Origin of the sequence: Microbacterium oxydans, assembly GCF_900095745.1 — a bacterium.
Classification (GTDB): domain Bacteria; phylum Actinomycetota; class Actinomycetes; order Actinomycetales; family Microbacteriaceae; genus Microbacterium; species Microbacterium oxydans_B.
Genome location: NZ_FMIR01000019.1, coordinates 55,897 through 167,163, shown reverse-complemented (window position 1 = coordinate 167,163; position 111,267 = coordinate 55,897). Strand labels below are relative to the sequence as shown.

Below are 111,267 nucleotides of genomic sequence, written 5' to 3'. Positions count from 1 at the left end.
GTCGAGGGCGAGTCCGATCAGGAAGATCGCGATGAGAGCCGCGATGAACCCGCCGGCGTTCGTGACCCCTGTCGCCGTGCTCAGCCGGTGACTCGGATTGTGGGTGCGGGCGTGATCGAAAGCGATCATCGATGCGGGGCCGCCCGTCGCGAGTGCGACCGCGAGAACGTAGAGCATCCAGATGGGTGCGGTGTCAGGCAGCGCGATGACGGTGATCCAGGCGGCCATCTGCACGCCGACGGCGGGGAGGACGAGCGCGAGCGAGCGGTGGTTGGGCAACCGCCGGGAGAGGTCACCGATGATAGGCCCGAGAAGCATGCCAGAAATGACATATACCGAAATGATCCCCGCAGCATGTGCGGCATCGAGGCCTTCGGCAGCGGTGAGGAACGGCATTCCCCACAGCAGGACGAACGCGGTGCCCGCGAACGGCGTCGTGAAATGAGACCAGAAGGCGAGGCGCGTGCCCGGATGAGCCCAGGCCGCGCGGATGCCGACGCCCGTGTCGATCGCAGAAGTGACGACCCGGACAACGCCGGTGTCAGTGTTCACGGTGACATCGGCGCCGCGCTCGGCCGGGTGGTTGCGGATGACGAGCGCCACCAAGATGGTGAACAGCACTCCGAGCCCGGCGATGCTGCCGAAGGTGATGCTCCACGTCGTCGCATGCAGCAGTGCGGCGAGCGGGACCAGGGCGATCAGTTGGCCGGTCTGCCCGATGATCCCGGTGAACTGAACCATGATCGGACCCCGCTGCGCAGGGAACCAGGTCGCGACGAGTCGCAGCACCGCAGGGAAGATGGCTGCGTCGCCCGCACCGAGCAGAACCCGCGCGAAGATCGCGATGCCGATGCTGGGGGAGAGGGCCATGGTGAGCTGCCCCGCGGCCATGAGCAGCATGCCGATCGTCATGATCGGGCGAGAACCGAAGCGGTCGAGAAGGACACCGATCGGAATCTGCATCCCTCCGTAGACCGCGAGTTGCACGACAGCGAATAGGGCGAGTGTCGACGCATCCGCATCGAACCGGTCAGCCGCCTCCACTCCGACAGCACCGAGGGAGGTGCGGTTCGTGATGGACAGCACATAGGCCGCGACACCGACGGACCAGATGATCCATGCACGAAATCCTGGTGTGGACACGGGGGAGTGGGGGACCTGCGGCACGTACCAACGCTACCCCTGCGACAGCGACGCCCCGCTCGCAGCCGATGTCCGAGGTGCCGACTAGCGTGACGCCATGACCAGTTCCCCTCTGCACCACTCCCTCGACTACGTCGAACTCGTCGTCACCGATCTCGAAGCGTCGAAGCGATTCTTCGCCGAGGCGTTCGGTTGGAGCTTCAACGACTACGGACCGGGTTACGCGGGCATCGTGTCGCCGCGAGGTGACGGCAGCGAGGTCGGTGGACTCCTGCTCGCCGACGAGCCGCGTCCTGTCGGAGGCCCACTGGTACTGATCTACTCGGACGACCTCGACGCCACGATGAGCGGCATCGTCACCGCGGGCGGCACGATTCTGCAAGACCCGTACGCGTTCCCTGGCGGACGACGCCTGCACTTCTCCGACCCCACCGGCAACGAGCTCGGAGTCTGGTCCGCGCAATAGTTCGCGCGTGGCTGCACGCACGTCGTGATCGTCACGCCCCCTTCGTGATGTCCGGAGGAGGGCTCCGCCGTCGTGCCTCATTCCGACCTGACATAATGTGCATTATCGGCTAATTGTCACTCGGTCGGTACGCGAGGAAAATCGACCACCGATGGCGCGCTCAGCGCGCACACGCTCAACCATCCCACACCCGGATATCGGGGCTCGTGGCTCGCGCGTCTCGTCGGCCCACAGGCAGAGCCGGGCATCAACGTCGGCTTGTCGACTTCTCGGCTTCTTGTCGCAGCATCGCCACCATTCATCCGGATCTCGGACCTCGATCCACCCGCGCCCGCGCTCCACAGCGCAACGCCTGGTGCCCGCTGAGCACGCCCTCGTGCAAAGCATGAATGTCGTCATGTGTAAGATGTTACGCGATACAGTGCTGAGTACTGCAACAAACCAGACGATCCCCTCGAGCGAAGGACACCGATGAACTCTCGAACGGCAAGCGTGACAAGAGGACACCGCATCGCTCGCAGGCTCGCCCTGGGTCTGGTGACGATCCTCGTGGCCAGCACGCCGGCGCTCTTCGCCACCGCTACCGCGACTGCGGCGCCAGTGACGGCGATCACCGGCGTCCAGATCGTGAACGCGCCACCACTCGTGACGGATACGCCGTACACGGTGGAATCGACCTGGGCGGTGGACGACACCGCGATGGCGGGCGACACCTTCACTCTCGAGTTTCCCGATTCGATGTCCGGATATGCGGCGTCCTTCGCGCTGCGGGACGACGACGGAGCTGAGGTCGGAAGCTGCATCGTCTCGTCCGCGTCCTTCCTCTGCACATTCGGCGATTACGTCGAGACCCACGCGAACGTGAGCGGTTCGCTGCACTTCCAGGCACGTTTCACATCGGTCGTCGATGAGGAGGCGGTCGTCTTCACCGCCGGCGACGGCATGACGTTCGACATGTCCACTCCCGGCGGCGTGGGCGACAACACTGCCGGTCTCCCCCAGAGTCCGGAGAAATGGGGCTCCGTCAACTTCGACGGAGAGTCCATGACGTGGGCTCTGAACATCCCGGCCGAGTTCCTGGCGTCGGACGACGGACAACCTGTGACGATCGTCGATGAGTACGACGAGGAGCTCACGTTCGATCCGGCGGCGACCTCCGCGCGCTGGACTCTCGACTCGGACTGGGGGGACGACGTCTGGCATCCCGTTTCAAACGGCACAGGCTCGGGGACCTACTCCATCGCCGCGGATGCGGCCTCACACACCTTCGCGGTGACCTTCAACGAGCCGGTGACCAACGCTGATCGCGTCTACCAGTTCATCACCGTGATGAACTTTCCTTCCGGCGTCCACGATGGCGAGACTTTCGGCAACACCATGACGGTCGCCGGTCGTACCGTCACCGCAAGCCCCGTCACGTACGTCGCGTCCGGAGGCGACGGGGACGGCGACGGCCTCGGTGGATTTGATGTGACCAAGACCGTGACCGGGAACGGCGCGAATGCGGTCGATGGGGCTCAGTACACGATCGATTACTCGTTCATCGCCGCCGGAGCCGCGACGACCGGTGAGTTCGGGCTCACGGATGGCGCGACCGATGGGCTCGTCGACCTGCCCGTGGGCACTATCGTCACCCTCTCTCACGCCGGATGATCGAGGCACGCCGAATCTCCCGGCAGGACAGGACGGCTCACTCGCCGTCACCGGTGCTGATGCCACTCCCCTGGTTCTGATCGGCGTCGGCACACTGCTGACGGGTGCCCTTCTCCTGATCGCGCGCAGGGTTCGTCGTAGAGGATGACAGACCGGGCCGGTGCGAGGATGGGAAGCATGAAGCCCGCCCTCAGCATCAACGGTTTGGCCAATGCACGCGATCTCGGCGGGCTCGAGCGTGCCGACGGAACAGCCACGCCCCCTGGCGTCTTCATTCGTGCCGAACGTCTCGACGAGGTCGACGCGTCCGGGTGGGAGGCTCTCCTCGCCTACGGCGTGCGAACCGTCATCGATCTCCGTCGCCCTGATGAGACCAGCGGCCAGGTGCCCTCTCGCCTCGCTCAGGTTCGCGTCGACCTCGACGGCGACGACATCGGCTTCTGGAGCACCTATCAAGCGGACGGGCGGTGGGGAACGCCGCTCTACTACCTGGCTCATCTGCAAGAGCTACCTCACCGACTCGCTGAGGTGCTCACCGCAATGGCGTCGGCCGACGACGGAGGGATCCTCTTCCACTGCTCGGCCGGGTGGGACAGAACAGGGCTCGTCGCCGCGGTGCTCCTCCGTACGCTCGATGTCACCAGTGATGCCGCCGTGAGCGACTACATGGCTTCCTTCGCGAACGCCGAACGGATGACAATCCTGCATGAACGGTCATTCGAGGTCGAGGAAAGACACCAGATACTCGGCCGTTTCGGACACACACCCGATTCGGCGTTCCGCGACATGTACGAGAACCTTCGCATCGACGACTGGTTCGCGGAAGCCAGCCTCGATCGTGAGACGCGGACCGCGATCGAGACCTGGCGGGGCGCGGTTCCGCGAACCTGACCGCCCTGAGCGTTGATCGGCTCAGGCGCCGACGTACTCCGCGAGGTGCTCCCCCGTCACGGTCGACTTCTGGGATACCAGATCGTTCGGCGTTCCCTCGAAGACGACCCGTCCACCGTCGTGGCCGGCGCCAGGGCCGATGTCGATGATCCAATCGGCATGCGCCATGACCGCCTGGTGGTGCTCGATCACGATGACGGTCTTCCCCGAGTCGACGAGTCGATCCAGTAGTCCGAGGATCTTGTCGACATCCGCGAGGTGCAGGCCGGTCGTCGGCTCGTCGAGCACGTAGACGTCGCCCTTCTCCCCCATCTGGATCGCGAGCTTGATCCGCTGGCGTTCACCGCCCGACAGCGTGGACAGCGGCTGTCCGAGCGACAGGTAGCCGAGCCCCACGTCTTCCATACGGCCGAGGATCGCGGTGGCTGCGGGGAGCTTGGCCTCCCCCTCCCCGAAGAAGACGCGTGCCTCAGCGACCGGCAGGTCGAGAACCTCGGTGATGTCCTTTCCGGCGAGCTTGTACTCCAACACGCCCGCCTGGAAGCGCTTGCCGCCGCAGTCCTCGCACGGGGTCTCGATCGTGTCCATGAATCCGAGCTCGGTGATGATGACACCCGCGCCCTTGCACGAGGGGCAGGCTCCCTCGGAGTTGGCACTGAACAGGGCGGGCTTCACACCGTTGGCCTTCGCGAACGCCTTTCTGATCGGCTCGAGCAGCCCCGTGTAGGTCGCCGGGTTGCTCCGCCGGGAGCCCTTGATCGCGGCCTGATCGATCGCCACGACGCCGTCGCGCTTCGATACCGCGCCGTGGATGAGCGAACTCTTTCCCGACCCGGCGACACCGGTCACGACCGTGAGGACACCGGTGGGGATGTCGACGTCGACGTTCTGTAGATTGTTCGCCGTGGCGCCGCGCACCTCGATCGCCCCCGAGGCCGACCGCACAGCATCCTTCAGCTGCGCCCGGTCATCGAGGTGGTCTCCCGTCTTGGTGCCGCTCGCCTTCAATCCCTCGACCGTGCCTTCGAAGCAGATCTCTCCACCGGCACTTCCCGCGCCCGGACCCAGATCGACGACATGATCACCGATCACGATGGTCTCCGGCTTGTGCTCGACCACCAGGACGGTGTTGCCCTTGTCGCGCAGCTGGAGCAGCAGTCCGTTCATGCGCTGGATGTCGTGCGGGTGCAGGCCGATGGTCGGCTCGTCGAACACATAGGTGATGTCGGTCAAGGAAGAGCCGAGGTGGCGCAGCATCTTGATCCGCTGCGCCTCTCCCCCGGACAGCGTGCCCGACGGCCGTTCCAGACTGAGATACCCCAGGCCGAGCGTCACGAACGCGTCCAGATTCGCACTGAGCGCCTGAAGCAGCGGCCCCGCCCCCGGAAGGTCGAGTCCCCGGACCCAGGCCGCCAGATCCGTGACCTGCATCCGGCAGGCATCGGCGATGCTGATGCCCTCGATCTTCGAGGAACGCGCGCCCTCCGTCAGCCGCGTTCCGTCGCACTCGGGGCACACCGCGAAGGTCGCTACGCGCTCGACGAAGGCGCGGATATGCGGCTGCAACGCATCGAGGTCCTTCGAGAGCATCGCCTTCGTGATCTTCGGGATCAGACCCTCGTAGGTCATGTTGATGCCCGAGATCTTCACCTTCGTGACTTCGCCGTAGAGGAAGAGATGACGCTGCTTCTCGGTGAACTGCGCGATCGGTTTGTCTGCCGGATAGAACCCCGACTGGGAGAAGCCCTTCACCATCCAGCCGTCAGCGGTGTATCCCGGCACCATGATCGCGCCCTCGTCGAGCGACTTCGACTCATCGACGATCTGCGCCAGGTCGAGGTCGGACACCGCTCCCCTGCCCTCGCACCGCGGGCACATGCCCCCGAGGTAGATCGCATCCTTCACGATCTTCTTCTCTCCGCCGGGCCCGGTCATCACCCCACTGGCCTTCTGGGTCGGGATGTTGAAGGAGAAGGCCGTCGGCCCACCGATGTACGGCTGGCCGAGCTTGCTGAACAGGATGCGGAGCATCGCGTTCGCATCTGTGACGGTGCCGACGGTCGACCGCGGGTTGGCGCCGAGTCGCTCCTGGTCGACGATGATCGCCGTGGTCAGCCCCTCGAGGATGTCGACGTCCGGGCGGGGTACCGACGGCATGAACCCCTGCACGAACGCGCTGTAGGTCTCATCGATCATGCGCCGGGACTCCGCGGCGATGGTGTCGAAGACGAGCGAGCTCTTCCCCGACCCTGACACTCCGGTGAAGACCGTCAGCCGTCGCTTCGGGATGTCGACACTCACGTCCTTCAGATTGTTCTCGCGCGCGCCCTGCACGCGGATCAGGTCATGGGTGTCCGCGGGGTGCTGGTCGTCGGTCATCTGCGTCCTTCGTGAATCGGTGAGTGTTCAGGCGGCCTGATTGATACGCAGCAGGTTGCCCGCGGGGTCGCGGAACGCGCAGTCCCGCACGCCGTACGGCTGATCCATCGGCTCCTGCACGACGTCGGCGCCGCTGTCGACGAGGCGGGCGAACAGGTCGTCGACGTCATCGCTCGCGAGGGTCAGTGCCGCGTAGCTGCCCTTGGCGATGAGTTCGAGTATCGTCTGGCGCTCTGTTTCCGTGATTCCCGGGTCGGTTGCCGGCGGATGCAGCACGATCGAGGTCTCCGGCTGTCCCTCGGGACCGACTGTGAGCCAGCGGAGACCGTCGTAGCCGACGTCGTTGCGCACCTCGAACCCGAGGGCGTCCCGGTAGAAGGCCAGGGCGGCCTCGGCGTCGGTGTGGGGAAGGAAGGCGTAGTGGATGCTGATCTTCATGGTCTTCACGTTAGGTGCGTGTCGGTACGCGGTGCTTCTTGATTCCTGATCGGTCTGGTGACCTGCTTCGCCTGGAACGAGGGAATTCCCTCGACGTTCGCGGCGCGTTCACGGTACACGCTGGGTGGGACACCCACCAGCTCCGAGAATCGCGTGCTGAAGGTTCCGAGCGACGAGCACCCCACCTCGAAGCACACCTCCGTCACCGTGAGGTCTCCGCGTCGCAGCAGTGCCATCGCGCGTTCGATCCGGCGCGTCATCAGGTAGGAGTAGGGCGACTCGCCGTATGCCTCCCGGAAGCACCGACTGAGATGACCCGCCGACATGTGCACGCCCCGCGCGAGCGCCTCCACATCGAGGGGTTTCGCGTACTCCCGGTCGATCCGATCTCTGACCTTGCGCATCACGATGAGCTCGCGCACACGCGTGTCATCCGGGCCGGTCACCCGTCGATCCTGTCATGACGCTCAGAGTCCCGCGATGACTTCGAGCAACACGGCTGGCGGAGGATCCCCCACGTCCGCCTGCGAGAGCGCTACCCTGAGGGGGCATCCTCACAGGAACTTCTCAGAAAGGGGTCCCCACCATGTCTGAACCACTCACCCAGGCGAAGTCACTGTTCAAGTCGATCCGTGTCTCGCTGGCCGTAGCGGGCGTGCTCGCTCTCATCGCCGGAATCGTCCTCCTGGTCTGGCCGGTGAAGTCCGCTGTCATCGTGACGGCGATCTTCGCGTCCTACCTGGTGATCGCTGGTCTGGTCTACATCGGCCTCGGAATCTTCTCGGGCGCGAAGGGCGGATGGGCCCGCGTGGGACACATCGTCCTCGGCCTGCTCTACGTCATCGCCGGCGTCATCGCGTTCTTCAACCTGAGCGCCGCTGCGGCCACCCTGGCCTTCGTCGTGGTGATCTTCATCGGTGTCAGCTGGATCGTCGACGGCGTCGTCGCCCTGACGCTCCTCGGCAGCGACGGCTCGCGGGTATGGACCGTCCTGTACGCCATCCTCAGCATCATCGCCGGAATCATCGTGCTGTTCTCGCCGCTGATCGCCGGATTCGCCTTCTGGCTGCTGCTCGGCATCTCGCTGATCGTGCTCGGAATCATCCAGATCGTGCGTGCCATCACGCTCGGCAAGGATGAGAAGGAGTACGTCGCCGCCGTCCAGGGAGAGCCCGTCAGCTGACGTCTCCCCCATCGCCGAATCGGCCCCGTCCTGCGTCAGCAGAGCGGGGCCGATTCTCGTCTGCAGCTACTCGGCGACGAACGCGCTCACGTCACCGACGAGCCGAGTGTTGTCGGCGGGCACCGGGTCCACCGCGGCCTTGGCGACCTCGGCCGCGAACTCGGAGACGTTGTAGAGCTTGCCGGCCGATTCACGGCGCTCGGCGATCGCGCCCGGGTTCGCCCGCTCCAGCAACGTGGCGGTGATCGTGCCCTCGATCATGTCACCGGAGACGACGGTGAAGCCGACCCCGTTCGCGGCGAGGGCGGGGATGAGTTCGCGGAGCGTATCTTCGCCCGCTCGCTTCGACAGTGCGACCGGCTCGTACTCCGGCATGGTCGGCGTCGTCCGGATGAAGTGCGCCTGGTGGCTGGTGACGAACACGACGCGCGCCCCGTCGCCGAGAAGAGGGGTCGCCGCGTTCAGGACGTTGAGCTGCGCGTCCCGATTGAGGGTGAGCGCGTAATCCTCGGCCATCCCGGACTCCATGCCGCCGGATGCGTTGAGGACGAGGACGTCGAGGCGTCCGTACTCCGCGCGGATCGCGTCGAACATCTCGGCCACGGATGCGGGATCGGTGAGGTCGGCCCCCACCACGAGCGCCCGACGACCGAGCTCGCGCAGCTGGGCGGCGAGCTTCTCGGCCCGCGGCGCCTTGTTGCGGAAGTTGATGACGACATCGGCGCCGGCCTCGGCGAGGTAGCGGACGGTGTCTGCGCCGATCCCGCGTGATGAGCCGGTGACGAGCGCCACCTTGCCGTCGAGGGAACCTGCGGGAAGAACGTCGGTCACGGTGACTCCTCATGATGCGCGAAAAGGCCGTGATCGCACGGCCCACTCACACTATCAAGGGAGCGCTGTGGCGCCCGGATCGGCGGCCGCCCGCGTGATACGTTGACCACAAAGGAGGCCGCATGGACAACTTCACGACATTCGTCACGTTCATCGACCAATGGGCTTGGATCGGCTGGCTGGTCCTGATCGCCGTGTTCCTCGTCATCGAGATGCTCTCGTTGGACTTCACGTTCCTCATGCTCAGCTTCGGCAGTGTCGTCGGACTGGTGACCGACCTGCTCGGAGTCCCGGTCTGGGTGCAGGTGATCATCGCGGCCGCGGCGGCGGCGATGTTCATCCTCTTCCTCCGGCCTCCGTTGCTCAAGCGCCTGCGGCGCGGCGAAGACCCGACCAAGTCCAATGTGGATGCGCTCGTCGATCTGCGCGGAATCGCACTGGTCGAGATCACGCAGATCTCCGGCCAGGCGAAGCTCGCCAACGGCGACACCTGGACCGCGCGCACCGCCACCTCGGTCGCCATCCCCCCGGGAGCCCCGGTCGCCGTAAGCGCGATCAACGGCGCAACCGCCATCGTCCGACCCGTCAACGACTAGGAGAACCCGTGGACGACGCATCGTTCATTCCCGCAGCGATCGGCTGGATCCTCGCCATCGCCGTGATCATCTTCGTGGTGGTCACCGTCGCGCGTGCCATCCGGATCATCCCGCAGGCGACCGCCGGCGTCGTCGAGCGCCTCGGCCGCTATCACAAGACCCTCACCCCCGGACTCAACATCCTCGTCCCCTTCATCGACCGTCTCCGGCCGCTGATCGACATGCGTGAGCAGGTCGTCTCGTTCCCGCCGCAGCCGGTGATCACCGAGGACAACCTGGTCGTCTCGATCGACACGGTCGTGTACTTCCAGGTGACGGATGCCCGGGCGGCGACGTATGAGATCGCCAACTACCTCGGTGCGGTCGAGCAGCTCACCACGACGACGCTGCGAAACGTCGTCGGTGGTCTCAACCTCGAGGAAGCCCTCACCAGCCGTGACAACATCAACGGTCAGCTCCGGGTGGTGCTCGATGACGCGACCGGCAAGTGGGGCATCCGCGTGGGCCGAGTCGAGCTCAAGGCGATCGATCCTCCCATCTCCATCCAGGACTCCATGGAGAAGCAGATGCGCGCCGAGCGTGACCGTCGCGCGGCGATCCTGACGGCGGAGGGCACCAAGCAGTCGGCGATCCTCGAGGCGGAAGGTGCTCGCCAGGCCGAGATCCTCCGAGCCGAGGGAGACAAGCAGGCCGCTGTCCTCCGTGCGCAGGGTGAGGCCGAGGCGATCCACAACGTCTTCACCGCCATCCACCAGGGTGCGCCCGACGACAAGCTCCTGGCCTACCAGTACCTCCAGATGCTGCCGAAGATCAGTGAGGGACAGTCCAACAAGCTGTGGATCATCCCGAGTGAACTCACCGAGGCTCTCAAGGGCATCGGCAGCGCGTTCACGCCGAAGCCGGGTCAGGGCCCGACGAACACGCTTCCCGGCGCGTGACACACCCGTACTTCACGAAGGCGCGGCATCCTCGAGTCCTCGCTCACCGCGGTCTGGTCACTACGGAGGGCGAGGATTCGGGCGTCTGGGAGAACTCTGCTGCAGCCTTCGCCGCCGCACACGCGGCAGGCGCCGAGTATGTCGAGACCGACTGCCAGGTCTCAGCGGATGGCGATGTGGTGCTGTTCCATGACTCGACGCTCGAACGACTCGTCGGCGATACGCGAGCAGTGCGCGACGTGCGCACGCGGGAACTGCGCGAGATCTTCTCCGACCACGGCGGGCTGTTCACGGTTGCGGAAGCACTTGATTCTTTTCCCGACGTGCGCTTCAACATCGATGTGAAGACACCGGCGGCCGTCGACCCGCTCGGCCCGATTCTGGTCGAACACACCCACCGCGTGCTGGTCACGAGTTTCTCAGACGCGAACCGCCGCGCAGCCGTCTCCTCCGTCCTACGGGCCGGCGCCTCGCTTCGGCCTGCGACATCGGGCGGAAGCCGCACGATCGCGGCGCTGCGCGCGCTGTCCGCGCTCCGGCTCTCCCCCGCACGTGTCCTCCAAGGAATCGACGCGCTCCAGATCCCCGAGCGACACGGAGTGCTCACCGTGCTCACCCCTGCCCTCGTCCGTGCCGCCCACCGACGCAGTGTGGAGATACATGTGTGGACGGTCAACGATTCCGCCGACATGCGTCGTCTCGTTGCCGCAGGAGTCGACGGGATCGTCTCGGATCGCGCTGACGTCGCCCTCCGGACCCTCTCCGAACACTAGGACCCGACGCGCCCCATAACCTCCGCCGCTGAGATTCAGCTGTGAATCGCGCCGAGAAGCCGCCCGCGTGGATGAAGCGCACAGGCTGGAGCGTTATACCTGACAGCGACGAGAGGACCACAAAATGGCAGATCGCAGCCTGCGCGGCATCCGACTCGGCGCCCAGAGCCTACAGAGCGAAGAGGGCGTCGTTTTCATGGAGCGCCGTGAGACCACCTATACCTGTGACACCTGCGGCCACGTCACGAACCTGATGTTCGCGGCCGACGCCGAACCGCCCCAGACCTGGGAGTGCCGCGCCTGCGGTGCCGAAGCCCGCCTGAACGTCGACGGCCAGGCCGTCACACTCGAAGTGACCGACGAGAAGGCCGCTCGCACCCACTGGGACATGCTGTTGGAGCGCCGTACCCGTGCGGAGCTCGAAGAGTTGCTGGAAGAGCGACTCGCCTTCATCCGCGCACGTCGCGGCGCCGGAGAAGACCCGACCCGCGAGAAGATCGGGGCTTAACGCCCCCGGGCGCGCCACCACCCGAGGAGCAGCGCGCCGAGACCGCCCCACAGCAGGAATTGCTGGATCCAGGGGCCCAGGACAACCCCCGCCGTGAGGCCGGAACGCAGCTCGACATCTTCGAGCAGCGCTCCGGCCTCTCCTGCGTCCAGACTGGCCACGGTCGACCCGTCGGCCCTGATGACCTGGCTGGTGCCGACGGTCGACACGTTCACGACGCTGCGCCCCGTCTCGATGGCACGCATCCTGGCGAAGGACAGCTGCTGCAGATTCTCGTCGGTACCGCGGAAGTCGGCGTTGTTGGTCTGGAAGACCAGCACCTCGGCGCCGTCGTTCAGCCCTTCCCGGATCACATCGTCGTAGATGACGTCGAAGCAGATGGCGAGCCCGATCGGGACGCCATCGACCTCGACGATCGGCGGGTTCGACCCCGGCGTGTACTCCCGCTGGATCAGGCCGATCAGATCGGGAGCCAGCGCGTTGTAGAACGCGCGATCAGGCACGTACTCGCCGAAGGGAACGGGGTGCCGCTTGTCGTGCGTCTGCGTGGCTGTGCCGTCAGCGGTCCACAGCATCGAGGTGTTGAAGTAGAGGTCGTCCCTCGCCGTCGGCGCATTCGCCAGCAGCGGCGCATCGATACGGTTCGACACCAGAGTCATCCTCCGGGCGATCGCCGCATTCTCGAACGGATCTGCGTCGAGAGAACCCTCCGGCCACACCACGAGATCGACGTCCTCTCCGTAGAGGGGCACTGTCGCGTCGGTCTGCGCCTGGATCACGGAGAACGGTTCGCGTTCGTCGAAATACCCGGTCGGTCCGTTGCCCTGCACCGCCGCGATCCTCATCGACCCCGAAGTGGTGGTCGGGAACAGCGGAGTGAAGAGCATAACGACCACCAGCGCTGCCGGCACCAGCAGTGCCAGAGGACGACGCCATCCGCGCAGGCGGACGATCTCGATCAGCACCGCGACGAGCAGCACTATCACGAAGCTGAGTCCACTCACGCCGAGCCACGACGAGATCGGTGCGAGGGGGCTCTCGGCCTGGCTCATCCCGATCCGCGCCCACGGAAAGCCTCCGTACGGCCAGGAGCCGACGAAGAGCTCACGCCCGACCCACAGGGCCGCGACGGCCGTGGGAAGCCCCAGAATGCGCCCTGCAGCGCCGGGGAAGGCGCGAGGAAGCCATCTGTAGGCGAGTGCGATGGGCACGAGCGCGATGGCGGTGAGGCCACCTTCGACGACGCTGAGCGCGGCCCACGGAATCGGCCCGAGGTAGCGGGACGTCCAGGAGACCAGAAGAGCGAAGAACAGGATGCCGTAGACCAGACCGACCAGAAGTGCTCCGCCGAAGCGCCGGCCGATCAGGGACACGAGCACGAGAGCTGTGGCGGGGAATGCGAGCGCCCATACCGCGGCGCCCGGATAGGCGAGGTTCATCAGCAGAGCCCCGAGCGCGGCGGTGGGCACCGCTGCCCACAGGGGCAGCAGCGCCCGCTCGGGCACAGCGGTATTCGCGGACGTCGTCGCCATCATCACATCGACGAATAGGCGACGATGCCGCGACGCACACCGTCGAGGGCGCTGCGTGCGGTGCGCGCGACAGCGGCATCCTCGGCCACGATCGACAACTGATCGAGGAGGTCGATCGTCTGCTTCGCCCAGCGCACGAAGTCTCCCGCGGCCATGTCGGCGTCGATCAGCACCCGATCGAGCATTCCCCCGCGAGCCCAGGCGTGCATCGCACCGGCGAGCCCGGCGGCGAGCGGTTCACTGCCCGGCAGACGATGATCCTGTTCGAGGTCGTCGAGCTCGGCCCAGAGGGTCGTCGTCTTCTCCCACGCCGTGCGGAATGCGCCACGTGGGAGGCCCCGCTCCCCCGAGTTCGCCTCGTCACGGCGCGGTTCGTACACGAGGCAGCATGCCATCGCCGCGAGCGAGGGGGCATCGAGGCCCGCCCAGAGTCCCTGGCGCAACGACTCGGCGACGAGGAGATCGCGCTCTCCGTATATGCGACGCATCGTGCGCCCGGCCTCCGTCAACGTGGTCTCGCCGTCGACCTCCGTGAGGTAGTCCAGAGTCTCGAGTACCTCGACCACCCGATCGAACACGCGCGCCACCGTCCCGGTGCGGGTCTCGATCTGACGCCGGATGCGGTCGGTCTGGCGCTTGAGCTTCCAGTAACGTTCCGCCCAGCGCGCGTGGGCTTCCCGATCCGGGCAGCGATGGCAGGGGTGGCGCTGCATCTGCGTGCGCAGCGTCTGGATGCGCTTCATCCGCTTGTCGCGCGATGCCCGCGGCGCTTGGGAATCCTGCCGGTTCTTCTTCTCGAGATCGCTGAGCTCTCGACGGATGGCGGCATACTCGGGAAAGTCCCCGTGCTCGCACGCCATCGAACTCTCGTAACCCGCCAGCGACGCTTCGGCTTCTCGCACCTGGCGCGCCAGTCCGACGACAGCGCGATCCGCCTGGAATTGAGCGAACGAAGACTCGAGGATCTCGCGGGCCCTGGCCTTGCCGAACATGTCGATCAGGTTCACGGCCATGTTGTACGTGGGGCGGAAACTCGAATTCAGCGGATACGTGCGGCGCGATGCCAGCGCGGCGACGGCCTGCGGATCCATGCCCTCGGTCCACTGCACGACCGCATGGCCCTCGACGTCGATCCCGCGCCTTCCAGCTCGACCGGTGAGCTGGGTGTACTCCCCCGAGGTGATCGCGACCCTGGCCTCGCCGTTGAACTTCTCCATCTTCTCGAGAACGACCGTACGGGCGGGCATGTTGATGCCGAGCGCCAGGGTCTCCGTCGCGAAGACGACTTTCACGAGTTTGCGTCGGTACAGCTCCTCGACGACTTCCTTGAAGGCCGGCAGCAGACCCGCGTGGTGCGAGGCGACGCCGCGCTCGAGGTTGTCGAGCCACTCCCAGTAGCCGAGCACGCCGAGGTCTTCGTCCTGGAGAGTACGGGTCCGGTCCTCCACGAGGGCCCGGATCTCCGTTCGTTCCTCGGCGGATGTCAGCCGAAGACCGGAGCGCCGCACCTGCTGGACCGCGGCGTCGCACCCCACTCGACTGAAGATGAAGAAGATCGCCGGGAGCAGGTTCGCGCGCTCCAAGAGGTGCACGACATCCGGACGATCCATCCGCTCGATCCGGCGGACGTTGGAGGCGCGCACCGGCCGTCGCCCGCCGCGCGGTGGACGCTTTGCCTGTCGTCCAGCATGACGGTCGCTGCGATACGACTGCGCCTGCGGGTTGTTGTCGTAGTTCGACCCGGTCGACGAGCGGATGCGCATCAACTCCTGGTTCACCTGCGCGGTCGCGAGACCCGCACGATCGTCGAACAGCGGAAGCAGGTCATCGCGGACGAGAACGTGCTGCTCCAGCGGGACGGGCCTGATCTCGGAGACGATGACGTCGGTGTCGCCACGGACCGTGTCGAGCCAGTCGCCGAACTCCTCGGCATTGGAGACCGTGGCGCTCAGCGAGACCAGTCGCACCCGCTGAGGCAGGTGGATGATGACCTCTTCCCACACCGCTCCGCGGAAACGATCGGCGAGGTAGTGGACTTCGTCCATGATCACGTAGCGCAGGTCGCGGAGCGCGGCGGAGTCGGCGTAGATCATGTTGCGCAGGACCTCGGTGGTCATCACCACGATGCGCGCGTTGCCGTTGATGTTGGTGTCACCGGTGAGCAGACCGACCTGATCCGCCCCATAAACCTCGACCAGCTCACGGAACTTCTGGTTCGAGAGGGCCTTCATCGGCGTGGTGTAGAACGCCTTGTCGCTCGCGGTCCGCATCGCGAGGTGGATCGCGAACTCCCCGACGATCGTCTTCCCTGCCCCCGTCGGTGCGGCCACCAGCACACTGCGGCCATTCTCCAGAGCATGGCATCCCGCGACCTGGAACGGATCGAGCTCGAACTTCTGCAGTGCTGCGAAAGCCGAGGACTCCGGGTGCTCCGCTGCCTGCTGCGCCTGCGCGTACCGCTCGGAGGGCGAGCTCATACCGCGTCCGGCAACAGCCCGGTCGCCTCGTTGCGCTTGCGCTTGCGCCGGTCGAACAGGAGAGAGAGCCCCGCTGCGGCGAAGAAGAGGACGATCAGGATCCCGGCGAGCATCAGCATGCTGACCACATCGGCGGCCGGCGTCGCGAGCGCGGCGAACACCGTCGCGATGATGATGGCGATGCGCCAGCCCTTGAGGATCGCCCTGCCCGACATGACACCGGCCAGGTTCAGCGCGACGAGGAAGACCGGCAGCACGAACGAGACCCCGATGACGATCATCAGCTTGAAGACGAAGTCGTAATACTCCTGCGCGTAGTAGAAGTTCGTCGCGCCGTCGGGCGTGAAGCTCCACATGAGCTCGATCACATGCGGCATGATCATCACGCCCAGGTAGCACCCGGCGAAGAAAAGCGGGACGGCAGCGACGACGAAGCCGACTGTGTACTTGATCTCCTTACGGGTCAGGCCGGGCATGATGAAAGCCCACACCTGCCACAGCCAGACCGGCGCCGAGATGAAGAGGCCGATCGAGAAGGCGATCCGCATGCGCATGTCGAACGCGGCCGTCACCGTGCCGAAGTTGAGCGCGCTGAAATCATCACCGCGCTTCTCGGTGATGATGCGGATGGGCTCTGTGATGAAGTGGATGACCGGGTCGGCGACGATGAACGCCACGACCATGCCCACGACCAGAGCGAGCGCCGCGTACATCAGACGCTTGCGCAGTTCGACGAGATGCGCGCCGAGCGACATCCGCCGATCCCGATCCGCCTTCGGCATCACGGTCGGTTCGATGGCTGCCACGGCCGGTCAGGCGCGAGGCGGAATCTCAGGGTCTGCGCCCGAGTCCTTGACCGACGTGGGGTCCGCGACGGTCGAGTCGGCGCGAGGTCCGTCCTCTTCCTTCATCGCCTTCATCTCACCCTTGAAGACGCGGGCGGACTGGCCCATGCTCTTCGCCAGAGCCGGCAGCTTGGCGGCACCGAACAGAAGGAGGATCACGGCGAGCACGATCAGAAGGTGCCAGCCTTGCATTCCAGCGAACATGTAAGGATTCCCGTCGTCGATGAGCGTTCGGTTCAGTCTACAGATCAATGCTCGGCATCGGGGCGGCGATAAAGCGCGAGTCCCGATGCGGCCCAGTCCCTCGTCGCGGATCGGGCGATGGCCGGCTCCCGAACCTCCATCGCACCGCCGAACCTCCCGGCCAGCCGCTTGACCCCACGGGGATCGGCGAGGTGCAATGTGGTGGTCACCGCGCCGTCGACCACATCGGGCTGCCCGGTGGGAACGAAGCCGCTCAACAGGGGCGCGAGGCGCTCCGGCACCCGCACGGTGACCTCGCGTTCGTCGTCGAGACCGGCGAAGGCCTCGGGGACGTGTTCACCGCCGTGGGTGATCGGGATGTCGGTGAGGGTCGGTGCGCTGACACGGTCGAGATGGAACGTCCGCATCGCCTGCCTCATGTGGCACCATCCCTGCAGGTACCACTGGCCGTTCGTGATGAGGATCTGCATCGGATCGACGGTTCTGGTCGTCGGTGCGGCATCCGGAGCCTGGTAGGTGAAAGCGATCGCGACGCCCTCATGCAGACCTCGCGCGACAGCTTCGCGGACCTCGTCGACGGCGCTCGGGGCGACGACGACCTCGGCGGGAGCATCGGCTGCTCCGCGGGACAACTTCGAGATGAGGCCGGCGACGAGACCCGAGTCCGAGACAGCCGGCACCGCCGCGACCATCTGCAGTCCGGCGAGCAGCGCTGCCGCCTCCCGCGCAGTGAAGCGCGGGACCCGACGCAGGGCCACATCGTTGGTGATTTCGATGACATCCTCGAGGTCGAGCAGGTCCCAGTTGATGTCGAACATCTCCTGCGGCTGCTGCCAGTAACCGGACTCACCGGGGAGCCCGATCACCGTCAGCTTCTCGACCATGCCGCGCATCTCCTGCGGCGTCACGCCGAACTCCTCGGCCGCCTCGGCGAGGGACACCTGGCCGTGCTCGAGCAGGTACGGCACGAGAGTGAGGTAGAGGCGGACGCGGTCGGCCGCAAGCAGCGGCTTGGATTTCGCGCTCATCAGGCCTTCCCCTGATCTGTGTGCGCCTCGACGACCGCCCGCAGCCGGTCGATGACCGCGTCACGCAAAGCGACAGGTTCGACCACCCGCACCTCGGGCCCGTAGGAGGCGAGCTCATCGGCGAAGATGTGCAGGTCGACGAACGGGACGCGGATCCCCTGCGGCGCTGAAGAGGCACGTCGGCCCAGGCGAAGAGCGGCTTCGGTGCCAGGCGTGACCTCCAGCAGAGCGGAGTTCGCAGCAGCGACGCGTTCGAGCCCGGAGAGCGCCCGCTCCCCCGCCCCGTTTCGGAGTGCGGAGTCGAAGGTCGTCGTGCTCACCTTGACGTCGCCGACGATACGACTGAGCAGGAACATCCTGTCCTCCTCGACGTCCACGTCGATGCCGAACACGTGCCACCGGGCCTCATAGTCGACCAGTGCCAACGGACGGATCCGCCGCCGCCGAGGCGCATCCTCCCCCGGTTTCAAGTAGTCGAAGGTCACCACACGGCACCTCTCGATCGCATCCTGGAGCGGGGCGAATGCGGCGTCGCGCGCGGTGATGCGCGGGGCGAAGCCGATGATCGGCTCGTCACCGTCGATGCCCAACGCGCGGATCTTGCGCACGCCCGACTGCGCATCGCCCGAGACGGACTCCGCACTCCAGACGCTGCCGGCCAGCTGCAGCACGGCCATTTCGGCGGCGGAGAACTCGATGTCACTGGGCAGGTCGTATTCCGCTTGTGGAATACGGTATCTCGCTTCACGGAGGTCGTTCGGATCGGCGGCGTCCCCGATCGTCTCGATCGGCACGCCGAGGGTGCGCAGCTCGTCCTTGTCCCGCTCGAACATCTTCTCCAGCGCGTCGGAGCGTGTACCCGCATCCGCCCGCTGCCGATATCCGGACACGTTGTCGAGGATCTGCTGCTTGGTCAGCCCGATCTCCGTGGCCATCAGCGCCACGACGAGATTCGTGAGGCGTTCCTCCGCGGGGATCCGGCTGGCCATCACTGCGTCGGCGCCGTGACTGCGCCCAGGATGTCGACGACGTAGGCGACCGCAGGACCGGCGTCACCTGCCGGGGTCACGACGAGGATCTGCGAGCCCACGGTCTTGCCGACGATGGCCTCTGCGACGCTGGGAGCCGAGGTCGAGAGGTCACCTGTCGGTCCCTGGCCCCACGTGCTGTTGATGACCTTCTTGTCATCCCAGCCCACGGCCATCACGTTCAGAAGCGGGATCTGGCCCGCTTCGACCTCTTCCCCGTCTCCCTTGATGAGAGTCTGCACGACCTGCTCCGTCGGCGCTGCGCTGTCGGGAATGATGACGCCGGGTGTGCCATCGGGGGCTCGCACCACCGTCGGCATGCCCTTCGCATCGTTGAACTGGAGGGAACCCTCGGCCCGGGAGAGGAACACATCGACCACGTCGATGACGAACACCGCGTTGTCGTCGGCCGCGAGACCGAACCCCTCCAGGTTGTTGGCGCCGAAATCTTCCGGCGTGAGGGCCGCGACGATCCGGGATCCCGCCGTCGCGCACTCGAACACCGACTCGAGTCCGGGCGACTGCGTCGCCCAGTAGTCGGCCGTGGAGACCTGTCCCTTGGCCTCGTCGTACGACGTCGCGTAGACCTGCTTGCCGGTCTCACCGCTGAAGATCGAGAGCTCCACCACGAGGGCCTGCGTGTTGTCGAGGATCTGCCGGCCGTCGCCCACTGTCGTGTCGGCGAAGGCGGTCTCCTTGAGGTGCAGCGGGCTGAACACGCTGACGTCCGGAGCCGATCCGACGTCGCCTTCCACGGTGACGGCGTCACGGATCTCGTTCGACCCGGCCCCGCGGTCGCAGGCGTCGCCGCCGTCGGGTCCCGCTGCTGTGCACCCGGTCAGGGCGAGGACGGCGAGGCTGAGTGTGGCCAGAACGGCGGACGTTTTACGCACGCGCTCCAGTCTATTCCGTCGCGTGCCCGGAATCGCGCGACGCCGCAGCAAGGCGTGCCCCTTCGGCAGCCTTCTCGGCTTCCCGCGCCCGCTTGCGCAGGTTCTTGTCACTGATCTCGCGGTCGCCGACGGCGCCGGGCGTCCACGCCTCGACATCCTCGTCGCCGTAGCTGCTCTTGGAAGCGCGTCGCTTGACCGATGGCGCGATCGCGCCCGGCGCGAGCCGTCGAGCGGTGAGAAGGAACCCCGTGTGTGCGACCATCCGGTGATCGGGGCGCACCGCGAGGCCTTCGACATGCCACCCGCGGACCATGGTCTCGGAGGCATCGGGATCGGTGAAGAGTCCCGTGCCACGGATGTACTCCGCGACGCGCGAGAGCTGCGTCGCCGTGGCCACGTAGCAGAGGACCACGCCGCCGGGAGTGAGCGCATCGGCCACGGCGTCCATGCATTCCCAGGGAGCGAGCATGTCCAGTACCACCCGGTCGACGGTGCCGGCCGGCACCTCATTCGGGAGCGACTCGACGAGGTCGCCCACGACGACGCGCCAGGTGTCAGGGTGTTCGCCGAAGAACGTCTCCACGTTGCCGCGGGCGACGTCGGCGAAGTCCTCGCGGCGTTCGAACGAGATCAGGTTTCCTACCGGCCCGACGGCCCGAAGGAGGGAGAGGGAGAGCGCCCCGGATCCGACCCCGGCCTCGACGACCGTCGCGCCCGGGAAGATGTCGGCCTGCATCACGATCTGCGCCGCATCCTTCGGGTACACGATCGCCGCGCCCCGCGGCATCGACATCGCGAAGTCTTTCAGCAACGGACGGAGCGCCAGATAGTCGTGTCCGGAGCTGTTGGCCACGACCGAGCCGTCGGGAAGGCCGATCAGGTCGCGATGGCGCAGCACGCCCTGGTGCGTGTGCAGCTCCCCGTCCTTGCGGAGCGTCACCGTGTGCAGGCGACCCTTCGGGCCGGTCAGCTGCACTCGGTCGCCCGGTCGGAACGGACCACTAGGCCTCGGTACGCGGCTTTCGGTCATCAGGAAGCTCCTGTCGCGACGTTGATGCTGTCGAAGAGATCGTTGAGATCGCCGGCGCTCCTGCCGGCGAGTGTCGGCCACAGCTGGTGCGCGCCGAGATGGTCGAGCGGGACGATATGTGGCACCGCGAGCGTCAGCGCACCCGAGGCGAGTCCGGCGCGGACGCCGGTCGGAGAGTCCTCGATGACGATCACGTCGGTGATGTCGACGTCGAGGAGTGCCGCTGCCTGCAGGTAGGGCTCGGGGTGCGGCTTGGGGTTGTCCACATCGTCCCCGGCCACGACAAGGTCGAACGCCTCGAAATCGATCAGATCGACCACGCTCAGTGCCATCCTCCGCAGCGACATCGTCACGAGACCCGTCGGAATTCCCGCGCTCCGCAGGTCGCGGAGCAGTTCGCGAGCACCCGGGCGGAAAGGTACGCCGCTGGTGCGGAGCGAGTCCTGCACGGCGTCTGTCAGATGATCGACGATCGCCTGGGCCTCCATCGCGACGCCGGCCCGCTGCAGGATCACCGCGCTGTCGAGCAGACCGCTTCCGACGAGCTGCAGCGCATCCTCGTGGCTCCAGGACCCGCCAAAGGATTCGACCAGTGCCGTCTCGGCCGCCATCCAATACGGTTCGGTGTCGACGAGCGTTCCATCCATGTCCCACAGGACCGCGCTGGGCTTTCTACTCACTGAACCCATGCTAGCCGGGGTACCGCCCGCATCCCGCCGTCGCGGACTAGCCTGGAAGGATCTCGTCCACGATCTCGAAGGGAGCCCTCGATGGATGTTCTCGGTCAGCGCATCGTCATCGCGGCCTTCGACGGCTGGAACGATGCCGGTGAAGCGGCGAGCGGCGCCATCGAAGCGCTGCGCGCGTCGTCGGACTACGATCTCGTGCACTCCGTCGATCCCGAACTGTACTTCGACTACCAGTACACACGACCGTCGAGTCGGATGGACGGTGAGGGCCGGCGCCAGCTGACGTGGCCGGAAGCAGGCCTCTGGCGTCCGCGCGATCCCGGTCCCGGACCCGAGTTCTGGCTCCTGACCGGCGCGGAGCCGGCCCGCACCTGGCAGTCGTTCGCCTCGGAGTTCATCGATGTGGCTCTGCGCGACGACATCACCGGACTCGTCACCCTCGGCGCGATGCTCTCGGACGTCCCGCACACGCGGCCGATCTCCATCTTCGCGTCCAGCCAGAACGAGCAGGTCCGCGAAGCGCACGATCTGGAGCGTTCGCTCTACGAGGGGCCGGTCGGCATCCTCTCCGTCATCGAGCACTTCGCAGAGAACGCGGGGATCCCCACAGCCAGCCTGTGGGCCAGCGTGCCGCACTACGTCGCGTCTGCGACGCCTTCGCCCAAGGTGACTCTCGCCCTGCTCGACCGGCTCGAGGAGCTGACCGGCGCCGACGTGGATCGGCAGACGCTGCGGACCGAGGCCGCGGCCTGGGAGGCCTCGATCGATGCGGCCGCGTCGGAGGACGAAGACATGGCCGAGTACATCCGTCAGCTCGAGCGCACGCGTGACACGTGGGACTCCCCCGAGGCGTCCGGCGATGCGATCGCGCAGGCGTTCGAGCGGTATCTCCGCCGTCGCGACGACGGTCCAGGAGACCGCAAGCGCTGAGGCCGGATCAGGCTGCGATCGCCCCGGTGCCGAGCAGGACCAGGAGGACCGAGCCGAGCAGGATCCGGTAGATCACGAACGGCAGGAAGCTGCGCTTCGAGATCCAGTTCATGAAGAACGCGATGACGCCGAGTGCGACCACGAAAGCGATACCCGTCGCCGCGAGCGTGTCGCCGAACGAGAAGAACGACGGCTCGTCCCAACTCTTGAACACCTGGTAGAAGCCACTGCCGAACACTGCCGGGATCGCGAGCAGGAAGGCGTAGCGGGCGGCAGCGGCGCGCTCGTAACCGAGGAAGAGACCCATCGTGATGGTGCCGCCCGAGCGGGAGACGCCCGGGATCAGCGCCAGCGCCTGCGCGAAGCCGAAGGCGATGCCGTGGGGGTACGTGAGGTCGTTCAGCTTCCGGCGCTTCGCCCCGACGTGGTCGGCGATGCCGAGCAGGATGCCGAAGACGATGAGCATGATCGCGACGATCCACATCGAGCGGAGCACGGTCTCGATCTGATCCTGGAAGAGCAGGCCGAGCACCACGATCGGGATGCTGCCGATGATGATCATCCAGCCCATCCGCGCGTCGGGATCGTTGCGCGGAGCTTTGCCGACGAGGGAGCGGAACCACTGGCCGATGATCCGCACGATGTCGCGCCAGAAGAACACGACGACCGCGGCCTCGGTGCCGATCTGCGTGATCGCGGTGAAGGCCGCACCCGGATCCTCACCCGAAGGGAGGAACGTGCCGAGAATGCGCAGGTGGGCGCTGGAGGAGATCGGGAGGAACTCGGTGAGTCCCTGGACGATGCCCAGGATCAGTGCTTCGAACAAGTGCATGGAGAGGCTTTCGTTGTGGTGACGGCACGGAGCGGGCGGCGCTCAGTACGTGCGCAGCAGATCGGCCAGCACCCGCTGGCCGAAGACAAGCGATTCTACGGGTACTCGCTCATCGACTCCGTGGAACATGCCTGTGAAGTCCAAGTCAGCGGGGAGCTTCAACGGCGCGAAGCCGTACCCGGTGATGCCCAGGTAGGCCAGCGCCTTGTTGTCGGTGCCGGCGCCCAGGAGGTAGGGGATCACCGGCACGCCGGGGTCATGCCGGCCGATGCTGGCCACCATCGCCTCGACGAGCTCGCCCTCGAACGGTGTCTCCATGCCGATGTCACGGACGACCGTCTGAATCTCGATGTCGTCACCGACGATCTGCTGCAACTCGGCGAGCACATCGTCTTCGGTCCCGGGGATAACGCGGACATCGATGAGTGCCTCGGCACGCTCCGGAATGACGTTGTGCTTGTATCCGGCGGTCAGAGCCGTGGGATTCGTGGTGGTTCGGAACGATGACCTCAGGAACGCCTCCGCGGGGCCAGCGGCAGCGGCGAGGGCATCGGGGTCGTCGGCGCTGCGCCCGCTCAATGCGCTGAGTCCCTCCAGCAATGCCGTGGTCGTCGGCGTCAGACGGATCGGCCAGCGCGTGCGCCCGATCGCCGCGACGGCCTCCGCGAGCTTCGTCACGGCATTGTCATCGTGCAGGCGGCTGCCGTGGCCCGCGCGCCCCTTCGCCACCAGACGGATCCAGATCAGCGCCTTCTCGCCGACTTGCAACAGGTACGCACGTCGGTCATCGACAGTGATCGAGTAACCCCCGACCTCGCTGATCGCGGCCGTCGCCCCCTCGAACCACTCCGGGCGGTTCTGGACGACGAGAGCCGAACCTTCGACGCCCCCGTTCTCCTCATCGGCGAAGAACGCCAGGATGAGGTCGCGCTCCGGCTGCTCCCCCGCCCGCAGGATCTCGGCGACGGAGGTGAGGATCATCGCGTTCATGTTCTTCATGTCCACGGCGCCGCGTCCCCACAGCATGCCGTCCTGGACGAGGCCGGCGAACGGATCGACGCTCCAGTCGTCGGCCATCGCGGGCACGACGTCGAGATGACCGTGAACGACGAGTGCGGGTTTGCTTCGATCGCGGCCGGGGACACGAGCCATCACGTTCGTCCGGCGGGCGATCGGCTCGTAGTACTCGACATCGAGCCCGAGTTCCTCGAGGTAGGCGCCCACGTACTCCGCGGCCTCGCGCTCGCCCTTCGCATTCCCTCCGCCGAAGTTGGATGTGTCGAAGCGGATGAGGTCGCTGGCGATGCGCACGACCTCGGGAAGAGAGGGATCGGTCATGTGCTCCAGGCTATCGAAACCGCGTGCCACGCCCGGGCGTACCGCTCGGTTCGAGAGGCCGCGGGGAACGTGGTAATGTCATTCTTCGGTCGGCAACGATCATCCAAAACCTGCGCGGGTGGCGGAATGGTAGACGCGCTACGTTGAGGTCGTAGTGCCCGTAAGGGCGTGGGGGTTCAAGTCCCCCTCCGCGCACAGGAAGAAGAAGGCCCCGGATCCCCTGGATCCGGGGCCTTCTTCGTTGTCCGCAGGCGACGCGAGGCAACGCACGAGTGACCTCATCCGAGGGGGATGATCTCCTCCCCCTGCACGCGAACGGCTCTGGATAGCCTGATCCGCATGACAGCCCTCGATGCCGATCGTTCGACGATCACCCAGGCCTACCTTTACGGTTTCCCGCTCGTGTTCAACCTCGATCAGGTCACGCGCTACACGACCACCGGGGTCGGCGCCAACCCCGCCGCCCGGTTCAACACCTTCAGCCACGCTCGGACGCTCGCAGGGCCGGCAGACACGTTCGTCACGATCAACAACGACACGCTGTATTCGATGGCGCAGGTCGACCTCAGTGTCGGCCCGGTCGAGCTGCAGGTCCCTGACACTGCTGGCCGCTATTACGTCCTCCAGTTCGTCGACGCATGGACGAACAACTTCGCCTACGTCGGACATCGCGCGACCGGAACGGGCGCGGGGAGGTTCCTCCTCGTCCCGCCGTCTTGGACCGGCGACGCCGGAGATACGGTCGTGATCCGATTCCCGACGACGATCGCCTCGATAGTCGGACGCTGGGCAGTGAGCGGTGATCACGAGCTCCCCGAAGTACACGCACTCCAGGACGCCACGACGCTGACGCCGCGAGATCCTGATGCCGTTCCTGCAGGCCTCGCCGTCCCGGATCCCGACGTGCCGGGGAGCGCGCTCTTCCTCGAGAAGCTCCGCGTCTGGTCGCAGCAGTTCCCACCCGCACAGCGTGATCGTCCGTTGCAGGACTCGCTCGCCTCGACGGGGATCGCCGTGCGGGGCGCATCACCCTATGCGTCGATGCCGCTCTCCGACGCCGCGCGCCTGGTCGGCGACATGGATGCCGCCAAGGAGACCCTCCATACGATCCTGACGCACGGCTCCAGCCCGGAAGAGAACGGGTGGAAGCTCACCTTCCACGCCTTCGACTACAACCTCGACTACTTCGAGGTCGGTGCCCTGGATGACGACCGCTTCAAGATGACCGACCCCGAACTGCGAATCGCCGAACGCGCAGCTGCCGCACTCGGCGGCCTATGGGGCAACCACCCCTACGAAGCGGCGTACATCATGACGTACGTCGACGACCGCGGAGAACAGCTCACCGGTGCCCGGACATACACGCTGCGTCTGGACCCCGAGCCGCCCGTGTCCGCCTTCTGGTCGTTGACGATGTACTCCGTTCCGGAGTTCTACCTGGTGGAGAATCCCATCGCGCGGTACTCCATCGGCGACAGGACCCCGGGCCTGGTCCGCGATGCGGAAGGCGCTCTCACCATCACGATCAGCCATGAACGACCCGAAGATGCGACGGCGGCGGCCAACTGGCTTCCCGCACCGGCCGGAGACTTCCGGCCGGTGATGCGGATGTACGAACCCGACCCTGCCGTTCTCGACCGCCGATACACGGTCCCCGCGATCAATCGGGTGGTGGGGTGAGTCCGCGCACGCCGATCAGGCTGTGCCGACACCGAACACGAGGCCGAGCACGTACGTGATGGCGGCGGCGCCGAAGCCGATTGCGAGCTGACGGAGGGCGCGGCGCAGGGGCGGGCCGCCCGAGAGCACGCCCACCATCGCGCCCGTGCTCAGCAGCGCGATGCCGACCAGAATCAAGGCGACGATGATCGCCGTCGTGCCCTGGAGGCCGAAGATCCAGGGCAGGACCGGAATGATCGCTCCGGAGGCGAACAGCAGGAAGCTCGAGATCGCCGCCGTCCAGTCGCTCCCGACGATCTCGTGATCGTCTCCGGACTGGATGTTCACCGGACCCGTTGCCGCGCGGCTGACCCCCGCCTGCGCAGCCGAGACGATCCGTCGCGCGCGCGACAGCGACTCCTCCTGGTCCATGCCGCGCGCCCGATACACGAGCGCGAGTTCGTTCTCGTCGATGTCGAGATCGCCGGCAGCGGCATGGGCGTCCTCATTCGCCTCGGTCGCCGCGAGCAACTCGCGCTGCGAACGCACCGACACGAACTCCCCCGCACCCATCGACAGCGCGCCCGCCAGCAGTCCTGCGATGCCGCTGAAGAGGACGAAGCCCGAACTGACCCCGGTCGCACCGATGCCGAGCACCAGCGCGAGGTTGCTCACGAGGCCGTCGTTGGCACCGAACACGGCAGCGCGGAACGATCCGGACAGGCGCCTGCGTCCCCGCGCAGCGAGTCCGCGGACGACCTCGTAGTGCACCTTCTCGTCCGCGCGCATCGCGGGAGTCGCATACTGCTCGGAGTCGTAGGGCGAACGAGCCTCGGCACTCTGAGCGAGCGCGAGCACGAAGATCGACCCGAAGCGGCCCGCCATCCAGCCGAGCAACCGCGACCGGACGCCGGCACGCGGCAGCCGTGCGGGCTCTGCCCCGAGAAGGTCGAGCCAATGCTGCTCATGGCGGCGTTCGGCGTCTGCGAGCCTCAGGAGGATCTCACGTTCCTCCCCCGAGCGGCGCGCCGCGAGTCTCTGGTACACGGCGCCTTCGGCGCGCTCCTCGACCAGGTAGCGCGCCCAGCGCCGGCGATCGGCGGGGGTCGGGTCGGCGGCAGCGGGGGCTGTCATGGATCCTCCAGATGTGACGGTGCCCGGTGCGCGGGCAACCGTTCAACGCTAGCCGTGGAGTCTCGACGACACCCCGCTCAGACGCGGATTGACAGCATTTCGGGGATCCGAAGCAGCGCTCCGGAGCGGAGCCGTCGAGGTCGGATCAGGAGCGCACGCGCTTGCGCAGGACTTCGATGCGCGACTGCAGCTGCGTCACGGTCGCCTGCGCCACTGCCGGTCCTCCGCAGATGCGCCGGAGCTCGGCATGCACCGCGCCGTGCGGCTCACCCCTCTGCCGGGCGTAGAGGCCCACCAGACTGTTCAAGAGCTGCCGCTGCTCCTTGAGCGTGCGATGGAGGGGCGGAGGAAGCGTCGTCGTCTCGGTCGGACCGGCAGAGGCCTCGCGCACCTCTCGCAGCCGCGACTGTCGGGTCTGGCGCTGCATGAGCAGCTCGTGCACGTGCTCGGGCTCGAGGAGGCCGGGGAAACCGATGAACTCCTCCTCCTCGGGGGTGCCGGGCTCGGCCAGCTGTCCGAACTCCTGGCCTTCGAAGACGACGCGGTCGAAGTGCGCGACCGAGGAGAGCGCCTGGTAGCTGAACTCCTGCGTCAGGGCATCCGAGGTCTCCTCTTCGCGGTTGGCACTCTCGAGCAGGGAATCGTCGAGTCCGTCTTCTTCCTTCGACTGCCGGTCGAGCGCATGGTCGCGCTGCTTGTCCATCTCGTTCGCCAGGCCCATGAGCACGGGCACCTGCGGCAGGAACACGCTGGCGGCCTCGCCACGACGACGGGCCCGCACGAATCGGCCGATCGCCTGGGCGAAGAAGAGTGGAGTGGAGGACGACGTGGCATACACGCCGACGGCGAGACGCGGCACGTCGACACCCTCTGACACCATGCGGACCGCGACCATCCAGCGGGAGTCGTTCGCGCTGAACTTCTCGATCCGCTCGGAAGCGGTCGCGTCATCGGAGAGCACGATCGTCGGCTGCTGCCCGGTGATGCTGTGCAGGATCTTGGCGTACGCCCGTGCCACGGTCTGATCGGTGGCGAGCACGAGGCCACCCGCATCCGGCACATGGTGGCGGATCTCGGTGAGGCGGCGATCTGCGGCCGACAGCACGGCCGGCATCCACTCGCCTTCGGGATCGAGCGCCGTGCGCCAGGCCTGGGACGTCACATCCTTCGTGTTGTCCTGCCCGAGGTGCGTCTCGAGTTCGTCGCCGGTGGTGGTGCGCCAGCGCATCTTGCCCGCGTACATGTGGAAGAGCACGGGACGCACGACCCCGTCGGCCAGGGCTCGACCGTAGCCGTAGTTGTAGTCGGTGCGCGAGACGCGAGCCCCGGATTCGTCGGGGTGGTACTCCACGAACGGGATCGGCGCCGTATCGCTGCGGAACGGCGTTCCCGACAGCAGCAGGCGCCGCTTCGCGGGGCCGTAGGCGTCGCGGATGGCGTCACCCCAGCTCAGGGCATCTCCCCCATGGTGGACCTCGTCGAGCACCACGAGCGTTTTGGCATCCTCCGTCAGATGCCGATGCACCGACGACTTCGCAGCCACCTGCGCGTAGGTGACGACGGCACCGTGGTAGTGACGTGCGGGCGCCCAGTCGCTGTTGCGGAATCGCGGGTCGAGCCGGATGTGCACGCGCGCCGCGGCATCCGCCCACTGCGTCTTGAGGTGCTCGGTCGGCGCCACCACGATGATGCGGTTGACCTCGCCGATGCGCATGAGTTCGACGGCGAGGGTGAGGGCGAAGGTGGTCTTGCCTGCGCCAGGGGTCGCCGCGACGAGGAAGTCTCGCTGATCGGCTTCGAAGTACTGTTCCAGCGCCTCCTGTTGCCAGGCGCGCAGCTTGCTTGCGGTTCCCCAAGGGGCACGCTGGGGAAAGGACGGAGAGAGCATCGAGTCCACGATAATCGGTGCTGCGGACACTGTCGCACGTGCCGCACTTCTCGCGCGCGCCCCTCCCTCGGGCCGGCGCGTGCGGGTAGGCTCGGTCACTGCGCTGCGGCCACCGCCGCCCGGGCAGACGTTCGCGAAGGAGAGCTGGATGACCGACCAGGATTCGACTCGGACCCCGTACATGCCCAACGAGACCGCTCACCCGTGGCGACGCTTCGTCGCCGTCGGAGACTCGTTCACGGAGGGCATCGGCGACCCGGATCCGGCGCACCCCGGCAGCCACCGCGGCTGGGCCGACCGGGTGGCAGAGGTGCTCGCCGCCCAGGTGGACGACTTCGCCTACGCGAATCTCGCCGTCCGCGGGAAGCTCATCGCGCAGATCGTCGCCGACCAGATCGAACCGGCCGTCGCGCTGCGTCCCGACCTCGTCTCCATCTGCGCCGGGGGAAACGACGTGATCCGCCCGGGCACCGACCCCGACGCCATCGCGAGTCAGCTCGAGGATGCCGTGGCACGCCTCGCGTCCACTGGAGCGGCCGTCCTCCTGTTCACCGGCATCGACACGGGGTTCACTCCGGTGTTCCGTGCCTTCCGCGGAAAGGTCGCCATCTACAACGAGAACGTCCGGACGATCGCGGAGCGTCACGACTGCATCGTCGCGGATCAGTGGGCCCTCAAGGTCGTCCAGGACATGCGGTTCTTCGACGACGATCGGCTGCACTTCAACGCCCTCGGCCACCACGAGGTCGCACGCATGGCGCTCCGTGCGCTGAACGTCCCGAACGATCTCGAGGCCATGCAGCCCGAGCCGTACCCGCTGCGGACGTGGCGCGAGGCGCGATCGGAGGACCTCGGGTGGGCCCGCGAGCACCTGATGCCCTGGGTTCTGCGTCGTCTGCGGCACCAGTCGTCGGGCGACAACCTGGCGGCGAAGCGTCCTGATCCCTCGCCGGTCATCTTCCCGGAGCGCGACTGAAGCTTCTCAGCCCTTCACCGCCCACAGCGCCACGGCTGCTGCGGAGGCGACGTTCAGCGAGTCGACGCCGCCCGACATCGGGATCGTGACGACGGTGTCGGCGCTGTCGATCACCGTGCGGGAGAGACCGTCGCCCTCCGAGCCCATGACGAGGGCGACGCGCTCGGGGCGGTCGGCGACGTAGGCGTCGAGTGTCACCGCATCGCCGCGCAGCGCCAGCGCCGCGATGTCGAAACGCGCGGCATGAAGGTCTGCGACGGCAGCATCCCAATCGGTGATCCGCGTCCACGGGACCTGGAAGACCGTCCCCATGCTCACGCGCACGCTGCGCCGATACAGCGGATCGGCACCACCCGGCGACACCAGAACGGCATCGGCGCCGAGACCGGCCGCCGCACGGAACGCGGCGCCGACGTTCGTGTGATCGCCGATGTTCTCGAGGATCAGGACGACAGAGGCGCCGTCGATCACGTCTCGAACCGTCGGCAGCTCCGGGCGGTGCATCGACGCGATCGTTCCACGGTGTACGGCGAAGCCGGTCACCGATTCCGCCACATCGTCCGGGACGACGTACACGGGCACGTCGAGATCGCCGACGATTCCACGGATGTCCTCCACGCGGCGCTCCTGCACCAGCACAGAGCGCGGCCGATGCCCAGCTGCCACCGCACGGGCGATGACCTTCGTCGACTCCGCGATGTACAGCCCGCCCGCCGGTTCACGGATGGTGCGCAGCGCGGTGTCGGTGAGCCCGCGGTAGTCGTCGAGGCGCGGATCGTCGGCATCGGTCACAGGCACCAGTCGCATGCCTACCACTCTGCCACTGCTCGCACCTCCGCTCCGACGGCTCCCGGGCGCTGCACACGACCTGCGCCACGAGGCCGGTCCCCGCTCCACGCCGTAGACTCGCTCGAGGAGGTCCTGTGAGCGTCTCGAACACCGCCGAGCTGTCGGCCGCCATCTCCCACGCCGCCGAGTTGCTGCGTGGGAGGCGCATCGCCCTCTTGACCGGCGCCGGCATCTCCACCGACTCGGGCATACCCGCGTATCGCGGAGAGGGTGCCAGAACCCGCAGCGACCCGATGACGATCCAGACGTACCTGGGCGACGAGGCAGCGCGACGACGCTACTGGGTCGGCGGCCACCTCGGCTGGCGTGCGTTCGCGCGCGCGGAACCCAACGCAGGACACCTCGCTCTCGCACAGCTCGAGGCCGCGGGGAACGTCTCGGGCGTCATCACCCAGAACGTCGACGGGCTCCATCTGCGCGCCGGGAGCTCGCATGTGATCGAAGTGCACGGCACGATGCGTCGCGTCTTCTGCCTGCAGTGCGGTCAGGTCTTCGACCGCCGCGACATCGCGGTGCAGATCGAGGAGCAGAACCCTTGGATCACCATTCCGGAGAACGTGGCGCTCGGTCCCGACGGCGACGTCCTCCCCGAATCCACCGAGGGTTTCATCGTGCCGGTGTGCACGGTGTGCGGCGGAATGCTGAAACCCGACGTCGTCTTCTTCGGCGAGTACGTCCCGCTGGACCGGTTCCGCGCTGCCGAGTCGCTGCTGCGCTCCAGCTCCGCCCTCATCGTCGCCGGCTCCTCTCTGGTCGTGAACTCGGGCGTGCGGCTGGTCGAGCGCGCCAGACGCCGCAACATCCCTCTGATCATCGTCAACCGCGAGCCGACGCGTGCGGATGCCTGGGCTGATGTCACCATCGCCGCCGGCACCAGCGACGTGCTCCCCGCACTCCAGGAACTGCTCTCGTGACCCACCTCACCCTCATCCGCCATGGCCAGACCGATTGGAACCTCGCTCGACGAATCCAGGGCTCGACCGACATCCCGTTGAACGAGACCGGGCGAGAAGATGCGCGGAGGGCGGCCGAGAACCTCGCCGCCAGCACGCATCACGCGGTCTACACCAGTCCGCTGCTGCGCGCCAAGGAGACGGCCGAGATCATCGCCGACCGGCTCGGGCTCGAGGTCGTCGGCGTGGTCCCCGACATCCGGGAACGCGAGTTCGGCGACGGTGAGGGCCTGCAGGTCGAGGACTACATCTCGACGTACGGCGACTGGCACGCCGAGGTGCCGGGGGCGGAGTCCCTGGAGCAGGTCGGCGAGCGTGCCATCGCTGCGCTCCACGCGATCGCCCGTGAGGCGCGACGTCGCTCGGCCCCGCAGGCGGAATCGGTCCTCGTGGTGGCACACGGCGGCGTGATCCGCGCCGTGATCGATCACGTCTCCGGTGGGACGCTCCCCCGCGACGGCGAGGTCCTGCGCAACGGGTCCGCACACCGCTTCGTCGCGGCGCCCGGCTACCTGCGACTCCTCGAGGAGTCGCAGGTCGTCTGATCAGCTGACGCGGGAGACGACCGATCGCGCGTGCCGGAGCACCGGTTCGTCGATCATGCGCCCCTCGAAGCGGAACACGCCGCGCTCCGTGGCCGCAGCCGCGAGCACCGCCCGCGCCCAGGACACCGCATGGTCGTCCGGCCGATACGCAGCCCTGATCGCCGTCACCTGGTTCGGATGGATGCAGGCCGTGGCTTGGAACCCCGAGGCGGCGGCGTCCATCGCCTCGCGCTGCAGCCCCTCGGCGTCGTCGATGTCGATGTGCACCGCGTCGATGGCCGCTTTGCCGTGCGCGCCGGACTCGAGGAGGACACGAGCACGGGCGTACCGGGCGATATCGCGATAGCCACCCTCCGTATTCCGTGATGAGGTTCCGCCGAGAGAGGCCACGAGATCCTCTGCGCCCCACATCATCGCGGTCACCCGGGGGTGCGCGGCGATCCGGTCGGCCGCATGGATGCCGCGCGCGGTCTCGCACAGCGCGATCAGCGAGTACCGCTGGTCGAACGCATCGAGGCTCTCGGCGCTCTCTGTCTTCGCCACCATCACCGTGTGGAAGTCCGTCGCGGCGAGTGCGTCGAGATCGGCCGTGAACGCTTCGGTGCCTGGCGCGTTCACGCGCACGATGACCCGCGCGGCGTCGATGTCTGCATCGATCACATTTCGGCGCGCCACGGCCTTCCCCTCGGGGAGGACGGCATCTTCGAGGTCGAGGATGATCGCGTCCGCCCGGTCCAGCGCCTTGCGGAAGCGCTCCGGTCGATCCGCGGGGCAGAACAGAAGGGCCGGCCCGAGAGCGAAAGTCACTTGTCGAGTCCTTCCGAGAGGCAGTGGACGAGGACGGACCGCACCGCGGTCGCCACGACCGTGTCGTCCTGATTGCGTCCGGTGTGCGCGATCTTCACGATGCCCTGGCCCGGACGTGAGGACGACAGCCGCTTGTCGACGATGACGCTCTCGGTATAAAGGGTGTCGCCGGCGAACAGCGGGTGCGGGAAGACGATGTCGCCGAACCCGAGCTGTGCGACCAGTGTGCCCTGCGTCAGCTGCGCGACAGAGGCGCCGACCATCGTCGACAGCGTCCACATCGAATTCATCAGCCGCGCACGGAACGGGTCCTGCGCATCGGCGAACGCGGCGTCGAGGTGCAGCGCCTGCGTGTTCATGGTGAGCGTCGTGAACAGCACGTTGTCGGCCTCGGTCGCCGTGCGGCCTGGGCGGTGCAGGTAACGGGCATCGACCATGAACTCCTCGTAATACAGACCCCTCTGGAGGATGTCGTGCGTGGTCACTTCGACTCCGTTCGTCGCTCGGTACGGCGCATGGGGCCACGCTACCCGGCGAGTCCGAGTCCGCGCGCGATGACCAGCAGCTGGACCTCGGTGGTGCCCTCGCCGATCTCGAGGATCTTCGAGTCGCGGTAGTGGCGAGCGACCGGGAATTCGTTCATGAAGCCGTTGCCCCCGAAGATCTGGGTGGCGTCTCTGGCGTTGTCCATCGCTGCCTCCCCGCCCACCAGCTTGGCGATCGCTGCAGCCTCCGCGAACGGCTTCCCCGCATCCCGCAGCCGCGCCGCGTGATGCCAGGCGAGCCGTGCGGTGTGAACACGCGCCCGCATGCGGGCCAGGGTGAACTGCGCATTCTGGCGTGTGCTCAGCGCCGCCCCGAAGATCGTCCGGCTCTTTGCATACTCGACGGCGGCCTCCAGACAGCCCTCGGCCGCTCCGGTCGAGAGCGCGGCGATCGCGATGCGGCCTTCGTCGAGGATGCTGAGGAAGCTCCGGAAGCCGCTCCCCCGCTCCCCCAACAGGTTCGCGGCAGGAACCCTCGCCCCCTCGAACGTCAGGGGGTGGGTGTCGGAGGCGTTCCAACCGACCTTGTCGTAGGGGGCCTCGACCGTGAAACCGGGTGTGCCGTTCGGGACGATGATCGTGGAGATCTCCTTGCGCCCGTTCTCGTTCCCGGTCACGGCGGTCACCGTGACGAAGCGGGTGATCGGGGTGCCCGAGTTGGTGATGAACTGCTTGGAGCCGTCGATGACCCACTCGTCGCCCTCGAGGCGTGCGGTGGTCCTGGTCGCGCCGGCGTCACTGCCGGCTTCCGGTTCGGTGAGGCCGAAGCCTGCCAGCGCCCGCCCCGCGAGCAGATCGGGAAGGAACTCCTGCCGCTGCTCTTCGGTACCGAAGCGGTAGATCGGCATGGCACCGAGGCTCACCCCGGCTTCGAGTGTGATCGCGATCGACTGGTCCACCCGCCCCAGGGCCTCGATCGCGATGCCGAGCGCCATGTAGTCACCGCCCTGACCGCCGTACTCCTCGGGGAACGGCAGACCGAACAGGCCGAGATCGCCCATCTGCGAGACGACGTCCATCGACAGTGTGTGCGTGCGGTCGGCCTCATACGACTGCGGCGCGACCACCGTGTCCGCGAACTCCCGCACCATCGCGGCGAGCTCGCGCTCCTCCTCGGACAGGTCTTCCATGTTCAACTCTCCTCCGTCGTCACGCGGGCGACCGGTTGGTCACGCCGCACCTGATCGCCCACCGCGACCAGCAGGTGCACCACGCCATCGCGGGGTGCCAGCACCTGGTGCTCCATCTTCATCGCCTCGATCGCGACGAGTGGGTCGCCGGCCGAGACCGCATCCCCGTTCGCAACCAGCACGGCAACGACGCTGCCCGGCATGGGCGCTCGCCCCTCAGGCTCGGTCCTCGCCGATCCTGCTTCGCGCTGAGCGAGACGATGAAGCGTCCTGTGCCGCCTGTCGAGCGGGCGCAGACGCACCGTGCGGCCTCTCTCCGACACCCAGACCGCGCCATCGGCGTCCATCTCGGCATGCACCACCCCGTGCGGGGCGGGCCCTTCCCCGGCGCCGAGTTCAACCTCTTCGTCGTCATCCGTGAGGGCCACGAACGTCGCCTCCGGTACGGCCGCGGCACCCAGCCTCCAGCCTGGACGCTCCCGCCACAGCGCGGTGGTCCGCAGCGGTTCCCCTGCTCCGGTGGCCGACACCTTCCTCGCCGCAGCCAACTGGGCGCGCGACGGGCGTTCCGCTTTCCAGGGCAGCAGCGTCTCGATGAGTCCGGTGTCGAGGTCACCCGCGACCACTCTCTCGTGTCGGCACAGGGTCCGCAGGAAGGCGATGTTCGTGTCGACGCCCAAGACCACCATGCGTGCGAGTGCCTCATCGAGGCGCGCGAGGGCGGCTTCACGATCATCGGCGAACGAGACGACCTTCGCGATCATCGGGTCGTAGAAACCGGTGACCTCGATCCCCGTCTCGATCGCCGAGTCCACGCGCACTCCGGGCGGCGGGTCGAACAGGAGGACCGTACCCGTGGAGGGCAGAAAGCCGCGCTCGGGTGACTCAGCGTACACGCGCGCTTCGACCGCATGGCCGCGCAACCGCGGCGTGACGTCCAGCGGAAGCCCGTCGGCCACTCGCAGTTGGAGCGAGACGAGATCCAGCCCGGTGACCTCCTCGGTGACGGGATGCTCCACCTGGAGTCGCGTGTTCATCTCGATGAAGAAGACCTCGTCCGGCGCGTCGGCATCGATGAGGAACTCGACCGTGCCGGCGCCGACGTACTCGACGCTCTCCGCTGCCAGAACGGCCGCCTCGAGCAGCCGCTCCCTCGTGTGCGCGGGAATGCCCGCCGACGGCGCCTCCTCGATGACCTTCTGATGGCGACGCTGCAGCGTGCACTCGCGCTCGCCGAGGGCGATGACCGTGCCGTGGGCATCGCCGAAGACCTGCACCTCGATGTGCCGTGGTCGACGGATCAGACGCTCGAGGATGAGCGAGTCATCTCCGAAAGCCGCAGACGCCACCCGACGAGCCGAGGCGAGCGCTCCGCGCAGCCCCGCGGGATCGGTCACGACCTCCATGCCCTTTCCCCCACCGCCCGCGCTGGGCTTGACGAGCAACGGGTAGCCGACGTTCTCCGCCTCCTCGGCGATCTCGTGGTCGGACAGGCCTTTGGCGTCGAAGCCCGGGACCACCGGAACTCCGTGGCGTAGCACATGCTCGCGGGCGCGGGCCTTGTCTCCCATGATCTGCAGAGCATCGACGGAGGGGCCGATGAAGACGATGCCGCTCTCGGCGCAGGCCTCGGCGAGGCCGACGCTCTCGGAGAGGAACCCGTAGCCGGGATGGATCGCCTGTGCACCGGTGCTGCGGGCGGCGGCGATCACCGCATCGATGTCGAGGTAGGACTCGACGGCGGGAGCAGGACCGATCCGTACGGCCAGATCCGCTTCGCGGACGTGAGGTGCCGACGCATCCGCGTCGCTGTACACGGCGACGCTGCGGATCCCGAGGGTGCGGAGAGTGCGGATGACTCGACGGGCGATCTCGCCACGATTGGCGACGAGGACGGTGTGGAAGGAAACGGTCGGTGATGACATGGCACTCACATCCGGAAGACGCCGAAGCGCGGTTCGGGCAGCGGGCTGCGGGCGACGACGTCGAGCGCGAGCCCGAGCAGGTCGCGGGTCTGCGCGGGATCGACGATGCCGTCGTCCCACAGCCGTGCCGTGGCGTAATAGGGCTCGCCCTGGCGCTCGTACTGCTCGCGGATGGGTGCTTCGAACTCGCCACGCTCCTCGGTGCTCCACGACTCGCCACGCGCGGACAACTGGTCTTCCTTGACCGTGGCGAGGACGGATGCCGCCTGTGTTCCGCCCATCACGGAGATGCGGCTCGCCGGCCAGGTCCAGAGGAATCGCGGCGAGTACGCCCGTCCGCACATCGAGTAGTTGCCGGCGCCGAACGAGCCCCCGATGATGACGGTGAGTTTCGGCACCCTCGTGCTCGCCACGGCCGTGACCATCTTCGCGCCGTCCTTGGCGATTCCACCCGCCTCGGCATCGGAGCCCACCATGAACCCCGTGATGTTCTGCAGGAACAACAGGGGGATCCCGCGCTGATCGCACAGTTCGATGAAGTGCGCTCCCTTGAGTGCGGATTCGCTGAACAGCACGCCATTGTTCGCGACGATGCCCACGGGGTGCCCGTGGAGTCGGGCGAATCCCGTGACCAGCGTGGTGCCGTACTCAGGCTTGAACTCGAGGAACGTGTCACCGTCGATGAGGCGCGAGATGACCTCGTGCACGTCGTACGCGGCGTTCACGTCGACGGGAACGGCGTCGTACAGACTCGACAGCTCGGATGGCTGGCGGCTGCTCAGAACCTCCCATGCGGGTGCCGCAGGAGCGGGAAGAGTGGCGACGATGTCGCGCAGGATCTCGAGCGCGTGCTCGTCGTCTTCCGCAAGATGGTCAACGACACCGCTCCGGCGTGCGTGCAGCTCTCCCCCGCCCAGTTCTTCGGCGGTCACGACCTCGCCGATCGCTGCTTTCACCAGCGGCGGCCCGCCGAGGAAGATCGTTCCCTGACCGCGCACGATGACCGTCTCGTCGCTCATCGCGGGCACGTACGCGCCGCCGGCGGTGCAGGATCCGAGTACCGCCGCCAGCTGAGGAATCCCCTCGGCCGACATCCGCGCCTGATTGAAGAAGATCCGCCCGAAATGCTCGCGATCGGGGAACACCTCATCCTGCTTCGGGAGGAATGCGCCTCCCGAATCGACCAGGTACAGACACGGCAGCTTGTTCTCGAGAGCGATCTCCTGTGCGCGCAGGTGCTTCTTGACCGTGAGCGGGAAGTATGTGCCGCCCTTGACCGTCGCGTCATTGCAGATCACCATGACGTGGCGGCCGTGCACGAGGCCGATACCGGCGATGACTCCGGCACCGGGAGCCTCGCCTCCGTACAGGCCGTCGGCTGCGAGCGGGGCGACCTCGAGAAACGGGCTGCCCTCGTCGAGAACCCGCGCGACCCGATCTCGCGGCAACAGCTTGCCCCGAGACACATGGCGTTCACGGGATGCGGCCGGTCCCCCGCGGGCGGCGACCGTGAGGCGCTCCCGCAGCTCCTGCGCCAGGGACTCCTGCGTTGCGGGCATCGTGATGTCCTCCTCGACTCACGTCCGCGCGGGCGACGCCCTGGCGCGGTGCATGCATATTCGGTTAGTGTGCACTAACCCGTTGATTCAGGTTAGCGAGGATTAACTGAGATGACAAGCCCGGTCACCGCCCGAGACCGCGCCAAGGCCGAACGGTCCGATGCGATCCTGCAGGCCGCCGCGCGGCTCTTCGCCGCGCGCGGATACAGCGGCGTGAGCCTCGAAGACATCGGCGCCGCCGTGGGCGTGTCCGGCCCGGCGGTCTACCGGCACTTCGCCGGTAAACAGGCATTGCTGGGCGCGGTGCTCGTCAAGGTGAGCGCGGACTTGATGAACGGCGGGCGGCGGGTGGTGGAGAGCACGCCGACCCCCGATGAGCGGATGCGCGAGCTGATCGCGTTCCATGTCGATTTCGCGCTCGGGAATGCCGAGGTCATCCAGGTGCAGGACCGCGACGTCGCCTATCTGTCCGAAGCGGATCGAGCCGCCGTCCGCCGTCTGCAGCGTGCCTACATCGAGCTCTGGATGGATGCCCTCGCCCCCCTGCAGCCCGCGGGCGACAGCGGAGCGGATCAGGAAGAGCTGCGCCTTCGCGTCCAAGCCTGCTTCGGCCTCATCAACTCCACGCCGCACAGCACGCGGGCGGCCGCACGGCGGCATTCCGCCACCGCGACCGTGCTGGTCGCGATGGCGGACGCCGCGCTTCGCGCGACTACCTGAGCAGCATCGCCCGACCCGGTTCCTCAAGGAGGTCCGCGACGTCCTTGAGGAATCGCGCGCCTTCCGCGCCGTCGACGAGCCGGTGGTCGAACGAGAGGCTGAGCGTCATCATCTGACGGAGGGTGATCTCTCCTCGGAACTCCCAGGGCTGACGACGCACCGCGCCGACCGCGAGGATCCCGGACTGTCCGGGTGGAAGGATGGGCGTGCCGGCATCGACACCGAACACCCCGATGTTCGAGATCGAGAAGGTGCCTCCGGCGAGTTCCGCCGGAGAGGTCTTCCCCGAACGTGCGACCTCGGCGAGCGTCCGCACGGCATCAGCCAGTTCGATCAGTGTCAGCAGCTCCGCATCGCGGATCATCGGGACGATGAGCCCACGATCCGTCGCGGCCGCGATCCCCAGGTCGACATAGTGGTGCTGGACGATCTCACCGGCGGCCTCGTCCCAACGGGAGTTGAGCCCCGGGGTGCGCCCCAGAGCGAGACACACAGCCTTCGCCACGACCGCCAGCGGTCCGATCCGATGCGCGTCGAGGGAGCGGTCCGCACGGAGTCCGGCCAGCAGATCCATGGTCGCCGTCACGTCCACCGTGTGGAAGACGGTCACATGAGGAGCCGTGAAAGCACTCTGCACCATGGCCGCAGCCGTGTGCTTGCGGACCCCGCGAATCGGTATGCGGGTCTCGCGCGCTCCATCTGCGGGAACCGCCGGGGTGAACGACGGCGCCGGGGCGGCGTGCACGTCGCCCGAGGCGGGGCCGCGGACTCCGACCCGCTCGGCGTAGGCATCGACGTCGGTGCGTGTGATCAGCCGATCTCCGACCTCTGCGGCCACGAGGACCAGGTCGATGCCGAGACGCTTCGCGTGCGCGCGGACCGGCGGCGTCGAGCGCGGTCGCTCCACCACGGAGTCGACCGCGGCGGACGGTGTGGCGTCGTGCGGCGCGGCTTCGAGCACGGAGGTGTCAACCACCGCTGGTGCTGCCCCGGTGCGGCGTGCGCGACGGGCAGGTCGTCCGGTGGAGGTGGGGGCGGCCCCGTATCCGACGAGGTTCGGCTGCGTCTTCTCCGTCGATTCCGGCACCGGCGCGGGAGCGGTCTCCTCGTCACCGACGACCTCGAAGTCGATCAGCGCGGCCCCCACGGCGACGGTCTCGCCGGCTTCGGCGTGCAGGGTCGCCACCGTGCCTTCGTACGGCGACGGCAACTCGACCACGGCCTTGGCGGTCTCCACTTCGGCCAGCGTCTGGTTGAGGGCGACCGGGTCACCCGGGGCGACCAACCACTGCACGACCTCGGCCTCGGCCAGCCCCTCTCCGAGGTCCGGAAGACGGAACTCCGCGATCATGCCTCTGCTCCCGTCAGGCTGTTCGGCCGATCGAGGACTCTGTCGACCGCATCCAGGAGTCGGTCGAGGTCCGGAAGGTGATACTTCTCGAGCTTCGCCGGCGGGTAGGGCACATCGTGGCCGGTGACCCGTAGCGGTGCGGACTCGAGATACTCGAAGCAGCGTTCCGTGATGCTCGCGATCACTTCGGCCGCGACACCGGCCTCGCGGGACGCTTCATGAGCGACGACGACCCGTCCGGTCTTCCGCACCGACGCGGCGACCGAGTCGTAGTCGACGGGTGAGAGGGATCGCAGATCGATGATCTCCAGCGATATCCCCTCGTCCTCCGCGGCCTCCGCGGCCTGCAGCGCGGTGGAGACCATCGCACCGTAGGTGATCAGAGTCGCATCCGTCCCGGTGCGCACGACGCGTGCCAGTCCCATCGGCGGTGCGTCTGCGAGAGGAGCCTCGAGATCGACGTCTCCCTTGTGGTGGTATAGCCGCTTCGGCTCGAAGAAGACCACGGGATCATCGGATGCGATCGCCTGGCGCAGGCTCCGGTACGCGTCTTCCGGGTTCGACACCGCGATCACCCGTATGCCCGCGGTATGCACGAAGTACGCCTCCGGAGACTCGGAGTGATGCTCGGCTGCGCCGATTCCTCCCGCCCAGGGGATTCGAATCGTGATCGGCATCTTCACACGCCCCTGCGTGCGATAGTGCAGCTTGGCCACCTGGGCGACGATCTGGTCGAAGGCGGGGTAGACGAAACCGTCGAACTGGATCTCGACGACCGGACGATACCCGCGGAAGGCGAGGCCCACGGCCGTGCCGACGATGCCGGACTCGGCGAGCGGCGTGTCGATCACTCTGGCTGCTCCGAACTCGTCGAGAAGCCCGTCCGTGATGCGGAATACACCGCCGAGCTTGCCGATGTCCTCGCCCAGGAGCACGACCTTGTCATCGTCGCGCATCGCCTGCCGCAGGCCGGCACCGAGCGCCTTTCCGAGGGTGAGCTCCGTCATGTTCACGCCTCGCTCTCGAAGGAAGCCAGGTACGCGGCATACTCGCTGCGCTGACGCTCGAGGCCGGTGTGGGGCTCGGCGTAGACGCCGTCGAAGACGGCGAGCGGCGGACGCGTGACCATTCCGAGGCATGCTGCCCGCATCTCCTTGGCGACGACGTCGGCAGCGGCCTGAGTTTCGGCCTCATGCTCGTCTGTGAGCTCGCCGCCGGCCCGGAGGTGCGCCTCGAGCCGCGCGATCGGATCGCGTCGTCGCCAGGACTCGAGCTCCTCCGCGTCGCGATAGCGCGTCGGATCGTCGGCCGTGGTGTGCGGCCCCATGCGATAGGTCACGGCTTCGATGTACGCCGGGCCCTTTCCTGAGCGCGCATGCTGCAACGCCCAGCGCATGGCGGCCATGCACGCGAGCACGTCGTTGCCATCGACCCGGAGACTCGGAATCCCAAATCCCGGAGCGCGCCCCGCGATCGGGTACTGCGACTGCACGGCGACCGGCTCGGAGATCGCCCAATGGTTGTTCTGGCACACGAAGACCACCGGCGCCTGGTACGACGCCGCGAAGATCATCGCCTCGTTGACGTCGCCCTGGCTCGTCGCTCCGTCGCCGAAGTACGTCACCGCCACCTCGTCGGCACCGTCGCGTTGGATGCCCAGGGCGTAGCCCACCGCGTGCAGGGTCTGTGCGCCGATGATGATCTGCAGAGGCGCGACCCCCAGAGCTGCGGGGTCGTACGCGGCGCCCTCTTCTCCACGCCACATGCGCACATAGTCACCCGGTTGGGCGCCACGGGCGTAGATGACTCCGGTCTCCCGGTAGCTGGGGAACACGTAGTCCTCAGGGGCGAGTGCCCGGGCGGTTCCGATCTGCGTCGCCTCTTGTCCCTGACACGGAGCCCAGAGACCCAGCTGGCCCTGCCGCTGAAGCGCGACGCCCTCGGCGTCGATGCGACGGAGGATGACCATGTCCCTCAGCAGGGATCGCAGCTGCGCAGCATCGACGTCGGCGACGAACGGATCCAGCCGAGGGTTCGAGACCCGGTGACCGTCCGGGTCCAGGATGCGCTCTGAGAGCTCGAGATCCTGGGCGGTGTCTGCGATGGGGGTGATCTGCGGTGACATCGTCGTCCTCCTCGTCGGCGGCCCTCGTGAGGCTCCGCACGCTGATGCCGGCGTCATCACCGACATGCTCTGAGAGTACGTCTGCTGAACACCTCGCTCAAGCATTCTCGCGACGCTTGAGCATGTTGCTCAATTTGATGGGAACTGCGACTGCTAGGGTTTGGCACTATGCCAGGACTGGACCGCATCGATCTCGAGCTTCTCGCTGCCCTCGCCGACGATCCGAGGATCACCATCGTCGCGCTGGCGGAGAATCTCGGGCTCTCCCGCAACACGATCCAGGCGCGGATGGCGCGCCTCGAGCAGAGCGGGATCTTCCTCTCCTACGAGCGGTCCTTCTCTCCGGACGTGCTGGGCTTCCCCCTGCAGGCGTTCGTGAGCATCGGCGTCCGGCAGACCGAACTGCCCCGCATCATCAATGAACTCGCGCGGATCCCCGAAGTCGTGCAGGCGCACGGTCTGAGCGGCTCGATCGACCTGCTCGCCCGGGTCGCGTGCCGAGACGCTCGACATCTCTTCGACACCGACGCCCGCATCCTCTCGATCGAAGGCGTCGAGCGCACGGAGACTTCACTCGCGATGGGCGAGGTCATCCCGTTCCGGGTCGCCGGTCTTATCGGCCTCGCCCGACGGGAATCCTGAGGAACCGACGAACGGCTCCCGCCGCCTCGGCCGGCGTCTCGTAGTGGATGAGGTGCCCCACGTCGGCGATCTCCACGAGTGTCGCGTCGGGGATCAGGGCCGCCAGCTTCCGTTCTGCCTCGATCGGAGTGATGTCGTCACGCTCTGCCGCGACGAGCAGGGTCGGAACATCGATCTCGCGAGCGAATTCGCGGACGTCGTGCGAGACACTCGCGACGAAGGCGTCTCGGAGCACATCCCGGTCCGAGAACCGAGAGAAGTATGTGTCGTGCTGGTCGTGGATGAAACGACGGAGCGCGGGATCCCTGGTCTTTGCCATCGTGACGCTCATCACGCGGACGATGATGCGGTTGCGCAGCAGCGCCGTGCCGAGTCTCTCCGGAAGGCGGGCGCCGAGAGCGTAGTAGAAGACGGCCAAGCGGGTCATGAGGCCCTTCGGCCCTTCCAGCGCCGGCGCCCCGATCGGGTTCAGCAGGATCAGGCGCGGAGTCCGCAGCCCTCGGGAGACTGCCGCTGCGGTCACGATCGATCCGAAGGAGTGGCCCAGGATAACGGCGCCGGGAGCGACTGCCGCTGCGAAGTCGGCGAGCCAGCCGGCGTACTCGTCGAGGTCGTGCCTGCGCCCGGGCAGGGGCGCCGACTCGCCGAACCCGGGAAGATCAGGCGCAACCACACGCACCTCGGGGAGGTACGCCAGCACAGGTTCGAGCCCGTGATGATCACCCCGGAAACCGTGCACCGCGATTACCGTCGTCTCCGCGTTCTCCGGCCCGTAGACCCAGTACGCCGTTGTCGCTCCACGCACCTCGACCTCGTGGCGCTGCACGGGGAGTCGACGAAGGCGGTCCGCATAGGGGGAAGGCACGGTCATGCTCCGAGTCTACGAGTCGCCGTGCGCCTTCTCCTGGATGTCTGCGGCCGCGCATAGCGTGAAGGCATGCCATCCGGTCCCCCGCTTCCTGCGTGGCTCACCCGTGTCGGAGTGTTCGATCTGGAGACGACCGGCGTCGATGTCGAGTCGGATCGCGTGGTCACCGCGTACGTCGGCGTCCTCGATGCCGCAGGTCGCCAGATCGCGGCCCGCACTTGGCTCGCCGATCCAGGAGTCCCGATTCCGGAGGGTGCGACTGCGGTGCACGGCATCACCACGGAACACGCTCGGGCGGAGGGACGGCCGTCGCCCGAAGTCGTCACAGAGGTCACCGCGGCCCTGCGGTCGCTGCTGGAGCAGAACGTGCCGGTGGTCGCCTACAACGCCGCATACGACTTCTCGCTGCTCGCGCACGAGGCCGCCCGGCATGGAATCGTCCCTCTGACCGACCCCTCCCCCGTCATCGATCCTCTCGTGATCGACAAGGCATACGACCGATACCGCCGTGGGCGACGCACACTCGAAGTGGTCGCAGCCCATTACGCGGTCGTGCTCGAAGGTGCGCATGAGGCATCTGCGGATGCGATCGCCGCCGGTCGCGTGGCGCAAGCCCTCGCTCGTCGCTTCGCCCTCCCCGCCACCTCGGCAGAGCTGCACACGAGTCAGATCGGGTGGGCACGTTCGCAGGCGGCCAGCCTCACGGAGTACTTCGTGAGCATCGGCCGACTCGATCCGGAGGAGTCGATCGACGGCAGCTGGCCCGTGCGATCGACGCGAACCGCCGCGGAGTGAGAGAGCCGAACCCCGCCCGAGCGTAGATGCGCTGTAGTCGACACACTGAGCTACGCTCCAGAGAGGCGCCGTCGAGTGGGATCGCGGCGCGAGGAACAAGGAGCACCCATGCAGTTCACGTCCACCGACATCGAGCAGGTCGAGTCCACGTGGCAGCAGTTCGTTCCCTCTGCAGCACTTCAGGATGCCGACCCTCGGCGATTCCGATTCGACTGGCGGTCCGAAGAGCTCCGCAGCGTCACGCTCGTGAACTACCGGCTCGCGGCGCAAGTGCATTCGACGGCGGAACCACTCGACCAGATCCTGGTGTGCCGTGTCGACGCCCCGGATGCTCGCGTCTGGTCCGCGCGCAACAGCTTGGTTTCGGCAGCGCCGTGGATCACCGATGGCACCCGAGTGGAGGCGAAGTGGGACCGGTCGGCCGACGTGCGTGCTCTCGTCTTCGATCGACCCGTAGCCGAAGAGCGGGCACGACGGTTGACCGGCGATGACACTCTGACGCTGCGCACGACGGGACTCGCGCCGCATTCAGCCGTCGACGCGCGGCGCTGGGAGTCGATGTTCGCGTACGTCGACCAGGCACTCGCCCTCTCGGGCTCCGATCGGCTGATCGCCGCCGAACTCGAACGCCATGCGCTGATGATGACCCTCTCCGCCTTCCCCACGACCTTCACCGAAGCCCTGCGCCGCCCCGCCCAGCGGGCCGGGGCTCCGATCGCCGTCCGCAGGGCCCTTGCCTATATCGACGAGAACGCACACCTGCCCATCACGGTCGACGATGTCGCAGCCGCCGCCTACATCTCCACGAGAGGGCTCCAGTACGCGTTCCGGCGAGCCCTCGACATCACTCCCGCGCAAGCTCTCCGCCGGGCGCGACTCGAGGGGGCACGCAGAGATCTGCAGAGCGGCGACGGGCGCTCGGTGGGCGAAGTCGCGCGCCGCTGGGGCTTCAACCACTCGTCACGCTTCGCCACGGCGTACCAGCAGGCCTTCGGCACACCGCCGTCACTGCTCTCGGTATGACACCGGGCGAAGAGTCTGTTCGCATTCCGCGGCGATTCGCGACCCCGGTCCAGTGCGTACAGACGTCCTTGGCTAGAGTTCGATTACCCGGAGCCTCTCGGTCCGTGGCCACGCTGTCGAGGAGTCGCATGATCCCTGCCCCCCGTCCCATCGCGATGTTCGTTCGCTGATGGGGAGCCTGTACTACGGCGACGCACAGACCCCGATCCAGATCGACGATCGCGCACTCGCACACCTGAAAGTCGTCATCGCCACCAAGCTGCGTCGCAACGAGAGCTTCACGCTCTCATGGCGGCACCCGGAGGGCGACGCTCCTGGGCGCTCGACGCTCTGGCTCCACCCATCGATCCCGCTCCGGTTCGTCTTCCAGGAGCCGGAGTCGCCGGACCTGAGCCGGAAATGGATCGAGGAACTCGCGCACTCGGCGAGTTCCAGCGGAGGCATCACACTCATCGAGGAGCATCTCGAGAGCAGCCCCGCGGAGTGATGGTCTCCGACGACCGGGATCGTCGGAGACCATCCGCAGCGTTCACACTGCGTCGTCGCCGCTGGAGCTGACGGATCGGCGAGTCGTGGGTTCGCCCGTCGCGGGGTCGACGAATGTGCGCGAGACGGTCTCCGTCCGACGCCGCCGCGCGAGCAGCACGATGCCGATGAGGAAGATGACGACGCCGGCACCCATCAGGATGTACCCGACCATGTCGAGGTCGACCCATTGGATGTCGACGTTCACCGCGAAGACGAGGATCGCTCCGATCACGAAGAGCGCTATTCCGCTGCCGATGCTCATGGTGCCTCCCATTCTGCGGCGCCATGCCGCACGTGGGAAGGATCTCGTCCGAGGATGGTGCCGGGGAGGGGCTTGACAGCGGCCGCATTCTCGCACGGACCCATTCCGGGTCGACGATCAGGCGGCCGCGGCCGTCGGCTGATGCGCCCAGAGATCCGGCCCGAACACCTCATACGAGATCCGCTCCGGCGGGATGCCGCGTGCCAGGAGCGTCGATCGACACGTGCGCATGAAATCCAGTGGTCCGCACATGAAGACGTCGGCATCGTCCGGCAGCTCGATGGTGGCGAGGTCCATCCGCCCCGCGAACGCGGGTCGGAGAGTCGGCGCGGTTCCCGCGTCTTCCCGGTACCAGTTCTGCGCACGGGCATCGTCCATGGCCAGCACCTGCCTGCGCAACGATGCGTACAGTGCGTGCGTGTCATGCGAGCGATCGGCATGGAACAGCCGCACGGTACGCGCCGGGAAGCGGCGGGAGAGGTCTTCGATAATCGCGGCGACCGGGGTGATTCCGATACCAGCAGACACCAGGACGAGCGGGTTGTCTGTGTCGTCCACGATGACGTCGCCGGCAGGTTGCGATACGTCGAGCAGCGTTCCCGGACGCGCGTTCTCATGCAGCCACGTCGAAACCTGACCGTCAGGCGTGTCTCCCCCTCCGCGCACGCGCTTGATCGTCACACGCAGCGAATCGCCGCGGGGCCCGGACGAGATCGTGTACTGGCGGGGTTGACGCGAACCGTCCGGCAGATCGATGGCGATGGTCACATACTGCCCCGCGCGATGGGTTGCGACATCTCCGGAGACGGGCGCGAGCACCAGCGACATGACGTCAGCCGATTCCTCCACCCGTTCCACCACGCGGTGCTTCCGCCAGGGACGCTCGGGATCCGTGCCGCCGAGTGCGTAGAGTTTCGCCTCCTCGGCGATCAGCGAGCACCCGAAGAGCCAGTACACCTCGTCCCACGCAGCCCTGACATCCGGCGTGACGGCGTCGCCGAGCACGGTTCCGACCGCATCGAGGAGGTGATGACCGACGATCGTGTACTGGCGTGCCTTGATCCCCAGTGAGACATGCTTGTGCGCGATGCGACGCATCACGGGTGCGAAGTCGGGCGCCTCGGGATCGATCAGCTGCACGGCGAATGCGACGATCGATGCCCCCAGAGCCTTCGGCTGCTCTCCGATCGCCTGATTCGCACGGTTGAACACTCGGAGCAGTTCGGGGTGCACCGCGAACATCTCGCGGTAGAACAGAGTGGTGATCTCGTCGGCATGCTCTGCGACGACACCGGCGGTCGCCCGAACGATGGCCTCGGATTCTGGTGTGAGCTCCATGGCTTTCCGCCCTTCTCGTGATGTTTGTTCCACCATCCCGAGTCGTCGCGAACATCGCATTCTGTTCTACCGGTTTATTTCCGGTCGAACAGAGGACGCACGGTCTCCTCCCCGTCTACTCTCGGCACATGCCCCGCCGCGCCCATGACTTTCGCGGGCTGACACAACCCCGTCGGCTCCAGTTGCTCCACGCCATCCAACAGACGCCGGGCCGCTCCGCAGGTGAGCTGGCGGAGCACAGCGGAATCCCCCTCAACACCGTGCGGGATCATGTTCGGGTCCTCGAAGACGAAGGGCTGATCCGCAGCGAAACACTGGTGCTGGGCAGACGCGGCCGGCCGCCGGTGGTGTTTCACCCTGTTCGCGACGCCGAGTCGAGCACCGTGGCGCGTGCACGCGTCGAAGGCGCAGTCTCGCGGGGGCGCATGCTGCGTGCGATGTCGCGTGAATCATCGCACGGGCTCGAGGCCGACGCGTTGCGTCAGGTCGACGTGCTCTACGAGCATCTCGATGATGCCGGCCTGAGCCCCGTCGTCGATGAGGAGACGCTACGGTTCGACCTCACCCCGTGTCGCTATCATGACCTGCTCGACGCGGATCAGGAGCTCGTCTGCGGTGTTCACGCTCAATTGGTGCGTGATGTCCTCCGGCACAGTGACGGCCCGCTCGAGGTGAAGCTCCTCGAGCCGTTCGTCACGAGCCACACCTGTCGGCTATTCCTCACCCGTGGCGACTCACAAGCTGCTGATGGCGACGAGTAGGGCGGGCGGGACTTGAACCCGCGATCGTTGGGTTATGAGCCCACTGCCTTAACCAGCTTGGCCACCGCCCCGTACCCGACCCAGCCTATCGGTCGGCACGTTCAGGCCTGCGTCGCCTCGGCGTGGGTACGCGAGTGGTCGAGGTACGTGTCAGCGTTCGCGATCAGACGCGATCGCTCGTCCTCGCTGAGTGCGCGGCGCACCTTCGCGGGGACACCGGCCACGAGTGAACCGGCCGGGATCTCCGTCTCGCCGAGCACCACCGCACCGCCCGCGATCAGGCACCCGGCGCCGATCCTCGCTCCGCTGAGGATCACGGCACCCATGCCGATGAGCGTGCCATCGCCGATCGTGCAACCGTGCACGACGGCATTGTGACCGATGGACACCTTGGCGCCGACAGACACGGGGTGGCCGGAATCGACGTGCACCGAGACGTTGTCCTGCACGTTCGAGTCCCGGCCGATGAAGATCCCTGCGGAGTCACCGCGCAGCACGGCGTTGTACCAGACGCTCGCGCCGGCCGCGAGCGAGACCTCCCCGATAATGCGGGCGCCATCCGCGACGAACACCGTGTCATCGATGGAGGGACTGCGGTTCGGCAGGGCGAGGACGGAAGCTCCGGCAGCGATGCTCATGAGGTGAGGCTACCCGAATGCCCGCGGAATCATGCGGAAGTGAGCCGAGCCTCAGCTTGCTTGCGGAATGTCTGAGCCTGAGTAGCGTTGCATACATCAGATACGCGATTTCCCTTCGGAGGAGCACAAGATGAGCAAGGCACAGACCGTTTCCACCACCGCCATCGACCCGACCGTGGCTGCAGGGGCGGCCCAGTTCCTCTCCCCTGTGGTGCTCGGCCTCCAGGCGCTGACCGTCAACGGCAAGCAGGCGCACTGGCACGTCCGTGGCGCCAACTTCGTCGGCGTCCACGAGCTTCTCGACACGATCGTCGCGCACGCCGGCGACTTCGCCGACACCGCCGCCGAGCGGATCGTCGCCCTCGGGCTGCCGATCGACGCGCGTGTGAGCGCAGTGGCTGAGAAGGCCGGTGCGACCACGGTTCCCGCGGGCTTCACCCAGTCGGACGAGCTGATCCGCGCCGTGATCGCCGACATCGACGCGATTCTGGTCGACGTCAAGGCCGCCGTCGATGGGCTCGACGAGGTCGATCTGACGAGCCAGGACGTGGCCATCGAAATCCAGCGCGGCCTCGAGAAGGACCGCTGGTTCCTCGTCTCGCACATCGCCGCCTGATCGCAGAAGACGCCTGATCTACGACGAAGGGGTGGCACTCGGATCTCCGAGAGTCACCCCTTCGTCATGCGATCAGACCTGTCAGCCGGCGAAGGTGACGTGACCCGCCAGGACGGTCGCGAGAACGGGCATCGACCGCAGAGCCTCCCCTGTCGCCGTCCGCGGATCGCGCCCGCAGAGGACGATGTCCGCCGGCTCACCGGGTCGTAGTGCGGAACGCACGCTGGCTTCGAGCGCCTGGTCGAGAGGGAGCCTCTCCTCCGGATGCCAAGGTGCTCGATCGTCGTCGGTGCGTGAAACGGCAGCAGAGATCGCGTGCCACGGATCGAGCTCAGCCACGGGAGCGTCCGAGCCGAAACGCAGCTGTGCTCCGGCAGCCTGCAGAGATGCCAGTGGGTAGCCGATGGCCGTCTGCTCGCGCCAGTGACGGTCTACCAGATCGCGGTCATCGACGGCGTGCTGCGGCTGCACGCTGGCGACGACGCCGAGACTCGCGAACCGAGCCAGGTCGGTGTGCCGCACGAGCTGCACGTGCTCGATCGAGCCGACAGCGCCCGTGGTCGTGAACGCATCCAGCGCCGACGTGATCGCCCGGTCTCCGATCGCGTGCACGGCGACGCCCAGTCCGGCTCCGGTCGCCCGTGTCAGGAGCTCCACGAGCTCGTTCGACGGCACCGTCAGCATCCCGAAGTTGTCAGGATCGCCGGGATAGGGGTGGGAGCAAGCGGCCGTGCGCGTTCCGAGTGACCCGTCGGTGATGATCTTGAGCGGTCCGACGTGGATGAGTCCGTGCCCGGCGACGGGCGCACCGGACTCCTCCCGGAGCTCTCCTGTCCGCAACCCGGCCGTGATGGCTCGATCCAGGTCGAACGGGTACACCGCGAACTCGACACGATGCGATGCGAATCCCGCCTGCACACGTCTCGGCCATGCCTCTGCGCTCCACGCCATGTCGAAATCGACGAGGCCGGTGACGCCTCGTGCAGCGGCCTGTTCGCCGGCACGAGACATGGCACGGTCACCGTGCGCGGCATCGACGGCATTCAGACGTCGGGAGATCTCGAAGGCATCCGTCTCCCGCAGCATCCCGTCGTCACTTCGGAAGCCCTCGCGGGTGAGCGCAGCAGTGTTCAGCCAGACGCTGTGGACATCGGCGTTGATCAGGTACGTGGGCACCGCGCCGGTCGCGGCATCCAGAAGCTCGATCGACGGCCGATCGGCCCACAGCGCATCGCGGAACCCCGTGCCGACGCGACGGCCGTCCGACAGCGCGTCGATGCCACTCATGGCTGCGGCTGCGGCCGCGGCTGAATCCACATGGCCCAGCGGCACCCGCTCCGAAGTCAGCGCCCACTGAACGGTGTGGACATGGTTGTCCCAGAGCCCGGGAATAGCCCACGCGCCCTCGGCGTCGAGGACTTCACCCCGCGACGGCAGCGATCCGGTCGGGGCGATATCGACGATGCGACCATCCCCGATGAAGATGTCGACCGGCTCATCGTCGACCAAGAACTCGCGACCCGGCCCTGCGATCCGTGCGGCCGTGATCGTGCCGATGGCAGCTCCGCGCTCCGTCACTGTTTTTGCCCTCCCCGGCGCGCGTCCTGTGCGCGCCGCATCTCCGCGGCCAGAGCCGGATTCGCGTAAGGTCCGTCTGCCGTAAGCGCGGCGATCACCGTCTCGATCGTGTCCGGCGACTTGTTCTGGCTCAGTTTGCGCTTGGCGACCACGCGACTCGGACTCAAACGGAATCCGACCGTTCCCGACGCGAGCCGTTCCACGTAGGCGGGATCGTTCGGACGCTCCCACATCAGCTTCGGCTCCGGCATCCGCGACTCGAATCGTGCGACGAGTTGGTCCAGCACGACGAGGTTCTCTTCGTCGGAGAGGATCTCCGGCACTCCGGCGAGGTGCACGGCGATGTAATTCCACGTCGGCACCGCCTGCACGTCGCCATACCAGCCGGGCGAAATGTAGCCGTGCGGCCCCTGGATCACGACGAGGAGCTCGCGCTCCCCCATGCCGTGGATGAGGTCGTCCGGGCGTCCGACGTGCCCGACGATGGTGAGGTCGTCGCGCGTCTCGTCCAGGACCACCGCGTAGTGCGAAGCGACGAGACCGTCGTCTCCGGCACTCATGATCGTCACCCAGGGGTTCATCTCGATCACCCGACGGATCTCGGCCACGTCGGCGAGCGTGAAGCTCGGATTCTGTCGCATGCGTTCAGCCTAGAACGGATGCGGAGCCACGGAACCCGTCACGCCTGGCAGCGCGGGCACCAATAGAGCTTGCGGGCGCCGATCTCCTCGAGCGCGATCTCCGTGCCGCAGACTCGGCACGGCAGCCCCGCCCGGTGGTACACCCAGTGCCGGTCGTCGCGGTGCGCCATCGCTGCACGGTAGTCCTCGGCGGTGAGACCGTCCATCGTCATCATCTGGCCCGTCTCGACGCCGATCGCCAGGAGCCGCACCCAGTCATGCCAGAGCGCGCGCACGACTTCCTCCGGGACGTCTCGGCCCGGAGTGTGGGGGTTCAACCGTTGCCGATAGAGCATCTCGGCGCGGTACACATTGCCGATCCCGCTCACGACGGACTGGTCCATCAGCAGCAGCGCGATGACCGTCGACTTCTTCCTGACCGCCCGGACGAACCGCTCCTCGTTCTCGACCGGGTCTCCGACCAGCGGGTCGGGCCCGAGCTTGGCGATCGTCGCCAGCATCTCCTCCGGCGTCTGCAGCACACACGCCGTCGGACCACGCAGGTCGGCGGCCGTGATGTCGGTCATGAGGCGCAGACGCACCTGTCCGACGACCGGAGGCGGCCATTCGAGTCCCTCGTCGGCGAGGCCCTTCGTCTGCTCCGACATGCGCACGTGCACCCTCGTGCGCCGTGGTGCTCCGATGGAGGCGAGAGAGTTCTCACCGGCGTCATCGAGGATAGCCTCGTCGAGCAGGGTGCCGCGCTGGTTCGTCTGTCCCATCCGCCCGTTGGCCGAAGCGATGGTCGGATCGACGATGATCTCGCCGGCGAAGTCCCAGGCGCCGTAGAGACCGAGGTGGACTCGCAGCCAGAGGTCGTCCTCCGTCTCGAGGAACATCTGCTTGCCCACGGCCTGCACACTCACGGCCGCACGTCCATCGAGAACCGCGGCTCCCTCGGCGAACCGGCCCTGCGGGCTGGACGCGCTCAGGGTCTTGCCGACGAAGTTGCGATCGAACTGCCGCGCGATCCGGTGAACGGAGTGGCCCTCGGGCATGTCAGGCCCGCGGGTCCGGGAGCAGGGCCCCGTCGCGCTCGAAGTCCGCGATCTGCCCGATCCGCCGCACGTGGCGCTCATCACCCGAGAACGGCGTCTGGATGAACCGATCGATGAATGACGTCACCTCTTCGAAGGAGTGCTGCCGCGCACCGATCGAGATGACGTTCGCGTCGTTGTGCTCACGGGCGAGCTCGGCCGTCGAGAGGTTCCATACCAGAGCGGCCCGCACCCCCTTGACCTTGTTCGCTGCGATCTGCTCACCGTTCCCCGAACCGCCAAAGACGACGCCGAGAGCGTCGACACCGTCGCGCTGATCGGCGATGACCGCCTGAGCCGCGCGGATGCAGAACGCCGGATAGTCGTCGACCGCGTCGTACTCGATCGGGCCATGATCTACGACCTCATGCCCCGCGGCGCGGAGGTGCTCCTGCAGCTGGGTGGAGAAGTCGAGTCCCGCATGGTCGGTGGCGATGTGGATGCGCATGACTCCCATCCTAGAAGCGGCGATGGTCGACTCCGGGGTCATGGGGCGACGCCGGCGGCGGCGGGCTTGAAGCCCGCCCGGATGTTCTCGCAGCACCCTGGCCGGCAGACGTCGAAGCCGCCGGGGAGCGGCGTGACATGGGCACGCTCCTCATTGGGGCGACCCTGGAGTCGTTCCTGGATCAGGTCGACGATGCCGTCGACGAATGCCGGTGACACGCCGGGCGTGGGAGTGCGGGTGAAGGCGAGTCCGGCCTCTTCCGCGGCCTCCGCGGCCTCGGTGTCGAGGTCCCACAGGACCTCCATGTGATCGCTCATGAAGCCGACGGGGACGACCGCCACCGCCTTGCGTCCTCGGTCGGGCAGCTCACCGATCACGTCGCACACGTCGGGTTCGAGCCACGGCTGCGAGGCAGGGCCGGACCGGGACTGGTAGACGAGCTCCCACGAGACGTCGGCGGCCGCGGGAACCGTCTGGCGAACCCGATCCATGACCCAGGCAGCCACGGCGAGATGCTGCGCGGCGTACGCGCCTCCCTCTCCCCAGTCGATGTCTCGTGCGCCGGAGCGCTCGGCGTCGGCCGTCGGGATGCTGTGGGTGGAGAACAGGATCTGGATGTTCGCCGCCGCGATGCCGTCGGCCAGGAAACCCTCGACAGCCTCGCGGACTCCGGTCTCGAATGCCTCCACGAAACCGGGGTGGTCGTAGAAAGGTCGGATCTTGTCGATCGTCACGGTCTCGCCCAGTCCGGTCTCCTCCAGGATGCGGGCGAAGTCCTCGCGGTACTGACGGCAGCTGGAGAAAGAGCTGTAAGCGCTGGTGGCGAAAGCGAGCAGCGTGTTGTGACCGTTGGCCGAGGCCTCGGCCACCACCTCTTCGAGATACGGGGCCCAGTTGCGGTTGCCCCAGTAGACGGGGAGCGTGATCCCGCGTGCGGCGAGGGCGGCCTCGAGTGCTTGCTTCAACACACGGTTCTGTCCGTTGATCGGACTCACCCCGCCGAAGTGCCGATAGTGATGCGCGACCTCCTCGAGCCGTTCGTCGGGGATTCCTCGGCCACGGGTCACGTTCCGGAGGAACGGGATGACGTCTTCCTGGCCTTCTGGACCACCGAACCCCGCGAGGAGGATCGCGTCATAGGCGACCGGCGTGGTCACGAAGGGCGCACCGCCGGCGGCAGCAGGCGAGGCAAAGGGAACGGCATTCGGCTCGATCACAGTCACCCCTCCATCCTTTCACCTCGACGGACCACGGGGGTCCCACCGCACCGTTTCTATCCCGCTCCGTTCCCGACTTCGATGCGAGGAGGCAGTCGCCGCACTGGCGTAGGCTGTCAGGGTTGCCGTCGGCGCCAACTGCGCCCACCCCGGTGACATCCCCTCACCCCTGGGAGTACAGCTGTGCCTGGAGAGAACCTCACCCGTATCGAAGCGCAGGAGCGTCGCGACGTCATCGACACTCAGTCCTATGAAGTCGCCCTCGATCTGACCAAGGGTGCCGAGGTCTTCGGCTCCCGCAGCGTGGTGCGCTTCACCGCGACGCCGGAGAGCTTCAGCTTCATCGATCTGATCGCGCGCGACGTGCGTGAGATCTCGCTCAACGGCGAACAGCTCGATCCGAACGAGGTGTTCGCCGACTCGCGCATCGCCCTCACCGGACTGCAGGCCGAGAACGTGCTGGTCGTCGACGCCGACTGCCTCTACACGAACACCGGCGAAGGCCTGCACCGCTTCGTCGACCCGGTCGACGAAGAGGTCTACCTCTACTCGCAGTTCGAGGTCCCGGACTCACGTCGCGTGTTCGCGGTGTTCGAGCAGCCCGACCTCAAGGCGACGTTCCAGTTCACCGTGACGGCCCCGGCTTCATGGAAGGTCGTCTCCAACTCCCCCACGCCAGAGCCCATCGTGCACGACGACGACTCGACGGCGACCTGGGGCTTCGAGCCGACCCCGCGCATCTCCTCGTACATCACCGCTCTCGTCGCCGGACCGTACGAGTCCACGTTCTCGGAGCTCACCAGCGCGTCGGGTCGCGTGATCCCCCTCGGCGTCTACGGACGCAAGAGCCTGTGGCAGCACCTCGATGCCGACTACATCTTCGACAAGACCCGCGAGGGTTTCGCCTACTACGAGTCGAAGTTCGGGGTTCCGTACCCGTTCGCCAAGTACGACCAGCTGTTCGTCCCGGAGTTCAACGCCGGCGCGATGGAGAACGCAGGAGCGGTGACGTTCACCGAGACCTATGTCTTCCGCAGCAAGGTGACCGACGCCGTCAAGGAGCGCCGCGTCGTCACGATCCTTCATGAGCTCGCGCACATGTGGTTCGGCGACCTCGTCACGATGAAGTGGTGGAACGATCTCTGGCTGAACGAGTCGTTCGCCGAGTGGGCGTCGACCATCGCCACCGCCGAAGCCACCGAGTGGACCGAAGCGTGGACGACGTTCAACGCCATGGAGAAGACCTGGGCGTACCGCCAGGATCAATTGCCTTCCACCCACCCGATCGTCGCAGAGATCAACGACCTCGAAGACGTGCAGGTCAACTTCGACGGCATCACCTACGCCAAGGGCGGCTCGGTCCTGAAGCAGCTCGCGGCCTGGGTCGGCATCGAGGCGTTCTTCGCCGGTGTCTCGCAGTACTTCCAGAAGCACTCGTGGGGCAACACCGAGCTGAGCGACCTGCTCTCGGAGCTGGAGGCAACCAGCGGCCGCGACCTGAGCACCTGGTCGAAGAAGTGGCTGGAGACGGCCGGCGTCAACACGCTCGAGCCGGTCATCGCCGAAAACCATGACGGGACGATCTCGCGCTTCGCCATAACCCAGACGGCCCCCGCGGACTACCCGACCATCCGACCGCACCGACTGGGCATCGGCTTCTACACGCTGGCGGACGGCGCGCTCACACGCACGCACTACCTCGAGGTCGACGTCGACGGCGACCGCACCGAGGTGCCGGAGCTGCAGGGCATCGCCCGCCCCGACCTCGTGCTGCTCAACGACGAGGACCTCGCGTACGCGAAGATCCGCCTCGACGAGAAGTCGCTCGCCACCGCGATCGCGCACCTGGCCGACATCCACGATCCGCTCGCCCGCTCGCTGGTCTGGGGTGCCGCGTGGGATCAGACGCGGGATGCGGAGACGGCGGCCTCCGCCTACATCGACCTCGTGCTCGGGAACATCGGCCGGGAAACCGAGTCGACGACCGTGCGCACCACACTCGCTCAGCTGCGGACGGCCGCCACGCTCTACGTCGCTCCGGCTGAGCGCGAGACGGCACGCCTCAAGGTCGCCGACGGGCTGTGGAGCCTGGCGGAGTCTGCCGAGCCGGGCAGCGACAGTCAGCTGCAGTTCGTCACCGCCTTCGCGAACGCGCTGGTGACCCAGGACCACGCGGGAATCGTGGGCCGTCTGCGCTCCGGCGAGGACACGCTTCACGGGCTGGAGATCGACGCCGACCTGAACTGGCAGCTGCTCGTGGGTCTGGCCACCATCGGTGCCACCGATGCCGCGACCATCGATGCCGCCCTCGCGGCGGACAACACGGCGAAGGGTGGAGAGTTCGCCGCTCAGGCGCGGGCGTCTCTGCCCGACTCGGCGTCCAAGAAAGCGGCATGGGCCTCCCTCATCGAGCGAGACGATGCCCCCAACACGATCGTCCGCTCGGCCGCGCTCGGGTTCACGCATCCTGCTGGCGCCGCAGTCCTGGGAGAGTTCGTCCCCGCCTACTTCGACATGCTGCTTCCCATCTGGGAGTCGCGCACGTACCAGATCGCTCAGTATCTGATCGTCGGACTCTTCCCTACGGCTCTCGCCGACGCTGCACTCCGTGACGCGACGCGCTCCTGGCTGGCCACCAACCAGGACGCCGCGCCTGCACTCCGACGCCTGGTACTCGAGAACCTCGCCGACGTCGAGCGCGCACTCGCTGCACAGGCACGCGACGCGGAGGACTGAGCGCCCCGCGTCAACTCCCACCGGGAGTCTCTCGAAACGGAGACCACCCACCTCGCTCTCGGAGTGTCCAGCACGGACACGCCATAGCGGACGTGGATGGTCTCCGTTTTCGTACGGCGCATCCATCCAGCCCGCACAGAGGCCCGCTCGCTAGGATCGTGACTGATGATGCTCCCCTTCGATGTCAACGATCCTCCCGTGGAAACCCCCCTTCCCGACTGGGTGACGAACCTGCTCGAATGGCTGAGCCACGTCGGCATGAAGGCCCTCACCGTCGCGATCATCATCGCCAGCTGTGTGGTGATCGGGCTCATCCTGCGCCTGGTCATCCGACGGGTCGTCCACCGCATCGTCGACAGCGCGAAGAGCAAAGCATCGGTCGATGACACCCAGGCGCTGGAGCGGTCGCCGCTCGCCGATATGCGACTAGTCCAGCGCACCCGCACGCTCGGCACCATCTTGCAGAACATCGTCAACGTGATGCTCGTGGTCATCGCGATCGTGCTCATCGTGAACGCCCTCGACCAAAGCCTGCTGGGGTCGCTGACCCTGCTCACCGCAGCGGTCGGCGCCGGTCTCGGTTTCGGCGCACAGAACATCGTCAAGGACGTGCTCAACGGCATGTTCCTCGTGGCCGAGGACCAGATCGGCATCGGTGACGTCGTCGACCTCGGACTAGCGAGCGGTGTCGTGGAGTACGTCAGCGTTCGTATCACCCAAGTGCGCGACGTCAACGGCACCCTCTGGTACGTGCGAAACGGCGAGGTCACCCGCATCGGCAACATGTCGCAGGGATGGGCTCGCTCGATCATCGACCTCGGCGTCCCGGCCGACTCCGACCTTGAGCAGGTCGAGCACGTCATGCTCGAGACCGCGCAGGGGCTGGCGAAAGACCCGAAGTGGCGCACGCGCATCATCGAGAAGCCGGAACTCTGGGGACTGGAGTCGATCGACGGTGACGCTCTCGTCGTCCGCATCGTGATCAAGGCACGCGCCAACGCGAAGGATGACGTGGCACAGGAGCTGCGCCGCCGCCTGCGCGCCGCGCTCCTCGAGAAGGAGATCAGCGTGCCACGCATGGTCGATGTCGTGCCGACGGGGCTCGATGGCGCCCGCCGGGTACGAGGCGCGAATCCTCCCCGGACGCGACCCAACGCGGTGACGGGCGTGCCAGTGATCCCCGACCGCGGGATCTGGCGGCGCAAGAAGCCGAACGACGACGGGAGTCCCCAGAAGTGACGTTCTACGACGAGATCGGCGGACATGACACCTTCGCGAAGATCGTGTCGGTGTTCTACCGCGAGGTCGCCCTCGATCCCGTGATGAAGCCGATGTATCCAGAGGAAGACCTCGGCCCCGCCGAAGACCGGCTCCGCATGTTCCTCGAGCAGTACTGGGGCGGTCCGACGACGTACGGCGACACGCGTGGGCATCCCCGACTGCGGATGCGGCACATGCCGTTCCACATCGATGCCGACGCACGCGATCGTTGGCTTCGTCACATGCGGACCGCCGTGGACGAGGCGCAGTTGTCTCCTCTGCACGAAGCGACGCTCTGGGACTACCTGGAGCGGGCTGCGTATGCCATGGTGAACACATTCGAGCCTTCGGGGATCGGGGCCGCTCCCGGTGGTCGCCCCACACTCGAAACCCGATCACGTCAGGAATCAACGGAGAACTCATGACGACGAAGCCCCTGTCCACAGATGTTCTGGTGATCGGATGGGGGCTGGCCGGACTCGTCGCCGCCTCCGAGGCTCTCGACGCCGGCCGTCGCGTCATCCTGGTGGACCAGGAGCCGCGTACGAACCTCGGCGGTCAGGCCTGGTGGTCGTTCGGCGGGCTCTTCTTCATCGACTCCCCCGAACAGCGGCGGCTCGGGATCAAGGACTCCCTCGAGCTCGCGACCCAGGACTGGTTCGGCAACGCCGGGTTCGACCGGCCGGAAGACGAATGGCCGAGGCGCTGGGCAGAGGCCTACCTGCAGTTCGCAGCCGGAGAGAAGCGCTCGTGGCTGCGCGAGCGCGGCGTCGGGTTCTTCCCCGTCGTGGGCTGGGCGGAACGCGGCGGCTACGGCGCCATCGGACCGGGCAACTCGGTTCCGCGATTCCACATCACCTGGGGCACCGGGCCGGGGATCGTCGCCCCCTTCGCCGCCGCCATCGAGCAGGGCGAGCGGGAAGGACGCCTGACGGTCCTCCCGCGACATCGGGTCTCCGAACTCGTCGTGACCGACGGCTCGGTCACCGGTGCCCGCGGAAACGTGCTCGCCTCGTCGGGTGCATTGCGTGGCGCGGTGTCGTCGCGCGAGATCGTCGGCGAGTTCGAGATCGCAGCCGGGGCGACCATCGTCTCCTCGGGCGGCATCGGCGGGAACCACAACCTCGTACGGGCTGCGTGGCCCGAACGCCTCGGCGCTCCCCCCGAGCATATGCTCACGGGGGTACCCGCCTATGTCGACGGATCCATGTACAGCGTGAGCGCGGCCGCCGGTGCGCGCTTCATCAACGGCGACCGGATGTGGCACTACGTCGAGGGCATCACGAACTGGGACCCGGTCTGGCCGTCTCACGGCATCCGGATCCTCCCTGGGCCGTCATCGCTCTGGCTGGACGCGACGGGCAAGCGCCTCCCGGTACCGCTGTTCCCCGGGTTCGACACCCTGGGGACCCTCGAGCACCTGCGGACCACCGGTCACGATCATTCCTGGTTCGTCACCTCGCGGCAGATCGTCGAGAAGGAGTTCGCGCTCTCGGGGAGCGAGCAGAATCCCGACCTCACCGGCAAAGACGTCCAGCTGCTGCTGAAGTCGAGACTCGCCAAAGGGCCGACCGGACCGGTGCAGTCCTTCCTCGATGAGGGTGAGGACTTCATCGTCGAGAACGACCTCGAGTCGCTGCTCGAGCAGATGCAGCGCCACCCCGGCGGCGAGTTCCTCGACATCGACAATGTCCGCCGCGAGGTTGTCGCCCGAGATCGAGAGATGGACAACGACTTCACGAAGGATGCGCAGATCGGCATGCTTCGTTCCATGCGTGGTTATCGCGGCGACAAGCTGATCCGCACCGCAGCACCACATCGCCTGCAGGACCCGAGCGCCGGGCCGCTGGTGGCGGTCAAACTCCACGTCCTCACGCGCAAGTCGCTCGGCGGGATCAACACCGACCTCGAAGGCCGTGCCCTCGATGCGAGCGGAGACCCGATCCCCGGACTCTACGCCGCAGGTGAGGCGAGCGGTTTCGGCGGTGGTGGAGTTCACGGCTATCGCGCGCTCGAAGGCACCTTCCTCGGAGGATGCCTGTTCTCCGGCAGAGCCGCCGGCCGCGCAGCCGCAGCCGCGGGCTGACGAAGACGGTTCGAAACCGAGCGCGGGGAGAATCCGGGCGCGGCGACTAAACGGCGGAGCCTGTGGAACGGATGCCCGTCAGCCCGGTGGCCACGGGACCACGCACCAGAACATGTCCGCGACGGAAGGTGAGACGAGTCCACCTGCCGGATCGCGAGATCTGGACCTGCTCTTCGCCGGAGATGAAGCCCATCGCATCGGCGGCGAACGCTGCGCCTCGGGGCAGCCCTCCCAGATCCTCATCGGGTTCACCCCAGATCGCCGCGCGGAGTGCGCGGACCGCTTCTTCACCTGAGCCGGGGCCCGCCCCCCGTGCGACGGCCGAGATCCCCCACTGGGCACGCTGCGCGATGACGGAAGCTCCCAGCGTCGCCTCCGTCGCCCACGCGCTCCGAGGTGGGGCGATGCCAGCCCAGGCCGGAGAGAGACCCGTTTCCGGGAGAGTGAGTCGTTCGGCGTCGTCCGTCTTCGAGAGCTGATCGACGACGATGTCGCACTCGAGCTCTGGGTCGGCATGCACGATGCGCATCGCCAGGACGGTCGGCGTCTGGTCGAACAGACCCTGCGGTGCGAGTACGGCGGTGGTCAGCGCGAGCACACCGTTCGCCGCCTGCAGGCGCACCCCTTCGTCGGTGATCCTGGTCGCTCGACCGACGAAGGTCAGAACATCCTTCGCGGTGTCGGGGTCGGCGAGGAGGAGGTGATGAGGCACGCGTTCTAAACTACCAACGGTGCGGCGTGTGGGGTCGCGGAAAGGAACACATGAGCGCGGACCAGCACGCCATCCAAACCGTCGAGCGACTCCTCGAGGTCCTCGATCTCGACGCGGCTCAGGCTCGCACCACAGAGGACATCTTCACCGGCTCCTCGCATCCGATGCCGAGCGGCCGCATCTACGGGGGCCAGGTGCTCGCTCAGGCTCTGCTCGCCGCGGAGCGGACGCTTCCCGAGGACCGCGCAGTGCACTCGATGCACGGGTACTTCCTGCGTCCCGGGGATGCGAGCCAGGGAATCACGATCGCGGTGGATCGTATCCACGACGGCCGGTCGTTCTCGACCAGGCGGACCCAGGCATACCAGAACGGCGTGCCGATCTTCTCGATGATCGCCTCGTTCCAGGACGCCGATCCCGGCGTGGAGCATGCCGAGCCGATGCCAGCGGGCATTCCCGACCCCGACGAGCTCGCCCCGGATGAAGAGCGTGTCCACGGGCTGCCCGAAGGCACGACGCGGATGCTCAGCGAACGGGCGGCCGACGTGCGCCACGTCGACTCTCCGATGTACCTGCCCAGCGAAGAGGCACAAGTGCCCCGTCAAGCTGTGTGGATGCGATTGCGTGCCCCGCTCCCCGACGACCAGCGCCTGCACCGAGCGGCTCTCGCCTACCTCAGCGACATGACGATCCAGGAGTCGATTCTGCGGGCCCACGGCGTCTACTGGGCGCTTCCGGGTCTGAAGGTCGCGAGCCTCGATCATGCGATGTGGTGGCACCGCCCGGCGCGGGTCGACGAGTGGCTGCTCTACGTGCAGGAGTCGCCGAATGCGCGCGGGGGGCGTGGACTCGCCATAGGACGCATCTACACGCGCGATGGCGCGCTGGTCGCGAGCGTCGCGCAGGAGATCATGATCCGCGTGCCCGAAGAGTCGCCCTAGAGGCCGTTCCCAGCGTCATCCGCTGTGAACGGCACATCAGCGGTGGGAGTACTCGATCGAGGCGCCCACGTACGGCTCCCAGGCGTCGCGCATCTCCTGCGTGAGCCGAGTGGGGCGCCCGGTCTGAGCGTCGACCAGCACGATGATCGCGGTCGATCGGGCGTAGATCTGTCGCGGTTCTGCACTGGGGTCGTTGTGCACCTCGTAGCAGACTTCGACGCTCGAGCCGCCGAGCTTGCCGAACCACATCTGCACCTCGAGCGGACGTCGCTGATACGGCACGGGCGCGAGGTACTCGATCTCCTGGCGTGCGATGAGGGTCAGGATGCCCTCGTCGATGCCGGAGTCGAGCACCGCCGTCGATGGTGCCTCCTCGCCGGGGCCGGCACGCCAGAAGGCTCTGACACGAGCCTCTTCGAGCAGTTTCAGCATCGAAGTGTTGTTGACGTGGTTGAACGCATCCAGATCACCCCAGCGGAGGTGGATCGGGATGTGCAGACGCGGCCCCGGCGAAGCGGACATCTCGGCCTCAGTCGCGCGTCAGCTTGCGGTGCGTCGACCGGTGCGGCTTCGCGGCGTCGGGGCCGAGGCGCTCGATCTTGTTCTCCTCGTACGCCTCGAAGTTGCCCTCGAACCAGTACCACTGGCCGGGCTTCTCGTCGGTGCCCTCGTAGGCGAGGATGTGCGTCGCGATGCGGTCGAGGAACCACCGGTCGTGAGTGATCACCACCGCACAACCGGGGAACTCGAGCAGGGCGTTCTCGAGCGAGCTGAGAGTCTCGACGTCGAGGTCGTTTGTCGGCTCATCGAGGAGCAGCAGGTTGCCGCCCTCTTTGAGCGTCAGCGCGAGGTTCAGGCGGTTGCGCTCACCGCCGGAGAGCACACCGGCCTTCTTCTGCTGGTCCGGGCCCTTGAAGCCGAACTTCGACACGTAAGCACGGGACGGGATCTCGGTCTTGCCGACGGTGATGTAGTCCAGGCCGTCGGAGACGACCTCCCACAGCGTCTTGTTCGGATCGATGTTGGAACGCGACTGGTCGACGTAGCTGATCTTGACCGTCTCACCGATCTTCAGGTCTCCCCCGTCGAGCGGCTCCAGACCAACGATCGTCTTGAAGAGCGTGGTCTTACCCACACCGTTGGGTCCGATCACGCCGACGATGCCGTTCGGCGGGAGATTGAAGCTCAGGCCGTCGATCAGGACGCGACCGTCGAAGCCCTTCTGCAGCTTCTTGGCGTCGATGACGATGCCACCCAGACGCGGGCCTGCGGGGATCTGGATCTCGTCGAAGTCCAGCTTCCTGGTCCGCTCCGCCTCCGAAGCCATCTCCTCGTAGCGAGCGAGACGGGCCTTCGACTTGGTCTGGCGGCCCTTCGCGCTGGAGCGGACCCACTCCAGTTCCTCCTTGAGGCGCTTGGCCAGCTTGGCGTCCTTCTTGCCCTGGACCTCGAGGCGTTCGCCCTTTTTCTCCAGATAGGTCGAGTAGTTGCCCTCGTAGCCGATGAGGCGACCGCGGTCGACTTCGGCGATCCACTCGGCGACGTGGTCGAGGAAGTACCGGTCGTGGGTGATCGCGATCACGGCACCCTTGTACGCCTGCAGGTGCTGCTCGAGCCAGAGCACGCTCTCGGCGTCGAGGTGGTTGGTGGGCTCGTCGAGGAGCAGGAGGTCGGGCTTCTGCAGGAGCAGCTTCGCGAGAGCGACTCGACGCTTCTCTCCACCGGAGAGCGGCGCGATCGCCGCGTCGGCCGGGGGCGTCCGCAGAGCGTCCATCGCCTGATCGAGCTGCGAGTCGAGGTCCCAGCCGTCGGCTGCGTCGATCTCTTCCTGCAGCGTGCCCATCTCCGCGAGCAGGGCATCGAAGTCGGCGTCGGGCTCGGCCATCAACAGCGAGATCTCGTTGAAACGGTCGACCTTCGGCTTGATCGCGATGCCGTCCTGGATGTTCTCGATCACCGTCTTGGACTCGTCGAGCTCAGGCTCCTGCATCAGAATGCCGACCGAGTAGCCGGGCGAGAGCTTCGCCTCGCCGTTCGATGGAGTGTCGAGACCGGCCATGATCTTGAGGATCGTCGACTTTCCGGCGCCGTTCGGACCGACCATGCCGATCTTGGCTCCGGGAAGGAACGCCATGGTGACGTCGTCGAGGATGAGCTTCTCGCCCACTGCTTTACGCGCACGCACCATCGAGTAGATGTACTCAGCCATACCGTTTAAACACCTTTGCTGATCAGAATCGAACCTGCCGTCACACTGCTGAAGCGGTGCGGAAATCTACCTAAGACTACCTCCGGGGTCGGCGGTCAGACGATTCCCCGGCGCCTGGGTTGGGCTCTGCCGTCTGCGGGGCTCCACGGTCGTCCGAGGTCAGCTTCGCACGTCGGTGCACTGCCGAGCCATCACACTGCCCGCAATCACCGCATCAGCGGATGGCAGATGTACTACCGGCCCCTTGGCGTGTCACCAGTCGATCGGACGTGTGGTCCCGACGAGGCAGCGCCCTTCGGCGAGTTGCGGCATCACGACTGTGACGACACGTCCGGTGGACGGGCCCACCTGGCCGACGAGGCATTCGCTGTCGCCCCAGCGCACGGAGAACTGCAGGCTCTCCGCAGGGTTGCCGACCGTCGATTGATCCTGCGTTACCTGCATCGCGCTTCGATCGAATCCTGCCGTGACCAGAGCATCGATGTACGCCCGCCCGGCCCCCCGCTGATCCGTTGCCCAGACGCGTTCGGCTACCGCGGTGAAGAACGGGAGGTTCTCCTCGGCGGTGCCGTCGGGTACGAGTGTCGGTTCCGCGGGAGTCGTCGTCCCGGGCGTCGGCGACGCCACAGCCGTGGGTGAGGCAGACGGGCCTGGCGTCGGTGCGCAGGCGGAAAGCAGCAGGAGCGCGGCGATGGAAGCCACGAGGGCAGCGGCCGCGCGCGGCGACGAGAGGACCGAACGACGAAGCACACGCCGAGTCTACGTGGCCTGGCAATCCGGCCCTGCGCGCCGCCGGCGCCCCGCACACCTGGATCGAGCACGGGGCCGGGACGACCGTCAGGACATGGCGCCCGCGCTCGAGGCAGGCGCAGCCCACGACAGGTCCAGCGGCTCGGAATCATGCAGGACCTGCTCCGACCCGGAGTCATCGTCCACCGATTCCTCTGGGCTGCTGCCCTCTGCATTCGGCGTCGCGGAGGGTCCGGCCGCGGCCGGACGCGACTGCGGCCGATAAGCCGTCGTGCCCCACCGCAGGTCATGCCCGATGGTGTCCGCATCGATGTCGACGCTCGTGCCGTGCTTGCCGTTGCTCTCCCAGTTGCGGATCTTCAGCCGCCCGGTGACGATCACGCTGTCGCCGGTTCGCAACGATGCCTTGGCGTTCTCGCCGAGGTTCCGGAACGCAGCCACCGAGAACCAGTTGGTCCCGGCATCCGTCCACTCCTGCGTGGCGGGGTCGAAACGACGGTGGGTACTCGCGAGACGGAAGTTCGTGACGGGCACGCCTCCCCCGGTCTGACTCTGAGTCGGATCTGTGGCGACTCTTCCCACGATGGTGACCATGTCGATCATGTGCTGTCCTTTCGTCGACCGGAGCGGCGCTCGTCCGGATCGCCCCAGCCTGGCCCGCACCGCACCCGGCCACCGACCTGGAACGCACGAAGCGTGGACAGTTCTCGCGACCGCCTTTCGGTGCAGAAAGAGCAGATCACAGCGCGTGTCGCGACGGACAGCGAATGTCGGTGGTCGGTCATAGCTTCGAATCACGAAAGGAGTTCCGATGTCTGAAAGCTTGACCACCTCTCTCCCCGACGTCCCCTATGCGACGCCCCGGCTCTCTTCTCCCCGCGAGCATCTCGTCCGCGCCGCGGATCACCTCTGGCGGGTGCAGGACCGACGGGAACATGTCCTCGGCCACCTGCGCATCGTCTCCGACCCGCTCGGAGTCCGCTATCGTGCCGAGCGCCTGCACCTCGCAACCGGGGTCTTTCGCGTCGTCGGAGAATTCTGGCGTGTGGATGACGCGGTCGCCGCGCTTCGATACTGCTGAGGTCAACAGGCCCGCTCCCCGCCGATCGATCCACTCGTCGCGAAGAAATCGAGTGCCGTCCGGCGCGGATCGGATGAAGGTGCCCCCGGCAGGATTCGAACCTGCGACCAAGAGATTAGAAGGCTCCTGCTCTATCCCCTGAGCTACGGAGGCGCACCCTTCTAGAGTATCGCGGACCCACCAGTGCGCGCGGAACGGCATCCCGACCGGCGATGTCGGGGCCGTCGATAGGATGGCGGCATGGTATCTGCGTCCGAGAACGACCGCCTCGTATGGATCGACTGCGAGATGACGGGCCTCGATCTCGCGGTCGATGAGCTCGTGGAGATCGCTGTCGTCATCACCGATTTCGAGCTCAACCCCATCGATCCGGGTTTCCAGGTGGTGATCCGCCCCGGCGCTGCGGCACTCGATCACATGAACGATTTCGTCACGAAGATGCACGAGACCTCCGGACTCATCCAGGAGATCCCCAACGGCATCTCCCTCGAAGAGGCGGAGGCGCAGACGGTCGCGTACATCAAGCGCTTCGTGCCCCTCGAACGCAAGGCGCCCCTCGCCGGCAACACGATCGGCACCGACAGGATGTTCCTTGCGAAGTACATGCCGCAGGTGGACCAGTGGCTGCACTACCGGAACGTCGACGTCTCGAGCATCAAGGAGCTCTCACGGCGGTGGTACCCGCGCGTCTTTTTCCAGGCACCGACGAAAGACGGCGGACACCGAGCGCTGGCCGACATCCTGGAGTCGATCCGCGAACTCCGCTACTACCGCGAAGCCGTCTTCGTCGACGAGCCCGGCCCCTCGAGCGATGAGGCGCGCGAGATCGCCGCCCGCACGGTGTCCGAGTTCACTCCGAACATGTAATAGACTCGTATGGTTGCCTGCTCCGGCGGGCACATGGTGGGTATAGCTCAGCTGGTAGAGCGCTGGCTTGTGGTGCCGGATGTCGCGGGTTCGAGTCCCGTTACTCACCCTCAGGAAGAAGGCCTGAACCGCATGGTTCGGGCCTTCTTCGCGTCTCCGTGGCAACGGGCCGACCGCACAGAAGCCATAGACTCACATGGTGTCGCTCGCGGTCTGGTTCTCTCTGCTCACCGCATCGGTGGTCATCAGCTTCACCCCGGGAGCAGGCGCCATCAATACGATGTCGAATGCGCTGAACCAGGGGTGGAAGCGCTCGATCTGGGGAATCATCGGGCAGCAGATCGCTTTGATCGTGCACGTGGCTATCGTCGCCGCCGGGGTCGGTCTTCTCGTCTCGCGCTCGGAGTTCCTGTTCAACGCCATCCGGTACGCCGGGGCGGCCTATCTCGTGTTCCTCGGCATTCGTCTGATCCTCACGAAACCCGTAGGCGCCCTGGATGACGCGCCGGTGCCGATCGACTCGCGTGAGAGTCACTGGTCCATGATCCGCCGAGGATTCTGGGTCAATCTCCTCAACCCCAAGGCGATCGTGTTCTTCCTGGCGTTCATCCCGCAGTTCATCCGACTCGACGAGCCTCCTGTGCCGCAGTACCTCACGCTGATCGCCACGGTGATCGTGGTCGATGTGATCGTCATGTGGGGGTTCTTCGCGGCTGCCGCCCGCCCGTTCCGGCGACTCACCAGATCCGTGCGAGGCCAACGCATCCTCAACCTGGTGTTCGGCGTACTGTTCATCGCCGTGGCCGGCGTGCTCGTCCTTCTGCACTGATCCGGCGCCGGGGCCTGCGCGCCTCTAGGCTGGACAGGATGGACATGGATGCCGCGGCCTTCGAAGAACTGGTGATCGACGAGCTCGATCTCCTGCCCGATGACATGGTCGAGGGCCTGGAGAACGTCGTGTTCGTCGTGGAGGACCGACCCGAGGACGGCAGCCTGGATCTGCTCGGCCTGTACGACGGTCTGGCGCTCACCGAGCGCACGCAATACGGGATGGGCGAACTTCCGGACCGGATCGTCCTCTACCGTGAGCCGCATCTCGCCCAGTGCGAGACCGAGCACGAGCTCCGTGACGAGATCCATACGACCCTGGTTCACGAGATCGCTCACTTCTACGGCATCGATGATGAGCAGCTCCACGAGATGGGCTGGGCATGACGGCGCCGTCGGCACACCCCGAACTCGACGAGATCACAGACCTCAGCGCAGCACCGCTCGAGCCCTGGCAGGTCGTGGTGTGGAACGACCCCGTGAACCTCATGAGTTACGTGGTCCGCGTGTTCCGGACGTACTTCGGGTACTCGCTCGACCATGCCACCGCTCTGATGCTCGCCGTACACCACGACGGACACGCGATCGTCGCCACCGGCCCGCGCGAGACCATGGAAGTACATGCGCAGGCCATGCACGACTTCGGGCTCTGGGCCACCGTCAGGAAGGCGCCGCTGTGAGCGACGACATCATCGTGATGCCCATCACCGTGATCGAGGAGTTCCACCTCGCCCGGCTCGTCGAAGACTTCATCGAACTCGTCAGAGAGTCACGGGGCACGGGTGATCCGGCCATCGACCGGCTGACGCCGAATCCCTATCCGGAAGACTCGGACGCCGCGGCCGAGTTCGCCGATGCCGCGCGGGATGATCTCCTCGATCGTCGTCTCGCCGACGCGCGCAGGGTCCGCGCGGCTTTGGATGAGTACCCCGCGGGCATCGACGCGCTCACCGAAGAAGATGCGCTCGAAGTGAGAGAGATCCTCATCACCCTCGAGAGCCTCGACTCCTGGCTTCGAACCCTCACCGCGATCCGTCTCGTCATCGCCACGAGACTCGGGATCACATCTGACGACGAGACCGGCGAGGACGGCCGCCACGACGTCTACGAATGGGTCGGCTATCGACTGGAACTGATCATCCAAGCCGCCGATGAGGCAGAATCCGCCCCGAACGTCTGACCGACCTACGGAACCTCGACGATCCGCGTGGCCAGAGCGCGAGGGTCGTCCCGATCGATGTGGCGGCGTTCCTGAGCAGCCCAGCGGTCCCAGTGCGGACGGTACGTGTCGCCGTCACGATTCAGCGCGCGGGTCTTCCGCGACTCCTCCGCGGATTCCACCCAGATCCTGACATCGGCGAGACCGGCTGTCGCTGGCCGCAGGATTCCGCTGCCCTCGATGATGACGCCGAGGGCCGGGTCGACCGCGTGGCTCTCGGCCTCGGTCTCCGCCTCCCAGTCCCAGCGACGCCACGTGCCGAGGTATCCGCGACCGTGCGGACGCAGGATCCACTCGAGCGCGCGTTCAGCTCCGTCGTCGAGCCCGTCCCAGCCGGGGTATATCGAGTCGAGCGCGACGAGCTGCACGGGACCGAGCACCGGCCAGCGCCGCACGAGTCGTGCGGCAAGGGAGGACTTGCCTGCACCGCTGCCGCCGTCGATCAGGACGACAGGATTTGCGGCCGCCAGCGCGCGGACGTCCTGTTCGATCAGGGTCGCAGCGCGCTCCAGGGCCGTCGCGACGGGATCTTCACTTCGTGAGGGCACGGATGATGCGCACGAGAGCCCGCCCGGTGACCCAGACGAACGGCACTGCCACGAGGAGAAGCGTGACGATGTTGGGCTCGAAACGGAGACCCTCTTCTCGCCGGACATAGACCCCGACAGGAACGGAAACACCGCCCCCTCCCCCGCCTTCGGCCCCGTCTCCGCTGCCACCGCCGAATCCGGAGTACGTGAATGCGACAGGAGTGATGCTGACCCCGTCGACGTCCTGAGGTTCTCCGTACGCGCTCTTCACGCCGAAGGACGCTGCTTGCTTTCCGAGTTCCAGTGCGATGTTCGGCATGTCTCCACGGTAGCCGAGGAACAGGGCGCGCGTGAGATCAATCCAGGCCATGCGCCTTCGGGTGTTGCGCAGCGCCTCGGCCATCGGCGCGCCCGATGTGTCGCGCGCGGCTGATCGTCGCGGAGCCGAACCGTGCCACGGCCTCGTCGACCGCTCCCTCGACCTTGCGCCAACCCTCATCGTCGTCCCAGAGCCCGAGGCCGCCACCGCCGGCTGGGCGGAGGTTCTCCGCTCGGACGCCGACGAGCCGCACGGGGTCCCTCCGATCGATCTGCTCGAACAGCGTCTGGGCGGCCTCGCCGATCCGTTGACCGACCGCGGTGGGCTCGCTCAGGGTCACGGAGCGACTCAGGGTGCGGAAGTCATCGAATCGGATCTTGATCGCGACAGTTGCCGTCTCCCAGTCGGCACGCCGCAGCCTCGCGGCGACGCGATCAGCGAGGCGCAGGAGCTCCGCACGGAGAAACTCCCGATCCCGGATGTCCGTGTCGAATGTCTCCTCATGACCGATGCTCTTCTCCACGCGCTCGGTGTCGACGGCACGCGGATCCTGTCCCATCGCGAGCTCGGTGAGACGCCCACTCAGGGCGGGGCCGACTGCACGCTCGATCATCTCTCGTGGCGCCTCGCGAACATCCTGCACCGTGCGGATGCCCCGCGCCTCGAGCGCCTCCGCTGCCTTCGGCCCAACGCCCCACATCGCACGAACCGGTCTCGGCGCGAGGAAGTCGAGCGTGTCCTGGGCGGCGACGACGAGCATGCCGTCGGGCTTAGAGATCGTCGACGCCATCTTCGCCACATGCTTCGTCGCCGCCACGCCCACGCTGCAGGTGATGCCGACCTCGTCGAGCACTCGTTGCCGGATCAACTCCGCGATGCGCGAGGGGCTCCCCCAGAGACGGCGCACTCCCTGCACATCGAGGAATGCCTCGTCGACCGACAGCGGCTCGACGAGCGGTGTGAACGACTCGAAGATCGCCATCACCTGCCGAGAGACCTCCTGATATCGGTGGAAGTGCGGCGGCACGATGCGGGCCGAAGGACACAGTCGGAGCGCTTGCGACACGGGCATCGCGGCACGGACCCCGTAGCGACGGGCCTCGTAGGAAGCGCTCGACACGACGGAGCGGCCATCCGGTGCCCCGATGATGAGCGGCAGACCACGGAGGGAGGGGTCATCGAGCACCTCGACGGCGGCATAGAACGCATCCATGTCGACATGGAGGATGCGCGTCCCGGTGTCGTCGGCGTCGGCGGACGAGACGATCCGCCCTCTGCCGTCACCGTGTCCCATACGACCATTCTCCCCCGGGCCTCGGACACGAAGCCCGGGGTGGCACGCTACTGTGCAGCGCGCTCGAGAATGAGCTCACGGACCCGGGCGGCGTCCGCCTGGCCCTTCATCGCCTTCATGACGGCACCGATCACGGCGCCGGCAGCCTGCACCTTGCCGTCCTTGATCTTCGCCATCACATCGGGCTGCGCGGCCAGTGCCTCATCGATCGCGGCGATCAACGCGCCGTCGTCCGAAACGACCGCGAGCCCGCGGGCGTCGACGACTTCCTGCGGCGTGCCCTCGCCGGAGATGACACCTTCGAGCACCTGACGAGCGAGCTTGTCGGTGAGCGTTCCCGCATCGACGAGCTTCTGCAGCGCGGCGACGTTCTCCGGGCTGATCAGGTGGGTCGCTTCCTTCTCCTGCGTGTTCGCGACGCGGCTGATCTCGCCGGTCCACCACTTACGGGCGGTGGCCGGCGTCGCGCCGGCGGCGATCGTCGCCTCGACGACCTCGAGCAGACCGCCGTTGCGGACGTCCTGGAACTCCAGATCCGTGAAACCCCATTCCGTCATGAGACGACGACGACGCGCGACGGGCTGCTCCGGGAGTGCGGCGCGCAACTCTTCGATCAGCTCGGCGGCCGGTTCGACGGGCAGCAGATCGGGTTCCGGGAAGTAACGGTAGTCGTCGGCGTCCGACTTGGGACGTCCGGGCGAGGTCGTACCGGTGTCCTCGTGCCAGTGCCGCGTCTCCTGCGTGATCGTGCCGCCGTCGGCGAGGATCTGCGCCTGTCGCTGGATCTCGTACTTCACGGCACGCTCGACCGAGCGCATCGAGTTGACGTTCTTCGTCTCCGTACGGGTGCCGAGCTTGTCCGTGCCACGTGGACGCAGCGAGACGTTCGCGTCGCAGCGCAGGTTGCCGCGCTCCAGGCGTGCCTCCGAGATGCCGAGTCCCCGAACGATGTCGCGGATCGCCTGCACGTAGGCCTTGGCGACCTCCGGGGCGCGGTGCTCGGTGCCATAGATGATGTTCGTCACGATCTCGACCAGCGGCACACCGGCACGGTTGTAGTCGACCAGCGAGTACTCCGCGCCCTGGATGCGCCCGGTCGCTCCGCCCATGTGAGTGAGCTTGCCGGCGTCCTCCTCCATGTGCGCGCGCTCGATCGGGATCGTGATGAGCGTGCCGTCCTCGAGCTCCACCTCGACGGAGCCCTCGTACGCGATGGGCTCGTCGAACTGCGAGATCTGATAGTTCTTGCCGAGGTCCGGGTAGAAGTAGTTCTTGCGGGCGAACCGGCTCGACTCGGCGATCGAGCAGCCGAGCGCGAGGCCGAGGCTGATCGACGAGCGGATCGCGGTCTCGTTGACGACCGGAAGAGAGCCGGGAAGGCCGAGATCGACCGGCGCGATCAGAGTGTTCGGCTCGGCGGCGTGATACGCCTCGTTCGCCGGGTTCGGCGCGTCGGAGAACATCTTCGTGTTGGTGTTCAGCTCGACGTGCACCTCGAAACCGAGGACGGGCTCGAACAGCTCGAGCGCCTTGTCGAAGTCCATGAGCTTGGCGGTGGCCATCAGCGGTTCCCTCCTGCGAGCTGCGGGGCACGGGTGAGCAGCGGCGCACCCCATGAGTCGACGAGCAGCGTCTCGAGAGCGGCGCCGACCTTGTAGAGACGCGCATCCTCGCGTGCCGGCGCGATGAACTGGATACCGACGGGCAGCCCGTCGTCGTCCGCCAAGCCGCTCGGGATGGAGATGCCGGGGACCCCGGCGAGGTTCACCGGGATCGTCGTGATGTCGTTGAGGTACATCTGCAGCGGGTCGTCGATCTTCTCGCCGAGCTTGAACGCCGTGGTGGGCGCCGACGGGGTCGCGATGACGTCGACCTCGGCGAACGCGTTAGCGAAGTCCTGCTGGATGAGCGTGCGGACCTTCTGCGCGCTGCCGTAATACGCGTCGTAGTATCCGGCCGACAGGGCATACGTACCGAGGATGATGCGACGCTTGACCTCGTCGCCGAAGCCGGCATCGCGCGTCGCGGACATGACGTCCTCGACCGTCGGGTTGCCGGCGGGCGTGACCCGCAGGCCGAACCGCACGGAGTCGAACTTCGCCAGGTTGCTCGACGCCTCGGCGGGGAGGATCAGGTAGTACGCGGCGACTCCGTATTCGAAGTGCGGGGCGCCGATCTCGACGATCTCCGCTCCCTGTGCTTCCATGAGCGCGAGAGCGCTCCGGAACGACGCCGCGACCCCGGGCTGGAAACCGCTGTCCGGCAGCTCTCGGATGACGCCGACCTTGAGTCCCTTGAGCACATCTCCGCGTGCACCTTCACGCGCGGCCTGGGCGAACGACGGCCACTCCTCGCGCAGGGACGTCGAGTCCTTCGGGTCGTGGCCGGCGATGGCGTCGTGCAGCAGCCCCGAGTCGAGGACGGTCCGGGAGACCGGACCGACCTGGTCGAGGCTGGACGCGAGGGCGATCGCGCCGTATCGGCTCACGCCGCCGTACGTCGGCTTGACGCCCACCGTTCCCGTGACGTGAGCGGGCTGACGGATCGAGCCACCCGTGTCGGATCCGAGCGCCAGAGGCGCCTCGAAGGCGGCGACTGCAGCGGCGGAGCCGCCGCCGGATCCACCGGGGATGCGATCGAGATCCCACGGGTTGTGCGTGGGGCCGTAAGCCGAGTGCTCGGTGGAGGAACCCATCGCGAATTCGTCCATGTTGGTCTTGCCGAGCGGGATCATGCCCGCGGCGCGCGAACGCGCGACCACGGTGGCGTCATACGGCGAGCGATAGCCTTCCAGGATGCGCGAGCCGCTGGTCGTCGGCTGATCGGTCGTGACGAGCACGTCCTTGATCGCGAGCGGAACACCCGCGAGCGGGCCCAGCTCCTCACCGGCGGCGCGACGGGCATCGATCGCAGCAGCGGCATCGAGTGCGCCCTCGTTGACGTGCAGGAACGCGTGGACGTCGCCGTCAACGGCAGCGATGCGGTCGAGGTGCGCCTGCGTCGCCTCGACGCTCGAGACCTCGCGCGCGGCAAGCTTCGCGGCGAGATCCGCCGCGTCCAGCCGGATGATGTCGCTCACTGCTCTTCTCCCAGGATCGCGGTGACGCGGAAGCGGCCGTCGGCGGCATCCGGAGCGTTCTGCAACACCTGCTCGTGTGTGAGCGTCTCGCCGACCACATCCGGTCGGAAGACATTGCTCAGCGGAATCGGGTGGCTCGTCGCGACGACATCATCTGTCGCGACCTCCGAGACCTTCGCGATGTTGTCGACGATCGCGTCGAGCTGGCCCGTGAGCCGCGACACCTCGTCGTCGTTCAGCTGGATGCGTGCGAGCACACCGAGATGGCGCACGAGTTCAGGGGTGATTTCAGACACCCCTCCAGTCTAGTTGGCGCGTTCCGAACTCCCCTGCCCCACGAGTCGCTCGACATATGCTGGGCGGGTGAGCACGTTCCAGCCCCCTCGCCCGTGGATCGCCAGCTATGCCGCAGGAGTCCCCGAGGACCTTCCGCCCGTGGACGGCTCGCTCGTCGACATCGTGGCCGCTTCGGCGCGCGACTACCCGGAAGCCCCCGCCCTCCAGTTCTTCGGCCGTGAGACGACATACGCCCAGTTGCAAGCGGCGATCGAGCACGCCGCAGCAGGCCTTCGCGACCTCGGGGTCCGCGCGGGTGACCCGGTAGCCATCGTGCTGCCGAACTGCCCGCAGCACATCGTCGCGTTCTACGCGGTACTCCGCCTCGGCGCCATCGTCGTGGAGCACAACCCGCTCTACACGCCGCGCGAACTCCGCAAGCAGTTCGAGGATCACGGCGCGAAGCACGCGATCGTGTGGAACAAGGTCGTCTCGACGGTGCAGGAGTTCCCGGCGGATCTGGCCGTCACGAACCTCATCTCCGTCGACGTGACTCGTGCCATGCCGTTCCTCACCCGATTCGCGCTCAGGCTCCCTGTCGCGAAGGCCCGTGAATCGCGCGCCGCTCTGACCGACAAGGTCCGCAGCACGGTCGTCTGGGATTCGCTCCTCGCCTCCGCCCCGCTCCCGGCGTCGCATCCGAAGCCGAGCACCGATGACCTCGCGATCATCCAGTACACCTCCGGCACCACGGGAACGCCGAAGGGGGCAGCGCTCACACACCGCAATCTGCTCGCCAACGCCGCGCAGTCCAGGGCGTGGGTGCCCTCGATCCAGCGAGGCAAGGGCTGCGTCGTGTACGCCGTGCTGCCCATGTTCCATGCCTACGGCCTCACGCTGTGCCTTACATTCGCGATGTCGATGGGCGCCCGACTCGTACTGTTCCCCAAATTCGACCCCGACCTCGTGCTCGACGTCGTCAAGAAGCACCCCGCGACGTTCCTTCCGCTTGTTCCCCCCATCGCGGATCGCCTCCTCGCCGCGGCGAAGGAGAAGGGCGTGTCACTCGACGGCATCGAGGTCGCGATCTCCGGCGCCATGGCACTGCCGCATGAGCTGGTCGTCCCCTTCGAGAAGGCCACCCACGGCTACCTCGTCGAGGGCTACGGGCTGAGCGAGTGCTCCCCCGTCCTGATGGCGAACCCGGTCGCGGATAACCGCGTGCCCGGCACGGTCGGGCTTCCCCTGCCCGGGACCGAATGCCGCGTGGTGGATCCGGGGAACCCGAGCCAGGACGTGCCGGACGGATCGGCCGGTGAACTCGTCGTGCGTGGCCCGCAGGTGTTCTCGGGGTACTACGGAAAGCCGGAGGAGACCGAAGCCGTCTTCGTCGACGGCTGGTACCGGACCGGTGACATCGTCACGATCGACGACGCCGGCTTCGTGCGCATCGTCGATCGCATCAAGGAGCTCATCATCACGGGCGGCTTCAACGTCGCTCCCACCGAGGTCGAGAATGCGCTGCGCCAGCATCCACAGGTGGCGGATGCCGCGGTCGTCGGCCTGCCGAGCGAGCACTCCGGAGAGGAGGTCGTCGCGGCCATCGTGGTGGATGCCGGGACCGATGTCGACGTCGAGGCGATCCGCGAGTTCGCCCGCAGTATCCTCACTCCCTACAAGGTCCCGCGCCGTATCTTCGTGGTCGACGAGTTGCCGAAGTCACTGATCGGCAAGGTGCTCCGACGCCAGGTCAAGGAGAAGCTCGTCTCGCTGAACACCGGCGTTTGAGGACGCCCTCACAGGCGCGGAGCGCGCCGGCGCGCTACCCTTGGGAAGTGACCCCTGAAGATGCAGTGCTGACCGACGCCCCCGCGGAATCCCCCGCGACCCCCGGATTCGAGGAGCTCGGCATCACCGGGCCCGTCCTCAAAGCCATCAAGGATCTCGGATACGAGACCCCGTCGCCCATCCAGGCGGCCACCATTCCCACGCTTCTCGCCGGCCGAGACGTCGTCGGGCAGGCGCAGACCGGAACAGGAAAGACCGCCGCTTTCGCGCTTCCCGTTCTCGAACGCCTCGATGTCTCCCAAAAGATCCCGCAGGCTCTCGTGCTGGCACCGACACGCGAACTCGCTCTGCAGGTGTGCGAGGCCTTCGAGTCCTATGCCTCGAAGATGAAGGGCGTCCACGTCCTTCCCGTCTACGGCGGACAGGGCTACGGTGTGCAGTTGTCCGCACTGCGCCGCGGTGTCCACGTGATCGTCGGTACGCCCGGCCGCATCATGGACCACCTCGCCAAGGGCACGCTCGACCTGTCCGAGTTGAAGTATCTGGTACTCGACGAGGCCGACGAGATGCTGAAGATGGGCTTCGCGGAAGACGTGGAGCAGATCCTCGCGCAGACCCCCGAGGAGAAGCAGGTCGCGCTGTTCTCGGCGACCATGCCGCCGCAGATCCGCCGTCTCGCGCAGAAGTACCTGCGTGAGCCGGAAGAGATCAGCATCAAGTCCAAGACCGCCACCGGCACGAACATCACGCAGCGCTACCTCGTGGTCTCGTATGCGCAGAAGGTCGATGCGCTGACCCGCATCCTCGAGGTCGAGAACTTCGACGGCATGATCGTGTTCGTCCGTACCAAGAACGAGACCGAGACGCTGGCCGAGAAGCTGCGTGCCCGCGGATACTCCGCAGCCGCGATCAACGGCGACGTGCCCCAGGTGCAGCGCGAGCGCAGCGTCAACCAGCTCAAGGACGGCAAGCTCGACATCCTCGTCGCGACCGACGTGGCCGCCCGCGGTCTCGACGTCGAGCGCATCAGCCACGTCATCAACTTCGACATCCCCACCGACACCGAGTCCTATGTCCACCGCATCGGCCGCACCGGCCGCGCGGGACGCACCGGCGACGCGATCAGCTTCATCACGCCGCGCGAGCGCTACCTGCTCAAGCACATCGAGAAGGCCACGCGCCAGCAGCCCGCCCAGATGCAGCTGCCGACCACCGATGACGTGAACACCACGCGACTCGCGCGGTTCGACGACGCGATCACCGCCGCGCTGGGCGACACCGCCCGTATCGAGAAGTTCCGCGACGTGATCTCCCACTACGTGCGCAATCACGACGTTCCGGAGGCCGATGTCGCGGCAGCGCTCGCGATCGTCTCGCAGGGCGACACCCCGTTGCTGCTCGACCCCGCCGACGATCGGCTCTCCAAGGCCGTCGAAGCCGACAACCGTCCGCCCCGCGAGGGTGGAGCGCGCGGAACCAGGGACGCTCGTGAACCCCGCACCGAGCGTCGTGGACGTGGCGACTACACCGCATATCGCATCGAGGTGGGCCGCCGTCACCGCGTCGAGCCGCGCCAGATCGTCGGCGCGCTGGCGAACGAGGGCGGTCTCGGCCGTGACGATTTCGGCGTGATCAACATCCGACCTGATTTCTCCACCGTGGAACTGCCGTCCAACCTCAGCCCCACGGTGCTCGAGAAGCTGCGCGACACGCGCATTTCGGGTCGTCTGATCGAGATCAAGCCCGACCGTGGCCCCGGCGCCAGGCGCAGCAGCCCGCGCGAAGGTAGCCACGACGGAGGAGACCGCTTCGAGCGTCGCGACCGCGACGAGCGACCGGCTCGCGACAGCCGCGAAGAGAAGCCGTTCCGCAAGCCCCGCCACAAGAACTGACGCCGCATCGCGCGCGGTTCGGACTATCCCGTTCCGCGCGCGAGCTGCGCCGCGACATCGATCAGCGGCTCCGGGTGCGCCAACAAAGCTCGCTGTTCGGGATTCGCGATGAGGTGCGCGATCAATCGATGCGCACCCGTCACCGTCGGCCGCCAGTACCCGCCGACGTGATGGCGGCTCAGAGGCAGCGTCGTCATCTCGCCATCCACCGTGAGGGTCACCGCTCCATCGTCGGGATCGATGCCGGGGTCGCTCAGCATCGCCGCCGTCAGCGCACCGAGCAGCACCGTTCCGAGGAGTCCGGGCAGCCGAAACCGCGTCGTCGGCACATCGAGAACGATCCCCTCTACGCCGTCCCACGGCACGATCCCGTGACCTTCGGCTCCCTGACGGATGATCACCGCCTGCGGAGTGAGTCGAAGGTGGTGCCGCCCGGGGTCGCCGATCGCCAGAGCCTCCGGGACGACGATCAGAGGCCCGTACCGCTTCACGACCCGTCGCTCGCGGGCGGGAGCGCGGCCGGCCCCTCTGTCACGAGGATGTGGAACTGTGCCGCGTCGAGGACGCGGATGCCGAGATCCTCGGCCTTCGCGAGCTTCGAGCCCGCGCCCGGCCCGGCTGCGACGAAATCGGTCTTCTTCGACACGCTGGAAGCAGCCTTACCGCCCGCGTTGATGATCGCCTCCTGCGCGCCATCGCGGGTGTAGCCGTCGAGCGATCCGGTGGCGACCACCGTGATTCCTTCGAGCACACCGCCGGCAGCCACCGCCGCACCCGGGCCGGGATGGCCGGGTGTCGACCACTGCACACCCGCGTCAGCCCACTGCTGCACGATCTCCTGATGCCAGTCGACCTCGAACCACGCGAGCAGGGAGTCGGCGATGATGCCACCGACGCCCTCGACGGCGGCAAGCTCATCCCGCGATGCGGCACGGATCCCATCGAGAGAGCCGAACCACTGCGCGAGCGCCCGGGCGGCGACGGGGCCGACGTGGCGGATGTTCAGCGACACCAGCAGTCGCCAGAGGTCCTTGGTCTTCGCCTTCTCGAGCTCGGCGAGCAGCGTGAGCGCCTGTGAGGACGGCTGAGGTCCCTCGAGCCCCGACTTCTTCTCGGCTGCGGTGGGGTTGCGTCGGAAGGGTGCGCGCGTCTTGACGATCCCGTCCTCGTCCTCCTTCGGAAGCCCGGTCTCGGAATCCCGCACGAACAATTCGATGGGGACGAGTTCTTCGAGAGTGAGCGCGAACAGCCCGGCCTCGGTCTCGAGCGGGGGCACAGCCGGTGACGTCGGCTGGGTCAGCGCCGCAGCGGTCACCTCGCCGAGCGCTTCCACGTCGAGGGCGCCGCGGGACCCGATGTGCTCGACACGGCCACGGACCTGAGCAGGACACGAACGCGCGTTCGGGCACCGGAGGTCGATATCGCCCTCCTTCATCGCGCGCAGCGGTGTACCGCATTCCGGGCACTCGACCGGCATCACGAACTCCCGCTCGCTGCCGTCGCGCTTTTCGACCACAGGGCCGAGAACCTCAGGGATCACGTCGCCGGCCTTGCGCAGCACGACGGTGTCGCCGATCAGCACGCCCTTGGCCTTGACCACATCCTTGTTGTGCAGCGTGGCCTGGCGGACCACGGAACCGGCGACGTGCGCGGGTGCCATGACGGCGAACGGCGTGGCTCGCCCCGTGCGTCCCACCGATACGACGATGTCGAGGAGCTTGGTCTGGACCTCTTCGGGCGGGTACTTGTAGGCGATGGCCCAGCGGGGTGCTCGGCTCGTCGCGCCGAGTTCGTCGTGCAGTTCGAGCTCGTCGACCTTGACCACGATGCCGTCGAGCTCGTGTTCGATGTCGTGACGGTGCTCGCCGAAGTACTCGACGAAGGACACGACCTCGTCGATCGTCCGGCACACCTTCGTGTGCGGGCTCGTGGGCAGCCCCCACTCGGAGAGCAGGTCGTACACCTCGCTCTGCGCGGCGACAGGAGGGTTCGTCCAGGCGCCGACGCCGTGCACGTAGAGTGCGAGCGACTCGATGCGCAGCAGCCCGGCCTCGAGCTCGAGCCCGTTCTTCTTGTCGATCTGCTGGCGGAGCCCGCCACTGGCGGCGTTGCGCGGATTCGCGAAAGAGGGGAAGCGCCGGGCGGCCGCGGTCTGCGCCTTCTCCTCGTCGAACGCCTTCTTGGCGCCTCCTCGGGCCTCCCAGCGTGCGAGGGCGTCGGCGAAGGCACGGTCGCGGAAGGCGGCCTGCGCGGCGTTGAGGCGCTCGAAGGCAGCGACAGGGATGAACACCTCGCCACGCACTTCGACGATCGCGGGATGCCCCTCGCCGCTCAGGCGTTGCGGGATCTCCGGCAGACGGAGGGCGTTCTCCGTCACGATCTCGCCGACGCGGCCGTCGCCGCGAGTAGCGGCAGAGGTGAGCACGCCGTTCTCGTAGCGGAGGTTGATCGCGAGCCCGTCGATCTTCAGCTCGGTGAGCCACGCCACCTCGCGCCCGGCGGCAGCCTTGGTCTTCGCGGCCCACTCCCGCAGCTCGTCGACGGAGAAGACGTTGTCGAGGCTGAGCATGCGCTCGGCGTGCTCGATCGTCGCAAGGCCGGTCGCCTCGGCCGCTCCGACCATCTGGGTGGGCGAGTCCTGCCCCTGCAGCTCGGGGTGCAGCCGCTCCAACTCTTCGAGCCGATGCATCCACCCGTCGTAGGTGAAGTCATCGACGACCGAGGCGTCGCGGCCGTAGTAGGCCTCTTTGGCCTCGAGGATGCGAGCGGTCAGCTCGTCGGCTTCGGTTCGGGCGTCTTCCAGCGAGATGTTCTCCGGCACCCCGCCAGTCTACGAGCGGGTACCGACACCGGAGGGGTCTACGCGCCGACAGGGACGGCCGACACCGTGGTGTCGATCGTGAACTGCCCGAGCACCCGCGTGCCGACGTAGAGCACGGCGGTCTGTCCCGGCGCGACGCCGTCGAGCGGGACCTCGGGCGTCACCCGGACCCCGTCATCCGAGACGATCGCACGTGCAGCGACCGGCTCGGAGTGCGCGCGGATCTGCACGTGGCACTCGAAGGAGGTCTCCGTCGGCGCGGCCCCGGCCCAGCTGAACCGCTCCCCCGCGATCTCCGCGATCGCGAGAGCCTCCTTGGGCCCGACGACGACGGTGTTCGACACCGGTCGGACTTCGAGCACGAATCGAGGCTTGCCGTCCGCCGCAGGCACACCGAGCTTGAGCCCGCGTCGCTGTCCCACCGTGAAGGAGTGTGCCCCCTCGTGCGATCCGACGACTTCTCCGCTGCGATCGACGATCTCGCCCGTAGCGGTGCCGACCTTCTCGGCGAGCCACCCACGGGTGTCCCCGTCGGGGATGAAGCAGATGTCGTGGCTGTCCGGCTTCTGGGCGACGGTCAGGCCGCGTGCTGCCGCCTCGGCGCGAACGATCGCCTTCGAGGGAGTGGACCCGAGCGGGAAGTAGGTGTGTGCGAGCTGCTCCGCGGTCAGCACGCCGAGGACGTAGGACTGATCCTTGGCATTGTCCGAGGCACGATGCAGCTCCAGTCCGTCGGCACCGTCCACGAGCGTGGCGTAGTGCCCGGTGCACACGGCGTCGAAGCCGAGCTCGATCGCGCGCTCCAGAAGGGCCGCGAACTTGATCTTCTCGTTGCACCGCATGCAGGGGTTGGGCGTGCGTCCGGCCTGGTACTCGGAGATGAAGTCTTCGATGACGTCGTCGCGGAACCGCTCGGAGAAGTCCCACACGTAGAAGGGGATGCCGAGCAGGTCGGCGGCCCGGCGGGCGTCGAGTGCATCCTCGATGGTGCAGCACCCGCGACTGCCCGTGCGGAGCGTTCCACCGGCTCTGGAGAGTGCCAGGTGCACGCCGACCACATCGTGCCCCGCCTCCACGGCTCTGGCTGCCGCGACGGCGGAGTCGACGCCGCCACTCATCGCCGCAAGAATCCGCATGGGAACAGTCTACGAGCGTGCGCCTGTGCCGGCGCCGGATGCTCGTGCATAGGCATCGCCGATCGCGGCGAGCACCGCCTCGACATCAGCGTCCGTCGACGTCCGGCCGAGCGAGAATCGCAGCACGCTGCGCGCATCGCGTTCGCTCCGCCCCATCGCCATCACGACGTGCGACGGCTCGGCGACGCCCGCCTGGCACGCCGATCCGGTCGACGCCGCGACCCCGGCGACGTCGAGGAGGAACAGCAGACTCTCCCCCACCGCACCGGGAAAGAGCACATGCGCGTTGCCCGGCAAGCGGTCCGTCGGATCGCCCAGAAGCTCGGCTTCCGGGACGGCGGAACGTATGCCCGAGATGAGACGGTCGCGCAGTGCGCGCAGTCGCGCCGCCTCCCCCGTCCGCTCGATCTCGGCGAGCTCGAGCGCGGTGGCGAACGCCGCAGCACCCGCGACGTCCTGGGTTCCGGCTCGGAGCCCGCGCTGTTGCGCGCCGCCGCGCAGCAACGCGGTCACGCGGGCCGTGCGTGCAGCGACGAGAACCCCGACGCCGACGGGCGCCGCGATCTTGTGCCCGGCGAGGCTCATGGCCACGAGTCCGACTCCCCCGGCGGCGTCTCCCCTCAGATCGCGGAAAGACAGCGGCACATGTCCGAGGGCCGCCACGGCATCGAGATGCAGTGCCACGCCCGCCGTCGCGGCGGTGATGGACAGCCCCTCGGCGTCGTTGATCGTGCCCGCCTCATTGTTCGCGACGAGCGCGGTGGCGAGAGCGGCGCCCGAAAGCCGCTGAGCGAACTGCTCCGGCGCGATCCGCGCCTGTGCGGTCACCGGCACCCGGCGAAGATCGGCGCCATCTTCCACGAGCGCGGCCACGGTGTCCATGGTGGCGTGGTGCTCGGCCTCGGGCATGACGATCGCGGTCGTGCCGGCGGGGCGTGCCCGCCACAGTCCCTGCAGTGCCAGGTTGATCGACTCGGTGCCCCCCGAGGTGAACACGATCTCGATCGGGTCGGCGTCGAGCACCGCGGCGACCCGCTCGCGGGACTCCTCGAGCAGGCGGCGGGCGTCCTGGCCGGCGCCGTGCGTGGACGATGCGTTGCCGACGGTCTCCGTGGCGGCCAGCCAGGCGTCGCGCGCTTCGGGGCGCAGAGGCGTGGTCGCCGCATGGTCGAGATAGTGCCGCATCCTTCAATTCTCTCGCGAAACCCACCCTGCCGGGTCTTCGTCCGTGGAACCCGGTCCGCCCTGACATGAGACTGCAACACATCGCGCCTAGTGTGTACTCATGCCCGCGTCCCGAGACATCACCGTGCCCGGCGGCACCACCCTCGACAACCTCGGCGTCCGTCTGCACGACGGCGTCGGCACCCTGCGCGTCTGGTCGCAGAACGCCTCGTCGATCGAGCTGGTCGTGTTCGATGCCACCGACCTGGACTGGGCGACCGACGAGGTTCCGCTCGAACGGCTGGCCGGAGGAATCTGGGAGATCACCACGGAGCTGCTGCAGCCCGGCGTCCGCTATGCCGTACGCGTCGGCGGACCCCACGGCCCCGGGAACACCTTCAACCCGGAGACGCTGCTGCTGGACCCGTACGCGCGCGGTCTCGCCCAGGGCGACGGATACGAGGAGTGGCGTTCGGTCGTCATCGTCGACGGCTTCGACTGGGGCGACTCCCGGAAGCCGCGTATCCCCCTCGACCGCACGGTGATCTACGAGGGGCATCTCAAGGGACTCACCAAGCGTCACCCCGATGTGCCGCCCGCCCTGCACGGCACCTATGCGGGCCTCGCCCATCCCGCGATGATCGAGTACTTCCACTCGCTGGGCATCACCTCCATCGAGTTGCTCCCCGTGCACGCCTTCGTGCCGGAGCCGCGACTTCTCGAACGCGGACTCACCAACTACTGGGGCTACAACACGCTGAACTTCTTCACCCCGCACACCGCCTACGCGACCGAGGACGCGCGCAAAGACGGGCCGGAGGCCGTCCTCGCCGAGTTCAAGGGAATGGTGCGGCTGCTGCACGAGGCCGGGCTCGAAGTGATCCTCGACGTCGTCTACAACCACACCTCCGAGGAGGGCATCGGCGGTCCCCGCTCGAGCCTGCGCGGCATCGACAACGCCAGCTACTACCGGCAGGACGAGTCCGGCGTCTACGTCGATACCACCGGGTGCGGCAACACGCTCGACACGTCGACCGACGCCGGGGCCAGACTCGTTCTCGACTCCCTCCGCTACTGGGCGCAGGAGATGCAGATCGACGGTTTCCGCTTCGACCTCGCCACGGCGATCGCCCGCGACGGCGCCCACACCTACACGCCTGAGCATCCGCTCCTGCAGGCCATCGCGGACGATCCGATCCTCGCCGACACCAAGCTCATCGCCGAGCCCTGGGATGTCGGCCTCGGCGGGTGGCAGACGGGTAACTTCCCGTCGGGATGGCACGAGTGGAACGACCGCTACCGCGACCGCGTCCGCAACTTCTGGCTCAGCGACATCGACTATGCCCGCCGGGCCTCCGCCCCGGTGGGCATCGGCGGGTTCGCGACCCGACTCGCCGGATCCTCGAACACGTTCAGCGAAGACCGGGGTCCGCTCGCCAGCGTGAACTTCGTCACGGCGCACGACGGCTTCACTCTGCACGACCTCGTCTCTTACGACGTCAAGCACAATGAGGCGAACGGCGAGCAGAACCGCGATGGTGCCGACATGAACCGCGCGTTCAACCACGGTGTCGAGGGCCCGACCGACGACCCGACGATCCTCGCCGCGCGACGCAAGGCCATGCGCAACCTTCTCGGGACGCTGCTCCTCTCGGCCGGGATCCCGATGCTCACCGCAGGTGACGAGGTCGGACGCACTCAGCGCGGCAACAACAACGCCTACGCTCAGGACTCCGCTCTCACCTGGCTCGCATGGGATTTCGAACCCTGGCAGGACGACCTCCGTGCACATGTCGCCCGCCTGATCCGATTGCGGCAGGAGAACCCGGCGCTGCGCCCCAGCCGCTACGCGCGGCTCGGTGAGCACATCCCGAACGCCTCGGTCATGGACTGGTACGACCAGAACGGCGAGACGATGGAGCAGGGGCAGTGGGCAGACCCCGGGAACAGGACGCTCCAGTACGTCGCCGCGTCCACCCCCGACACAGAGGCCGAGAACCGCATCCTGCTCATCGTGCACGGAACGGAATCCCCCATCGACGTGCGTCTGCCCGACGAGATCGAAGGCGCGGTCCGCTTCGTGTCCCTGTGGTCGAGCGCTCGGGAGCGCCCTTCCGACGAGGGGGAGGTCTTCGCGCCCGGCGATGTGCTACCGGTGTCCGGGACGTCGATGAGGCTGTTCCGCGTCGAATGAGCCCGGCTCCCGACGCACCACGCGGCGCGCTACCCGCGACCACGTCGGCGCGGTACATTCGGGATGTGGCTGCACGTGCTGGTACTCGGTCCTCGGCTCTTCGGAGCCCCACTCAGATCCCGACGCGCGCCTTCGGCGATGCGGACGTGCCGGGCTCGCTTCGCTCCACCCGCATCCCACTGCTCGATCCGACCCCCGCTGTGCCCGGCGGCTTCTCGCCGAAGGCGTTCGTGGGCGAGGTCGTCCCGTTCACCGTGGTCTCGTTCCGCGAAGGGCACGACATCATCGGTGTGCATGTGCGCCTCACGTCGCCGTCGGGCGAGGAGAGCCTGCACCGGCTGACCGCCCGGAAAGACGGCACGGACCGATGGTCGGCCGAGATCGCGCTCGACGAGCAGGGTGCGTGGCGCTACCGATTCGAAGCCTTCTCCGACGACTTCGCGACTTGGGCTCACGCCGCGGAATTGAAGGTCGCTGCCGGTGTCGATGTACCGGTGATGGCCGCGCTCGGAGCAGAGCTACTCACGAGGGCCGCCACGGAGAAGGATCGCCCCGCGGCGCAGCGGAAGCGTCTGCTCGCGGACGCCGGGTCGCTGGAGAGTGGGGGCGGCGCGACGGCGTTCGCGCTGTCCACCGATGCCGGTCTGGCCGACATCTTCCGGGCCCGTCCCCTGACGACTCTGCGCTCCGCCACCGAGCAGCACACGCTCAACGTGGACCGTCGCGCGGCGGGCGTCGGTGCCTGGTACGAGTTCTTCCCGCGATCAGAGGGGGCCAAGCGGCTCAAGGACGGCACGGTGAAGAGCGGGACGTTCCGCACGGCGACCAAGCGTCTGCCGGAGGTCGCCGCGATGGGTTTCGACGTGGTGTACCTGGTTCCGATCCACCCGATCGGGACCACCAACCGCAAGGGGCGCAACAACACCCTCACCGCAGAGCCCGGCGATCCCGGGTCCCCGTATGCGATCGGCTCCACCGACGGCGGCCACGACGCGATCCACCCCGACCTGGGATCCGCCGCCGACTTCCGCGCCTTCGTGCGCGCGGCTCAGGGAAACGGTCTCGAGGTCGCACTCGACCTCGCGCTCCAGGCGTCCCCGGACCACCCCTGGGTGAGTGAGCATGCCGAATGGTTCACGACCCTCCCCGACGGCACCATCGCGTATGCCGAGAACCCGCCGAAGAAGTACCAGGACATCTACCCGCTCAACTTCGACAACGACCCCGAGGGCATCGCAGCCGAGATGTTGCGGGTCGTGCGGCACTGGGTGGCTCAAGGGGTGAAGATCTTCCGGGTCGACAACCCCCACACCAAACCCCTGCAGTTCTGGGAGTGGTTGATCCGTGAGATCAACACCGTGGATCCGGACGTGATCTTCCTCGCCGAAGCCTTCACCCGCCCCGCCGTCATGCGCGCCCTGGCCGCCGTCGGATTCCAGCAGAGCTACAGCTACTTCACGTGGCGGAACACCAAGAGCGAGCTGGAGGAATTCCTCACCTCCGTATCGCAGGAGACCTCGGACTACATGAGGCCCAACCTCTTCGTGAACACGCATGACATCCTGACCGAATACCTGCAGTTCGGCGGTCGTGCGGCATACCGAATCCGAGCCTGCATCGCCGCCACGGCAGGGCCCGTGTACGGGGTGTACGCCGGCTACGAGCTCTTCGAGAACGTGGCACGGCCGGGCTCCGAAGAGAACATCGACAATGAGAAGTACGAGTTCAAGTTCCGCGACTGGTCGGGCGCGGAGGCCCGCGGCGAATCGCTCGCTCCCCTGCTGCGGCGGCTCAACGAGATCCGCGCGGCTCACCCCGCACTCCGGCAACTCAGGAACTTCCGGGCGCACTGGAGCGACGACGATGCCGTCCTCGTGTACAGCAAGCACCTCCCCGCGCCGTTCACCGGTACTGGACGCGCGGATACCGTCATCGTGGTGGCGAACGTCGACCCGCACTCCGTACGCGAGACGACCGTGCACCTCGACAGCACCCAATGGGGCATTCCGCTCGGCGATCCGTTCGAGGTCGAGGACCTGCTCACCGGAGCCGTCTGGACCTGGAACGATCACAACTACGTGCGGCTCGACGCCTTCGCCGAGCCGGTGCACATCCTGAAGGTGAGGGAGCGAGCATGAGCTACACAGAAGATGTCGCCGCATCCACCGAGTGGGAGGCGATCTCCTCGGCCACGCACCACGATCCGCACGCCGTCCTCGGCGCACACTCCCACAAAGACGCGGCCGACCGCACGGTCACCGTCATCCGCGCCCGACGGCCGCTCGCCGCCGGGGTGGCAGCGGTGTTCGGCGACGGCAGCCGACTCGAGCTCGCGCACGTGGCGCAGGGAATCTGGGAGGCGCAGCACGTCGGTCCCCCTCTCCCCTATCGGCTGGCCACGCGGTACGCGGATCACGAGGAGACGCTCTCCGGCGATCCGTATCGACACCGTCCGACCCTTGGAGACCTCGACCTCCATCTGATCGCCGAGGGGCGGCATGAACGCCTCTGGGAGGCGCTGGGTGCGCACCCGCGCACGTGGGACGGCGAGCAGGGCGTCGCGTTCGCCGTCTGGGCTCCCAACGCCACAGCCGTGCGCGTCGTCGGCGACCACAACGACTGGAACGGCGACGCCCACGCCATGCGCTCGATGGGCGTGAGCGGAGTCTGGGAGCTCTTCATCCCCGGCCTCCCCCTAGGCACGCGGTACAAGTATCAGCTCCGCACCCGCGACGGCGCCTGGATACTCAAAGCCGATCCGATGGCGCTCGCCGCCGAGGTGCCGCCGAACACGGCGTCCGTCGTGACCTCGTCGTCGTACGAGTGGGCGGACGGCGCATGGATGACCCGTCGTGCCGCGACCCACGCCGTCGCGCAGCCGCTGTCGGTCTACGAGATCCACGTCGGCTCCTGGCGTGAGGGCCTCGGGTACCGGGACATCGCCGAGCCGCTGATCCAGCACGTCACGGATGCCGGATTCACCCATGTCGAGTTCATGCCGTTGGCGGAGCACCCGTTCGGAGGTTCCTGGGGGTACCAGGTCAGCGGCTACTACGCGCCCACGAGCCGGTTCGGCACCCCGGACGACCTGAGGTATCTGATCGATCGGCTGCACCAGGCCGGCATCGGCGTGATCATGGACTGGGTTCCCGGGCACTTCCCGAAAGACGCCTTCGCTCTCGCGCGCTTCGACGGCCAGCCCCTGTACGAGCACCCCGATCCCCGCCGTGGCGAGCACCAGGACTGGGGCACGCTCATCTTCGACTACGGGCGTCCGGAGGTTCGGGGATTCCTCGTGGCCAATGCGCTGTACTGGTTCAGGGAGTTCCATGTCGACGGGCTGCGCGTCGACGCGGTCGCGTCGATGCTCTACCTCGACTACTCCCGCGAAGCCGGCGAATGGGAACCGAACATCCACGGTGGCCGGGAGAATCTCGAGGCGATCCGGTTCTTGCAGGAGGTGAACGCCACGGCCTACCGACTGCACCCGGGGATCATGATGATCGCCGAGGAGTCGACCAGCTTCCCCGGCGTCACCGCACCCACCGACCACGCCGGCCTGGGGTTCGGTTTCAAGTGGAACATGGGCTGGATGAACGACTCGCTCCAGTACATCTCTCGCGACCCGATGTACCGCGCGCACCACGAGGGCGAGATGACCTTCTCCTTCGTCTACGCCTTCGGCGAGAATTACCTGCTGCCGATCAGTCACGACGAAGTCGTGCACGGCAAGGGCAGCCTGATGGCGAAGATGCCCGGCGACCACTGGCACAAGCTCGCGAACGTCCGCGCGTACCTCGCCTACATGTGGGGGCACCCCGGGAAGAAGCTCCTGTTCATGGGCCAGGAGTTCGGTCAGCTCGCCGAGTGGTCCGAAGGGCGTGAGCTGGATTGGTGGCTCCTCGACCAGCCGTCGCACGCGCAGCTGCAGGACTTCGTCGGCGCGATGAACCGCGCCTACAGATCTCAATCCCCCCTGTGGGCGCGGGACAACGACGGATCGTCTTTCCACCGCCTCGGTGCGCCCAGCTGGGACCCGACCGTGATCGCCTTCGAGCGGCGGGATGCCCACGGCGGACGCCTCGTCGTCGTGAGCAACTTCGCCGGGGTCGAGCGTGCGGGATATCGACTCGCGCTTCCGCAGGACGGTGTCTGGCAGGAAGTGCTCAACACCGACGCCGCCGAGTACGGCGGACGAGGTTCGGGGAACCTGGGCATGGTCTTCGCCGCCGGTGAGGACGGTAGCGCCCCGACCGCGACGATGACCCTTCCTGCGCTGTCGACGCTGTGGCTACGCCACCAGTCGGACCCCCACGTGCCTACCGTGAGCCACGGATGACGGGGACGCGCGCCGGAACCTCCGACGGCTAGAACAGGAGCGAAGAAAGCCGGTTCCTGGCGGCCACCACTCGCGGGTCGCCCGTGCCGATGAGGCCGAACAGCTCGATCAGCCGTTCCCGTACCGGGGTGCGCTGGTCGGACGGCAGCTGGGCGAACAGGTCGAGCAGACGCGCGAAGGCGTCGTCGACATGACCGCCGGCGAGATCGAGGTCTGCCACGTCGAACTGCGCCTGGACGTCGAGCGGTCCCTCGGCGGCCGCCGCGCGTGCCGCCTGCAGGTCGAGTCCCTGCACGCGGTCGAGCAGACGCACCTGGCCGAGACCTGCGATCGCCTCCTCATCGCGCGGATTCTCGGCGAGGGCCTTCTCGTACGCGCGGATCGCGGCGGAATAGTCTCCCGCCTCGATCGCGGCGAACGCCTCGGCGTGCAGCGGAGGAAGCTCCGGTTCCTCCGGCGTCGACGACGCCTCGGCATCGGCATCCGCGTCGACCGAGAGCGACCCGGTGACACCGTTCTGCGCTGCCACCTGCAGCAGCTGGGCGAAGACATCGCGCACCTGCTGCTCCGGCACCGCACCGGTGAACATCGGCACGGGCTGCCCGGCGATCAGCGCCACCACCATCGGGATCGACTGCGCGCGGAAGCTCTGCGCGAGCTGCGGGTTCGCGTCGACATCGACCTTGGCGAGCAGCACCCGGCCGCCGAGCTCACGAGTGACCTTCTCGATGATCGGACTCAGCTGCTTGCACGGTCCGCACCACTCGGCCCACAGATCCACGACGACGGGAACCGTGCGCGAGAGTTCGAGGATCTGCCCGAACGTCTCGTCGGTCGCATCGACGACGACATCGACCGCACCGGGGGCTGGAGCCCCCTCGGGCGGCGTCGCCGGCCGGTTGCGGAGGGTCGACAGGTCCACCGCGCCGCGCAGCGCGGTCGGAGAGATTTCACTCACTTGATCACCTTCACGGAAAGGAGGTCCTGGTGGACTGCCAGGAGCCTGATCTGCTCCGTCGATCCCTGGGCGGGGACCGAGAAGAACAGCTGGAACTCATACGTCGTCTCGACGCCCTTCGCAGATTCCGTCGCGCCCGTCAGGGCCTTGGCCTCTGCGTTGTCTCCGAACCGGATCACCACGTCCGACGACGTCGGAGTCACCGTCTCGGTATCGGTCAGAGAGACCGCGACGATCGCACCGCTGTCGAGCGTGGTCATGGAGATCGGCTCGTCGGTCGTGGGCGCCATGTCGAACGCCACCTTGGACGTCTTGGCCGCTCCCTTGTCTGCCAGCCCCTGCACGATGACCTGGCGGCTGTCGGTGAGGGACTTCGCCAACGTCAGCGCGAGGTCGTCGAACTGACCGTAGAACTCGCTCTTCTCCCCCGCGTCCACCACGTCGGCGAAGGCTGGTGCGAGTTCCGCCGGAGGGATGGTGAGGAAGGCGGAGTCAGCGGGGACGAGTGAGGTTCCGAGCCAGGTCGCGGCGACCTCGGGGAACACGGCATCCGCCGCCATCTCGGCCATGTTGCTGATCTTGTAGTTCGACCAGGGATCCGCCTGGGTCATCGTCAGCAGCACGGGCGGCACAGTGTCGTCGCCCTTGCTCTTCGAGAGCAGGAGAACCGTTCGCGGCCAGACGTCGGTCGCTTCCGGAAGCACGACCTCGACGTCGTCGGTCGGGATCGCCGCCGGAGGGGCCTTGTCCGCGATTTTCGCGCGTAGGGCGTATTCGGTGGTGCGCGCGGCGAGGGCCGGGCCTTCGAGACGTGTCCCCGCGAGGTCGACGTCCATTGCGGTATCGGCTTCCACCAAGGTCTCCGAAGCAGTTTGGAGGATGCGCTTGGCCTGTGCCTCCGTCACCGCCGGCGGCTTCTGGTTGTCCGGAGCGATGACGGTCGGGCTCGGGGAAGGCGATGTAGAGGCATCACCGAACTGCGGCCAGGAATCGGCTGAGCAGCCGGCAGCGAGGAGGGCGGTCAACCCGAGTGCGGGAATCGCCAGCAGCCGGCGACGACGCGCGGGGGTCTTGGCCCGCATCGACGTCTTCGAATCGTTCTCCTCGGGGTCCACGATCTCCGCGTCTTCGGTGTCGGTTTCCGGAGCATCCACCGAGGGGGTGCGTTCTGCAGACGTCGGCGTTTCCGCCGAGCCTTCGATCGCCGCGCGCTCCTCCGGAGGAAGCACCGCGATGTCGATCGGTTCGGTCGCCGGGAGCGGGCCGGGGCCCTTTCGGCGCGGCCCGCGTCCGCGACGCTGGTGGCGGATACCGAGCACGTACAGGACGAGTCCGATCAGCAGGACGATACCGCCGGCCACCATGAGCGGTCCCGCTAGCGGCGTCGTCGTGTCGAGCGGCCAGGAGACGACGATGTCATCGGGAGCGTCTTCCGTGCCGTCATAGGCCACCAGCATGCTCGTCCCCTCGGGAAGCTGCATGTTGTCCGCGACGAGGCGATTCTCCTTCTGGAAGGAGTCCAGCCACAGGTCGGAGCCCCGCGGATCGCGGCCCGTCGCCGGATCGCCCTCCTCGGCGGTGCCGTCGCCGCCGTCGGTCTCGTCTGAAGCCTCTGCCGCCGACACGTGCTCGACAGCGAAGCCGCCGTCGTCGTCCACCGTGACGTGGTTGTAGTCGGAATCCGCGAGCCAGGCCTCCATGTCGGCTGTCCTGCCATAGCTGCCGAAGATGTCGCCCTGACCGCGCACGATCAGCGTCTGCACGCCAGGATTCGTCCGGAGGACGTCTCCGTCCAGGAGGACGAACGGCGCGGGCTCATCGATCTCGACTTGCGTCTGCTGCGAGTCGGGCCCCACGAAGGTGCGCTGGGCGATCCCCGCGCCGATCAGCACGGCGGCAAGCACGAAGGCCACCACGGCCCATACGAAACGCACGAATAGTCTCCTCACGCATCACCGGCACCTGCCCGCGACGCAACACTCGACATTTCAGACTAGCGAAATCAGCTGAGTGTTGCCCACGTACACGTGCAGTGCCGGCTGAACCGGCACGTCGCGCGCGACGTGGCTCGACGTCTGGATAACCTTGCTGCAGCCGTTTCGAGGAGTCGTCGCATGAAGATCCACAATCCGTTCCGCACCGCCCTCGTGGCGACGCTCGGCGTGGGGCTGGGGATCCTCCTGATCAACAGCGTGCAGACTCTCTCCAGCGTCCTGCTCTACGTCGGCACGGCGCTGTTCCTGAGTCTGGGCCTCGATCCGCTCGTGTCCTTCCTGGAACGTCGCAGGCTCCCGCGGTGGCTCGCCGTGCTGGTGACGATCCTCGCGGTCCTCGCGATCTTCAGCGGGATCGTGCTGATCATCCTCCCCGTGCTCGTGGATCAGATCTCGCAGCTCATCGCCCAGATCTCGGCCATCGTGTCACGAGGCAACCTGATCCCCGATCTCAAGGAGTGGATGCAGGACACCTTCCCGAACCTGCTCGTCGATGATGTCTTCACCTATGTCACGGGCTGGTTGACGACGAACCTCGCCGAGATCGGCGGGTCCATCGGCCAGGGCGTCCTCGTCGCCAGCGGCGCCGTGCTCAGCGGACTGTTCGGTGCGTTCATCGTCCTCATCCTGACGATCTACCTGACCGCCTCGACGCCGTCGCTCAAGCGCGCTGTCTACCAGCTCGCCCCGTCGTCGAAGCGCGACCGCTTCATCGACCTGTCGGAGCAGATCACCGATTCCGTGGGGTATTACGTCATGGGGCAGGTGACTCAGGGCGTGATCAACGGCGTCCTCAGCGCCATCTACCTCTCGATCATCGATGCGCCGTTCCCGGCGGTCCTCGCGATCATCGCCTTCTTCTTCTCACTGATCCCGCTCGTCGGGACCTTGACCGGTTCCACGATCATCGTCCTCGTGTGTCTCATCCCCGGGCTCGGGTCCCCCGGGATCGCGATCGCCGCGGCCATCTACTACCTCGTCTATATGCAGATCGAGGCGTACGTGATCTCGCCGCGCATCATGAGCCGCGCGGTCGCCGTACCCGGAGCAGTGGTCGTCGTTGCGGCTCTCGCCGGCGGCAGCCTGCTCGGACTGTTGGGTGCGCTCATCGCGATCCCCGTTGCGGCGAGCATCCTGATCATCTATCGACAGGTGCTCATCCCGCGGATGAACGAGCTCTGAGGCGCGGAGCCTCGGAGCTCGATCAGTCCGTCGGCGGCCAGTGCGTAGCCAGGGGCAGAGCCGACGGGTTCACCGCTGCCACGATCTCCGTGAGCACGCGGCGCGTCTGCGTCTCGCCGACCCACAGATGCTTCCCGCCCTCGACAGCGATCAGCTGCGCGTGGGGAATGGAGGCGAAGCGTTCGCGAGCCTCATCCGGGCGCAGGTAGTCGTCAAGCTCCGGTACCAGCACGACGACCGGGACATCGCTGTCAGCCCAGGCGGCGACCTCGGCGTCCGTCGCGCGATGCAACGGCGGGGACAGCAGAATGGTCCCCGCGATGTCGTGGTCGCGACCGTACTTGAGCGCCAGTTCGGTGCCGAAGGACCAGCCGAGGAGCCAGGGGCTCGGGAGCGCCCGGTCCCGGACGAAGTCCATGGCCGCCGCCACATCGAACTGCTCCGCCGCGCCGCCGTCGAACGCGCCGTCGCTCGTGCCGCGAGGCGACGTGGTCCCCCGCGTGTTGAACCTCAGGACCGCCAGGTCAGCGAGCGCAGGAAGCCTCGCTGCCGCCTTGCGGATGATGTGCGAGTCCATGAAACCACCCGCGGTGGGCAGCGGGTGCAAAGTCACGAGCGTCGCCACCGGCGACCCATGCTCCGGCATGGAGAGTTCGCCCACCAGCGTGAGACCGTCTGCAGTCGTCAGCTCGATATCCTCACGCTGAGCGGGAAGCTCCAGCGGCCCTCGAATCTCCATGCTCACGCCATCCTCCAACAGTGTGTGTGCCAATGCCGACGCGCGGCGAGATCTGCAGCATCGCCTAAGACACCGTCAGCTCGCCAGACGACCAGGTGTGCAGTTCCCGCGACGATCGGCTGCGCACAACCGGGGCAGACGTATTCTTTCTGCGCCTGAGCGGACGACACCGGCTGCACGGTCCACTCGCTGCCACGACGGGTCTCCGAGCGCTTCCAGCCGGCGAGCATCCGATCGAACGAGTCGTCGGCTTCAGGGCGCGCAGGAGGGCGTCGGCGTGAGCGAGGCATCGCTCCTGCTCACCACCAGTGGTTGTTCGTCCAGAAGCTGTATGCTCCGGCCCAGCTGCCATACCGCCCCGTGGCGTAGCCGGTGGCCCACCTCAGGTTGTCCACCGGGTCGTACCCGTTACCGGGAACCTTGCTGCAGGGAAGAGCCTGAACCAGGCCGCACGCACCCGAGGACGAGTTCGTGGCGTTCGGGTTCCAGCCGCTCTCGCGCGACACGATGTAGTCGACGTACTGCCAATCGCCCTGAGCGATGCCGGCAGCGGCCATCCAGTCCGCAGGTGCACCGCCTCCCGAATAGGGAGGCAGGGTGCCGCCGGAAGATCCACCCTGCGACCCCGTTGCGGCCGGTGCCGCCGGCTTGGGCTTCGGCTTGGGCTTCGGCTTCACGTACACCTCGAACGTCCCGCGTTCGACCGGCGTGATGGTTGCACCGCTGACCGTGACCGTGAGGTTCTGTGTGTCGGCGAGAGCGAGCGAGTAGGCCGAGTCGGGAGTGTCGGACTTCACGGGCTCCGCCAGTGCGACGCCGGTCGGTGCCACGAGCGCTCCCGCGAATCCGACGACGGCGAGGGCGCTGAACACGCTGACGACACCACGACGGCGAGACCATCGGCGAGTGCCCGTGCGCGCGGATCTGACCGTCGCTGCGGGCACCAGCGAAAGGTCGCGTCGTTCGGGGTTCATGTCGTTTCGGGAGTTCACGATGAAGGACAGTCTACGCAAAGGCGCCTGAGTCGACCATCAGGAACTCAGCGAACGGCGAGAATGACGTCGATCGTGGCATCGAGGAGCGCGTCGACCTGCTCCTCGCGGTAGCCCCCCCGCTGCATGCGAAACGCGGCGGAACGCAGCTGCTCGGCGGAGAGCGGATCTCCGTCGCGGAGATAGCGGACGATCCTGGTCGAGACGTGGTCGACCTCGTCGATGCGGTAGCCGAACGTGAGAACCCCGGTGCGCGCGAAGCGTCGGCGGCGAGGCCGGGCCAGGTGGTCCAGGATGGTCTGCGCGTCTGCTCTCGCCTGCTCGACCCACACCTCGGCACCCTGCGCTCGCACCACGCGCTCCCGCTCACGCGCGGCGAAGGCGTCTTCCACGCGACCGAGGGCCGCGTCGACATCAGCCACGACGTAACCGCCTTTGACGAGCGGAAAGGATGCCGCGCGTACGTCGTCGGCGCCCAGTTCGTCGGCACCGGTCTCGAACGCTCGTCGAGCAGATGCGAGGAAGGTGTCGACAGCAGCGCGGTGGTAGCCCCGCTCACGACCGGATGTCAGAGCGAACGCCGGCGGAGCGTCCGCCGTCCGTTCGGCGATCTGGTCTTCGTTCATCACAGCACCACCCAGGGAGAGAGGAGGAAGTAGAGGCAGAGCGCCGGAATCGTCGAGGGCAGGATGCTGTCGAGTCGATCGAGAAGACCGCCGTGTCCGGGAAGCCACGAGCTCATGTCTTTGATACCGAGATCACGCTTGAGCATGGACTCGCCGAGGTCGCCCAGCGTCGCAGACAGCAGGATCGACGCGCCGAAGATCAGACCCGCCCACCAGGGCAGCTCGAGAAGGAAGATGGCCAGCAGTACGCCGGCGACCAGGGAGGCGAGGACGGCGCCGCCGAACCCCTCCCATGTCTTCTTGGGGCTGATCTTCGGGGCCATCGGGTGGCGTCCGAAAGCGAGACCAGCCGCATACGCGCCCGTGTCGGCGGCGACCGCGATGGCGATGAAGCTGAGCACCCACCACTGGCCCCCCTCCTGCTCGAGGAGGATGAGGGCGACGCCGGCGAGGAATGGCACGTAGACCTGGACGAAACCGCTGATGACCGCATCCGCGAGGACGTCGCCGTAGGTGCGGCCGTCTTTCGCCACCATCTGCGCGATGAGTCGCCACACGATGACGAAGGCGACGGCCACGAAGAGCATGACCCAAGACAGCCACGGCTCCGCGAAGTAGGCCGAGAGCACCAGGAAAGCGCCCGCAACCAGCTGCGGTATGACATCGACACGTCGGCCGGAGGCCCGCAGAGCCCGAGAGAGCTCGTACACCCCCAGCAGCGCCGCAGCGAGAGCGAACGGCACGAACAGTGCCTTGATGAAGAGCAGTGATCCGAGCAGCGCCGCACCGAAAGCGAGACCGATCAGAATCGCGAGAACCAGGTCTCGCCCCGTGCGCTGCTTGATCCGCTCGTTCGCCTGGTCGATCTGATCGCGCGCATGAGAGACGTGGCTCTCGAGCTCGTCCCGCGCTGCCCGCCACTGCTCGCGGATCGCGTTGTGGTCGGCTGTGTCGAGCGGCCTGACCACGGCAGGGTTCCCTCCGACAGGGGACGCTGGCAGCGGTGGACGAGGCGGAATGGCTTCCGCGTCGAACGTCGGGAAGGCCGTGTCCGCGAGCGGGACGCCGTCGGGCGGCGCACCGTCACGCGCCTCTCGACGCGTCGGCGGCATGCCCTCCTCAGCGTCTCGCGTTTCGTCAGACATGCCGACTACACCTCGAGGAGTTCGGCCTCTTTGCGCTTCAGCGCGTCGTCGATGAGGTCGACGTGCTGACGCGTCAGGCCGTCCAGCTCCTTCTCGCCGCGAGCGATCTCGTCCTCGCCGAGCTCGCTCTTGAGCGCGTCGAGCTCGTCCTTCGCCTTGCGGCGGATGCCACGGACATGGACCTTCGCGTCCTCGGCCTTGGTCTTGACGAGCTTGACGTACTCCTTGCGACGCTCCGCCGTGAGCTCGGGCATCGTCACGCGGACGAGGTTGCCGTCGTTCGTGGGGTTGACTCCGAGGTTCGGCATGTCGCGGATCGCCTGCTCGATCGCCTTCAGCGCCGACTTGTCGTACGGCGTGATGATGAGCGTTCGTGCTTCCTGGTTCGCCAGCGATGCGAGCTGGGCGATCGGGGTCGGCGTGCCGTAGTAGTCCACGAGGACCTTCTGGAACATCTGCGGGTTCGCACGACCGGTGCGCACCGTGGAGAAGTCCTCCTTGGCAGCTTCGACCGCCCGGTTCATACGAGTGGTGGTTTCAGCGAGGACGTCCGCGATCACGGTGGCTCCTATCGTCGGGGTGTTCTGCAAATTCTATCGGGCGAAGTCGTCTCCGCCGTGTCACACGCTCAGGCGGTGACGAGGGTTCCGATCGGCTCGCCGAGCAACGCGCGGGTCACGTTGCCTGCGGGCTCCATGCCGAACACGCGCATGTCCATGCTGTTGTCCATACACAGGCTGAAGGCGGTCGAGTCGACGACCTTGAGGCCACGCTGCAGCGCATCACGATACGTGACGCGCTCGATGCGCTCCGCGTCGGCGTGCTTGTTCGGGTCGGCGGTGTAGATCGCGTCGACGCCGTTCTTCGCGACGAGGACCTCGTCCGCGCCGATCTCGAGCGCACGCTGCGCGGCGACGGTGTCCGTGGAGAAGTACGGGAGGCCTGCGCCGGCGCCGAAGATGACCACGCGGCCCTTCTCGAGATGACGCTCGGCGCGACGCGGGATGTACGGCTCGGCGACCTGTGTCATCGAGATGGCCGACTGCACGCGGGTGGCGGCTCCGGCCTGCTCGAGGAAGTCCTGGAGGGCGAGGGCGTTCATGACCGTGCCCAGCATGCCCATGTAGTCGGCGCGGCCCCTGTCCATGCCGCGCTGGCTGAGCTCGGCGCCACGGAAGAAGTTGCCTCCGCCGACGACGATCGCGACCTCGACCCGATCGACGGCCGCGGCGATGTCGCGGGCGATCTGCGAGACCACATCGGGGCTGACACCCAGCTGCCCCGCTCCGAAGGCCTCTCCGGAGAGCTTGAGAAGGACGCGTCGGCGTCCGGTGCGTTCAGTCATGGTGGGTGTCCTCTCGTCCCGATTCAAGATAGTGCCTCGTGGGCATGAAGAAGGGGTTCGGATCTTGGCGATCCGAACCCCTTCGACCTTGCTACGCGCCGACCTTGAAGCGCGCGAAGTCCGTCACGGTGATACCGGCGTCCTTCGCCACCTGGGCGACAGAGAGCTTGTTGTCCTTGGCGTAGTCCTGCTCGAGCAGGGCGACCTGCTTGATGAACGCAGAGACACGGCCCTCGACGATCTTCGGGAGAGCCGCTTCCGGCTTGCCCTCGTTACGAGAGATCTCGGTGACGATCTCACGCTCCTTCTCGACCGCGTCCGCTGGCACGTCCTCGCGGGACAGGTACGACGGGTTCGCGAAGGAGATGTGCTGCGCGATGCTGCGCGCGGTCTCGGCGTCATCGCCCGAGTAGGCGACGACGACACCGATCTGCGGCGGCAGATCCTTGCTGGTGCGGTGCAGGTAGACCTCGACCTTGTCGCCCGAGATCGTGCGCACGCGGCGCAGTTCGACCTTCTCGCCGATGATCGCGGCCTCTTCGGAGATGACCTGCTCGACGCTCTTGTCGCCGGCGGATGCGGCGAGGGCGGCGTCGACCGAATCGGCCTTGACCGCTGCTGCGGCGTCGGCGACCTTGTCGGCCAGCGCGATGAAGCGCTCGTTCTTCGCGACGAAGTCGGTCTCGCATGCGAGCTCGATGAGCGTCACGGCGCCATCCTGCTCGCGAGCGACGATCAGTCCCTCGCTGGTCGAACGGTCAGCGCGCTTCGCGTTGCCCTTCGCACCCTTGAGACGCAGGATCTCGGTGGCCTTCGCGACGTCTCCGTCAGCCTCCTCGAGCGCCTTCTTGGTGTCGACCATTCCCGTGCCGAGCTGCTCACGCAGCGCCTTGAGGTCAGCGATGGTGAAGTTGGCCATGTGTGGTGGCTCCTTGCTTCGTTAGGTGTGTGTGAACGAGGGGATTACTTGGCGTCGGCAGCCTCGGCGGCGGCGACCTCAGCGGTCTCCTCACCGGAAGCGGCGGCGATCGCCTCGTCGTGTGCCTCAGCACCGGCCTCGTCGGCAGCGGTCTCGTCAGCAGCAGGCGTCTCGACGACGGCGGCCTCGTCTTCCGAGGTCACGACCTCGGCGGCGTCAGCGGACTCCTGGACCTCCGGGGCGGGGGTCTCGAGGAGCTCCTTCTCCCAGTCGGCGAGCGGCTCGGCGTCACCCGTCTCCGGGTTGTGCTTCTGCTGCAGGCCCTCGGCCGCGGCGTCGGCGATGATGCGGGTCAGCAGCGAGACGGAGCGGATCGCGTCGTCGTTGCCGGGGATCGGGTACTGGAAGTCGTCCGGGTCGGCGTTGGTGTCGAGGATACCGATCACGGGGATGCCGAGCTTCTTGGCCTCATCGATGGCGAGGTGCTCGCGCTTGGCGTCGACGACCCAGATGGCCGACGGCGTCTTGGTGAGGTTGCGGATACCGCCGAGCGACTTGTGCAGCTTGTCGAGCTCGCGCTTCTTGAGAAGCAGTTCCTTCTTCGTGAAGCCGCTGTTCGCCGGGGTCTCGTAGTCGAGCTCCTCGAGCTCCTTCATGCGTGCGAGACGCTTGGAGATCGTCTGGAAGTTGGTGAGGAGTCCACCGAGCCACCGCTGGTTCACGAAAGGCTGGCCGACGCGCGTCGCCTGCTCGGCGAGGATCTCCTGCGCCTGCTTCTTGGTGCCGACGAAGAGGATCGTGCCACCGTGAGCGACGGTCTCCTTGACGAAGTCGTAGGCCTTGTCGATGTAGCCGAGCGACTGCTGGAGGTCGATGATGTGGATGCCGCTGCGCTCGGTGAGGATGAAGCGCTTGACCTTCGGGTTCCACCGACGGGTCTGGTGTCCGAAGTGCACGCCGCTGTCGAGCAGCTGGCGGATGGTGACCACAGCCATGGTCGTCTCCTGGTTCTGGCGCGTTTCTGCGCCGTTGAGGTTGCAAGCCGATCGGATGATCGGACTTCCTGGTGCCCGGCCCACGCCCGCCTGTTCGAGGAACAGGACCTGTGGGAGTGGATGCCGCGATCTGAATCGCTTTGGGCACGCGTAGTCACCCCGATATCGAGGTGCTCCCCCAGCATACAGGAAGCAGCGACGTCACTCACCCTGCACCGGCAGCTCCCCACCGAAGTCGTCCACGCGGTCCGCTGACGGCGCCGAGACGGCCGTCCGACCGCTCGGAAGAGACGTCACACTCCCCTCATGCGCATTCTGCTCCGAGCGGTTTCCGGCTCGGCCATCGCCGTGCTCGTCGTGCTCGCCCTGTACGGTCCCGACGCCTCGGCCGCCTCGGGTGACACCGCGGACATACCGCGCTGGCGATGGCCGCTCGCCGGCTCGCGAGAGGTCGTCGAGCCGTTCCGGGCGCCCGCGCACGAGTACGGTGCCGGTCATCGCGGAGTAGATCTCGGCGCTTCGATCCACGCGGCGGTCACAGCCCCCGCGGACGGCACTGTGGCGTTCCGCAGGACCGTCGTGGACCGCCCGCTCCTGACGATCGAGCACGCAGACGGCCTCGTCAGCACCTTCGAGCCGCTCCGAACGACGCTCGACCCGGGCGACGCGGTGTCGGTCGGGCAGGAGATCGGACTCGTCGACGCGGGCGGTCACACCGCGGCGGGCGCGATGCACCTCGGCGTACGAAGAGACGGCGTCTACATAAATCCGATGCTTCTCTTCGGCGATCTCCCGCGGGCAGTCCTGCTCCCCTGCTGCGAGCCTCTGTGATCCCAGGGCCCGCCCGACCGCGGTGCCAGCGGCTCGAGCACGCCGCCCTCCGACATCACGCCCGGGGATGCGCCAGTCGATAGGTCGCGGTCAGGCGTTCGGCCGAGACGTGCGTGTATATCTGGGTCGTGCCGAGGCTGGCATGACCCAGTATCTCCTGGACGGCCCGCAGGTCTGCACCGCCGTCGAGAAGGTGGGTGGCAGCCGTGTGTCGAAGGGCGTGCGGGCCGATGGTCTCGGTGCCGACCACCGGTGCCAGCACGCGGGCGACAAGCTCGTAGACCGCTCGTGGGCCGATCCGGGCGCCGCGACTCCCCAGCATCACAGCGGATGAGAAGGCGCGCGCCCTCGCCACCAGGACCGGTCGGCCGCGACGGAGATAAGCCTCCAGCGCATCCCTCGCCGGAGCACCGTAGGGGACGACCCGTTCCTTGGCCCCCTTCCCGAGCACGCGGGCCGTGCCTCGGTCGAGGTCGAGGTCGTCGATATCCAGCCCGCACAGTTCTGCGACACGGATGCCGGAGCCATAGAGCAGCTCGAGTATCGCGTGGTCGCGCAAGGCGATCGGATCTCCCGTCCCGGCCGCGTCGCGATGAGCATCGAGCAAGCCCGACATCGCCTCGCGGGACGCCACTGTGGGCAGTGTGCGTCCCTTCTTCGGTGCGATCAGCCGCAGGCTCGGGTCGTGGGACACGAGCTCGTGCTCGTGCGCCCAGCCGAAGAAGGACCGAGCGGCCGCAGCCCGCCGCGCGAGTGTGGATCTCGCATCGCCCCGCTGGGTGGCATGCCAGAGCCAGTCTCTGAGCACCTCGAGATCGACTTCTTCGAGCGTGATGCCACCTGCCGACGCCTGGAGGTCTCGAAGGTCCGACCTGTATGCCTTCGCGGTCGCGGGCGAGAGTCGACGCACCCGCTCCAGGTGGCCGACGAACGCCTCGGTGGCGACCGTGAGATCCATGGCTTCAGCTTGCCGCTGTACGTCGCGTCCCCTCTTCAGCCTCGCCGAGGTCTCTACGGATACCTCTCACCCGGTCCGTGATGTGTGCGCCCGGTGCCACCCCCTTTCGTCGAGCGCGACATCCCCTTCCAGGTGCAGCAACCCGAGGCATGAGCGCACTCGATCCGGCGACAAGCCCGACCTTCGGGCGATCTCCTCGACGGAGAGCCTCGACCTCGTGCTCAGGGCATCGAGGACTCGGGTGCGATTCGGATCGTGCTCTTCGCGCTCGGCCGGCGGTTGTTCGATCGGCCCCCACAGCTCTCGCACCTCTCGTGCCGAGGTGACGCACTGCGCGTCGTACTCCCGGAGCAGCCGGTGGCACCCTGCGGAAGATGCCGACGTCACCGGTCCGGGAACCGCACCGAGCGGACGCCCCAGCGTCGCTGCGTGACCCGCGGTGTTCAACGAGCCGCTGCGCCAACCCGCTTCGACCACCACGGTCGCCTGTCCGAGCGCGGCAATCAGTCGGTTCCGAGCCAGGAAGCGCCACTTGGTCGGAGCCGTTCCGCACGGCGGTTCGCTCACCACAGCCCCTTCGACCGCGATCTGCTGCAGGAGCCTCTGATGACCGATCGGGTAGGCGCGGTCGACTCCGCCGGCGAGGAAGGCCACGGTCGCTCCGCCTGCACCGAGGGCAGCGCGATGTACAGCGCCATCGATTCCGTATGCGCCGCCGGAGACGATCACCGCTCCCCCCGCGGCGAGATCCCCGCTGAGTTCCGCGGCGACGTGCTCGCCATAGCTGCTGGCGGCCCGCGCCCCGACCATCGACACCCGTGGGTTCCGCACGAGAAGATCGACGTGCCCGCGCACCCACAGTGCACTTGGCGCATGAGGCCCGAGATCATCGAGGCTCACTGGCCAATGCGCGTCGCCGGGGATGACCAGCCGCGCTCCGACCTCGAACGCGCTGCGGAGGGCCTGCCGCACAGCGCGGGGATCGGCGCGAGGGCGCCATCGTGCTCTCGCCTCTGTCAGCGGCCGAGAAGCCTGTCCGCTCGCGGCGCCTGCGGGCATCAACGACAGGGCATCTCCCAGCGCCGCCGAAAGTGCTTCAGCCGCGCCCAAGGTCCCGATCAGCGCCCCTGCGACGGCGTCACCGGGCTCGGCGATCACGCTCCATGCCGCGCGTGCCACGCACTCCGCGAGGGCATCACCCGGGTGGATCCGACGGACCGCTGCGATGGTCTCGGAGTCGTCGAGCAGTTCGTCCATCATCATCACAGCCCTCTCCTCAGATGCAGGGCACGGCCTATCTCCTCAGGCCCGGGTCGGTCGCTGCCTGCCAGGTCGGCCATGGTCCACGCGACCCTGAGCACGCGGTCATAGCCCCGCAACGTCAGCGATCCGCGTTCCAGCGCACGATCGAGTGGCGACCTGGTCGCCGCAGAGAGCCGAAGGGCCCCCTGGCGAAGCCAGGTGCCGGGGACGTCGGCGTTGCGCCGCCACGGCGTGCTCTTCCACCGCTGCACCGCACGCTCGCTCGCCGCGAGGACGCGCGCCCGTGCCTGGACAGTCGTCGTTCTTGCCCTCCGCTCGTCCGTCGCGCACGACGCGGCCACCCGGGCCACGTGCAGATCGATGTCTATCCGGTCGCGGAGCGGTCCCGACAGTCGGGTCGAGTACCGTCGGATTGCCATGGGTGGACACACGCACTCGGCACCCCTCACACCATGATTCCCGCACGGACACGGATTCATGGCGAGCAGCAGTTGGAACTTCGCAGGAAAACGGGCGGTGAACCCCGCTCGATGCACCTCGATGACTCCCGATTCGAGCGGCTGGCGCAGCGCGTCGAGAGCAACACGAGAGAATTCCGCGGCCTCGTCGAGGAACAGCACGCCGCAATGCGCCCGCGCGATGGCCCCTGGCCGAGCTGCGCGCGACCCTCCACCGACCAACGCCGCAACGGACGCGCTGTGGTGCGGGGCCTCCAGTGGCGGAGTCCGACCGAGCGTCGCGACGCGATCCCCGTTGAGCGAGAGTATCGATGCGACCTCGAGTGCCTCCTGGTCGCCGAGTGGCGGCATGATTCCGGGAAGTCGTCGAGCGAGCATCGTCTTGCCTGCGCCCGGAGGCCCGCTCAGGAGCAGATGATGTCCCCCTGCAGCGGCGACGATGAGCGCCTCGATGGCCTCTTCCTGACCGACGACGTCGGACAGGTCCAGATCGGAAGGCTCGTCGACCGCCGCCGACGCCGTGTCGACGGCCTCGACCTCGGGCGCTTCGACATCGGCACCATGCCACACCGCGACCTCGGCGAGGGAAGCGGCAGCACGCACATGGATTCCGGGGACCAGTCTCGCCTCCGCTTCATTGGCATGAGGAACGATCACCCTCTCGAACCCGGCGCGTGCGGCAGCGAACACGGCGGGGAGCACACCCGGTACAGGTCGGATCCGACCGTCGAGCCCGAGTTCGCCGACGTGAACCGTGGCGGCGATCGCGCGCGGTTCGATCGATCCGCCGGCGGCCAGAGCGGCCACGGCGATCCCGAGGTCGAACCCCGCTCCGTGTTTGGGAAGGCTGGCCGGAGAGAGGTTCACTGTGAGCCGCCGTCGAGGCAGATCGAGCCCGGCGTTCTTGCACGCGTTGTGGACCCTTTGTACGGCCTCCGCCAGCGACTTGTCGGGCAGCCCGATGATCCGGAACTCGGGTGTCTGGTTCGACAGGTCGGCTTCGACTTCGACGAGATGACCGTCGACTCCGCTCAGGGCGACGGCCCACGTCCGCGCTGTGGTCATGCGATGTCCACGAGATGCTCGAGCGATCCTACGAACGGGTCCGCACCGATGATCCCGATGACTTCGAGCCTCACCGCGCGCCCACGAGCCGCGTCGGGATGCGCGGCGACCCAGGCTTGCGCAAGCTGCCAGAGCCGACGGCGCTTTCGTCGATCGACGGCCTCGAACGGGTGCCCGAACGCTGCCGTGCGTCTCGTCTTCACCTCGATCATCGCCAGCTGATCGCCCACCGCGGCGACAATGTCGATCTCCCCTTGCGAACATCGCCAGTTCCTGTCGAGCACGGTGTATCCGCTGCCCATCAAGTGCTGCGCCGCGCGCTCTTCTCCCGCTCTGCCGAGGTCATCTTTCGCTGCCATACCCTCAGCATCACGTTCAGCCCGATCGACTGTTCGCGGCGGGCACACCCTCACGCTGAGGTGGGGATTACGCGAGGATTCGAGGTCGTGTGCAGGAACAGAGCCGCGGCCCCCGCGGGGCCGCCGGTATCACTCCCCGTCGAGCGACAGCTCCTGCGGGAGTTCGAACTCTCGACGCTGAAGCTCCTCGACGTTCACGTCCTTGAACGTGAGAACGCGCACGGCCTTGACGAAGCGATCGGCCCGGTAGATGTCCCACACCCACACATCGCTCATCGAGATCTCGAAGTAGAAATCGTGCTCGGTGTCGCGGCGGACGACGTTGACCTCGTTCGCGAGGTAGAAGCGGCGTTCGGTCTCGACGACGTACTGGAACTGCGACACCACATCCCGGTACTCCCGGAACAGTGCCAGTTCGAGCTCGCGGTCGTAGTCGTCGAAGGCTTCCTCATCCATGATGACTCCATCCTAGAGTCGCGGCGCACGAGGCGCGGCATCGCTGGCCGGTGCAGGTCTGTATCAGAACAGGGTGGGGGCGTCGGTGATGGCCCACGATGCACGGTGGAAAGGAGAAAGCCCGTTGCTCCGGATGGCATCGCGGTGTTCGGGGCTCGCGTAGCCCTTGTTGCGGTTCCACTGATATGCAGGATGGCTGTCGTGGAGTTCGGCCATGTACGCGTCACGGGCGACCTTCGCGATCACGGAGGCTGCAGACACGGAGGCGCAGTCGCGGTCGGCCTTGATGACGGGTCTCACGCGCAACGGCGACGAATGCACTCGTGAGACATAGTCGTGGTTGCCGTCGAGCAGAATGAGCGCCTCGTCCATCACAGCCCCCTGGGCGGCGATCGCCGTCACAGCGCGCGATGCGGCGAGTCCGAGGGCACGCATGATGCCGACCTGGTCGACTTCCTCGGCACTCGCCCAGCCGACGGCGGAGGCCTGCACCCACGCCGCGGCGCGTGCCGCGACGTCGGGACGACGCTTCTCCGTCACGAGCTTGGAGTCACGCAGACCTTCCGGCACTCGTCGTCGCGCGCCTGCAGCATCCATCATCGCCGCGCCGACGGCGACGGGGCCGGCAAGTGCTCCTCGGCCCACCTCATCGAGCGCGATGATCACGTCGCACTCCCCCAGGAGCTTGCGTTCCAGAGTCAGCTTGGGGGTGATCACGGTCATTCGGCGTCCGGAACTCCGTTGAACGTGTCGTGATGCCCATCGATGGGACCCAATCGATCGAGCGGCCACGTCGTCAGGAAGGCCTTTCCGACGATGTTCTCCATGGGGACGAATCCGCCGCTGGGGAGGTCCTGATGTGCGCGCGCGTCACGCGAACGATCGCGGTTGTCGCCCAGCAGCCAGACCGAGTCCTCGGGAACGACGACGTCGAACGGCTCGTTCGAGGCAGCGGTGTCGCCCTCGGGGAGATTCAGGTAGCTGAGCTCGTCGATCGGGGCCCCGTTGATAGTGATCTGGCCGAGGGCGTTGCAGCACACGACATGATCGCCGGGCAATCCGATCACGCGCTTCACGAGGTGATCCTGCGCGTCCGTCGCGGAGATACCCACGAAGTTCAGCACCCAATCGACCGCCTGCACGAGCGGGGGTTGGGCGGGGGTCTGCGGCTGCGGGTCGAGCCAGCCGCCCGGATCTTTGAAGACGACCACGTCGCCGCGCTCATAGTCGGTCCACCGAGGGGTGAGCTCATCGACGAGGATCCGATCCTTCACCAGAAGCGTTCGCTCCATCGACGCCGACGGGATGTAGAAAGACCTCACGACGAAGCTCTTGACAACGAAGGACACGAGGGCGGCGATCACGATGATCACCAGCACGTCACGAAGGAAGACCAGGAAACCGCGTCGTCTGGAAGTGCGCGCGGCCGGCGAATCAGTCATCAGGTTCCTTCTCGAGTCATACACCGCTCTGGCGCGACCAGATATAGGTTCGCACACCGGGGACAGAACACAGCACCCCAGGACATCGTGTCCTGGGGTGCTGTGGAGAACCTGCGACTCAGCGGTCGCGCTTCTCCTTGATCTTCGCCTTCTTGCCACGGAGCTGGCGGAGGTAGTAGAGCTTGGCGCGACGCACGTCACCGCGGGTGACGACCTCGATGTGGTCGATCACCGGGGAGTGCACCGGGAAGGTACGCTCGACGCCCACCTGGAAGCTGATCTTGCGGACCGTGAAGGTCTCGCGCACGCTGTCGCCCTGACGGCCGATGACGACACCCTGGAAGACCTGGATACGAGAGCGGGTGCCCTCGGTGATGTTGACGTGAACCTTGACGGTGTCACCGGGGAAGAAGTCCGGGATGTCCGAACGAAGGGAAGCCGCGTCGACGGCGTCGAGGATCTGCATGATCATCTCTCTCTGCACCCGCCACAGGTCGCATGCATGTTTTCAAAGGAACAAGAAGGGAGTGAGCTGTACGGAACGGTGAACGTCCGCGGGCTCCCCTGTGGCAGAGCCGGTCACAGCACAAACACCCATTCTGCCATGGATGCCGTGACCGGCCAAAACGATGACCTCAGTCGCGACCGTCGGTCTCCCGCACCACGATGATCTCGTGTGCTCGTGTCGGAGGGGCCGGTTCGTCGACGGTCGGGATCGTGGACCAGGTGATGGTCTCGCGCAGTCGGGTCCCGCTCCCCTTCGCCTCGTTCCACAGCTGCCACAGCTGCAACCAGATCAGGGCGATGCCGGCGACGATCGCGCCGGTCAGCAACCACGGGAAAGCCCCGTCGATGAAGAAGCCGACGGCGATGGTGAGCCCGTTCCAGATCGTGAAACCGACGACGTCCCACCACGACACGGCCCGCTCGATGCGAACGGACGGGCGCGAGCGCGTCAGGAGCGTGAGCAGGAGCTGCCCGACGAAGACGGACGGCATCGCGATGAGCAGCACCCAGAGGATGGACCAGCCGCCCTGGAAGACCCCCCAGCCGATCAGCAGCCAGAGCGGCAGGAGGAACGCCGCCGGGAGGAGCCAGCGGAAGAAGGCCTGTCGCAACCACATGCTCAGATCGTACGACGACGCCCGCACCGGTGGCCCGGTGTTCGCTGAGAGCGGTCGGGGAACCGGCCGCGCCGGATCAGGGAGAATGGAGACGACGAGAGGAAACCCGATGATCGAACTGCGCACCCCTGCCGAGATCGACGAGATGCGCGCCGCAGGACGTTTCGTGGCCGAGACGCTGGCCACCCTGCGCGAAGAGACGAAGATCGGGACGAATCTCCTCTCGATCGATCGCCGCGCTCATGACATGATCCGCAAGGCCGGGGCAGAGTCCTGCTACATCGACTATCACCCCTCGTTCGGAGCGAGTCCGTTCGGCAAGGTGATCTGCACCTCCGTCAACGACGCCGTGCTGCACGGTCTCCCCCATGACTACACACTGCGTGACGGCGACCTCGTGACCCTCGACTTCGCGGTATCGGTCGACGGCTGGGTCGCCGACTCGGCGGTGTCGTTCGTGGTCGGCACGGCTCGTGAAGAAGATCTTCGACTCATCGACACCACCGAACGCGCCTTGACCGCCGCGATCGACTCCGCGACGGTCGGAAACCGCATCGGCGACATCTCTGCGGCTGTCGCCGCCGTCGCGCACGGCGAGGGCTACTCGATCAACACCGACTTCGGCGGGCACGGGGTGGGACGCACGATGCACGGCGACCCTCACGTCCCGAACGACGGGCGCGCCGGCCGAGGCTTTCCCCTGAGAGCCGGCCTGGTCCTCGCACTCGAGCCCTGGCTTCTCGCGACGACCGATGAGCTGGTCACCGATCCGGACGGATGGACTCTGCGCAGCGCGGACGGTTCCCGTGGCGCCCACTCGGAGCACACCATCGCGATCACCGAAGACGGGCCCATCATCCTCACCGACCGGTCGTTCCTCGGCGTGGACTGACCAGCACCAGGAGCCGAAACGCGAGGGCGTATGCCATCCTGAGTCCATGATTCCGCAGGACCGCCACGTGCCGGAGCGTCTCCTCCTCGCTCGGCATGGGCAGACCGTGTGGAACATCGAACACCGCTTGCAGGGCCAGCTCGACTCTCCCCTCACCGACGAAGGCATCGCCCAAGCCCATGCGATCGCCGACCGCCTCGGTGACGCCGGCGTGCTCACGGTGTGCTCCAGCCCACTCGGCAGAGCTATGCAGACCGCCATGGTCATCGCCGACCGGCTCGGAGCCGAGGTGATCGAGGTGCCGGAACTCGCCGATCTCGATCACGGCACGCTGGCGGGCATGACCTGGGACGAGATCGACGCGGCGTATCCGACGGCCAGAGAGGAGCGCGCCGCCAATCGCTACGGGTGGGCATTCCCCGGTGGTGAGAGTTATGCGCAGGCCAGGTCGCGAGCGCGAAAGGCCCTCAGCAGCTGCGGATGGGCTTCCGAGGGGACGCCGCTGCTCGTGAGCCACGAGATGATCGGCCGGATGCTGCGTGCGGAGCTACGAGGACTCGATGCGTCCAACGCCCTCGGTCTGAGACACCCGCACGGCGTGGTCTTCGAGATCGATGGCCGGTCAGAGCGCATGCTCTGACATCGCGGTCCGGCGTCGATCTCGGTCAGGGCTGCGAGGTCTCGTCGTCCGGGAGGAGATCAGGGCGGCGCTTCCTGGTGCGCTCGAACTGCTGCTCGCGGCGCCACGCGGCGATCGCCCCGTGGTTGCCGCTCAGCAGGA

At 67.1% G+C, this 111,267-nt stretch carries 112 protein-coding genes and 4 tRNA genes (2 of these 116 cut by a window edge); 42 read left to right on the top strand and 74 right to left on the bottom strand.

Annotated features, from left to right (window positions below):
- Positions 1–1,167: the 5' portion of an MFS transporter gene (locus BQ2383_RS16340; RefSeq protein WP_091036349.1), read on the bottom strand. It extends 159 nt beyond the left edge of the window; only the first 1,167 of its 1,326 coding nucleotides appear in the window; it begins with the start codon at positions 1,165–1,167; its stop codon lies beyond the left edge, outside the window.
- 73 nt (positions 1,168–1,240) lie between these two features.
- On the opposite strand from BQ2383_RS16340, the gene BQ2383_RS16335 reads away from it, so the two are divergent.
- The 3 genes from BQ2383_RS16335 to BQ2383_RS16325 all read left to right on the top strand — a co-directional run bounded on the left by BQ2383_RS16335 (position 1,241) and on the right by BQ2383_RS16325 (position 4,153).
- Positions 1,241–1,609, top strand: coding sequence for a VOC family protein (locus tag BQ2383_RS16335; RefSeq protein ID WP_091036346.1), 369 nt, complete (start codon positions 1,241–1,243; stop codon positions 1,607–1,609).
- 492 nt (positions 1,610–2,101) lie between these two features.
- A complete protein-coding gene (locus BQ2383_RS19415; RefSeq protein WP_167381652.1) occupies positions 2,102–3,262 on the top strand; it encodes an Ig-like domain-containing protein in 1,161 nt (386 codons plus the stop codon).
- Positions 3,263–3,439: 177 nt separating this feature from the next.
- Entirely contained in the window at positions 3,440–4,153 is a 714-nt protein-coding gene (locus tag BQ2383_RS16325; RefSeq protein WP_091036342.1) for a tyrosine-protein phosphatase, read from the top strand.
- Between the two features lie 21 nt (positions 4,154–4,174).
- Here BQ2383_RS16325 and BQ2383_RS16320 read toward each other — a convergent pair whose 3' ends face one another.
- The 3 genes from BQ2383_RS16320 to BQ2383_RS16310 are packed head-to-tail and all read right to left on the bottom strand — an operon-like array spanning position 4,175 to position 7,374.
- On the bottom strand, positions 4,175–6,532 hold the full coding sequence (locus BQ2383_RS16320) for an ATP-binding cassette domain-containing protein (RefSeq protein ID WP_091036340.1): 2,358 nt from the start codon (positions 6,530–6,532) through the stop codon (positions 4,175–4,177).
- Positions 6,533–6,559: 27 nt separating this feature from the next.
- The gene (locus BQ2383_RS16315; protein WP_091037611.1) at positions 6,560–6,970 is read right to left on the bottom strand and encodes a VOC family protein; all 411 of its coding nucleotides are present in this window, start codon (positions 6,968–6,970) and stop codon (positions 6,560–6,562) included.
- A 5-nt stretch (positions 6,971–6,975) separates the two neighbouring features.
- Entirely contained in the window at positions 6,976–7,374 is a 399-nt protein-coding gene (locus tag BQ2383_RS16310; RefSeq protein WP_091037608.1) for a helix-turn-helix transcriptional regulator, read from the bottom strand.
- Positions 7,375–7,556: 182 nt separating this feature from the next.
- On the opposite strand from BQ2383_RS16310, the gene BQ2383_RS16305 reads away from it, so the two are divergent.
- A complete protein-coding gene (locus tag BQ2383_RS16305; protein WP_091036336.1) occupies positions 7,557–8,153 on the top strand; it encodes an HdeD family acid-resistance protein in 597 nt (198 codons plus the stop codon).
- A gap of 66 nt (positions 8,154–8,219) precedes the next feature.
- Here BQ2383_RS16305 and BQ2383_RS16300 read toward each other — a convergent pair whose 3' ends face one another.
- Positions 8,220–8,984 carry an SDR family oxidoreductase gene (locus BQ2383_RS16300; RefSeq protein ID WP_091036334.1) on the bottom strand — a complete coding sequence of 255 codons (765 nt, stop codon included), beginning with the start codon at positions 8,982–8,984 and terminating at the stop codon, positions 8,220–8,222.
- A gap of 122 nt (positions 8,985–9,106) precedes the next feature.
- On the opposite strand from BQ2383_RS16300, the gene BQ2383_RS16295 reads away from it, so the two are divergent.
- From BQ2383_RS16295 to BQ2383_RS16280, 4 genes are all read left to right on the top strand, one after another.
- A complete protein-coding gene (locus BQ2383_RS16295) occupies positions 9,107–9,580 on the top strand; it encodes an NfeD family protein (RefSeq protein WP_091036331.1) in 474 nt (157 codons plus the stop codon).
- Between the two features lie 8 nt (positions 9,581–9,588).
- Positions 9,589–10,518: an SPFH domain-containing protein gene (locus tag BQ2383_RS16290; RefSeq protein WP_091036328.1), complete on the top strand. Its 930-nt coding sequence runs from the start codon at positions 9,589–9,591 to the stop codon at positions 10,516–10,518.
- Positions 10,515–11,291: a glycerophosphodiester phosphodiesterase family protein gene (locus tag BQ2383_RS16285; protein ID WP_091036325.1), complete on the top strand. Its 777-nt coding sequence runs from the start codon at positions 10,515–10,517 to the stop codon at positions 11,289–11,291. The genes BQ2383_RS16290 and BQ2383_RS16285 overlap by 4 nt, the downstream gene beginning before the upstream one ends.
- A gap of 124 nt (positions 11,292–11,415) precedes the next feature.
- On the top strand, positions 11,416–11,799 hold the full coding sequence (locus tag BQ2383_RS16280; RefSeq protein WP_091036323.1) for an RNA polymerase-binding protein RbpA: 384 nt from the start codon (positions 11,416–11,418) through the stop codon (positions 11,797–11,799).
- On the opposite strand, the gene lnt is transcribed toward BQ2383_RS16280, so the two are convergent.
- From lnt to BQ2383_RS16235, 9 genes are read right to left on the bottom strand one after another with little or no spacing between them, the layout of a single operon-like run.
- On the bottom strand, positions 11,796–13,304 hold the full coding sequence (lnt, locus tag BQ2383_RS16275; protein WP_091037604.1) for an apolipoprotein N-acyltransferase: 1,509 nt from the start codon (positions 13,302–13,304) through the stop codon (positions 11,796–11,798). The two genes, BQ2383_RS16280 and lnt, sit on opposite strands and share 4 nt — an antisense overlap.
- A gap of 29 nt (positions 13,305–13,333) precedes the next feature.
- Positions 13,334–15,808 carry a DEAD/DEAH box helicase gene (locus tag BQ2383_RS16270; protein ID WP_091036318.1) on the bottom strand — a complete coding sequence of 825 codons (2,475 nt, stop codon included), beginning with the start codon at positions 15,806–15,808 and terminating at the stop codon, positions 13,334–13,336.
- Complete coding sequence (gene tatC / locus BQ2383_RS16265; RefSeq protein ID WP_091037601.1) at positions 15,805–16,563, bottom strand: twin-arginine translocase subunit TatC; 759 nt, start codon at positions 16,561–16,563, stop codon at positions 15,805–15,807. The genes BQ2383_RS16270 and tatC overlap by 4 nt, the downstream gene beginning before the upstream one ends.
- 57 nt (positions 16,564–16,620) lie before the next feature.
- The gene (gene tatA / locus BQ2383_RS16260) at positions 16,621–16,857 is read right to left on the bottom strand and encodes a twin-arginine translocase TatA/TatE family subunit (protein WP_091036314.1); all 237 of its coding nucleotides are present in this window, start codon (positions 16,855–16,857) and stop codon (positions 16,621–16,623) included.
- A gap of 44 nt (positions 16,858–16,901) precedes the next feature.
- Positions 16,902–17,885, bottom strand: coding sequence for a helix-turn-helix transcriptional regulator (locus tag BQ2383_RS16255; protein WP_091036312.1), 984 nt, complete (start codon positions 17,883–17,885; stop codon positions 16,902–16,904).
- Entirely contained in the window at positions 17,885–18,874 is a 990-nt protein-coding gene (locus tag BQ2383_RS16250) for a helix-turn-helix transcriptional regulator (protein ID WP_091036309.1), read from the bottom strand. Before BQ2383_RS16250 ends, BQ2383_RS16255 begins: the two co-directional genes overlap by 1 nt.
- Positions 18,874–19,806, bottom strand: coding sequence for a hypothetical protein (locus tag BQ2383_RS16245; protein ID WP_091036306.1), 933 nt, complete (start codon positions 19,804–19,806; stop codon positions 18,874–18,876). Before BQ2383_RS16245 ends, BQ2383_RS16250 begins: the two co-directional genes overlap by 1 nt.
- Positions 19,807–19,816: 10 nt before the next feature.
- Complete coding sequence (locus tag BQ2383_RS16240) at positions 19,817–20,836, bottom strand: tRNA (adenine-N1)-methyltransferase (protein ID WP_091036303.1); 1,020 nt, start codon at positions 20,834–20,836, stop codon at positions 19,817–19,819.
- Complete coding sequence (locus BQ2383_RS16235) at positions 20,836–21,525, bottom strand: HAD family hydrolase (RefSeq protein WP_432206349.1); 690 nt, start codon at positions 21,523–21,525, stop codon at positions 20,836–20,838. The genes BQ2383_RS16240 and BQ2383_RS16235 overlap by 1 nt, the downstream gene beginning before the upstream one ends.
- An 81-nt stretch (positions 21,526–21,606) precedes the next feature.
- On the opposite strand from BQ2383_RS16235, the gene BQ2383_RS16230 reads away from it, so the two are divergent.
- Complete coding sequence (locus tag BQ2383_RS16230; protein WP_091036297.1) at positions 21,607–22,455, top strand: PAC2 family protein; 849 nt, start codon at positions 21,607–21,609, stop codon at positions 22,453–22,455.
- Between the two features lie 7 nt (positions 22,456–22,462).
- Here BQ2383_RS16230 and BQ2383_RS16225 read toward each other — a convergent pair whose 3' ends face one another.
- Together BQ2383_RS16225 and BQ2383_RS16220 are read right to left on the bottom strand one after the other, a co-directional pair.
- Positions 22,463–23,287: an undecaprenyl-diphosphate phosphatase gene (locus BQ2383_RS16225; RefSeq protein ID WP_091036295.1), complete on the bottom strand. Its 825-nt coding sequence runs from the start codon at positions 23,285–23,287 to the stop codon at positions 22,463–22,465.
- 42 nt (positions 23,288–23,329) lie between these two features.
- Positions 23,330–24,625 (bottom strand): M20/M25/M40 family metallo-hydrolase, encoded by a 1,296-nt coding sequence (locus tag BQ2383_RS16220; RefSeq protein ID WP_091036290.1) that lies wholly within the window; start codon positions 24,623–24,625, stop codon positions 23,330–23,332.
- A gap of 112 nt (positions 24,626–24,737) precedes the next feature.
- On the opposite strand from BQ2383_RS16220, the gene BQ2383_RS16215 reads away from it, so the two are divergent.
- Both BQ2383_RS16215 and BQ2383_RS16210 read left to right on the top strand, forming a co-directional pair.
- Positions 24,738–24,820 (top strand) — tRNA-Leu (locus BQ2383_RS16215).
- A 144-nt stretch (positions 24,821–24,964) separates the two neighbouring features.
- Positions 24,965–26,305, top strand: coding sequence for a DUF1254 domain-containing protein (locus BQ2383_RS16210; RefSeq protein ID WP_091036288.1), 1,341 nt, complete (start codon positions 24,965–24,967; stop codon positions 26,303–26,305).
- Positions 26,306–26,320: 15 nt separating this feature from the next.
- Here the strand turns inward: BQ2383_RS16210 and BQ2383_RS16205 are convergent, their stop codons facing one another.
- A complete protein-coding gene (locus BQ2383_RS16205) occupies positions 26,321–27,418 on the bottom strand; it encodes a VIT1/CCC1 transporter family protein (RefSeq protein ID WP_091036285.1) in 1,098 nt (365 codons plus the stop codon).
- A gap of 145 nt (positions 27,419–27,563) precedes the next feature.
- Complete coding sequence (locus BQ2383_RS16200; RefSeq protein WP_091037598.1) at positions 27,564–29,306, bottom strand: DEAD/DEAH box helicase; 1,743 nt, start codon at positions 29,304–29,306, stop codon at positions 27,564–27,566.
- A gap of 148 nt (positions 29,307–29,454) precedes the next feature.
- On the opposite strand from BQ2383_RS16200, the gene BQ2383_RS16195 reads away from it, so the two are divergent.
- Positions 29,455–30,282 (top strand): SGNH/GDSL hydrolase family protein, encoded by an 828-nt coding sequence (locus BQ2383_RS16195; protein ID WP_091036281.1) that lies wholly within the window; start codon positions 29,455–29,457, stop codon positions 30,280–30,282.
- A 6-nt stretch (positions 30,283–30,288) separates the two neighbouring features.
- On the opposite strand, the gene BQ2383_RS16190 is transcribed toward BQ2383_RS16195, so the two are convergent.
- A complete protein-coding gene (locus BQ2383_RS16190) occupies positions 30,289–31,089 on the bottom strand; it encodes a TrmH family RNA methyltransferase (RefSeq protein WP_091036277.1) in 801 nt (266 codons plus the stop codon).
- A 116-nt stretch (positions 31,090–31,205) separates the two neighbouring features.
- Here BQ2383_RS16190 and BQ2383_RS16185 point away from each other — a divergent pair, with 116 nt between their 5' ends.
- A complete protein-coding gene (locus BQ2383_RS16185; RefSeq protein WP_091036275.1) occupies positions 31,206–32,045 on the top strand; it encodes a Sir2 family NAD-dependent protein deacetylase in 840 nt (279 codons plus the stop codon).
- Positions 32,042–32,629, top strand: coding sequence for a histidine phosphatase family protein (locus tag BQ2383_RS16180; RefSeq protein WP_091036272.1), 588 nt, complete (start codon positions 32,042–32,044; stop codon positions 32,627–32,629). Before BQ2383_RS16185 ends, BQ2383_RS16180 begins: the two co-directional genes overlap by 4 nt.
- Here BQ2383_RS16180 and BQ2383_RS16175 read toward each other — a convergent pair whose 3' ends face one another.
- From BQ2383_RS16175 to BQ2383_RS16155, 5 genes are read right to left on the bottom strand one after another with little or no spacing between them, the layout of a single operon-like run.
- Entirely contained in the window at positions 32,630–33,436 is an 807-nt protein-coding gene (locus tag BQ2383_RS16175) for an HpcH/HpaI aldolase/citrate lyase family protein (RefSeq protein ID WP_091036270.1), read from the bottom strand.
- Positions 33,433–33,921, bottom strand: coding sequence for a MaoC family dehydratase (locus BQ2383_RS16170; RefSeq protein ID WP_091036267.1), 489 nt, complete (start codon positions 33,919–33,921; stop codon positions 33,433–33,435). The genes BQ2383_RS16175 and BQ2383_RS16170 overlap by 4 nt, the downstream gene beginning before the upstream one ends.
- A 41-nt stretch (positions 33,922–33,962) precedes the next feature.
- Entirely contained in the window at positions 33,963–35,111 is a 1,149-nt protein-coding gene (locus BQ2383_RS16165) for an acyl-CoA dehydrogenase family protein (RefSeq protein ID WP_091036265.1), read from the bottom strand.
- 2 nt (positions 35,112–35,113) lie between these two features.
- Complete coding sequence (locus tag BQ2383_RS16160; protein ID WP_091036263.1) at positions 35,114–37,036, bottom strand: acetyl/propionyl/methylcrotonyl-CoA carboxylase subunit alpha; 1,923 nt, start codon at positions 37,034–37,036, stop codon at positions 35,114–35,116.
- 5 nt (positions 37,037–37,041) lie between these two features.
- Positions 37,042–38,595: a carboxyl transferase domain-containing protein gene (locus BQ2383_RS16155; protein ID WP_091036261.1), complete on the bottom strand. Its 1,554-nt coding sequence runs from the start codon at positions 38,593–38,595 to the stop codon at positions 37,042–37,044.
- A gap of 111 nt (positions 38,596–38,706) precedes the next feature.
- Here BQ2383_RS16155 and BQ2383_RS16150 point away from each other — a divergent pair, with 111 nt between their 5' ends.
- A complete protein-coding gene (locus tag BQ2383_RS16150) occupies positions 38,707–39,315 on the top strand; it encodes a TetR/AcrR family transcriptional regulator (RefSeq protein ID WP_091036258.1) in 609 nt (202 codons plus the stop codon).
- Here the strand turns inward: BQ2383_RS16150 and BQ2383_RS16145 are convergent.
- The 3 genes from BQ2383_RS16145 to pdhA are packed head-to-tail and all read right to left on the bottom strand — an operon-like array spanning position 39,308 to position 42,791.
- Positions 39,308–40,666, bottom strand: coding sequence for a dihydrolipoamide acetyltransferase family protein (locus BQ2383_RS16145; RefSeq protein ID WP_091036256.1), 1,359 nt, complete (start codon positions 40,664–40,666; stop codon positions 39,308–39,310). The two genes, BQ2383_RS16150 and BQ2383_RS16145, sit on opposite strands and share 8 nt — an antisense overlap.
- Positions 40,663–41,673: an alpha-ketoacid dehydrogenase subunit beta gene (locus tag BQ2383_RS16140; protein ID WP_091036251.1), complete on the bottom strand. Its 1,011-nt coding sequence runs from the start codon at positions 41,671–41,673 to the stop codon at positions 40,663–40,665. Before BQ2383_RS16140 ends, BQ2383_RS16145 begins: the two co-directional genes overlap by 4 nt.
- Before the next feature lie 2 nt (positions 41,674–41,675).
- Positions 41,676–42,791, bottom strand: a complete 1,116-nt coding sequence (pdhA, locus tag BQ2383_RS16135; protein ID WP_091036248.1) for a pyruvate dehydrogenase (acetyl-transferring) E1 component subunit alpha — start codon at positions 42,789–42,791, stop codon at positions 41,676–41,678.
- 168 nt (positions 42,792–42,959) lie between these two features.
- Here pdhA and BQ2383_RS16130 point away from each other — a divergent pair, with 168 nt between their 5' ends.
- Complete coding sequence (locus tag BQ2383_RS16130; RefSeq protein ID WP_091036247.1) at positions 42,960–43,433, top strand: Lrp/AsnC family transcriptional regulator; 474 nt, start codon at positions 42,960–42,962, stop codon at positions 43,431–43,433.
- Here BQ2383_RS16130 and BQ2383_RS16125 read toward each other — a convergent pair.
- Positions 43,405–44,304 carry an alpha/beta fold hydrolase gene (locus BQ2383_RS16125; RefSeq protein WP_091036244.1) on the bottom strand — a complete coding sequence of 300 codons (900 nt, stop codon included), beginning with the start codon at positions 44,302–44,304 and terminating at the stop codon, positions 43,405–43,407. The two genes, BQ2383_RS16130 and BQ2383_RS16125, sit on opposite strands and share 29 nt — an antisense overlap.
- A 66-nt stretch (positions 44,305–44,370) precedes the next feature.
- Between BQ2383_RS16125 and BQ2383_RS16120 the strand changes: the two genes are divergently transcribed.
- From BQ2383_RS16120 to BQ2383_RS16110, 3 genes are all read left to right on the top strand, one after another.
- A complete protein-coding gene (locus tag BQ2383_RS16120; RefSeq protein ID WP_091036241.1) occupies positions 44,371–45,096 on the top strand; it encodes a 3'-5' exonuclease in 726 nt (241 codons plus the stop codon).
- A 108-nt stretch (positions 45,097–45,204) separates the two neighbouring features.
- Positions 45,205–46,119: a helix-turn-helix transcriptional regulator gene (locus tag BQ2383_RS16115; RefSeq protein ID WP_091036237.1), complete on the top strand. Its 915-nt coding sequence runs from the start codon at positions 45,205–45,207 to the stop codon at positions 46,117–46,119.
- Positions 46,120–46,288: 169 nt separating this feature from the next.
- Entirely contained in the window at positions 46,289–46,606 is a 318-nt protein-coding gene (locus tag BQ2383_RS16110) for a hypothetical protein (protein ID WP_091036234.1), read from the top strand.
- A gap of 42 nt (positions 46,607–46,648) precedes the next feature.
- Here BQ2383_RS16110 and BQ2383_RS16105 read toward each other — a convergent pair whose 3' ends face one another.
- Both BQ2383_RS16105 and BQ2383_RS16100 read right to left on the bottom strand, forming a co-directional pair.
- On the bottom strand, positions 46,649–46,909 hold the full coding sequence (locus tag BQ2383_RS16105; RefSeq protein ID WP_029263432.1) for a DUF6458 family protein: 261 nt from the start codon (positions 46,907–46,909) through the stop codon (positions 46,649–46,651).
- A gap of 117 nt (positions 46,910–47,026) precedes the next feature.
- Positions 47,027–48,247 (bottom strand): globin domain-containing protein, encoded by a 1,221-nt coding sequence (locus tag BQ2383_RS16100; RefSeq protein WP_091036232.1) that lies wholly within the window; start codon positions 48,245–48,247, stop codon positions 47,027–47,029.
- 128 nt (positions 48,248–48,375) lie between these two features.
- Here BQ2383_RS16100 and BQ2383_RS16095 point away from each other — a divergent pair, with 128 nt between their 5' ends.
- A complete protein-coding gene (locus BQ2383_RS16095; RefSeq protein WP_167381651.1) occupies positions 48,376–49,008 on the top strand; it encodes a helix-turn-helix domain-containing protein in 633 nt (210 codons plus the stop codon).
- On the opposite strand, the gene BQ2383_RS16090 is transcribed toward BQ2383_RS16095, so the two are convergent.
- Positions 49,006–49,079: transfer RNA gene (locus tag BQ2383_RS16090), tRNA-Ile, on the bottom strand. The genes BQ2383_RS16095 and BQ2383_RS16090 overlap by 3 nt on opposite strands.
- Positions 49,080–49,109: 30 nt before the next feature.
- A complete protein-coding gene (locus BQ2383_RS16085; RefSeq protein WP_091036228.1) occupies positions 49,110–49,646 on the bottom strand; it encodes a gamma carbonic anhydrase family protein in 537 nt (178 codons plus the stop codon).
- A 130-nt stretch (positions 49,647–49,776) separates the two neighbouring features.
- On the opposite strand from BQ2383_RS16085, the gene BQ2383_RS16080 reads away from it, so the two are divergent.
- Positions 49,777–50,262 carry a Dps family protein gene (locus BQ2383_RS16080; RefSeq protein ID WP_091036225.1) on the top strand — a complete coding sequence of 162 codons (486 nt, stop codon included), beginning with the start codon at positions 49,777–49,779 and terminating at the stop codon, positions 50,260–50,262.
- 81 nt (positions 50,263–50,343) lie between these two features.
- On the opposite strand, the gene BQ2383_RS16075 is transcribed toward BQ2383_RS16080, so the two are convergent.
- From BQ2383_RS16075 to BQ2383_RS16055, 5 genes are read right to left on the bottom strand one after another with little or no spacing between them, the layout of a single operon-like run.
- Positions 50,344–51,840, bottom strand: coding sequence for an amidohydrolase (locus BQ2383_RS16075; RefSeq protein WP_091036223.1), 1,497 nt, complete (start codon positions 51,838–51,840; stop codon positions 50,344–50,346).
- Positions 51,837–52,481, bottom strand: coding sequence for an FMN-binding negative transcriptional regulator (locus BQ2383_RS16070; RefSeq protein ID WP_091036220.1), 645 nt, complete (start codon positions 52,479–52,481; stop codon positions 51,837–51,839). Before BQ2383_RS16070 ends, BQ2383_RS16075 begins: the two co-directional genes overlap by 4 nt.
- A 38-nt stretch (positions 52,482–52,519) precedes the next feature.
- Positions 52,520–53,518 carry an Fpg/Nei family DNA glycosylase gene (locus BQ2383_RS16065; protein ID WP_091036217.1) on the bottom strand — a complete coding sequence of 333 codons (999 nt, stop codon included), beginning with the start codon at positions 53,516–53,518 and terminating at the stop codon, positions 52,520–52,522.
- A gap of 1 nt (position 53,519) precedes the next feature.
- A complete protein-coding gene (locus BQ2383_RS16060; protein ID WP_091036214.1) occupies positions 53,520–54,005 on the bottom strand; it encodes a ribose-5-phosphate isomerase in 486 nt (161 codons plus the stop codon).
- A 38-nt stretch (positions 54,006–54,043) separates the two neighbouring features.
- Positions 54,044–55,228, bottom strand: a complete 1,185-nt coding sequence (locus tag BQ2383_RS16055; RefSeq protein WP_091036212.1) for a ferrochelatase — start codon at positions 55,226–55,228, stop codon at positions 54,044–54,046.
- Between the two features lie 177 nt (positions 55,229–55,405).
- Here BQ2383_RS16055 and pepN point away from each other — a divergent pair, with 177 nt between their 5' ends.
- The 4 genes from pepN to BQ2383_RS16035 all read left to right on the top strand — a co-directional run bounded on the left by pepN (position 55,406) and on the right by BQ2383_RS16035 (position 61,304).
- Positions 55,406–57,958: an aminopeptidase N gene (gene pepN, locus BQ2383_RS16050; protein WP_091036209.1), complete on the top strand. Its 2,553-nt coding sequence runs from the start codon at positions 55,406–55,408 to the stop codon at positions 57,956–57,958.
- A gap of 165 nt (positions 57,959–58,123) precedes the next feature.
- Entirely contained in the window at positions 58,124–59,197 is a 1,074-nt protein-coding gene (locus BQ2383_RS16045) for a mechanosensitive ion channel family protein (protein WP_091036206.1), read from the top strand.
- Positions 59,194–59,643: a globin gene (locus BQ2383_RS16040; protein ID WP_091036203.1), complete on the top strand. Its 450-nt coding sequence runs from the start codon at positions 59,194–59,196 to the stop codon at positions 59,641–59,643. The genes BQ2383_RS16045 and BQ2383_RS16040 overlap by 4 nt, the downstream gene beginning before the upstream one ends.
- Positions 59,640–61,304, top strand: coding sequence for an FAD-binding dehydrogenase (locus BQ2383_RS16035; RefSeq protein ID WP_091036200.1), 1,665 nt, complete (start codon positions 59,640–59,642; stop codon positions 61,302–61,304). Before BQ2383_RS16040 ends, BQ2383_RS16035 begins: the two co-directional genes overlap by 4 nt.
- Before the next feature lie 46 nt (positions 61,305–61,350).
- Here BQ2383_RS16035 and BQ2383_RS16030 read toward each other — a convergent pair whose 3' ends face one another.
- Positions 61,351–62,016 carry a hypothetical protein gene (locus BQ2383_RS16030; protein WP_091036197.1) on the bottom strand — a complete coding sequence of 222 codons (666 nt, stop codon included), beginning with the start codon at positions 62,014–62,016 and terminating at the stop codon, positions 61,351–61,353.
- Between the two features lie 50 nt (positions 62,017–62,066).
- Between BQ2383_RS16030 and BQ2383_RS16025 the strand changes: the two genes are divergently transcribed.
- The gene (locus tag BQ2383_RS16025; protein ID WP_208617685.1) at positions 62,067–62,957 is read left to right on the top strand and encodes an acyl-CoA thioesterase; all 891 of its coding nucleotides are present in this window, start codon (positions 62,067–62,069) and stop codon (positions 62,955–62,957) included.
- Positions 62,958–62,993: 36 nt separating this feature from the next.
- Here the strand turns inward: BQ2383_RS16025 and BQ2383_RS16020 are convergent, their stop codons facing one another.
- The 4 genes from BQ2383_RS16020 to BQ2383_RS16005 all read right to left on the bottom strand — a co-directional run bounded on the left by BQ2383_RS16020 (position 62,994) and on the right by BQ2383_RS16005 (position 66,519).
- Positions 62,994–63,479: an acyl-CoA thioesterase gene (locus BQ2383_RS16020; protein WP_091036194.1), complete on the bottom strand. Its 486-nt coding sequence runs from the start codon at positions 63,477–63,479 to the stop codon at positions 62,994–62,996.
- Positions 63,480–63,486: 7 nt separating this feature from the next.
- Positions 63,487–65,166, bottom strand: coding sequence for an energy-dependent translational throttle protein EttA (ettA, locus tag BQ2383_RS16015; RefSeq protein ID WP_091036191.1), 1,680 nt, complete (start codon positions 65,164–65,166; stop codon positions 63,487–63,489).
- Between the two features lie 252 nt (positions 65,167–65,418).
- A complete protein-coding gene (locus tag BQ2383_RS19465; RefSeq protein WP_208617684.1) occupies positions 65,419–65,916 on the bottom strand; it encodes a DUF6993 domain-containing protein in 498 nt (165 codons plus the stop codon).
- Between the two features lie 87 nt (positions 65,917–66,003).
- Positions 66,004–66,519: a single-stranded DNA-binding protein gene (locus BQ2383_RS16005; protein ID WP_244176033.1), complete on the bottom strand. Its 516-nt coding sequence runs from the start codon at positions 66,517–66,519 to the stop codon at positions 66,004–66,006.
- Positions 66,520–66,727: 208 nt separating this feature from the next.
- On the opposite strand from BQ2383_RS16005, the gene BQ2383_RS16000 reads away from it, so the two are divergent.
- Positions 66,728–66,997 (top strand): hypothetical protein, encoded by a 270-nt coding sequence (locus BQ2383_RS16000; protein WP_091036188.1) that lies wholly within the window; start codon positions 66,728–66,730, stop codon positions 66,995–66,997.
- A gap of 80 nt (positions 66,998–67,077) precedes the next feature.
- Here the strand turns inward: BQ2383_RS16000 and BQ2383_RS15995 are convergent.
- Positions 67,078–67,150, bottom strand: a tRNA-Arg gene (locus tag BQ2383_RS15995).
- 87 nt (positions 67,151–67,237) lie between these two features.
- On the opposite strand from BQ2383_RS15995, the gene orn reads away from it, so the two are divergent.
- The 6 genes from orn to BQ2383_RS15965 all read left to right on the top strand — a co-directional run bounded on the left by orn (position 67,238) and on the right by BQ2383_RS15965 (position 69,872).
- Positions 67,238–67,864, top strand: a complete 627-nt coding sequence (orn, locus tag BQ2383_RS15990) for an oligoribonuclease (protein ID WP_091036184.1) — start codon at positions 67,238–67,240, stop codon at positions 67,862–67,864.
- 36 nt (positions 67,865–67,900) lie between these two features.
- Positions 67,901–67,973, top strand: a tRNA-His gene (locus BQ2383_RS15985).
- Positions 67,974–68,063: 90 nt separating this feature from the next.
- Positions 68,064–68,693, top strand: a complete 630-nt coding sequence (locus BQ2383_RS15980) for a LysE family transporter (RefSeq protein ID WP_208617701.1) — start codon at positions 68,064–68,066, stop codon at positions 68,691–68,693.
- Between the two features lie 38 nt (positions 68,694–68,731).
- A complete protein-coding gene (locus BQ2383_RS15975; RefSeq protein WP_091036179.1) occupies positions 68,732–69,079 on the top strand; it encodes a metallopeptidase family protein in 348 nt (115 codons plus the stop codon).
- Positions 69,076–69,372 (top strand): ATP-dependent Clp protease adapter ClpS, encoded by a 297-nt coding sequence (gene clpS / locus BQ2383_RS15970; protein WP_091036177.1) that lies wholly within the window; start codon positions 69,076–69,078, stop codon positions 69,370–69,372. Before BQ2383_RS15975 ends, clpS begins: the two co-directional genes overlap by 4 nt.
- Positions 69,369–69,872 carry a DUF2017 family protein gene (locus tag BQ2383_RS15965; RefSeq protein ID WP_091036175.1) on the top strand — a complete coding sequence of 168 codons (504 nt, stop codon included), beginning with the start codon at positions 69,369–69,371 and terminating at the stop codon, positions 69,870–69,872. The genes clpS and BQ2383_RS15965 overlap by 4 nt, the downstream gene beginning before the upstream one ends.
- Before the next feature lie 5 nt (positions 69,873–69,877).
- On the opposite strand, the gene BQ2383_RS15960 is transcribed toward BQ2383_RS15965, so the two are convergent.
- Genes BQ2383_RS15960 through gatC form a run of 6 tightly spaced genes read right to left on the bottom strand, consistent with a single transcriptional unit; the run spans position 69,878 to position 75,429 of the window.
- Positions 69,878–70,459, bottom strand: a complete 582-nt coding sequence (locus tag BQ2383_RS15960; protein WP_091036172.1) for a hypothetical protein — start codon at positions 70,457–70,459, stop codon at positions 69,878–69,880.
- Positions 70,443–70,760, bottom strand: coding sequence for a hypothetical protein (locus BQ2383_RS15955; RefSeq protein ID WP_091037593.1), 318 nt, complete (start codon positions 70,758–70,760; stop codon positions 70,443–70,445). Before BQ2383_RS15955 ends, BQ2383_RS15960 begins: the two co-directional genes overlap by 17 nt.
- Positions 70,761–70,797: 37 nt before the next feature.
- Positions 70,798–72,054, bottom strand: a complete 1,257-nt coding sequence (dinB, locus tag BQ2383_RS15950) for a DNA polymerase IV (protein WP_091036170.1) — start codon at positions 72,052–72,054, stop codon at positions 70,798–70,800.
- A gap of 47 nt (positions 72,055–72,101) precedes the next feature.
- Positions 72,102–73,616: an Asp-tRNA(Asn)/Glu-tRNA(Gln) amidotransferase subunit GatB gene (gatB, locus tag BQ2383_RS15945; protein ID WP_091036168.1), complete on the bottom strand. Its 1,515-nt coding sequence runs from the start codon at positions 73,614–73,616 to the stop codon at positions 72,102–72,104.
- A complete protein-coding gene (gene gatA, locus BQ2383_RS15940) occupies positions 73,616–75,133 on the bottom strand; it encodes an Asp-tRNA(Asn)/Glu-tRNA(Gln) amidotransferase subunit GatA (RefSeq protein ID WP_091036165.1) in 1,518 nt (505 codons plus the stop codon). Before gatA ends, gatB begins: the two co-directional genes overlap by 1 nt.
- Positions 75,130–75,429 carry an Asp-tRNA(Asn)/Glu-tRNA(Gln) amidotransferase subunit GatC gene (gene gatC, locus BQ2383_RS15935; RefSeq protein WP_028501947.1) on the bottom strand — a complete coding sequence of 100 codons (300 nt, stop codon included), beginning with the start codon at positions 75,427–75,429 and terminating at the stop codon, positions 75,130–75,132. The genes gatA and gatC overlap by 4 nt, the downstream gene beginning before the upstream one ends.
- A 67-nt stretch (positions 75,430–75,496) precedes the next feature.
- On the opposite strand from gatC, the gene BQ2383_RS15930 reads away from it, so the two are divergent.
- Entirely contained in the window at positions 75,497–77,197 is a 1,701-nt protein-coding gene (locus tag BQ2383_RS15930) for a long-chain-fatty-acid--CoA ligase (protein WP_091036163.1), read from the top strand.
- 47 nt (positions 77,198–77,244) lie between these two features.
- A complete protein-coding gene (locus tag BQ2383_RS15925; RefSeq protein ID WP_432206348.1) occupies positions 77,245–79,089 on the top strand; it encodes a DEAD/DEAH box helicase in 1,845 nt (614 codons plus the stop codon).
- 23 nt (positions 79,090–79,112) lie between these two features.
- On the opposite strand, the gene BQ2383_RS15920 is transcribed toward BQ2383_RS15925, so the two are convergent.
- From BQ2383_RS15920 to BQ2383_RS15905, 4 genes are read right to left on the bottom strand one after another with little or no spacing between them, the layout of a single operon-like run.
- On the bottom strand, positions 79,113–79,580 hold the full coding sequence (locus tag BQ2383_RS15920) for a hypothetical protein (protein WP_091036158.1): 468 nt from the start codon (positions 79,578–79,580) through the stop codon (positions 79,113–79,115).
- Positions 79,577–81,910, bottom strand: a complete 2,334-nt coding sequence (ligA, locus tag BQ2383_RS15915) for an NAD-dependent DNA ligase LigA (RefSeq protein WP_091036155.1) — start codon at positions 81,908–81,910, stop codon at positions 79,577–79,579. The genes BQ2383_RS15920 and ligA overlap by 4 nt, the downstream gene beginning before the upstream one ends.
- 38 nt (positions 81,911–81,948) lie before the next feature.
- Complete coding sequence (mnmA, locus tag BQ2383_RS15910; protein WP_091036152.1) at positions 81,949–83,046, bottom strand: tRNA 2-thiouridine(34) synthase MnmA; 1,098 nt, start codon at positions 83,044–83,046, stop codon at positions 81,949–81,951.
- Positions 83,047–83,055: 9 nt separating this feature from the next.
- Complete coding sequence (locus BQ2383_RS15905; protein WP_091036150.1) at positions 83,056–84,231, bottom strand: cysteine desulfurase family protein; 1,176 nt, start codon at positions 84,229–84,231, stop codon at positions 83,056–83,058.
- A gap of 100 nt (positions 84,232–84,331) precedes the next feature.
- Here BQ2383_RS15905 and glgX point away from each other — a divergent pair, with 100 nt between their 5' ends.
- The 3 genes from glgX to glgB all read left to right on the top strand — a co-directional run bounded on the left by glgX (position 84,332) and on the right by glgB (position 90,743).
- The gene (gene glgX / locus BQ2383_RS15900) at positions 84,332–86,404 is read left to right on the top strand and encodes a glycogen debranching protein GlgX (RefSeq protein ID WP_091036148.1); all 2,073 of its coding nucleotides are present in this window, start codon (positions 84,332–84,334) and stop codon (positions 86,402–86,404) included.
- 65 nt (positions 86,405–86,469) lie between these two features.
- Entirely contained in the window at positions 86,470–88,542 is a 2,073-nt protein-coding gene (locus BQ2383_RS15895; RefSeq protein ID WP_244176032.1) for an alpha-1,4-glucan--maltose-1-phosphate maltosyltransferase, read from the top strand.
- Entirely contained in the window at positions 88,539–90,743 is a 2,205-nt protein-coding gene (gene glgB, locus BQ2383_RS15890) for a 1,4-alpha-glucan branching protein GlgB (protein ID WP_091036147.1), read from the top strand. Before BQ2383_RS15895 ends, glgB begins: the two co-directional genes overlap by 4 nt.
- A 28-nt stretch (positions 90,744–90,771) precedes the next feature.
- On the opposite strand, the gene BQ2383_RS15885 is transcribed toward glgB, so the two are convergent.
- Together BQ2383_RS15885 and BQ2383_RS15880 are read right to left on the bottom strand one after the other, a co-directional pair.
- Positions 90,772–91,701 carry a tetratricopeptide repeat protein gene (locus BQ2383_RS15885; protein WP_091036144.1) on the bottom strand — a complete coding sequence of 310 codons (930 nt, stop codon included), beginning with the start codon at positions 91,699–91,701 and terminating at the stop codon, positions 90,772–90,774.
- On the bottom strand, positions 91,698–93,635 hold the full coding sequence (locus tag BQ2383_RS15880; protein ID WP_140403372.1) for a glycosyl transferase: 1,938 nt from the start codon (positions 93,633–93,635) through the stop codon (positions 91,698–91,700). Before BQ2383_RS15880 ends, BQ2383_RS15885 begins: the two co-directional genes overlap by 4 nt.
- Before the next feature lie 180 nt (positions 93,636–93,815).
- On the opposite strand from BQ2383_RS15880, the gene BQ2383_RS15875 reads away from it, so the two are divergent.
- Entirely contained in the window at positions 93,816–94,877 is a 1,062-nt protein-coding gene (locus tag BQ2383_RS15875; protein ID WP_091036139.1) for an AI-2E family transporter, read from the top strand.
- Positions 94,878–94,899: 22 nt separating this feature from the next.
- On the opposite strand, the gene BQ2383_RS15870 is transcribed toward BQ2383_RS15875, so the two are convergent.
- The 9 genes from BQ2383_RS15870 to rpsB all read right to left on the bottom strand — a co-directional run bounded on the left by BQ2383_RS15870 (position 94,900) and on the right by rpsB (position 101,638).
- Entirely contained in the window at positions 94,900–95,616 is a 717-nt protein-coding gene (locus tag BQ2383_RS15870) for an alpha/beta hydrolase (RefSeq protein ID WP_091036136.1), read from the bottom strand.
- A gap of 2 nt (positions 95,617–95,618) precedes the next feature.
- Positions 95,619–95,906 carry a hypothetical protein gene (locus BQ2383_RS19550; RefSeq protein ID WP_091036134.1) on the bottom strand — a complete coding sequence of 96 codons (288 nt, stop codon included), beginning with the start codon at positions 95,904–95,906 and terminating at the stop codon, positions 95,619–95,621.
- A gap of 9 nt (positions 95,907–95,915) precedes the next feature.
- The gene (locus BQ2383_RS15860; RefSeq protein ID WP_244176031.1) at positions 95,916–96,608 is read right to left on the bottom strand and encodes a transglycosylase SLT domain-containing protein; all 693 of its coding nucleotides are present in this window, start codon (positions 96,606–96,608) and stop codon (positions 95,916–95,918) included.
- 47 nt (positions 96,609–96,655) lie between these two features.
- Positions 96,656–97,234 (bottom strand): DivIVA domain-containing protein, encoded by a 579-nt coding sequence (locus BQ2383_RS15855; protein ID WP_091036131.1) that lies wholly within the window; start codon positions 97,232–97,234, stop codon positions 96,656–96,658.
- Positions 97,234–98,202, bottom strand: coding sequence for a phosphatidate cytidylyltransferase (locus BQ2383_RS15850; protein ID WP_432206347.1), 969 nt, complete (start codon positions 98,200–98,202; stop codon positions 97,234–97,236). Before BQ2383_RS15850 ends, BQ2383_RS15855 begins: the two co-directional genes overlap by 1 nt.
- A gap of 182 nt (positions 98,203–98,384) precedes the next feature.
- Positions 98,385–98,939, bottom strand: a complete 555-nt coding sequence (gene frr / locus BQ2383_RS15845; RefSeq protein WP_029263480.1) for a ribosome recycling factor — start codon at positions 98,937–98,939, stop codon at positions 98,385–98,387.
- Between the two features lie 68 nt (positions 98,940–99,007).
- Positions 99,008–99,724 carry a UMP kinase gene (pyrH, locus tag BQ2383_RS15840; RefSeq protein ID WP_017830711.1) on the bottom strand — a complete coding sequence of 239 codons (717 nt, stop codon included), beginning with the start codon at positions 99,722–99,724 and terminating at the stop codon, positions 99,008–99,010.
- Between the two features lie 91 nt (positions 99,725–99,815).
- Positions 99,816–100,643 (bottom strand): translation elongation factor Ts, encoded by an 828-nt coding sequence (gene tsf, locus BQ2383_RS15835; protein WP_091036126.1) that lies wholly within the window; start codon positions 100,641–100,643, stop codon positions 99,816–99,818.
- Between the two features lie 44 nt (positions 100,644–100,687).
- Positions 100,688–101,638, bottom strand: coding sequence for a 30S ribosomal protein S2 (gene rpsB / locus BQ2383_RS15830; RefSeq protein WP_091036123.1), 951 nt, complete (start codon positions 101,636–101,638; stop codon positions 100,688–100,690).
- 306 nt (positions 101,639–101,944) lie between these two features.
- On the opposite strand from rpsB, the gene BQ2383_RS15825 reads away from it, so the two are divergent.
- Positions 101,945–102,469 carry a murein hydrolase activator EnvC family protein gene (locus tag BQ2383_RS15825; protein ID WP_091036121.1) on the top strand — a complete coding sequence of 175 codons (525 nt, stop codon included), beginning with the start codon at positions 101,945–101,947 and terminating at the stop codon, positions 102,467–102,469.
- 55 nt (positions 102,470–102,524) lie between these two features.
- Here the strand turns inward: BQ2383_RS15825 and BQ2383_RS15820 are convergent, their stop codons facing one another.
- The 9 genes from BQ2383_RS15820 to BQ2383_RS15780 form a co-directional block, all read right to left on the bottom strand.
- Positions 102,525–103,427 carry a tyrosine recombinase XerC gene (locus BQ2383_RS15820; RefSeq protein WP_091036117.1) on the bottom strand — a complete coding sequence of 301 codons (903 nt, stop codon included), beginning with the start codon at positions 103,425–103,427 and terminating at the stop codon, positions 102,525–102,527.
- Between the two features lie 66 nt (positions 103,428–103,493).
- The gene (gene dprA / locus BQ2383_RS15815; RefSeq protein ID WP_347876383.1) at positions 103,494–104,690 is read right to left on the bottom strand and encodes a DNA-processing protein DprA; all 1,197 of its coding nucleotides are present in this window, start codon (positions 104,688–104,690) and stop codon (positions 103,494–103,496) included.
- A complete protein-coding gene (locus tag BQ2383_RS15810) occupies positions 104,690–106,213 on the bottom strand; it encodes a YifB family Mg chelatase-like AAA ATPase (protein WP_091036114.1) in 1,524 nt (507 codons plus the stop codon). The genes dprA and BQ2383_RS15810 overlap by 1 nt, the downstream gene beginning before the upstream one ends.
- On the bottom strand, positions 106,210–106,572 hold the full coding sequence (locus BQ2383_RS15805) for a YraN family protein (protein ID WP_091036112.1): 363 nt from the start codon (positions 106,570–106,572) through the stop codon (positions 106,210–106,212). The genes BQ2383_RS15810 and BQ2383_RS15805 overlap by 4 nt, the downstream gene beginning before the upstream one ends.
- A 129-nt stretch (positions 106,573–106,701) precedes the next feature.
- Positions 106,702–107,028: a DUF2469 family protein gene (locus BQ2383_RS15800; protein ID WP_017204525.1), complete on the bottom strand. Its 327-nt coding sequence runs from the start codon at positions 107,026–107,028 to the stop codon at positions 106,702–106,704.
- A gap of 63 nt (positions 107,029–107,091) precedes the next feature.
- Positions 107,092–107,751 carry a ribonuclease HII gene (locus tag BQ2383_RS15795; protein WP_091036109.1) on the bottom strand — a complete coding sequence of 220 codons (660 nt, stop codon included), beginning with the start codon at positions 107,749–107,751 and terminating at the stop codon, positions 107,092–107,094.
- Complete coding sequence (gene lepB, locus BQ2383_RS15790) at positions 107,748–108,470, bottom strand: signal peptidase I (protein ID WP_091036107.1); 723 nt, start codon at positions 108,468–108,470, stop codon at positions 107,748–107,750. The genes BQ2383_RS15795 and lepB overlap by 4 nt, the downstream gene beginning before the upstream one ends.
- Before the next feature lie 118 nt (positions 108,471–108,588).
- Complete coding sequence (gene rplS, locus BQ2383_RS15785; protein ID WP_091037582.1) at positions 108,589–108,936, bottom strand: 50S ribosomal protein L19; 348 nt, start codon at positions 108,934–108,936, stop codon at positions 108,589–108,591.
- 169 nt (positions 108,937–109,105) lie between these two features.
- Positions 109,106–109,594, bottom strand: coding sequence for a hypothetical protein (locus BQ2383_RS15780; RefSeq protein ID WP_029263506.1), 489 nt, complete (start codon positions 109,592–109,594; stop codon positions 109,106–109,108).
- Positions 109,595–109,703: 109 nt separating this feature from the next.
- On the opposite strand from BQ2383_RS15780, the gene map reads away from it, so the two are divergent.
- Positions 109,704–110,486, top strand: coding sequence for a type I methionyl aminopeptidase (gene map / locus BQ2383_RS15775; RefSeq protein ID WP_091036104.1), 783 nt, complete (start codon positions 109,704–109,706; stop codon positions 110,484–110,486).
- A gap of 46 nt (positions 110,487–110,532) precedes the next feature.
- Positions 110,533–111,126 (top strand): histidine phosphatase family protein, encoded by a 594-nt coding sequence (locus BQ2383_RS15770; RefSeq protein ID WP_205828880.1) that lies wholly within the window; start codon positions 110,533–110,535, stop codon positions 111,124–111,126.
- Positions 111,127–111,151: 25 nt separating this feature from the next.
- On the opposite strand, the gene trmD is transcribed toward BQ2383_RS15770, so the two are convergent.
- Positions 111,152–111,267: the final stretch of a tRNA (guanosine(37)-N1)-methyltransferase TrmD gene (gene trmD / locus BQ2383_RS15765; protein WP_091036101.1), read on the bottom strand. 607 nt of this gene lie beyond the right edge of the window; 116 of the gene's 723 nt are visible here — the last part of the coding sequence; its start codon lies beyond the right edge, outside the window — the gene reads right to left on this strand; it ends in the stop codon at positions 111,152–111,154.

Bases quoted from the DNA above. Each gene is read 5' to 3' on its own strand.
- BQ2383_RS15825 (WP_091036121.1), top strand. From the start codon at position 101,945: ATGCGCATTCTGCTCCGAGCGGTTTCCGGCTCGGCCATCGCCGTGCTC.
- dprA (WP_347876383.1), bottom strand. From the start codon at position 104,690: ATGATGATGGACGAACTGCTCGACGACTCCGAGACCATCGCAGCGGTC.
- BQ2383_RS16070 (WP_091036220.1), bottom strand. From the start codon at position 52,481: ATGCGACAGAATCCGAGCTTCACGCTCGCCGACGTGGCCGAGATCCGT.
- BQ2383_RS16270 (WP_091036318.1), bottom strand. From the start codon at position 15,808: ATGAGCTCGCCCTCCGAGCGGTACGCGCAGGCGCAGCAGGCAGCGGAG.
- BQ2383_RS16220 (WP_091036290.1), bottom strand. From the start codon at position 24,625: ATGACCGATCCCTCTCTTCCCGAGGTCGTGCGCATCGCCAGCGACCTC.
- BQ2383_RS16045 (WP_091036206.1), top strand. From the start codon at position 58,124: ATGATGCTCCCCTTCGATGTCAACGATCCTCCCGTGGAAACCCCCCTT.
- BQ2383_RS16100 (WP_091036232.1), bottom strand. From the start codon at position 48,247: ATGGAGCTCACACCAGAATCCGAGGCCATCGTTCGGGCGACCGCCGGT.
- BQ2383_RS16315 (WP_091037611.1), bottom strand. From the start codon at position 6,970: ATGAAGATCAGCATCCACTACGCCTTCCTTCCCCACACCGACGCCGAG.
- BQ2383_RS16235 (WP_432206349.1), bottom strand. From the start codon at position 21,525: ATGGGTTCAGTGAGTAGAAAGCCCAGCGCGGTCCTGTGGGACATGGAT.
- BQ2383_RS15810 (WP_091036114.1), bottom strand. From the start codon at position 106,213: ATGACCACAGCGCGGACGTGGGCCGTCGCCCTGAGCGGAGTCGACGGT.
- BQ2383_RS16325 (WP_091036342.1), top strand. From the start codon at position 3,440: ATGAAGCCCGCCCTCAGCATCAACGGTTTGGCCAATGCACGCGATCTC.
- rplS (WP_091037582.1), bottom strand. From the start codon at position 108,936: ATGCAGATCCTCGACGCCGTCGACGCGGCTTCCCTTCGTTCGGACATC.
- BQ2383_RS16115 (WP_091036237.1), top strand. From the start codon at position 45,205: ATGCAGTTCACGTCCACCGACATCGAGCAGGTCGAGTCCACGTGGCAG.
- BQ2383_RS15800 (WP_017204525.1), bottom strand. From the start codon at position 107,028: ATGGATGAGGAAGCCTTCGACGACTACGACCGCGAGCTCGAACTGGCA.
- BQ2383_RS16150 (WP_091036258.1), top strand. From the start codon at position 38,707: ATGACAAGCCCGGTCACCGCCCGAGACCGCGCCAAGGCCGAACGGTCC.
- BQ2383_RS16085 (WP_091036228.1), bottom strand. From the start codon at position 49,646: ATGAGCATCGCTGCCGGAGCTTCCGTCCTCGCCCTGCCGAACCGCAGT.
- BQ2383_RS16120 (WP_091036241.1), top strand. From the start codon at position 44,371: ATGCCATCCGGTCCCCCGCTTCCTGCGTGGCTCACCCGTGTCGGAGTG.
- BQ2383_RS16165 (WP_091036265.1), bottom strand. From the start codon at position 35,111: ATGGAAGACCTGTCCGAGGAGGAGCGCGAGCTCGCCGCGATGGTGCGG.
- tatC (WP_091037601.1), bottom strand. From the start codon at position 16,563: ATGTCGCTCGGCGCGCATCTCGTCGAACTGCGCAAGCGTCTGATGTAC.
- BQ2383_RS16335 (WP_091036346.1), top strand. From the start codon at position 1,241: ATGACCAGTTCCCCTCTGCACCACTCCCTCGACTACGTCGAACTCGTC.
- BQ2383_RS16145 (WP_091036256.1), bottom strand. From the start codon at position 40,666: ATGATCGCGGAGTTCCGTCTTCCGGACCTCGGAGAGGGGCTGGCCGAG.
- BQ2383_RS15805 (WP_091036112.1), bottom strand. From the start codon at position 106,572: ATGGCAGCGAAAGATGACCTCGGCAGAGCGGGAGAAGAGCGCGCGGCG.
- BQ2383_RS16160 (WP_091036263.1), bottom strand. From the start codon at position 37,036: ATGTCATCACCGACCGTTTCCTTCCACACCGTCCTCGTCGCCAATCGT.
- BQ2383_RS16130 (WP_091036247.1), top strand. From the start codon at position 42,960: ATGCCAGGACTGGACCGCATCGATCTCGAGCTTCTCGCTGCCCTCGCC.
- BQ2383_RS16310 (WP_091037608.1), bottom strand. From the start codon at position 7,374: ATGCGCAAGGTCAGAGATCGGATCGACCGGGAGTACGCGAAACCCCTC.
- mnmA (WP_091036152.1), bottom strand. From the start codon at position 83,046: ATGCGGATTCTTGCGGCGATGAGTGGCGGCGTCGACTCCGCCGTCGCG.
- glgX (WP_091036148.1), top strand. From the start codon at position 84,332: ATGCCCGCGTCCCGAGACATCACCGTGCCCGGCGGCACCACCCTCGAC.
- BQ2383_RS16305 (WP_091036336.1), top strand. From the start codon at position 7,557: ATGTCTGAACCACTCACCCAGGCGAAGTCACTGTTCAAGTCGATCCGT.
- BQ2383_RS16295 (WP_091036331.1), top strand. From the start codon at position 9,107: ATGGACAACTTCACGACATTCGTCACGTTCATCGACCAATGGGCTTGG.
- BQ2383_RS15780 (WP_029263506.1), bottom strand. From the start codon at position 109,594: ATGTGGTTGCGACAGGCCTTCTTCCGCTGGCTCCTCCCGGCGGCGTTC.
- BQ2383_RS16195 (WP_091036281.1), top strand. From the start codon at position 29,455: ATGACCGACCAGGATTCGACTCGGACCCCGTACATGCCCAACGAGACC.
- BQ2383_RS16080 (WP_091036225.1), top strand. From the start codon at position 49,777: ATGAGCAAGGCACAGACCGTTTCCACCACCGCCATCGACCCGACCGTG.
- BQ2383_RS15855 (WP_091036131.1), bottom strand. From the start codon at position 97,234: ATGAACGAAGACCAGATCGCCGAACGGACGGCGGACGCTCCGCCGGCG.
- ettA (WP_091036191.1), bottom strand. From the start codon at position 65,166: ATGGCTGAGTACATCTACTCGATGGTGCGTGCGCGTAAAGCAGTGGGC.
- BQ2383_RS19550 (WP_091036134.1), bottom strand. From the start codon at position 95,906: ATGCCTCGCTCACGCCGACGCCCTCCTGCGCGCCCTGAAGCCGACGAC.
- glgB (WP_091036147.1), top strand. From the start codon at position 88,539: ATGAGCTACACAGAAGATGTCGCCGCATCCACCGAGTGGGAGGCGATC.
- BQ2383_RS15905 (WP_091036150.1), bottom strand. From the start codon at position 84,231: ATGCGGCACTATCTCGACCATGCGGCGACCACGCCTCTGCGCCCCGAA.
- BQ2383_RS15795 (WP_091036109.1), bottom strand. From the start codon at position 107,751: ATGACCGTGATCACCCCCAAGCTGACTCTGGAACGCAAGCTCCTGGGG.
- BQ2383_RS15820 (WP_091036117.1), bottom strand. From the start codon at position 103,427: ATGGATCTCACGGTCGCCACCGAGGCGTTCGTCGGCCACCTGGAGCGG.
- tsf (WP_091036126.1), bottom strand. From the start codon at position 100,643: ATGGCCAACTTCACCATCGCTGACCTCAAGGCGCTGCGTGAGCAGCTC.
- clpS (WP_091036177.1), top strand. From the start codon at position 69,076: ATGACGGCGCCGTCGGCACACCCCGAACTCGACGAGATCACAGACCTC.
- BQ2383_RS16125 (WP_091036244.1), bottom strand. From the start codon at position 44,304: ATGACCGTGCCTTCCCCCTATGCGGACCGCCTTCGTCGACTCCCCGTG.
- BQ2383_RS15975 (WP_091036179.1), top strand. From the start codon at position 68,732: ATGGACATGGATGCCGCGGCCTTCGAAGAACTGGTGATCGACGAGCTC.
- pyrH (WP_017830711.1), bottom strand. From the start codon at position 99,724: ATGACTGAACGCACCGGACGCCGACGCGTCCTTCTCAAGCTCTCCGGA.
- BQ2383_RS16320 (WP_091036340.1), bottom strand. From the start codon at position 6,532: ATGACCGACGACCAGCACCCCGCGGACACCCATGACCTGATCCGCGTG.
- BQ2383_RS16110 (WP_091036234.1), top strand. From the start codon at position 46,289: ATGGGGAGCCTGTACTACGGCGACGCACAGACCCCGATCCAGATCGAC.
- BQ2383_RS16025 (WP_208617685.1), top strand. From the start codon at position 62,067: ATGAGCGCGGACCAGCACGCCATCCAAACCGTCGAGCGACTCCTCGAG.
- BQ2383_RS16190 (WP_091036277.1), bottom strand. From the start codon at position 31,089: ATGCGACTGGTGCCTGTGACCGATGCCGACGATCCGCGCCTCGACGAC.
- BQ2383_RS15870 (WP_091036136.1), bottom strand. From the start codon at position 95,616: ATGGAGATTCGAGGGCCGCTGGAGCTTCCCGCTCAGCGTGAGGATATC.
- BQ2383_RS16210 (WP_091036288.1), top strand. From the start codon at position 24,965: ATGACAGCCCTCGATGCCGATCGTTCGACGATCACCCAGGCCTACCTT.
- map (WP_091036104.1), top strand. From the start codon at position 109,704: ATGATCGAACTGCGCACCCCTGCCGAGATCGACGAGATGCGCGCCGCA.
- dinB (WP_091036170.1), bottom strand. From the start codon at position 72,054: ATGGGACACGGTGACGGCAGAGGGCGGATCGTCTCGTCCGCCGACGCC.
- BQ2383_RS16020 (WP_091036194.1), bottom strand. From the start codon at position 63,479: ATGTCCGCTTCGCCGGGGCCGCGTCTGCACATCCCGATCCACCTCCGC.
- BQ2383_RS16105 (WP_029263432.1), bottom strand. From the start codon at position 46,909: ATGAGCATCGGCAGCGGAATAGCGCTCTTCGTGATCGGAGCGATCCTC.
- BQ2383_RS16035 (WP_091036200.1), top strand. From the start codon at position 59,640: ATGACGACGAAGCCCCTGTCCACAGATGTTCTGGTGATCGGATGGGGG.
- BQ2383_RS16060 (WP_091036214.1), bottom strand. From the start codon at position 54,005: ATGCGCATCCACATCGCCACCGACCATGCGGGACTCGACTTCTCCACC.
- orn (WP_091036184.1), top strand. From the start codon at position 67,238: ATGGTATCTGCGTCCGAGAACGACCGCCTCGTATGGATCGACTGCGAG.
- BQ2383_RS16280 (WP_091036323.1), top strand. From the start codon at position 11,416: ATGGCAGATCGCAGCCTGCGCGGCATCCGACTCGGCGCCCAGAGCCTA.
- BQ2383_RS16255 (WP_091036312.1), bottom strand. From the start codon at position 17,885: ATGAGCGCGAAATCCAAGCCGCTGCTTGCGGCCGACCGCGTCCGCCTC.
- gatB (WP_091036168.1), bottom strand. From the start codon at position 73,616: ATGGCCACCGCCAAGCTCATGGACTTCGACAAGGCGCTCGAGCTGTTC.
- BQ2383_RS15955 (WP_091037593.1), bottom strand. From the start codon at position 70,760: ATGCCGAACATCGCACTGGAACTCGGAAAGCAAGCAGCGTCCTTCGGC.
- BQ2383_RS16240 (WP_091036303.1), bottom strand. From the start codon at position 20,836: ATGACCGAAAGCCGCGTACCGAGGCCTAGTGGTCCGTTCCGACCGGGC.
- BQ2383_RS16155 (WP_091036261.1), bottom strand. From the start codon at position 38,595: ATGCCCGCAACGCAGGAGTCCCTGGCGCAGGAGCTGCGGGAGCGCCTC.
- BQ2383_RS16200 (WP_091037598.1), bottom strand. From the start codon at position 29,306: ATGCTCTCTCCGTCCTTTCCCCAGCGTGCCCCTTGGGGAACCGCAAGC.
- BQ2383_RS16065 (WP_091036217.1), bottom strand. From the start codon at position 53,518: ATGCCCGAGGGCCACTCCGTTCACCGGATCGCGCGGCAGTTCGATCGC.
- BQ2383_RS16230 (WP_091036297.1), top strand. From the start codon at position 21,607: ATGGATGTTCTCGGTCAGCGCATCGTCATCGCGGCCTTCGACGGCTGG.
- tatA (WP_091036314.1), bottom strand. From the start codon at position 16,857: ATGTTCGCTGGAATGCAAGGCTGGCACCTTCTGATCGTGCTCGCCGTG.
- BQ2383_RS16225 (WP_091036295.1), bottom strand. From the start codon at position 23,287: ATGCACTTGTTCGAAGCACTGATCCTGGGCATCGTCCAGGGACTCACC.
- BQ2383_RS16095 (WP_167381651.1), top strand. From the start codon at position 48,376: ATGCCCCGCCGCGCCCATGACTTTCGCGGGCTGACACAACCCCGTCGG.
- BQ2383_RS15875 (WP_091036139.1), top strand. From the start codon at position 93,816: ATGAAGATCCACAATCCGTTCCGCACCGCCCTCGTGGCGACGCTCGGC.
- BQ2383_RS16140 (WP_091036251.1), bottom strand. From the start codon at position 41,673: ATGACGGAGCTCACCCTCGGAAAGGCGCTCGGTGCCGGCCTGCGGCAG.
- pdhA (WP_091036248.1), bottom strand. From the start codon at position 42,791: ATGTCACCGCAGATCACCCCCATCGCAGACACCGCCCAGGATCTCGAG.
- BQ2383_RS16205 (WP_091036285.1), bottom strand. From the start codon at position 27,418: ATGACAGCCCCCGCTGCCGCCGACCCGACCCCCGCCGATCGCCGGCGC.
- BQ2383_RS16000 (WP_091036188.1), top strand. From the start codon at position 66,728: ATGTCTGAAAGCTTGACCACCTCTCTCCCCGACGTCCCCTATGCGACG.
- rpsB (WP_091036123.1), bottom strand. From the start codon at position 101,638: ATGGCTGTGGTCACCATCCGCCAGCTGCTCGACAGCGGCGTGCACTTC.
- BQ2383_RS15770 (WP_205828880.1), top strand. From the start codon at position 110,533: ATGATTCCGCAGGACCGCCACGTGCCGGAGCGTCTCCTCCTCGCTCGG.
- BQ2383_RS16005 (WP_244176033.1), bottom strand. From the start codon at position 66,519: ATGATCGACATGGTCACCATCGTGGGAAGAGTCGCCACAGATCCGACT.
- lepB (WP_091036107.1), bottom strand. From the start codon at position 108,470: ATGACTGATTCGCCGGCCGCGCGCACTTCCAGACGACGCGGTTTCCTG.
- BQ2383_RS16250 (WP_091036309.1), bottom strand. From the start codon at position 18,874: ATGGCCAGCCGGATCCCCGCGGAGGAACGCCTCACGAATCTCGTCGTG.